At 44.4% G+C, this 115,343-nt stretch carries 99 protein-coding genes, 4 tRNA genes and 1 rRNA gene (1 of these 104 running past the window's edge); 48 read left to right on the top strand and 56 right to left on the bottom strand.

Annotated elements, in window-relative coordinates:
- Positions 1–74, top strand: partial view of a helix-turn-helix domain-containing protein gene (locus tag FTD44_RS15295; protein ID WP_222167252.1) — the 3' end only. The gene continues 1,525 nt to the left of window position 1, outside the view; the window shows 74 of its 1,599 coding nt (coding positions 1,526–1,599); its start codon lies beyond the left edge, outside the window; it ends in the stop codon at positions 72–74.
- A 262-nt stretch (positions 75–336) separates the two neighbouring features.
- On the opposite strand, the gene FTD44_RS15290 is transcribed toward FTD44_RS15295, so the two are convergent.
- From FTD44_RS15290 to FTD44_RS15245, 10 genes are all read right to left on the bottom strand, one after another.
- A complete protein-coding gene (locus tag FTD44_RS15290) occupies positions 337–1,578 on the bottom strand; it encodes a zinc-dependent metalloprotease family protein (protein WP_222167251.1) in 1,242 nt (413 codons plus the stop codon).
- Positions 1,579–2,087: 509 nt separating this feature from the next.
- On the bottom strand, positions 2,088–5,267 hold the full coding sequence (locus tag FTD44_RS15285) for a zinc-dependent metalloprotease (protein WP_222167250.1): 3,180 nt from the start codon (positions 5,265–5,267) through the stop codon (positions 2,088–2,090).
- A gap of 281 nt (positions 5,268–5,548) precedes the next feature.
- Positions 5,549–5,621 (bottom strand) — tRNA-Phe (locus tag FTD44_RS15280).
- A 91-nt stretch (positions 5,622–5,712) separates the two neighbouring features.
- On the bottom strand, positions 5,713–6,255 hold the full coding sequence (locus tag FTD44_RS15275; protein WP_222167249.1) for a hypothetical protein: 543 nt from the start codon (positions 6,253–6,255) through the stop codon (positions 5,713–5,715).
- 3 nt (positions 6,256–6,258) lie between these two features.
- Positions 6,259–6,672: a hypothetical protein gene (locus tag FTD44_RS15270; RefSeq protein ID WP_222167248.1), complete on the bottom strand. Its 414-nt coding sequence runs from the start codon at positions 6,670–6,672 to the stop codon at positions 6,259–6,261.
- Between the two features lie 518 nt (positions 6,673–7,190).
- Positions 7,191–8,480, bottom strand: coding sequence for a T9SS type A sorting domain-containing protein (locus tag FTD44_RS15265; protein ID WP_222167247.1), 1,290 nt, complete (start codon positions 8,478–8,480; stop codon positions 7,191–7,193).
- A gap of 226 nt (positions 8,481–8,706) precedes the next feature.
- Entirely contained in the window at positions 8,707–9,363 is a 657-nt protein-coding gene (locus tag FTD44_RS15260; RefSeq protein WP_222167246.1) for a T9SS type A sorting domain-containing protein, read from the bottom strand.
- 248 nt (positions 9,364–9,611) lie between these two features.
- Positions 9,612–11,834, bottom strand: coding sequence for a hypothetical protein (locus FTD44_RS15255; protein WP_222167245.1), 2,223 nt, complete (start codon positions 11,832–11,834; stop codon positions 9,612–9,614).
- Positions 11,835–11,845: 11 nt separating this feature from the next.
- Complete coding sequence (locus FTD44_RS15250) at positions 11,846–12,016, bottom strand: hypothetical protein (RefSeq protein ID WP_222167244.1); 171 nt, start codon at positions 12,014–12,016, stop codon at positions 11,846–11,848.
- A 330-nt stretch (positions 12,017–12,346) separates the two neighbouring features.
- On the bottom strand, positions 12,347–15,115 hold the full coding sequence (locus tag FTD44_RS15245; protein ID WP_222167243.1) for a T9SS-dependent choice-of-anchor J family protein: 2,769 nt from the start codon (positions 15,113–15,115) through the stop codon (positions 12,347–12,349).
- Positions 15,116–16,192: 1,077 nt separating this feature from the next.
- On the opposite strand from FTD44_RS15245, the gene FTD44_RS15240 reads away from it, so the two are divergent.
- The 3 genes from FTD44_RS15240 to FTD44_RS15230 all read left to right on the top strand — a co-directional run bounded on the left by FTD44_RS15240 (position 16,193) and on the right by FTD44_RS15230 (position 18,788).
- The gene (locus FTD44_RS15240) at positions 16,193–16,552 is read left to right on the top strand and encodes a hypothetical protein (RefSeq protein WP_222167242.1); all 360 of its coding nucleotides are present in this window, start codon (positions 16,193–16,195) and stop codon (positions 16,550–16,552) included.
- A gap of 193 nt (positions 16,553–16,745) precedes the next feature.
- Entirely contained in the window at positions 16,746–17,426 is a 681-nt protein-coding gene (locus tag FTD44_RS15235) for a hypothetical protein (protein ID WP_222167241.1), read from the top strand.
- A gap of 72 nt (positions 17,427–17,498) precedes the next feature.
- Complete coding sequence (locus FTD44_RS15230) at positions 17,499–18,788, top strand: DUF389 domain-containing protein (protein ID WP_222167240.1); 1,290 nt, start codon at positions 17,499–17,501, stop codon at positions 18,786–18,788.
- Positions 18,789–18,882: 94 nt separating this feature from the next.
- Here FTD44_RS15230 and FTD44_RS15225 read toward each other — a convergent pair whose 3' ends face one another.
- Positions 18,883–20,166, bottom strand: coding sequence for a hypothetical protein (locus FTD44_RS15225; RefSeq protein ID WP_222167239.1), 1,284 nt, complete (start codon positions 20,164–20,166; stop codon positions 18,883–18,885).
- A 99-nt stretch (positions 20,167–20,265) separates the two neighbouring features.
- Between FTD44_RS15225 and FTD44_RS15220 the strand changes: the two genes are divergently transcribed.
- Positions 20,266–21,597, top strand: coding sequence for a DEAD/DEAH box helicase (locus tag FTD44_RS15220; protein ID WP_222167238.1), 1,332 nt, complete (start codon positions 20,266–20,268; stop codon positions 21,595–21,597).
- 140 nt (positions 21,598–21,737) lie between these two features.
- Here the strand turns inward: FTD44_RS15220 and FTD44_RS15215 are convergent.
- Positions 21,738–21,803, bottom strand: a tRNA-Ser gene (locus tag FTD44_RS15215).
- 417 nt (positions 21,804–22,220) lie between these two features.
- Positions 22,221–22,293: transfer RNA gene (locus FTD44_RS15210), tRNA-Phe, on the bottom strand.
- A 172-nt stretch (positions 22,294–22,465) separates the two neighbouring features.
- Here FTD44_RS15210 and dnaN point away from each other — a divergent pair.
- Positions 22,466–23,599, top strand: coding sequence for a DNA polymerase III subunit beta (gene dnaN / locus FTD44_RS15205; protein WP_129021912.1), 1,134 nt, complete (start codon positions 22,466–22,468; stop codon positions 23,597–23,599).
- 453 nt (positions 23,600–24,052) lie between these two features.
- Here dnaN and FTD44_RS15200 read toward each other — a convergent pair whose 3' ends face one another.
- Entirely contained in the window at positions 24,053–24,937 is an 885-nt protein-coding gene (locus FTD44_RS15200; RefSeq protein WP_222167237.1) for a flavin reductase family protein, read from the bottom strand.
- A gap of 99 nt (positions 24,938–25,036) precedes the next feature.
- Between FTD44_RS15200 and murA the strand changes: the two genes are divergently transcribed.
- Positions 25,037–26,377 (top strand): UDP-N-acetylglucosamine 1-carboxyvinyltransferase, encoded by a 1,341-nt coding sequence (murA, locus tag FTD44_RS15195; protein ID WP_246625458.1) that lies wholly within the window; start codon positions 25,037–25,039, stop codon positions 26,375–26,377.
- Positions 26,378–26,538: 161 nt separating this feature from the next.
- Here murA and FTD44_RS15190 read toward each other — a convergent pair whose 3' ends face one another.
- The 4 genes from FTD44_RS15190 to FTD44_RS15175 form a co-directional block, all read right to left on the bottom strand.
- Positions 26,539–27,006 (bottom strand): hypothetical protein, encoded by a 468-nt coding sequence (locus FTD44_RS15190; RefSeq protein WP_222167236.1) that lies wholly within the window; start codon positions 27,004–27,006, stop codon positions 26,539–26,541.
- A 138-nt stretch (positions 27,007–27,144) separates the two neighbouring features.
- Positions 27,145–27,594: a hypothetical protein gene (locus tag FTD44_RS15185; RefSeq protein WP_222167235.1), complete on the bottom strand. Its 450-nt coding sequence runs from the start codon at positions 27,592–27,594 to the stop codon at positions 27,145–27,147.
- A gap of 39 nt (positions 27,595–27,633) precedes the next feature.
- Positions 27,634–28,494 (bottom strand): TraB/GumN family protein, encoded by an 861-nt coding sequence (locus tag FTD44_RS15180; RefSeq protein ID WP_222167234.1) that lies wholly within the window; start codon positions 28,492–28,494, stop codon positions 27,634–27,636.
- Between the two features lie 6 nt (positions 28,495–28,500).
- Positions 28,501–29,025, bottom strand: a complete 525-nt coding sequence (locus FTD44_RS15175; RefSeq protein WP_161971334.1) for a GtrA family protein — start codon at positions 29,023–29,025, stop codon at positions 28,501–28,503.
- Positions 29,026–29,157: 132 nt separating this feature from the next.
- Between FTD44_RS15175 and FTD44_RS15170 the strand changes: the two genes are divergently transcribed.
- Positions 29,158–30,438 carry a serine hydroxymethyltransferase gene (locus tag FTD44_RS15170; protein ID WP_222167233.1) on the top strand — a complete coding sequence of 427 codons (1,281 nt, stop codon included), beginning with the start codon at positions 29,158–29,160 and terminating at the stop codon, positions 30,436–30,438.
- Between the two features lie 205 nt (positions 30,439–30,643).
- Here FTD44_RS15170 and FTD44_RS15165 read toward each other — a convergent pair whose 3' ends face one another.
- Both FTD44_RS15165 and FTD44_RS15160 read right to left on the bottom strand, forming a co-directional pair.
- Positions 30,644–31,183 carry a GNAT family N-acetyltransferase gene (locus tag FTD44_RS15165; RefSeq protein ID WP_222167232.1) on the bottom strand — a complete coding sequence of 180 codons (540 nt, stop codon included), beginning with the start codon at positions 31,181–31,183 and terminating at the stop codon, positions 30,644–30,646.
- Positions 31,183–32,706 (bottom strand): helicase HerA-like domain-containing protein, encoded by a 1,524-nt coding sequence (locus FTD44_RS15160; protein WP_222167231.1) that lies wholly within the window; start codon positions 32,704–32,706, stop codon positions 31,183–31,185. The genes FTD44_RS15165 and FTD44_RS15160 overlap by 1 nt, the downstream gene beginning before the upstream one ends.
- Before the next feature lie 77 nt (positions 32,707–32,783).
- Between FTD44_RS15160 and corA the strand changes: the two genes are divergently transcribed.
- Both corA and FTD44_RS15150 read left to right on the top strand, forming a co-directional pair.
- Positions 32,784–33,902 carry a magnesium/cobalt transporter CorA gene (gene corA, locus FTD44_RS15155; protein WP_222167230.1) on the top strand — a complete coding sequence of 373 codons (1,119 nt, stop codon included), beginning with the start codon at positions 32,784–32,786 and terminating at the stop codon, positions 33,900–33,902.
- A gap of 44 nt (positions 33,903–33,946) precedes the next feature.
- Positions 33,947–34,018, top strand: a tRNA-Arg gene (locus tag FTD44_RS15150).
- 75 nt (positions 34,019–34,093) lie between these two features.
- Here FTD44_RS15150 and FTD44_RS15145 read toward each other — a convergent pair.
- Complete coding sequence (locus FTD44_RS15145) at positions 34,094–35,134, bottom strand: acyltransferase (RefSeq protein WP_222167229.1); 1,041 nt, start codon at positions 35,132–35,134, stop codon at positions 34,094–34,096.
- A 376-nt stretch (positions 35,135–35,510) separates the two neighbouring features.
- On the opposite strand from FTD44_RS15145, the gene FTD44_RS15140 reads away from it, so the two are divergent.
- Positions 35,511–36,542: a DNA topoisomerase IB gene (locus FTD44_RS15140; RefSeq protein ID WP_222167228.1), complete on the top strand. Its 1,032-nt coding sequence runs from the start codon at positions 35,511–35,513 to the stop codon at positions 36,540–36,542.
- A 3-nt stretch (positions 36,543–36,545) separates the two neighbouring features.
- Here the strand turns inward: FTD44_RS15140 and FTD44_RS15135 are convergent, their stop codons facing one another.
- Positions 36,546–37,181, bottom strand: a complete 636-nt coding sequence (locus FTD44_RS15135; protein ID WP_222167227.1) for a TetR/AcrR family transcriptional regulator — start codon at positions 37,179–37,181, stop codon at positions 36,546–36,548.
- Between the two features lie 110 nt (positions 37,182–37,291).
- Between FTD44_RS15135 and FTD44_RS15130 the strand changes: the two genes are divergently transcribed.
- Positions 37,292–37,810 carry a hypothetical protein gene (locus tag FTD44_RS15130; RefSeq protein WP_222167226.1) on the top strand — a complete coding sequence of 173 codons (519 nt, stop codon included), beginning with the start codon at positions 37,292–37,294 and terminating at the stop codon, positions 37,808–37,810.
- Between the two features lie 44 nt (positions 37,811–37,854).
- The gene (locus FTD44_RS15125) at positions 37,855–39,159 is read left to right on the top strand and encodes a serine hydrolase domain-containing protein (RefSeq protein WP_222167225.1); all 1,305 of its coding nucleotides are present in this window, start codon (positions 37,855–37,857) and stop codon (positions 39,157–39,159) included.
- Positions 39,160–39,198: 39 nt separating this feature from the next.
- On the opposite strand, the gene FTD44_RS15120 is transcribed toward FTD44_RS15125, so the two are convergent.
- Together FTD44_RS15120 and FTD44_RS15115 are read right to left on the bottom strand one after the other, a co-directional pair.
- Positions 39,199–40,743 carry a hypothetical protein gene (locus FTD44_RS15120; RefSeq protein ID WP_222167224.1) on the bottom strand — a complete coding sequence of 515 codons (1,545 nt, stop codon included), beginning with the start codon at positions 40,741–40,743 and terminating at the stop codon, positions 39,199–39,201.
- Between the two features lie 81 nt (positions 40,744–40,824).
- Entirely contained in the window at positions 40,825–41,862 is a 1,038-nt protein-coding gene (locus tag FTD44_RS15115) for a hypothetical protein (RefSeq protein WP_222167223.1), read from the bottom strand.
- Positions 41,863–41,998: 136 nt separating this feature from the next.
- On the opposite strand from FTD44_RS15115, the gene FTD44_RS15110 reads away from it, so the two are divergent.
- From FTD44_RS15110 to FTD44_RS15090, 5 genes are all read left to right on the top strand, one after another.
- On the top strand, positions 41,999–43,267 hold the full coding sequence (locus FTD44_RS15110; RefSeq protein WP_222167222.1) for a Na+/H+ antiporter: 1,269 nt from the start codon (positions 41,999–42,001) through the stop codon (positions 43,265–43,267).
- 58 nt (positions 43,268–43,325) lie between these two features.
- Entirely contained in the window at positions 43,326–43,688 is a 363-nt protein-coding gene (locus tag FTD44_RS15105; RefSeq protein WP_222167221.1) for an iron chaperone, read from the top strand.
- Positions 43,689–43,760: 72 nt separating this feature from the next.
- Positions 43,761–45,485, top strand: a complete 1,725-nt coding sequence (locus FTD44_RS15100) for a tetratricopeptide repeat protein (RefSeq protein WP_222167220.1) — start codon at positions 43,761–43,763, stop codon at positions 45,483–45,485.
- A gap of 703 nt (positions 45,486–46,188) precedes the next feature.
- Positions 46,189–49,008 carry a TonB-dependent receptor gene (locus tag FTD44_RS15095; protein ID WP_222167219.1) on the top strand — a complete coding sequence of 940 codons (2,820 nt, stop codon included), beginning with the start codon at positions 46,189–46,191 and terminating at the stop codon, positions 49,006–49,008.
- A 76-nt stretch (positions 49,009–49,084) separates the two neighbouring features.
- Positions 49,085–50,167: a phytase gene (locus FTD44_RS15090; protein ID WP_222167218.1), complete on the top strand. Its 1,083-nt coding sequence runs from the start codon at positions 49,085–49,087 to the stop codon at positions 50,165–50,167.
- 64 nt (positions 50,168–50,231) lie between these two features.
- On the opposite strand, the gene FTD44_RS15085 is transcribed toward FTD44_RS15090, so the two are convergent.
- Complete coding sequence (locus FTD44_RS15085) at positions 50,232–52,202, bottom strand: sensor histidine kinase (protein WP_222167217.1); 1,971 nt, start codon at positions 52,200–52,202, stop codon at positions 50,232–50,234.
- Positions 52,203–52,422: 220 nt separating this feature from the next.
- On the opposite strand from FTD44_RS15085, the gene FTD44_RS15080 reads away from it, so the two are divergent.
- Positions 52,423–54,951 carry a YCF48-related protein gene (locus tag FTD44_RS15080; RefSeq protein ID WP_222167216.1) on the top strand — a complete coding sequence of 843 codons (2,529 nt, stop codon included), beginning with the start codon at positions 52,423–52,425 and terminating at the stop codon, positions 54,949–54,951.
- An 87-nt stretch (positions 54,952–55,038) separates the two neighbouring features.
- On the opposite strand, the gene FTD44_RS15075 is transcribed toward FTD44_RS15080, so the two are convergent.
- From FTD44_RS15075 to FTD44_RS15065, 3 genes are all read right to left on the bottom strand, one after another.
- Positions 55,039–55,476 carry a VOC family protein gene (locus tag FTD44_RS15075; RefSeq protein WP_222167215.1) on the bottom strand — a complete coding sequence of 146 codons (438 nt, stop codon included), beginning with the start codon at positions 55,474–55,476 and terminating at the stop codon, positions 55,039–55,041.
- Between the two features lie 50 nt (positions 55,477–55,526).
- On the bottom strand, positions 55,527–55,898 hold the full coding sequence (locus FTD44_RS15070) for a DoxX family membrane protein (protein WP_222167214.1): 372 nt from the start codon (positions 55,896–55,898) through the stop codon (positions 55,527–55,529).
- A 106-nt stretch (positions 55,899–56,004) separates the two neighbouring features.
- Positions 56,005–56,298: a hypothetical protein gene (locus tag FTD44_RS15065; protein WP_222167213.1), complete on the bottom strand. Its 294-nt coding sequence runs from the start codon at positions 56,296–56,298 to the stop codon at positions 56,005–56,007.
- 174 nt (positions 56,299–56,472) lie between these two features.
- On the opposite strand from FTD44_RS15065, the gene FTD44_RS15060 reads away from it, so the two are divergent.
- On the top strand, positions 56,473–56,865 hold the full coding sequence (locus FTD44_RS15060) for a DUF1398 domain-containing protein (protein WP_222167212.1): 393 nt from the start codon (positions 56,473–56,475) through the stop codon (positions 56,863–56,865).
- A gap of 95 nt (positions 56,866–56,960) precedes the next feature.
- Here FTD44_RS15060 and FTD44_RS15055 read toward each other — a convergent pair whose 3' ends face one another.
- Positions 56,961–57,530, bottom strand: coding sequence for a Crp/Fnr family transcriptional regulator (locus FTD44_RS15055; protein WP_222167211.1), 570 nt, complete (start codon positions 57,528–57,530; stop codon positions 56,961–56,963).
- A 9-nt stretch (positions 57,531–57,539) separates the two neighbouring features.
- Positions 57,540–57,929, bottom strand: a complete 390-nt coding sequence (locus FTD44_RS15050; RefSeq protein ID WP_222167210.1) for a VOC family protein — start codon at positions 57,927–57,929, stop codon at positions 57,540–57,542.
- A gap of 324 nt (positions 57,930–58,253) precedes the next feature.
- Here FTD44_RS15050 and FTD44_RS15045 point away from each other — a divergent pair, with 324 nt between their 5' ends.
- A complete protein-coding gene (locus tag FTD44_RS15045) occupies positions 58,254–58,982 on the top strand; it encodes a Dph6-related ATP pyrophosphatase (RefSeq protein ID WP_222167209.1) in 729 nt (242 codons plus the stop codon).
- Positions 58,983–59,024: 42 nt separating this feature from the next.
- On the opposite strand, the gene FTD44_RS15040 is transcribed toward FTD44_RS15045, so the two are convergent.
- Positions 59,025–59,981, bottom strand: coding sequence for a bifunctional helix-turn-helix transcriptional regulator/GNAT family N-acetyltransferase (locus FTD44_RS15040; protein ID WP_222167208.1), 957 nt, complete (start codon positions 59,979–59,981; stop codon positions 59,025–59,027).
- Positions 59,982–60,303: 322 nt separating this feature from the next.
- On the opposite strand from FTD44_RS15040, the gene FTD44_RS15035 reads away from it, so the two are divergent.
- Both FTD44_RS15035 and FTD44_RS15030 read left to right on the top strand, forming a co-directional pair.
- Positions 60,304–61,380, top strand: coding sequence for a calcium:proton antiporter (locus tag FTD44_RS15035; RefSeq protein WP_222167207.1), 1,077 nt, complete (start codon positions 60,304–60,306; stop codon positions 61,378–61,380).
- A complete protein-coding gene (locus FTD44_RS15030; protein WP_222167206.1) occupies positions 61,380–62,090 on the top strand; it encodes a hypothetical protein in 711 nt (236 codons plus the stop codon). The genes FTD44_RS15035 and FTD44_RS15030 overlap by 1 nt, the downstream gene beginning before the upstream one ends.
- A gap of 225 nt (positions 62,091–62,315) precedes the next feature.
- Here FTD44_RS15030 and FTD44_RS15025 read toward each other — a convergent pair whose 3' ends face one another.
- On the bottom strand, positions 62,316–62,864 hold the full coding sequence (locus FTD44_RS15025; RefSeq protein WP_222167205.1) for a dihydrofolate reductase family protein: 549 nt from the start codon (positions 62,862–62,864) through the stop codon (positions 62,316–62,318).
- A gap of 477 nt (positions 62,865–63,341) precedes the next feature.
- Here FTD44_RS15025 and FTD44_RS15020 point away from each other — a divergent pair, with 477 nt between their 5' ends.
- The 4 genes from FTD44_RS15020 to FTD44_RS15005 all read left to right on the top strand — a co-directional run bounded on the left by FTD44_RS15020 (position 63,342) and on the right by FTD44_RS15005 (position 65,430).
- A complete protein-coding gene (locus tag FTD44_RS15020; protein ID WP_222167204.1) occupies positions 63,342–63,887 on the top strand; it encodes a GNAT family N-acetyltransferase in 546 nt (181 codons plus the stop codon).
- Positions 63,887–64,228: a tRNA-binding protein gene (locus tag FTD44_RS15015; protein ID WP_222167203.1), complete on the top strand. Its 342-nt coding sequence runs from the start codon at positions 63,887–63,889 to the stop codon at positions 64,226–64,228. The genes FTD44_RS15020 and FTD44_RS15015 overlap by 1 nt, the downstream gene beginning before the upstream one ends.
- A 21-nt stretch (positions 64,229–64,249) precedes the next feature.
- Complete coding sequence (locus FTD44_RS15010; RefSeq protein ID WP_129021880.1) at positions 64,250–64,837, top strand: LOG family protein; 588 nt, start codon at positions 64,250–64,252, stop codon at positions 64,835–64,837.
- Positions 64,838–64,971: 134 nt separating this feature from the next.
- Positions 64,972–65,430: a heme-binding domain-containing protein gene (locus tag FTD44_RS15005; protein WP_222167202.1), complete on the top strand. Its 459-nt coding sequence runs from the start codon at positions 64,972–64,974 to the stop codon at positions 65,428–65,430.
- 395 nt (positions 65,431–65,825) lie between these two features.
- Here FTD44_RS15005 and FTD44_RS15000 read toward each other — a convergent pair whose 3' ends face one another.
- The 9 genes from FTD44_RS15000 to FTD44_RS14960 all read right to left on the bottom strand — a co-directional run bounded on the left by FTD44_RS15000 (position 65,826) and on the right by FTD44_RS14960 (position 75,846).
- Positions 65,826–66,578 carry a DUF6348 family protein gene (locus FTD44_RS15000; RefSeq protein WP_222167201.1) on the bottom strand — a complete coding sequence of 251 codons (753 nt, stop codon included), beginning with the start codon at positions 66,576–66,578 and terminating at the stop codon, positions 65,826–65,828.
- A 144-nt stretch (positions 66,579–66,722) separates the two neighbouring features.
- Positions 66,723–68,168: an efflux transporter outer membrane subunit gene (locus FTD44_RS14995; RefSeq protein ID WP_222167200.1), complete on the bottom strand. Its 1,446-nt coding sequence runs from the start codon at positions 68,166–68,168 to the stop codon at positions 66,723–66,725.
- Positions 68,152–71,334 carry an efflux RND transporter permease subunit gene (locus FTD44_RS14990; RefSeq protein WP_222167199.1) on the bottom strand — a complete coding sequence of 1,061 codons (3,183 nt, stop codon included), beginning with the start codon at positions 71,332–71,334 and terminating at the stop codon, positions 68,152–68,154. The genes FTD44_RS14995 and FTD44_RS14990 overlap by 17 nt, the downstream gene beginning before the upstream one ends.
- Positions 71,335–71,380: 46 nt before the next feature.
- Positions 71,381–72,475, bottom strand: a complete 1,095-nt coding sequence (locus FTD44_RS14985) for an efflux RND transporter periplasmic adaptor subunit (RefSeq protein ID WP_222167198.1) — start codon at positions 72,473–72,475, stop codon at positions 71,381–71,383.
- A gap of 165 nt (positions 72,476–72,640) precedes the next feature.
- Entirely contained in the window at positions 72,641–72,985 is a 345-nt protein-coding gene (locus FTD44_RS14980) for a hypothetical protein (protein ID WP_222167197.1), read from the bottom strand.
- Positions 72,986–73,642: 657 nt separating this feature from the next.
- On the bottom strand, positions 73,643–74,011 hold the full coding sequence (locus FTD44_RS14975) for a hypothetical protein (protein WP_222167196.1): 369 nt from the start codon (positions 74,009–74,011) through the stop codon (positions 73,643–73,645).
- A 233-nt stretch (positions 74,012–74,244) separates the two neighbouring features.
- Positions 74,245–74,607, bottom strand: coding sequence for a hypothetical protein (locus tag FTD44_RS14970; protein WP_222167195.1), 363 nt, complete (start codon positions 74,605–74,607; stop codon positions 74,245–74,247).
- Between the two features lie 315 nt (positions 74,608–74,922).
- Complete coding sequence (locus tag FTD44_RS14965; RefSeq protein WP_129021869.1) at positions 74,923–75,321, bottom strand: DUF423 domain-containing protein; 399 nt, start codon at positions 75,319–75,321, stop codon at positions 74,923–74,925.
- 6 nt (positions 75,322–75,327) lie between these two features.
- On the bottom strand, positions 75,328–75,846 hold the full coding sequence (locus FTD44_RS14960; RefSeq protein WP_222167194.1) for a shikimate kinase: 519 nt from the start codon (positions 75,844–75,846) through the stop codon (positions 75,328–75,330).
- Positions 75,847–75,928: 82 nt separating this feature from the next.
- On the opposite strand from FTD44_RS14960, the gene FTD44_RS14955 reads away from it, so the two are divergent.
- Positions 75,929–76,699: a glycosyltransferase family protein gene (locus FTD44_RS14955; RefSeq protein ID WP_222167193.1), complete on the top strand. Its 771-nt coding sequence runs from the start codon at positions 75,929–75,931 to the stop codon at positions 76,697–76,699.
- Here FTD44_RS14955 and FTD44_RS14950 read toward each other — a convergent pair.
- Positions 76,696–78,216 carry a GH3 auxin-responsive promoter family protein gene (locus FTD44_RS14950; protein WP_222167192.1) on the bottom strand — a complete coding sequence of 507 codons (1,521 nt, stop codon included), beginning with the start codon at positions 78,214–78,216 and terminating at the stop codon, positions 76,696–76,698. The two genes, FTD44_RS14955 and FTD44_RS14950, sit on opposite strands and share 4 nt — an antisense overlap.
- Positions 78,217–78,581: 365 nt before the next feature.
- Between FTD44_RS14950 and prfA the strand changes: the two genes are divergently transcribed.
- Genes prfA through FTD44_RS14935 form a run of 3 tightly spaced genes read left to right on the top strand, consistent with a single transcriptional unit; the run spans position 78,582 to position 82,116 of the window.
- Entirely contained in the window at positions 78,582–79,655 is a 1,074-nt protein-coding gene (prfA, locus tag FTD44_RS14945) for a peptide chain release factor 1 (protein ID WP_129021864.1), read from the top strand.
- 50 nt (positions 79,656–79,705) lie between these two features.
- Complete coding sequence (locus FTD44_RS14940) at positions 79,706–80,650, top strand: Wzz/FepE/Etk N-terminal domain-containing protein (protein ID WP_222167191.1); 945 nt, start codon at positions 79,706–79,708, stop codon at positions 80,648–80,650.
- Positions 80,650–82,116: an O-antigen ligase family protein gene (locus FTD44_RS14935; protein WP_222167190.1), complete on the top strand. Its 1,467-nt coding sequence runs from the start codon at positions 80,650–80,652 to the stop codon at positions 82,114–82,116. The genes FTD44_RS14940 and FTD44_RS14935 overlap by 1 nt, the downstream gene beginning before the upstream one ends.
- Here the strand turns inward: FTD44_RS14935 and FTD44_RS14930 are convergent.
- From FTD44_RS14930 to tsaB, 4 genes are read right to left on the bottom strand one after another with little or no spacing between them, the layout of a single operon-like run.
- The gene (locus tag FTD44_RS14930) at positions 82,113–82,613 is read right to left on the bottom strand and encodes a hypothetical protein (protein ID WP_222167189.1); all 501 of its coding nucleotides are present in this window, start codon (positions 82,611–82,613) and stop codon (positions 82,113–82,115) included. The genes FTD44_RS14935 and FTD44_RS14930 overlap by 4 nt on opposite strands.
- Before the next feature lie 10 nt (positions 82,614–82,623).
- Positions 82,624–83,145: a dihydrofolate reductase gene (locus FTD44_RS14925; RefSeq protein ID WP_222167188.1), complete on the bottom strand. Its 522-nt coding sequence runs from the start codon at positions 83,143–83,145 to the stop codon at positions 82,624–82,626.
- Positions 83,146–83,149: 4 nt separating this feature from the next.
- Positions 83,150–83,677 (bottom strand): acyl-CoA thioesterase, encoded by a 528-nt coding sequence (locus FTD44_RS14920; protein ID WP_222167187.1) that lies wholly within the window; start codon positions 83,675–83,677, stop codon positions 83,150–83,152.
- A gap of 5 nt (positions 83,678–83,682) precedes the next feature.
- Positions 83,683–84,324 carry a tRNA (adenosine(37)-N6)-threonylcarbamoyltransferase complex dimerization subunit type 1 TsaB gene (tsaB, locus tag FTD44_RS14915; protein ID WP_222167186.1) on the bottom strand — a complete coding sequence of 214 codons (642 nt, stop codon included), beginning with the start codon at positions 84,322–84,324 and terminating at the stop codon, positions 83,683–83,685.
- Positions 84,325–84,418: 94 nt separating this feature from the next.
- On the opposite strand from tsaB, the gene FTD44_RS14910 reads away from it, so the two are divergent.
- A complete protein-coding gene (locus FTD44_RS14910) occupies positions 84,419–84,799 on the top strand; it encodes a RidA family protein (protein ID WP_129021857.1) in 381 nt (126 codons plus the stop codon).
- Between the two features lie 99 nt (positions 84,800–84,898).
- Here the strand turns inward: FTD44_RS14910 and FTD44_RS14905 are convergent, their stop codons facing one another.
- From FTD44_RS14905 to FTD44_RS14885, 5 genes are read right to left on the bottom strand one after another with little or no spacing between them, the layout of a single operon-like run.
- Complete coding sequence (locus tag FTD44_RS14905) at positions 84,899–85,897, bottom strand: AAA family ATPase (RefSeq protein ID WP_222167185.1); 999 nt, start codon at positions 85,895–85,897, stop codon at positions 84,899–84,901.
- A 10-nt stretch (positions 85,898–85,907) separates the two neighbouring features.
- Entirely contained in the window at positions 85,908–87,101 is a 1,194-nt protein-coding gene (locus FTD44_RS14900) for a DUF4350 domain-containing protein (RefSeq protein WP_222167184.1), read from the bottom strand.
- A gap of 9 nt (positions 87,102–87,110) precedes the next feature.
- Positions 87,111–87,959, bottom strand: a complete 849-nt coding sequence (locus tag FTD44_RS14895; RefSeq protein ID WP_222167183.1) for a DUF4129 domain-containing protein — start codon at positions 87,957–87,959, stop codon at positions 87,111–87,113.
- A gap of 16 nt (positions 87,960–87,975) precedes the next feature.
- Positions 87,976–88,749: a queuosine precursor transporter gene (locus FTD44_RS14890; protein ID WP_129021853.1), complete on the bottom strand. Its 774-nt coding sequence runs from the start codon at positions 88,747–88,749 to the stop codon at positions 87,976–87,978.
- A gap of 14 nt (positions 88,750–88,763) precedes the next feature.
- Positions 88,764–89,852, bottom strand: a complete 1,089-nt coding sequence (locus tag FTD44_RS14885) for an ABC transporter permease (protein ID WP_246625457.1) — start codon at positions 89,850–89,852, stop codon at positions 88,764–88,766.
- 150 nt (positions 89,853–90,002) lie between these two features.
- On the opposite strand from FTD44_RS14885, the gene FTD44_RS14880 reads away from it, so the two are divergent.
- The 7 genes from FTD44_RS14880 (at position 90,003) to FTD44_RS14850 (ending at position 98,276) form a co-directional block, all read left to right on the top strand.
- Positions 90,003–90,575, top strand: coding sequence for a DUF6580 family putative transport protein (locus FTD44_RS14880; RefSeq protein ID WP_222167182.1), 573 nt, complete (start codon positions 90,003–90,005; stop codon positions 90,573–90,575).
- Between the two features lie 189 nt (positions 90,576–90,764).
- A complete protein-coding gene (locus tag FTD44_RS14875) occupies positions 90,765–92,276 on the top strand; it encodes a carbon-nitrogen hydrolase family protein (RefSeq protein WP_222167181.1) in 1,512 nt (503 codons plus the stop codon).
- Positions 92,277–92,368: 92 nt separating this feature from the next.
- The gene (gene mtaB / locus FTD44_RS14870; protein WP_222167180.1) at positions 92,369–93,637 is read left to right on the top strand and encodes a tRNA (N(6)-L-threonylcarbamoyladenosine(37)-C(2))-methylthiotransferase MtaB; all 1,269 of its coding nucleotides are present in this window, start codon (positions 92,369–92,371) and stop codon (positions 93,635–93,637) included.
- A 262-nt stretch (positions 93,638–93,899) separates the two neighbouring features.
- A complete protein-coding gene (gene fsa / locus FTD44_RS14865) occupies positions 93,900–94,550 on the top strand; it encodes a fructose-6-phosphate aldolase (RefSeq protein ID WP_222167179.1) in 651 nt (216 codons plus the stop codon).
- Between the two features lie 104 nt (positions 94,551–94,654).
- Positions 94,655–95,434, top strand: coding sequence for an ABC transporter ATP-binding protein (locus FTD44_RS14860; RefSeq protein WP_222167178.1), 780 nt, complete (start codon positions 94,655–94,657; stop codon positions 95,432–95,434).
- A gap of 102 nt (positions 95,435–95,536) precedes the next feature.
- Complete coding sequence (locus tag FTD44_RS14855; RefSeq protein WP_222167177.1) at positions 95,537–97,489, top strand: PKD domain-containing protein; 1,953 nt, start codon at positions 95,537–95,539, stop codon at positions 97,487–97,489.
- Between the two features lie 16 nt (positions 97,490–97,505).
- A complete protein-coding gene (locus FTD44_RS14850; protein WP_222167176.1) occupies positions 97,506–98,276 on the top strand; it encodes an SDR family NAD(P)-dependent oxidoreductase in 771 nt (256 codons plus the stop codon).
- A 99-nt stretch (positions 98,277–98,375) separates the two neighbouring features.
- On the opposite strand, the gene FTD44_RS14845 is transcribed toward FTD44_RS14850, so the two are convergent.
- A complete protein-coding gene (locus tag FTD44_RS14845; RefSeq protein WP_222167175.1) occupies positions 98,376–102,062 on the bottom strand; it encodes an ABC transporter permease/M1 family aminopeptidase in 3,687 nt (1,228 codons plus the stop codon).
- Between the two features lie 4 nt (positions 102,063–102,066).
- Positions 102,067–102,945 (bottom strand): ABC transporter ATP-binding protein, encoded by an 879-nt coding sequence (locus FTD44_RS14840; protein WP_222167174.1) that lies wholly within the window; start codon positions 102,943–102,945, stop codon positions 102,067–102,069.
- Positions 102,946–103,851: 906 nt separating this feature from the next.
- Here FTD44_RS14840 and FTD44_RS14835 point away from each other — a divergent pair.
- From FTD44_RS14835 to FTD44_RS14800, 8 genes are all read left to right on the top strand, one after another.
- Entirely contained in the window at positions 103,852–104,646 is a 795-nt protein-coding gene (locus tag FTD44_RS14835) for a hypothetical protein (protein WP_222167173.1), read from the top strand.
- A 4-nt stretch (positions 104,647–104,650) separates the two neighbouring features.
- Positions 104,651–105,385: a class I SAM-dependent methyltransferase gene (locus FTD44_RS14830; protein WP_222167172.1), complete on the top strand. Its 735-nt coding sequence runs from the start codon at positions 104,651–104,653 to the stop codon at positions 105,383–105,385.
- 40 nt (positions 105,386–105,425) lie between these two features.
- A complete protein-coding gene (locus FTD44_RS14825) occupies positions 105,426–106,454 on the top strand; it encodes a threonine aldolase family protein (RefSeq protein ID WP_222167171.1) in 1,029 nt (342 codons plus the stop codon).
- Position 106,455: 1 nt separating this feature from the next.
- Positions 106,456–107,049, top strand: coding sequence for a Crp/Fnr family transcriptional regulator (locus FTD44_RS14820; RefSeq protein WP_222167170.1), 594 nt, complete (start codon positions 106,456–106,458; stop codon positions 107,047–107,049).
- Between the two features lie 70 nt (positions 107,050–107,119).
- A complete protein-coding gene (locus FTD44_RS14815; protein WP_222167169.1) occupies positions 107,120–107,788 on the top strand; it encodes an MBL fold metallo-hydrolase in 669 nt (222 codons plus the stop codon).
- Between the two features lie 104 nt (positions 107,789–107,892).
- The gene (locus FTD44_RS14810) at positions 107,893–108,291 is read left to right on the top strand and encodes a helix-turn-helix domain-containing protein (protein ID WP_222167168.1); all 399 of its coding nucleotides are present in this window, start codon (positions 107,893–107,895) and stop codon (positions 108,289–108,291) included.
- A gap of 37 nt (positions 108,292–108,328) precedes the next feature.
- Entirely contained in the window at positions 108,329–109,087 is a 759-nt protein-coding gene (locus FTD44_RS14805) for an SDR family NAD(P)-dependent oxidoreductase (RefSeq protein ID WP_246625456.1), read from the top strand.
- 49 nt (positions 109,088–109,136) lie between these two features.
- Entirely contained in the window at positions 109,137–110,828 is a 1,692-nt protein-coding gene (locus FTD44_RS14800) for a Na+/H+ antiporter (protein ID WP_246625455.1), read from the top strand.
- 1 nt (position 110,829) lies between these two features.
- On the opposite strand, the gene FTD44_RS14795 is transcribed toward FTD44_RS14800, so the two are convergent.
- Positions 110,830–111,849, bottom strand: a complete 1,020-nt coding sequence (locus FTD44_RS14795; protein WP_222167167.1) for a YncE family protein — start codon at positions 111,847–111,849, stop codon at positions 110,830–110,832.
- A 143-nt stretch (positions 111,850–111,992) separates the two neighbouring features.
- On the opposite strand from FTD44_RS14795, the gene FTD44_RS14790 reads away from it, so the two are divergent.
- Positions 111,993–114,068, top strand: a complete 2,076-nt coding sequence (locus FTD44_RS14790) for a TonB-dependent receptor plug domain-containing protein (RefSeq protein ID WP_246625454.1) — start codon at positions 111,993–111,995, stop codon at positions 114,066–114,068.
- Here the strand turns inward: FTD44_RS14790 and FTD44_RS14785 are convergent.
- Together FTD44_RS14785 and rrf are read right to left on the bottom strand one after the other, a co-directional pair.
- Positions 114,065–114,946, bottom strand: coding sequence for an alpha/beta hydrolase (locus FTD44_RS14785; protein ID WP_222167166.1), 882 nt, complete (start codon positions 114,944–114,946; stop codon positions 114,065–114,067). The genes FTD44_RS14790 and FTD44_RS14785 overlap by 4 nt on opposite strands.
- 313 nt (positions 114,947–115,259) lie before the next feature.
- Positions 115,260–115,343, bottom strand: a 5S ribosomal RNA gene (gene rrf, locus FTD44_RS14780); the annotation flags it as partial.

Genomic DNA, 115,343 nt, shown 5'->3' with positions numbered 1-115,343 from the left:
TCAAATCTATAACCGGCCTATCCCCTTCCCTGTTTATCAAATACCTGGAAGAAGATGCGCAACTGGAGCGGTAATGATCGTTGACATGACGAGTTAAAAGGGGCCGCTCGCTGAGGTTCCTTGAAGCGAATATACTGGCTACCTTATGTCCTTCGAGTACCTTAGTCGATAAGACCGGGGGGCATGTTCCCCTCATGTCGAGCACAGCTTTTCTCCCAACAAAAACGATATAAAAAATTGGGGCGCTCCAAGAGGAGCGCCCCAATAGCCTGTAAGAGATCATAAGCCTTGCCAGACGTAAGGTCCGGAGCTGCTGATCAACGAAAAGCACTGCAATTACCAACCCATTCTGGAACGGATCCTATTGACATTAGTGGTATTACGATGAAAACGAGAATAAGGCGTAGCAAAATAAAACATAAGATCATTAATGTCACTCACATGGTCTGCACCCATTGTATGCCCTGCTTCATGAGCTAAATTAGTTGGATCATTGTCAGAAACCATCAGAACAGTCCCGTTGTTAGGATAAGAAGCATAAGAAGCAAGACCTGCAACTGCGCCCCAATCATCATTATGAAATATGGCTACTACACCATTTTGATTACTATTCAAATTGTAGTAAGATGAATACCAATCTAAATTATTGGATTGATCTATATAATCGCTATAATGATAAGATATTGCCCAACCATAAGAAGTGTTACCAGCGTTTTGTGAGGTGTAATAAACATAAGGATTATGTACCGGATAGGCTAATTGGTAGAAATAAGAATTAGCCCATTGTAAGTACCACCACTGGGTCGAGTAATCAAAACCTTGCTGCATATAGGCAAGCTTTATATAATATACACCATTGGTAGCACCCAGGGGGCTGGCCCCCTTAGACGAAACGCCTGTCTCCACTACACCACACGATTTCGGACCTTCGACTTTTTGTCTGGCTGCTACACTGGCCTCCATATCCATAACATTGTATTGCGCACCTTTCTGTTTGTACACCCGGTATTGCTCATCCTTATCTACAAATGGAATCTTACCGGCCTCGATATACATCTTGCGCTGCACCTCCTCCCTGGATTCTTTGACTTGAGGTTGCTTTACCAGGGAATCGATGCATCCCTGCAGCTGGGCCTCGCTCAGGCTTTCCATAGGATTTACATAGCCTACGTCCAGCTTAAATGCAGGACGAATCATATACATTTTATCACCATCCATATACCCGAGCGAGAAGCCGTTCTCGCCGATATACATCCCGGCAAATGAACTTTTGCCATTAATAGTTACTTTGCCCGACAGGGCACGGTGCTTGCCCAACTGTTCTGACTCTTTATCCTCTAAAAGGTCAAATTTCAATACGCTTCCGTCATTGAGTTTAATGGCAAATGACCTGGTTGCGGCCTTGGAGCCATCCATTGGCCGGGCAAATGCAGGTACTGCTGGCATCGTAGCCAGATCGTAGGTAATGATTTTTTCATTTCCCTGTATCAGGCCGGTTTCCGTTTTTTTACAAGAAGGTAATACTGCTGTAGCCATTAGCGCACACAGTAGTCCGATAGAATAGTTTTTTCTAAGCATGTTGGTTATTTTTTCTGATAAATGTTGAAGTCTTAGCTAAGGATTTCGCATTAAAAGTATTGTTAATTTCATTCTGTTTCCATGCCTTAACTATACAATAAATTATATGGATTAATTACAAATATAAAAGGCAACAAGGTAGTTCTTTACAGGCATGGTGCCGAAATGACTATGTTTAGATTAAGCTGATGAAGTACAAAAAAGAGCGCCCTCGACTCTGCTAAAACACCTGTCGATATGACTTTGAGCAAAACCCATTCGCTGACGCACACGCCCTCGCGTGTGCCAAACTATTCAAACATAAACATACACGACGATAAAGTCCAGCCCCAATTGCATCAAAAAAGCGAATGAAATATCCTATGCAGTCGTATGATTTTCATGATATTAAAAATATTGCAGCACCTCATCTATGCCTAAGCTAATAAAGGCTTTCAGAACATAATTCTGAAAGCCTTTATTAGCTTATTATATGTACCAGGACGACAATGCTTGATAGAAACGATAACTTATTGTACTATAACCAGACGTTTGCTTTGCTGGATTTTGCCACCGATTTGCAAACTATAGATATATACCCCTTCAGGCAGTCCGTCTAGTTCGATGCGTATGATCTGGCGTCCGGCCTTTGTGATCGGATAGGTTCTTACCAGCTGCCCCATCATATTGCGAACAGATAATGCAGCCATTACAGCCTCACCCTGTTCTACTACTACTTCTACCAAAGCATATTTCTGTGCAGGATTGGGTACTGCATCTGACAGGATGCTTTTAAAGTTGGTGTTTGCAAGACCAGGAGTTGCCCCAGTTGCAGGTAACTGCTCCTGAACATGATACCATTTTTCATGATAGGCAAAGTCCAGCAGACTTTTTGCACGGGCGCTGATCTCTGAGGTACCTGCAGCAATTTTACGTACCAGGTCAAGCTCTTCTGCATTAAGCTTGTGTATACTGCGGCCTTCCTTTTTCAGTGTTTTCAGTAAGCTGTAGTACTCCTGGTAGACAGCAGTTTCTTCTGCAGGTAGTTGCAGATTGTACAGCATCTTATCAAAAGCGCTGTAATTTCCTTGTTCCAGGTACAGGGGTAACAATAATTTTTGGGACTCAATATGATTTACCCCTTCCAGAAAGCGGATCATATCGGTTGTGTTCTCTGTTTCATTGAAGTGATCGATGATGGAGGCAAATTCTGCAGCCACACGCAGTTGCAAAGGTCCGACAACCGGTGGAGCCCAGCTGTAAAATGCTTCATCTGCCAGACGGTCAAATACAGACTCTACGTTACCGGCCAGATTACATTGTGGATTAGGATCAGAACCGACAACCAGACAAGTACTCACATATACAGTACCGGTACCGGCAACTGGTGTTGGATTATGACTTGGTATCGCTCCCCAGTAAATATAAGACCATGGCGTGGTCAGGTAAGAGGTAAGGCGTGAAGTACTGGTCCCGGCAAAGGTATTACCGGCACGGTATTGTGTATTACTACAACCATTGCCCTGGTTCTTTAATATACCTCCGGTTGACTGCGGATTGATCACAAAACCATAGGCCACATCCCTGAAACGGTTACAAAGCAGATCCAGCGCCGGATTGTTTTGCTGGGTGATAATACCTAAACGGATATTGGTGAGGCTATTGTCAATCACCCTTCCTCCGCTGCCGGCAGAGTTATTTACAGTAATACCACGGGTATTCTGATTATTATCAGAGTTCAGGATAGTATTCGTCGTAATGGTCAGCCCGCCGGTTGTATTTGCATAGATTGCCTGACCCTCATATAAGGTAGGAATTGTGCCACCGGTATAGACATAGTTCAGTAAACGATCAAAGGTATTGCCCTGTGCAAAAGAGAAATTATCGGCAAAGGTGATCCCTGTGTTTACACTATCAAAGGTACAATTCATCACCTTCACACCACGTGCAGGCGTATTACTGTAGTTACCGATATTAATCGCATCTTTGTAGCCGCTGAAGCTACTGTTCTGAATCCGGAAACCCGCATCTGCAGAACCGATCGCACGGTTACGCATAGACAGGTCGAAAAGTGGTGTATTCATCGGTATACTGTTCTTGAATGTACAACCAGTGATCAGGACACCACGTTCATTATAGGACGAGACCATCGGGAAATCATTCAGGTTCGTATTAGTCTCTGCCCGCGGATTAGTGGTCAGAAACTTTACATTGGAAAAACTACAGGAAGTGCCTCTAGGGAAGGAAGGATAATCATTCAGGCCTACAGCTCTGCGGCAATCTTTAAAAGTACTGTTGGTTACATTAATAATACCACCACCCTGGCCTACACCATCAAGAAAATCGATCACCCCGTCATAGGCATATTCTATAGTAGCATTATTTTTCATTTCAAAACTACCCTGATTTGCAGGATAAGGCTGTAACGAATTATTTCCATACAGTTGTATTCCGTGCCAGCCCACTTTTTCGTGATAAGAGGTAATTGTACCACCATCCAGTATTAGCTTGGCGCCGCGCTCTACTGTGATACGGCCGAATTTCGGCATTTCCACGACACACTTAATGGTCAGTGTATTTCCTGCTTTAACGATGATATCCTGATACATTCTGATACCAAAATCCCAGGTCTGGTTGCTCGAAATGATCCAGGGACTAACACCAGGATCTTCCGTAGGATATATATAGCTGGAGATATCACCCAGGTAAGCACTACGATGCATACGGCTCAGCTGGATAGGAGAAAAATAGCCTCCCGGACGGAAATCCATAAAGTTATAGGTATGCGTATTATTAGGATTGGTCGGATCAAAGGTGGAGAAATCCAGAGAATTATCAGGGAAATTACATTCACCGGGAGGGAATATATCAACCAGACGATCCTCTATAGGACCACATTCACCTCCGTACAAATGCCACAAGCCAAAGTTATGCCCCAGTTCATGAACAAAATTACTGTATGCAGACCAGTGATCGGTGGTAAAGTAGTTATAGGCCATTACACCTAAAGTATTATCATTGGTTAATGTGTAGCGCCCACCGAGTGATGCCTGTCCACCCTGAAACGGATTTAACACTGGTTTTTCATAACCATAGTTTACAATAAATACGTTCAGGATACTATCTGACTGGTTGCCATACTGCTGCAGATGAAAAGGGATACTTACGGTTTCCCAGGCATAGCCCGAACTGTTTACGGTAAAAAGCTGGTTCGTGGTTACAAATTGAATATCTGTAAGCTTGATCCTTAATTTAGCATCACTGACAAAGCAGCTGCCACATACGGCACTTTGTGGCTTATTGGTAGCCTTTAAGGAAGATAAAGACCCATTAGGCACTTCATTAGGCCAGGTTTCAAAAATTGCCCTGATAGTGGCTGTATCGCTAATTGTAAAATTAGGACGGCTGTATGCAGTATTGGTCACGACAATCGCCCTTATCCTGATTTCCTTTTTCCGTGTAGATACGGTAGTTGCCGGGTTACCGGGATGAAAGCTCGCATGTTTGCTGAAATAATTGGTAAAAATGGCTGACTGCTGGGCGCAGCTGGCATTAGGACCAATAATAGAGGCCATAGGCGTGACTAAGGTAGCCTGTTCGGCATAGCAGCTATTTTGTTGTGCGCTGACCTCCCTGCCATGTAGCAGTCCTGTAAACAGTGCAAGACCATACAATAGCTTTTTACTTTTCTGGTAGTAAGATCTGATCATAAATTGGTTGTTTTTTAGTGAACAAATATGAGTATGATTAGTAGTCTTACGAATATAGAAACAATATTCACAAATAAGTGACTTATGTGCATTATTTTTTCATAACATAAAGAATAATAATAGTTTATGAAGAAAATGCTGCCAATATGATATAAGGAAAGAGAAGCTTGTATTCGAAAAATGTTGCTTTGTGGATATAGATTGCAGAAGCGTGGAATTGCCCCACCTGCATCCGGAGCAAAATAAAAAGGCTTCCAAGTGTATAACTTGAAAGCCTTTTGTGGTGTGAGCCGGGATCGAACCGGCGACACATGGATTTTCAGTCCATTGCTCTACCTACTGAGCTACCGCACCATCACTGGTTCCCTTATCGGGAGTGCAAAGATATAAAAACGATTTTGATATTCCAAAAAAAGAGGGAAAATAATTTTAAAACCCTTGCCTGCTACAGGTTTACGACCTTAGCTGTTTTGAAAAAACGAATCCATTTCTCCTTCTGTGCTTTCGAAACAGTAGCCTTTTTTACAGCACGAAAATTAGCATATAGTGCAGACTTGCCCTGTACAATATACCATAACTGCGATTCCGCTGCTCCCCCATCATCAAAGCCATTTGTCTCTATCGTAAAGAGTATCCAGGGATATTCGGCCTTTTCATCTTTTTCTATAAACGTAAGCTTTGCTTTGGAAGACACTTTCCGGGCCTGGTCATACATCATATTCATCGCCACATCTACTGGCACACCCACTGCTCCTTTTATGGACATCATATTGCCCATTTCGGTCCAGTTTTCAAGTGTTTCCTTTTCCGGTATCAGCTCCAGCATCTGTATTTCTTCATTCTCCTGGTTGCTGCCGACTTTCCAGTGTTCACTGTCCGGCCAGTCCAGCATCAAAGATTCGCCCTTACGTTGTACCGTAGGATTGTCTTGTGCCCATGCCGGTATAGTACAGATTAGGGCAAGTGTTGCAATAAATACTCTGATCATAAATTACTTATTATTTTTCTTTTTTTCTTCAACGTTTACATACTCAATAGGCACCGACTCATCTCCTATTGTAACCTTACCATGCCAGACGCCTTTTTTATACGTTTCAAACTGTACCAGCATCACAGCACCTACTTTCAATGGAAAATCCGGCACTGTACACTCGGTCATAGTAGCTTTGAATGAGCAATCGCTGGTCCATTTAATATTTGATTTAATGTAGCGCTTCTTATCGCCGAAGTATTCGATATGTTTTTTACCGCGGATGAGTACATAACGGTGTTCATCTTCCTCATCTACCGCTACCAGCTTACTGTGGCGGAGGGTCTTGCAGCTCAGGGGCTTTTCGGTCTGCGCAAAAGCAGCCGTTGCGGTCAATATAAGACCTGTGGTCAGCAGTGTTTTAGATATCTTCATAAATAGCTGTTTTACAGCTTGTAAAGTAATACATTTCCGGGAAAAGAAGCGGGATCATCTCTTAAAGTTTACTTTAAGTCAGGGTTAAATACTAAAAATGTACACCTACAGAAGATAACAATAAACATATCGTTATCGGTATAGACACCAGCACAATTGAAGCAACATAACAGCCTTTACGATAGGCGACCCAGGATAGTAGGGCTACGGCAAGGAGCAGCACCAAGTCATAAAGAAAAGGTCTGTTCGCTTCCCACAATACATAGCGAGGTATTATAGGCGAATACAGTGTTCTGATATTTTGTAAGATCTGTACCATTAGTATCATGCAATAAGCTGTCATGCCCCAAAGGGACACCAATGCTCCTTTCTTAAGATCGACCGTATCATCCATAACCAGATCAAAAAACGGAAAATATGCATAAATTACAAACAAAGATTCTGCCACTAAAGTGGCAGGATCTTTGTTTGTAATAAAACATTATTAAAGTAAAACTGCTTCTTCGATAATTACTTTACTATTCTTTAATTATTTTATCGGCAGTCACCCTACCCGCTGCATCGGTACAATAAACCATATAGGTACCCGCAGGTAGAACAGACATATCCATATTTACGGCTGCACCAGAACTGATCATTGATTGTATCTCTTGTCCATAAATATTGACCAGCTTTATGGAGGTACCATCTGCTAAGCCACTGATATACAACATTGATTGTACTGGATTAGGGTACATACGCACTGCCACCTCGTTGACATAAAGGGCCTGTACCGCACTGTATTGCTGATGCCCGTCAGCATCCAGTTGTCGTAGACGATACAGATTAGTACCCTGAAGTGGTACCACATCGGTATAGCTGTAAGACAGAGGCATTGTACTATTACCACCAGTAGCTCGCGAAGGGATAAATTCAACAGACATCCAGTTTGCCCCATCTACACTGCGCTGCAGTTCAAAGCCCTTGTTGTTTTGCTCCATAGCAGTTGTCCAGCGCAGCAATGCGGCCGTTCCCTGCCGGGTAGCCGTAAAGGACTGAAGGCTTACCGGAAGTGGTGTAAGTGCCGGCACAAAATTATCAAACAGGTAGTAGGCTCCCTCTCCGTCCGGTAAAGAGGAGATCCCGTGACGGAACTGGCCCAGGGTCATATATTCTTCTCCGCCGGTTGCGGTATATTGAAGGGTAACCGTAACCCAGGCATTGCGCGAGGCAGTTCCATACACAGCTGTGTTCGTCGCCGGGATCAGCACCCTGCCGCTTCCAAATGCATCGACCAGAGACGTAGCACCGAAATTTGCTGAGCCGTTTTCGGTGTTGGCCGATACCGGTGTGGCTGTTGAAAATACAGCACCAATATACCCATGTTCACTCACCGGAAGATCGACATAACTAATGGCACTGGGCATCATATTGGAAGGCGAGGCGCCATACAGATGGGCAATACTGAATGAGAATGTATACGTAACCCCAGCTGTGAGCGGCGCAGAGAGATGCGTGGTAATATATTCTTTATAATTGCTGATACCGGAAGGACTATAAGTAAGTTCTGTAAAGCATCCGACATAAGCATTGCCGCTGCTCGGGCTCACTGTGCTGGCAATATTATATCCGCAACTATTAAAATAATCCGGAGTACCTCCGGTGGGTCTAGTCCAGCCCGATGCCCGGGTTATCTGTGTCTGCCCGGTAGGACAAGTGGTACTGACTTCAAAGTCGGCATTGGAGATGGTCTGTGCCTGCATGGCCAAACTGTCGAAGACCAGTATAGCAGACAGTAACAGACATTGGTGATAGCGTTTCTGATACATATTATCCATTTTGATAGAGGCCAAAATAGATAAAGAAAAAATCAATATAAAATCAGATAGCAAAACTTGAGGTAGCAATTGAAGAAGTACGACAACTGCCATAAGCCTGATATAGTGTCCCTGTGAATACATTAGAAAACGTTACGACATCTGCTTAATAAAAAGGCACACGCAAGGTTGCGTGCGCCTGTGAGGGTTTACTGCTCCAATCATTTATATGAATACCTTAAGGCAATTTGCTGAACCGAAGGCTCTGCAACAGCCGCCCATCCCGATAACAATGTATGAAATACACGCCGGAAGAGAGACCGCTTATATTGACTGTTTCATGCTCGCTGTGCAATGACTGCTGCAATTGCCTTCTGCCCAGTGCATCCGAAACGATCAATGTGCAGCCCGGTGCAGCCAATACATGCAAGACACTGTTAGCAGGATTAGGATATATCTGTAATGCTTTATTGCCAATGTCAGGATTGACCACACCGGTAGTTGGTGAATAGTAGGAAACACTATCTGCATCCTCTGTCTGCCAGACAATATCACATTCCTGTACTACCGTATTTGAATCACGGACCAGCCATACATTCAGACCATAGGGTTCCGGTGTGTACAGGCGTATTATGGTATCCTTTACCGGATCAGCTTTTACAAAATCGCAGGAACGATAATAAAACGTAACAATATTGACCGGCGGATAGATCAGGGCTACACGATCGAACGTGCGGCTTATATAATAGCTGGAATCAGGGAAGTGCATCCGCACAAACAGTTCATGCGGATTGACCAGCCGGTTGACGTAAAAAGAATCAATGGTCTGAGCAGGGGCCTGTAAGCCGGCACTGATCAGCAACAGCGTTAGCAGCAATTTTACCTGTTTTATCATATCTCTACATTTAATGATTTATATTATACACGCACATATCGCCATAGATACTCTTATAGACGGGCAGACCAATACAAATGTTAGATTCCTCCATATTCGAGTGCTGCATTGCCCCATCGCGGAGTAAACCGATTTGATGTACATTCATTCTCCATAACCCAGTAAAGGCTATACTTACATCAATAAAAAGGCTTCCGGGTATATAACCCGGAAGCTTTAATTAGCATTGATACATACTGAATAGTGTCTTAAAGTACAATCCATGCAGTACCATCCCACTGAATCATCTGGGTAGATACACCCGGATCAATCTCTACCAGGGTACGACCCTGTGTATTGAATTCTGTCGGACGATTACCTGCAGTACAGGTACCTACGTTTTGCCATACGATCACCGGATAATCCAGGTTAATCGGTCTGATCGAAGCCGTACCGCTACCGCCGTAGCCGTATGGGAAAGTACCGGTCGCCGCAGTAGTACCGGCGCCCACCACCAGTGACATTCCTGTGTGCGACCCATCATTAATGATCTGGTATTTCTGATAGGTGGTGCTATTGGCAAATGTGGTACCAATAGTATCCAACCAGCCAGCTCTGGTCACCAGACCTTTCTGACCATATGCTTCTATGATATCGCCTTTCATCAGGTGTTTGGTCTGCTCCAGGTCTTCTACACGGAAGGTTCTTTCCTGAATGATTTTGGGAATACCGGCATATGTTTCATACAAAGTATAGGCATTATGATTAATCTCCGGTGCCCATAAAGCATCATCAAAATGGTTATTCAGGAATTTGACAGGCTCTACCGTATCCCTGTCTTCGACAAAGAACAGGTAATTTTTCACCGAAGGGTAAGGCATCGGCTGGCTGTCATTACTGCCATAAATAGTCGTATTGCCAGCATATTTGAAGATATTGTTCTGAAACACTACATTCTTCACTAAATCGGAAGGATCACCCCACTGGCGGATCAAAAAGATGGCCGAGCTATCGCCGGAGGCAGTACCCTCATCCGGAGCATTGATACCCTCAACATAGTTATTTTCAATCAGCAGGTTGCGCAGGTGCCCGGACAGGAACACCACATTGCCGGTATTGAACACTTTATTGTGGGCAACCACAGATTCCTGCCATGCACCGGTCAGGAAGATGCCGGTATTCTGAACGAAGTTGTTTGTGATATGAGCCGAACTTTCTACAGAGGTGAAGGTTACCCAGTTGTCCTTAAAAGTATTAGCATCAATGATGATCTGATTCGCAAAGAAGCGTCGGTCCTCTGGTGTCACATGCACACCCCATACTTTATCTTCATTCACTACATAGCAACGCAGGGTTTCTACGGCTGAACCACCGTTAAATGAGGCTTCGGAATGGGTTACAGAGCCACCCATCAATCGTTCGAAGCGGAAGCCCGTACCTTTATTATAATTGGCACGACACTGGTTGAAGTGGATCTCCTTACAGTAGCGCTGCGGTGTATCGTCGCTGCCAAATGGCTCAATATCTACACCCGAGAAGGTTGCTGTACCATTAAACACGCCGGTGTAGTTGAAGTCGCTGTTATGCACAGAAATATAGTCACCTTTCTCCACAACAAAACCCGTGCGGCGGTTATACAGACATTTTACATTGTTCCAGGTGTGTTTTTCCTGATTATTCGTATCCGTTACGCTATAATATCTTCTCCAGGAGTAGTACACTCCATCGCCCCAGCCCTGCTCAAAAGTCAGGCCTTCAAGCAGCATGTCGGTGGTAGAATTTACCTGCAGGCACATCCCACCTTCGCCGGTGGTTGCCTGGTGCTCCGGCAGATCGCCGACCAGTTTTCCCGATCCGCACAGCGTTACATTGTCACATTCCGCAATCAGCAGTACGTTATAGTTCGTAAATGCATTAGGAATCATTTTCAGAATACCCTCAATTTGCAGGGTCAGTCCTTTTTTACGGAACCAGGTCAGCTGATTGGGAAAGTACTCGCCCGTTCCACCCTCACTGTCTACCATATAGATACCCTCGGTAATGGTGGTGTGCTGGGCACTGAGGTTGAGCAATTGCTGCAGCATAAAACGGTCGTTGTGGTACACGGCACCGCATAACTGACCGGCAGTATAGGTATTACCATTGTACTCATAGGTTCCGGTAGCAGAATCAAATGTTTGAGGATCAATATAATAGCCATCCTTATAACAATCGAACCAGTCGGAATAGGCACGATCTATCTTCCAGGTACCAGCGTCATCTATAGCCAGGGTTTTACCAAAGATAGTAGCCATTGGCGCTTCGATAATGGTATCATTACCCATGAGCGTACCATTGTTGAGACTACCACCTTTAAAGCGGAGCGTAACATCGGCCGGCAGGGCTATAACAGCCGCCTGCAGATCGTGGTCATTATAAAATTCATAGACGTTGCCAGGGGTAAAGAATGCGGTGTTTAGTGTCGCAGAAGCGCTTACAATAATTACAGACATAGTGTTTTAATTTAGAGGTTTATAAAAGGGTTCAGAAAAGGAATACAATGCCCTGCCGGTACGGGTACGACCGGTCTAATATATACCGCAATAGCAGGGAAATGCATCGATGCGCTGCTTACAATATCCATGATTGTATCGCTTGCTCTGGCATTGATGGAAGCAGGAACAACGAGATTCATTGTGCTCCGTTTCTATAATGTAAAAGTAGTGCGAGCTTACGTCAGGCTGTGTCGGTGTGAGAAAAAAAATAAATATTTTAAGGTCAAGCCTGATTCTTTAACTCTTTAAGATACAGAAACTTGCAACGCAATATCTACTGCTATATGGTGTGGTGTGCGTGGGGATAGCACCGGAAATCAAGAGCAAAAGCCAGTGTTTCCGCTACAGTCCACATGTAGAAAAGACAAATCCGATAGCTGAACGGAATCGGCATTCAGATAAAAGAAAAAGGCTTCCAGGTTGATTACCTGAAAGCCTTTTTGATCTTGGCGATATACGCCGAAGTAATTTTAGTTTTTAATCAGTTTACGGCTGATCAGCACCCCTTTCCCTTCCAGAGAAAGGAAATATAAGCCAGGTTGCAGTGCACTGATATCTACCGGATATGTTTCTGCCGCACCAGCCCTGATCGTGAGCTGCTGCATCATCTTTCCGCTATGATCGCGGATTAGCAGGGTTAATTGCGGATGGTTGGCCGGTATATGGATGACAAACTTATCTTGTACCGGATTAGGATATAGGTAAAATCCCTGGTCGTCCGTATCCCCGATACTGAGTTCCTGGCTTTGAATCAGGATCAATACAGAATCAGATTTGGCCGCATTTACCATTGATGTGGCTTTAGCCCAGACCTGGCCATTGGCCAGTGCAGTAACCAAGCCGCTGCTGTTGATACTGGCATTGCCCGTTAGGGGCACCACAGACCATTGTACAGACTGGGTGGCATTTGCCGGGTATACCCAAGCTTCCAGTTGCAGTGTACCTCCATTGGTATTAATATATGCCGCAGCACCATTAGCCGTACGCACATCAACACTATCTACATTGATCGCCTGACCACTGATGGTAACCAGTACAGAATCTCTTTTAGCCGTGTTCTGTACAGATACTGCTTTGGCCCATACGGTACCGTTGCCCTGCGCAGTGATTATACCATTAGCATTAATAGTGGCTGCACCCGTTACCGGAACGATGCTCCAGCTCACCGATTGGTTAGCCATAGCAGGATATACCTGTGCGAACATTTGCAGTGTACCTCCATAAACATTGATTTGTGCCGCAACATTATTCAATGTCCGTACGTCAACGCTATCGATATTTACAACCTGTCCGCTGATGGTCACCAATACGGAATCTCTTTTAGCCGTATTCTGTACCGATACCGCTTTCGCCCATACTGTACCATTGCTCTGTGCAGTGATCACACCATTGGCATTAATAGTGGCTGCACCGGTTACCGGAACTATACTCCAGCTCACAGACTGGCTCACTGTATTGGGGTATACCTGTGCTACCATTTGCAAAGTGCCTCCGTTAGTATTGATTTGGGCAGCGACATTGTTCAGGGTATGTGCATCAACGCTGTCTACATTGATTATCTGTCCGCTGATCGTGATCAGCAGGGAATCTTTCTTATCTGTATTCAGTGCCGATACGGCCTTAGCCCATACTGTACCATTGCCTTGCGCTGTAACCAAACCACTTGTATTGATAATGGCTGCTCCTGTTACCGGAATAATGCTCCAGGTCACAGACTGGTTTACGGTATTAGGATATACCTGAGCCAGCAGCTGTACACTGCCGCCCAGCGTAGAGATCACAGCAGGGATGTTACCTTGTGTGTACACATCTACACTGTCAGCAGTAACCGGCACCACCGTTGCCGTCTGTACGGTAATATCATCAAGATTGATATTACAAGAGCCAGAACCATAGTTACTGACTGCTTTAAAGCGGATCAATACGGTCTGCCCTGCATAGGCAGATAAAGAATGGCTGTACTGCATCCATTGGTTCGTACTGGTGCTATTGGTATGATTGTATAGTGTAGTAAAAGTATTTCCACCGTCAGCAGATACCTCGACCGATAGCGGAGCGGGATCTCCTTCTGCGCCAATCCATGTCCAGTATTGCAATTGCATATTAGCACCCAGTTGCATTGGAGGCAGTTGCAGGCGCATAGGATTATTGGCCGAGATGGCATTATACACATCTACCCTCGCCATGCCCGTTCCGGAATGCGTTGCAGCAGCACCATGAGCGGCATCAGCCGCTACAAATTCCCATTGCTTATTGGAGTTACTGGTGTTGGTCCAGCAGGACGAAGGAAGTTGCAGATTGTCAAAACCGGCAGTCCAGGGATATGCAGTAACCGGGGCACATGGGGTAACGCAAGCGGTACCACCAGACCAGAGGCTGTAATCTCCATTACTGCATTGCGTGCGTATATAGAAATAGCTGGTCGATGCCGGAGGTAAATTACTGGCCGTAACAGAGGTGCCCGTGGCACTGCCATTATCAATCAGTCCGGCACTGCCACTCCCCGGCTGGCCGGTACTGCGCACCTCCCACTGGTATGCAACAGGATTGCTCGCAGAAGCTACCCAGGACACATTGCTAGTGGTGGCGGTAGTCGTACCAATAGTTACCGAGGAAGGTAACAGACAGGATGATAAGGGACTTAAAGTAAATCGTGCATTGGGGCGTTCCCAATGCGGAATAAGACTGGAAGCTGCTGTCCAGGCCGAGGAGCCTGTATAGTCAGCTTCCTGGCGCACGCTGGTTGTGGTATAGCGGAATTGTGGCCTGCCCGATGAGATGACCGCCCCGCTGTTGTTCAACACCAGTACAGAAAGGTTCTGGCTGGTAGACGGGTAAGGGAATGGTGTATTGAGGGTCACTTCCTGCCAGCCCGAAGCACTGTTGGGAAAGCTACCGGTCCATACCAGGGTATAACCGCTCAGCGATACAGGGTATATACCGGTGCCTACCGTCGTACTTGTGGTTAGCTTCATATATATACTGACAGAGGGTGTAGTTGCGGTGCTGGAACCCGAAGCTTTATCATAGGCAATAGCCGTAATATTACCGGTATTGCCCCCAAATTCTGAACCCAGGTATATGGATTCGCTCATGGAGTATTCGTAAAATCGCGAGAAGGGCGTGGAGGTACCACTACCCGTCCCCGTCCCTATAGTGACCGTCTGGCCCCGGAGCAGCAGACCGGAACACAATAAGCTGCATAAGCACAGTATAAACCGGCTAAGTGTTTTGTTCATATCATACATCATTTAAAAGTGCATTGGGTATAAAAGTGTTTGGTTACAGACATAAAAATTCCCGTCCCACAGAATGGGTCATTTTTTAAAATAGATTCGGAAACGGAATGTAGATTTATATCATCCAGGCCACACTACCGGTGCCTGTAAGCGCGGCAAAAGTAGAATAGAGTTTTGTCATAATTGTCACAAAACGCACGCTGGCACAGATTTGACCATCGTATGACGAAATGGGATGGTGGATTATTTTGAAGATGAAGAGATTTAAGTTGTCCAAAAGAGCATAAACACTATAAACCTAAGCTGCAATTAAATAACATAAACTGAGTATCCGCTTAATGGAAACAAAGTCTAGTATTATGATTTAAGTAGCTTATATATCTTATCTATTGCTACCTTTTGCCTTGATGCAAAAGGTACCGCCAAAAAATCAAGGCTGTATAAATCCCTGGCTAAAAATCAATGTGTCGGCCGGCCGCAAACCAGACTCACTGCGTTCTGACAGTGGTTTACGACTTTATCGACCGAGCCAATGATTTTATTAACGCCGGATTTATAAGGCCTTTCGAGCGATCTGTTCTGTACGGATCGCTTATTGTTTTCATCACAGCGATAGCCATTTTGGAGTGGAGCTGCGATCGTTGAGCACCGAACGGATCACCCGTTAAGCTCAAACGATCAATGCACGTAACGGTACAAAATGGCGGTGCCCCGCAATCGCCTTGATGAAAACAAGGCATTTTTGGTCCTTTTGTTGCCGGACAAAAGGACGAATAAAATCGTTGCCTACATGCGGATAGTCAGTTAACATAAAAAAATTAGTCAAATTTAGTAATCTAGTACCGCCAAAACATCCCACTAAAAAACGGCCGTTCTGCCCTTTTGTAAAACACTAAAAACACAGTTGCATAGTCGGCAGAATGCTAAGCCTCCCTTTTCACAACCACCAGTATGCACCCTCGTTTGTGTTATCCTGTCTTTCAAAATCGCAGACATCAATTAATCTTAAAAAAATAAAGTGTACTGCACCGATTATCAGTAGGATAGCCTTATTTTCGGCACTCAAATAATTATCAGATGAAAAAACTATTTATTGCCTTAAGTATGATCCTCCTGGGTGGCAGCATGTCAGCCATCGCACAGTCCAAACCGGCAGAGACCAAAGCCTCTATACTCAAATCGATCCGCAGCCAGATCGTTAAAGAGATGCTCAACGATGGTACCTCTAAAGAAAAATCTGAAAAATTTGGCGACTGCTTTGTCAAAGACCTGAGTGCCAAAATGAACCTGGAAGAACTTAAAGTATTGTATAAACTGAATGCGGTAAAATCGGGTCAGGCACCTCCTAAAGAATTACTCAAGCAGGCCGAGAAAATGGGCTTGCCTGCGAAAATGCAAGATATGGGCAAGGATTGTGCTTCTATCTTTGGAGAGTAGTACTTATGCAACAGCACAGCTTAGTGTATTGATGCATTTTCCGATATAAAACAACAGCCGGTACTGTATTGGTACCGGCTGTTGTTTTGTTAAAGCCGATAGTACCGATTTTATATATATTTGTCTTTTAGTGTAACAGGTCATTATCATACTTAACCCTATCTGAACAATGTGCAGACACTTAATATCCGTATTGATCATTATTACATCCTTTCGTACCCAGGTCAAAGGGCAAGAACAACTTCCCGCCCATATCGACACCAGTTTTTTCAGTTGGTCTCCAGGCCATAACCATAAAGTGGTCAATGGAATTACAGTCGGTTGGACAGCTCACCCCTGGTCGACCTGGAGCGATACCACTTTTGTAAAAGTTAACGGAGTTAATCTGGAAGTTGGCCCTTTGGGAATAATCGGTGGCCTATATGGCACATTAATCGGACTGGTAGGTGTTGAACAGGAAAAGGGTAAACGTGTAAGCTTTTTTTCTAATTCCGGCTATGCAAGTACTACATATGTTTATCCAACCTATGGCACCTATATCAACGGACTCTCTGTTAGTATCGGAGGTATGAAAGAAACCTATAATCATGGCCTATTCCTTAATGGACTATCAGGTTTTTGTTATGAACTTGAAGGCGTTCAGGTTAGCGGACTGATTAATTATACGGATAGATTAAGTGGTGTTTCTGTTGCAGCACTGGCAAATGTGGCAACGGAAGCTAAGGGACTGCAAATTGGTCTGATTAATAAATGTCAAACAGGAAAGGTACTGCAAATCGGGCTTTTCAACAGAATCGGAAGGCGTGTTGTTCCAGTGATCAACCTTAACTGGAAAAAAGTACAGACCGGAACAAGTACAAGGCATGTGCCATAGATCATCCGGCGTCACGTATTAAAGTAAATGAAGGAAATTTTAGCCTATATTATCTTTAAATCATAAAAGAAAATGAAGAAAAGCATCTTGGAATTCATAAACCTTAGCAGTGGCGAGGAAGACAAAAAGAAAGTATTGGAAAATGTTTTCGCAAATACTTCATTCAGGGGGTCTAATCTATGGATCTTGGCCTGTGCTATTATTGTTGCCTCTGTTGGATTAAATGTAAACTCTACAGCAGTAATCATTGGAGCGATGCTTATTTCACCATTAATGGGGCCTATAGTTGGTGCTGGATTTGCCCTGGGTACTTATGACTTTGAGCTGCTCAAAAAATCAGTAAAAAACCTCCTGGTCGCTACTGTTGTAAGCCTTATCGTATCCTCTGCCTATTTTTACCTAAGCCCTTTTAAAGATGTCCAATCAGAACTATTGGCAAGAACGGCTCCAAATATTTATGATGTCATCATTGCTTTCTTTGGTGGATTGGTTGGTGTAATTGCAATTACGAGAGTAGAAAAAGGGAATCCTATTCCAGGTGTTGCCATTGCTACGGCATTAATGCCTCCTTTATGTACTGCAGGTTACGGTATCTCAACTTTCAACTTATCTTTTTTTGCAGGGGCCTTTTACCTATACACCATTAACTGTTTTTTTATCTGTATCGCTACATTTTTTGTAGTTAAATATTTGAAATACCCTCCTGCAAACTTCAAAAGTATTCGATATGCCAGGCAGATAAGATTGGGCATAACAGCATTAATATTCATTATGATTGTACCCAGCGCTTATCTTGCATATAACTTATGGAACGAGAAAAAGTTCACAAAGACTATTGACCAATTCATTAATACCGAATTTACAAACAAGGGCAATATGGTCATTTTCAAAAAACTGAATTATAGCAGCAATCCCAAAAAAGTAGAGTTAGCCTTGCTGAATAGAAAGCTGACCAATGAAGAAATAAAAGAGTATAATCGTATGCTTTCTGATATGGGTATTGCGAATACAGAACTATCATTCCGCCAGAACTCAGAAGATCTGAAAGCTGAAATCCTGAGTGAAATTAATAAACAGGAAAACCAGATATCCCAAAAGGATATTGCCATAAATGAACTGAAAAATGAACTGGATAAATATAAACTGGATGATCCAGCCTTAACCAAAGAGTTAAATATATTATTCCCGGAAATAACCGACATTTCCATCGGAAATATTGAACAGCATCCTAATACGGACAGTGTAACCATACAAGGAGTAATGCTCTACAAAACGGACAAACCAATAGACGAGGTTAAATTAAACACCTGGCTAAAGGAAAGATTAAAGGCTACTAATTTTCTGCTTATCAGAAAAGAATAATCAACTTTATAATTTCCGGGGAGCAACACTGACCATAACGTTCCTCTGCAATAATACATCGGCTTAGTTCTTTGGTCTTAACTCCATATCCGCTTTATAAACCAGGTACGGGAATACCGCGTTCTGAAAAAAACTGACCCAGCATATTGTATTTATCATCACAGTCTAAAGGAAAATGGATTTTATTGATATCATACTCCATGGCATCGCAGCCAAAAAACACCCCTATATAATCGAAAGGTTTGCCTTTATCATCAAGGAAAACAATGGCATTTTTGAGTCCAGGGCACTCCGGTATCTGGGTTTTAAAAAGTTCTTTCGTATCGTACCCTACATTGAACAGTAAATCGCTAAGTTGGTCAATATCTACTGCAGTAAGCGTTTTTGTGTCTTCAGCATTATCCAGAGCGAGTATTCGATCCTTATTCCGTTTATAGTCGGGATAAAGAATTGAGGCATCGGTAAAGGAAACAAGCAGGACACTTCTGGCCTTGTTGAACGGATATCGGGCGAGTCGTTGTTTTAGTGAAAGCTTACCAAAATGGGTACAGGGCATGCGATAATCAGGCTCATCATCCGGAGTATCATCTCTGGCCACTATCACTTCTTTGCTTTGCGTCACCTTGGCATTCTCTGGATTTAACGCATATTCCACCATCAGGTCGCGAAACACATCTACATTATGCTCTAATACAGTAAGTGTATCGGTACCATATTTTTGTTCCACCCAGGAGCGAAACGCCAGTTCTTTGCGGAGCGCCTCCTGAAAATAAGCATCAGCACCTCTGGCCGTATCCATAAGGATAGACGTAACCTTTCCAGCTTTCGATTCAATCAAAAAAATCCAGGCAGAAGGGTTTATATCCAATAATTTAAGCTCATCGCTATACTCCTTAACCGTAATGATTTCAGGATTTCCCTCTACAATTACCGCTACGGTACTATATCCGGCGTTAAACGCAACACAATAGTTCATCCGTAAACCAAGAAACTCCTTTTTGTTAACGGAAGAATTTATGTGCCGGTGCTTCATTACAAAATCATCCGAAAGCAGGACATCCAGCTTTTTAATGTCATGGGCATTGTAATATTCAAGAAATTGTGCTCCCGGCGAAAGGTTTGATTGCGCGGTTGAGCATGTACTGCCGATCATTAGCAGCAAACCAATAACCAGCTTAGTAAAGTGTTGTTTCATGATGTGAAAATTGTCTTTTGTCTTTTGCTCCTTTTCAGAAACCGCATAATCGGCCGCTAAAATAACCCTAAGAAATGAAAGATTTGTCCTAAATGAATAAACGTTCCGGATCAGAGGATAAACGTGCGAAAACGGCAAACAATCGCAATCGGTAACACCTGCTGCCGCAGCATTCCTGGTCATGACATTGGGCAGGCATAGCAATATACCCAATGATCTTCTTTGGTTTATTATCCTCTTGCTGACGAAGATTGTTTACCTTCGCACAATTAATATCTTATCATGACTTTTGAAGATTTAAACCTGAATGCCCCACTACTCAAGGCATTGGACGAGATGGGTTTTGTGCATCCTACCTCTATTCAGCAAAAGGCCTTTTCTGTAATTATGTCGGGAAAGGATGTATGCGGCATAGCACAAACCGGAACCGGTAAAACCTATGCCTACTTATTACCTTGCTTGCGACAATTGGAATTTTCGAAAGACCGGTTTCCGCAAATGCTGGTGCTTGTGCCTACGCGCGAGTTGGTGGCGCAAGTAGTAGAAGCTGCTATAAAATTAACCGCGCATCGTTCGTTGATTGTGACCGGTGTGTATGGCGGCGTAAACATGAAACCACAGGTTACGGCTGTAGAGAATGGCGTAGATATTCTTGTGGCCACACCGGGCAGACTCTACGACCTGATATTGAATGGAGCATTAAAAACAAAATCAATAAAGAAATTTGTTATTGATGAGGTGGACGAGATGCTGAATCTCGGTTTCCGTTCGCAGCTCAAAAACATTATGGATTTGCTGCCGGAGAGAAGGCAGAATCTTATGTTCTCCGCCACTATTACCGAAGAGGTGGAACAAATGATCGAGCAATATTTCAACATGCCTGTGCGTATTGAAGCAGCGCCCACCGGCACCCCTTTGGAGAATATTAATCAGATAGCTTATGAAGTTCCTAACTTCTACACTAAAGTCAATCTCCTGGAATTGTTGCTCAAAGAAAATGAAGATTTCTCAAAGGTGCTGGTCTTCGCGGCTACTAAAAAATTAGCCGATGCATTGTATGAAGAAATGCAAAGCCGCTTTCCGGAACAAGTGGGTGTGATACATAGCAATAAAGAACAGGCGCATCGATTTAATACGGTAAAGCAATTTAAGGAAGGTACCTATCGCTTTATTATTGCGACAGATATTGTTGCACGCGGAATAGATATTGCTGAAGTAACGCACGTGATTAACTTTGACTTACCGGAAGTACCCGAAAACTACATTCACCGCATTGGGAGAACCGGCAGAGCAGATAAAAAAGGTATAGCTATAAGTTTTGTCACCGAGCAGGAAAAGGAATACAAGCAGGGCATTGAGTCGCTGATGAAATATGAAATTCCCATGCGATTATTACCAGATCATTTGGAAATATCTACAGAACTAACAGAAGATGAAATTCCAAAAGTTATCGTGAAAGAGGTAAAAATAAAATTACCTAAGCGTGAAAATGTAGGCGCCTCTTTCCATGAAAAATCGGCTAAAAATAGCAAACAACCAGCGAAGCGTATAAGCCATAAAGATAAGATGATGGCTAAATACGGCAAGCCAAAATCGAGAGGAAAGAAACGATAAAAAACAAGCTCCCAATATCAGCAGTATTGGGAGCTTGTTTTTTCAATTCCATTACTGATCTGCTATCGGGACTTCCACCACGGAATGCGACGCAAGAAAAAAGGCTTTCAGAATTGTCTTCTGAAAGCCTTTACTGTTTGTGGTGTGAGCCGGAATCGAACCGGCGACACATGGATTTTCAGTCCATCTAAGTATGTATCCATACCATGCCAAATAAGCACATATAATTGAAAATCAACACTATATAAATCGCATCAATACACACTAAGTCATATCAAAATTAGACTTGTTCGACTTATGTTAGACCTGAAAATAACAATCTTAGTCGATTTTCCGTCCATACATTGTAATTTTAATATTTGGAATAATTGCTAATACAATACCTTTACCAAGACCAATGCTAAAACTTGACTTTTCTATAATTTTTCCATTTGGGCTTGCAATGTGCATGATAGAGGCATATCAAGGATCAATTGATCCAAAACTTTTGAATTTGATCCTCATGCTCCACACCAAAAAATAAAATAAAAAAACCCCTGACTAAAAGCCAAGGGTAAATTTTTTGCTAATGAACTTCTTGAAAGTAATAACTTTTTCGAATCACTAACCGAGGTTTGGCACCGTGGTGTGAGCCGGGATCGAACCGGCGACACATGGATTTTCAGTCCATTGCTCTACCTACTGAGCTACCGCACCATCAATATCAAAGCGCCTTTCGGCTGATTGGAGTGCAAAGATACACAAGATTTTATTCCTGCCAAATTTTGACTTACCTTTTTTGACATATTTTTTTCCACTACTTGTCCACCCCTGATTTTTTCTCCGAATTAAACATTATTTTTGTTGCTCATTTTTATACCGATCTATTATGAGATTTATTGTTTCTTCATCTACACTGCTTAAAAACTTACAATTAGTAGGCGGCATCATCAGTTCCAATACCGTTATGCCTATCCTGGAAAACTTCTTGTTTGAACTGAAAGACAATACCCTGACCATTACCGGTTGTGACCTGGAGACGATGATCAAAACCAAACTGGATGTACAGACTGAACTGGGAGGAGAAGACAATAACGGTAAGGTGTGTGTTACCTCTAAGATCCTGCTGGAATACCTGAAAAACCTGCCAGATCAGCCAATCACTTTTAATATCAATCCTAAGGATTATACTATCGAGATTTCCAGCAACTCTGGTAAATACAAAATCGGTGGCGAAAAAACGGATGAATATCCGAAAGAGCCTAACCCGGAAAATGCCAATACCCTTACCCTGCCTTCTATCAAACTGGTAGAGGCAATCAATAAAACAATTTTTGCAACCAGCAGCGATACCCTGCGCCCTGCAATGACCGGTGTATTCTTCGAAATGAACGAAAGCGATATCACTTTTGTAGCTACCGATGCACACCGCCTGATCCGCCTGGCTTATACAGATATTACCCCATCAGTTACCGGTAACTTTATTGTACCGAGAAAACCATTACAACAAATGAAGAACTGGTTGCCGAACGATGATTCTGCCATCTCTTTATCTTATACTGATACGCACCTGTTCATCAAAACCAATCATACCAGCCTGAACTGTCGCCTGATCGATGGTAAATACCCTCCTTACCGTGCGGTAATACCTGCTGAGAATCCGTTTATGCTGACCATTAACCGCGTAGACCTGATCAATGCCCTGCGCCGTGTAAGCGTGTTTGCAGATAAGAGCACCAGCCAGGTGGTATTTGATATCGTAGGTAACACTGTAACCTTAAGTGCACAGTATACCGACTTCTCTTACGAGGGTAATGAAAAAATGACCTGCCAGTACAATGGTGAAGACATGAAGATTGCGTTCAACGCCAAATTACTGGTAGAGATGCTGAACAATATCGAAGGCGAAGAAGTGGCCCTGGAACTGAGCATTCCTTCAAGAGCGGGTATTTTCAAACCTACTGAAAAAGTAGAGCAGGAAGATCTGCTGATGCTACTGATGCCATTAATGGTGAATATCTAATTTCAATACCTTAATATAAAATAATAAAGCTCCTGTATCGTACAGGAGCTTTATTATTTTAACTGACTATCCACATCTAGTCAACTATTTTATTCGTCCTTTTGTCCGGCAACAAAAGGACCAAAAATGCCTTTGTTTTCATCAAGGCGATTGCGGGGCACCACCATTTTGTACCGTTGCGTACATTGATCGTCTGAGCTTAACGTGTGATTCGTTCGGTGCTCAACGATCGCAGCTCCACTCCAAAATGACTATCGCTGTGATGAAAACAATAAGCGATCCGTACTGTACGGATCGCTTAAAATGGCCTTATAAATCCAGCGTTAAAAAAATCATTGGCTCAGTCGATAGAGTTGCAAACCACTGTCTGAACGAAGTGAGTCTGGTTTGCAACCGGCCGACACATTGATTTTTAGCCATGCGCTATATCCGATATGACGGTTTCAATTTTGCTTAGCCCTCACCGGAGAGCAGTACCTGCCAGGCCTCTTCTACCTTACCTTTGGCCAGTAATTCTTTAGCATAAGTATGTAAGGCATTTTTCAGTGTCGAAGGCTCTGAACGATAATCTTTCAGGATCTCTATCAGGCGCTCATCGTTCTGCATATCAGCAACCACCGGTATGCTCGTACTGTTGCCCAGCAAACCCAGGTCATTACCAGACAACACATCACTCTGTCTGATATGTAAAGGCAGTTGATCAATACCCACACCTAACTTCAGGTTAGGCTTCGGCACTTCAAATACACTCTCGCCGGAGGCGCGGCAATAATAATCCATTCCCATACGGGCCACCAGGTCTATCTTATGCGGATCGATCTGCAGCTGCTCGTCCAGGATGCGATCATTGATATGCATTTTCACTACCTCACAGATAATCAGGTTGGCAGCACCACCCTCATCTCCCATCGATTTTACTTCCAGCACCTTACACTCCAAACTTACCGGCGATTCTTTCACACGGAAAGGTTTGACCAGCGTAGAGGCTACCGGGGTAAATCCTGATTTGGTAAACTCATCGGTCCCTTTAGGGTATTCACAGCTAGATAAGCTCATCTGCTGCACCATATCATAACTCACCACATTGATCACTACCTCTTTGGTTGCGATCACATTCTCCAGCGTGTCTTTAATGGTGTTGTCACGCACCCGGCGGGCCGGGGAAAATATACAGATCGGCGGTTTACTACCGAAAACATTAAAAAAGCTAAACGGAGACAGGTTGGCATTACCTTCGCTGTCTATGGTACTGGCAAAACAAATAGGTCTCGGGGCTATACTGCCCAGCAAATATGCATGTAATTGTTTGGTACTGATGTCTTGTGGTAATATTTCCATTATTGGTATCTATAAGAGTGGCTAAGATAGGATAAAATATTATCCCTGCTGCATTTTATAACATAAATACAAGGGAAAATTTTAAAAAATTGCAGTACTTTGCAAGCACTAAAAATCAACCGTTTCTATATGTCTACTTTTGAGATCAGGGGAGGTAAACCCTTAAGTGGTACCATTGTACCCCAGGGTGCTAAAAATGAAGCCCTGCAAGTTTTATGCGCCGTTTTACTCACCGAAGAAAAAGTTACCATCAGTAATATCCCGGATATCCTGGATGTAAATATGCTGATCGAACTGCTGGGTGATCTGGGCGTAAAAGTAGAACGCATCTCAGAAGATACTTATACATTCGAATCCGGTTCGGTAGATATCAATTTCCTGCAATCTGCGGAATATAAAAAGAAGTCGGGCAAATTAAGGGGCGCTGTAATGCTGGCTGGTCCTTTACTGGCACGCTTCGGTAAAACGTACCTGCCACAACCCGGCGGAGATAAAATCGGTCGCCGCAGACTGGATACGCACATCATCGGTTTTGAACGCATGGGCGTAAGCTTTCATTATGATGCAGAACAAAAAGAATTTACCCTGGACGGGGCCTACCTGAGGGGTGCAGACCTCCTGCTGGAAGAGCCTTCTGTAACCGGTACAGCCAATATTGTAATGGCTGCGGTAATGGCCAAAGGGAAGACGACCATATACAATGCTGCCTGTGAACCTTATGTTCAGCAACTTTGCCGTATGCTGAACAGCATGGGGGCCAAGATCGAAGGCATTGGTTCTAACTTATTACAGATTGAAGGGGTTGAAAAGCTGAATGGCTGTGCGCACCGCCTGCTGGCAGATATGATCGAAGTAGGCTCTTTCATTGCCATGGCGGCAATGACCAGAAGCGAGATCACTATTAAGGATGCCGATGTGGCACACCTTGGTATCTTGCCGGAAACATTCCTCAAATTCGGAGTGGAACTGGAAATCAAAGGCAATGACATTATCGTTCCTGCACAGGATCAATATACCATACGCCAGTTTATCGATGGTTCTGTACTGAACATTTACGATCATCCATGGCCGGGACTGTCTCCCGATCTGCTGAGTGTAATATTGGTTATGGCGACACAGGCAAAAGGTACCGTGCTGATACACCAGAAGATGTTTGAAAGCCGTTTATTCTTTGTAGATAAGCTGATCGATATGGGTGCACAGATTGTATTGTGTGATCCGCACCGTGCAGTGGTGATCGGACTGAATCGTCAGACTGCCCTCCGCGGTATACGCATGTCTTCTCCGGACATCCGTGCGGGTGTGGCCCTGCTGATCGCAGCCTTATCTGCAGAAGGTAAGAGTGTGATTGAAAATATTGAACAGATCGACAGAGGTTACCAGTTCATCGATAAACGCCTCCAGGCACTGGGAGCGGATATCAGAAGAGGTACTGCATAGTCGGTAGCATATATTAAAAAGGATTGCGGTGCAGGAATATTCCTGCACCGCAATCCTTTTTAATGATATTTCTTATGTTGATTTTTCTTTTTCGAATACTTGCAGAGACGCACAAGATTCAGTTGCTGCAGTACGAAGCAATGCGAAAAGCATTGCTCTTCTTACCTGAAACCGCCAGAAGCCGCGCCCAGAGCGCCAAATACAAATATAAGAATGTAAATACCGATTACAATCAGGGCCATAATGCCCATGAAACGATACATATTGCGCTGATAACGGAAAGCTTCTGTAATCTGCAACTCATTATCGGTAAGTAAGCCGCTCTTCATTAACCGGCCGAACTTGTATAAATAAAATACCGGGAAGAAGTATAATACAGAAATGCCAAGATACAGCATACCGAATAAGGTATAACCGATCGTTCCGAAGCTCGAGACCTCACTTAAGCGATTCATCATTATGCCGCCGCCCAGGATGATAAGCAGTGAGAAGAAGAGCATCAGTCCGATACTGATAAATCCTAAAATAGCCAGAAAGTTGGTCCAGCGCACGGTCTGTCCCAGGTATGCCTTGCTGTTTTCATTGAGGCCTGATGAGGGAATAATACCCCCCGGAAGATGTTGTTCCATAGTTTTGTTCTTTTGTTTTTTTTAAAGTGAAGGGCCAATATTACAAAAATTATTTAATTCTACTCAATTACGGGAGAGAATATTGCATCAAAAAAGCGGCTGTATATAACAGCCGCTTTTTATATAATCTCATTTGAATTATATCGCACCCATACCTGCCATTAATCCGCCAAACATGAACATCAAGGCGTAAAAGCCAAGCATAATAATAAGCAGGATGCCCATATAACGATACAGGTTGCGCTGATGGCGGAATGCCTGCATTACCTGTAGCTTATCTTCGTAATATAAACCGGATTTCATATACCGGGAGAATTGATATAAACAATACATCGGGTAAAAATAAATCCCTATCACAATCGCTCCAACAAAGCCGCTACCTAAAGCCCTGCCTACTCCATAAGCCACGCCTTCTGACTGGCCGCCGGTAAAACCAAGCAGTAAAATAGCCAGTAATGCAATTCCTGTAAAAACAAAGCCCATGATGGCGATGAATTTGGTCCAGCGCACAGTTTGCAGCAGGTAACCCTGCGAAATATCATCCAGTCCTGAGTTTGAGAGTAAGTCTTCTTTAATTTGTTGTTCCATCAATTGATCTGTTTTATTTTAATAATCGGCGAATATATATTACTTCAGCGGCGTTACGGTATACCCTGCCTGGCGCAGCAGAACCAGTACCCCACCCGGTCCGCCAAGGTGTCCGGCACCTACAGCGAAGAATGTACTTTTGTTTTTACCGATATCTGCTATACGCGAGATCCAGCGTTTATTGCGGTTATCCAATAGCTTATCCATGCTCAGCATCGCATCATTCTCCGACTGTATAATACGGTATAAGGCTTCTACATCCTGCTTCAGGTAAGTAGCTACCATGCGCTGAAACAGTTCTGTATTCTGTTCTGTACGCCCGTCAATAATATCGAGTATATACGGTTTGATCTTATCTTCCGGAATACTGCTCAGGGCTGCCATCTGCTCATCTACTGTTTCCAGTCCCATAACCGGCATCTCATATTTCTTGGCAGAGTCTACCAGGTGTATCTCATATGCCGTAGCAGCATCACAACCCAGGTCGCCATTAGAGAGGGTCAGTACCAGCCATATCGGTTTCAGCCGGTTATACATCTCCATACTCTGTCCGGTATGTTCCTTGATATAAACACTTAACCGACTGTATTCTTTAGGCGTAAAATAATCTTTCAGAGATTTGTCTCCTGTATTGATAGAGTGCTGACTTACTTTGACTGCCAACAACGGATCATCCATATCCAGCTCCAGGCACAACTGTTGGGCCCGGTGAAAATACTTCTGCATGGTATCGGTCCAGAAGTAATCCTCTTCACAGATCTGATGTATGGTGCCAAACAGGTAAGAAGGTTGTGCCAGTTCTTTACCACTGATCTTCCACAACAAAGAGGACTCCTGCGCACGCAGGTCCTGAGCTACTGACAACAGCAGCAGGCAACAGAGGGAAAGGAACCGCATCATGGGATATTAATTTGTACTAATATTAGTCTTTTTTGTCCGAAAAGAAAAATACATCTGCGCGAAATAGCTGGTAATGGATAAGATGACCGTAGTCAGTGCCTGTGAAGGCGTAGCCCATAAGCCCAGGTAACCGGCAAAGAAATGCAGCAGCCCGTAGTTGGCTACAATGCTGAACAGGGTAATCATTGCATAGCGAAACAGCTGAATACGTCCTTTGAGGTGCGATTGCTGAAACACTACATACTTGTTCAGGATAAAACCCAGCGGAAAGCTGAACAACAATGCAAATACAAAAGCGGCAATATAGTGCGTCATGGTAAACGGCCCGCAATGTATCAGCTCATCAGTAAATATAAAATTGTTCCCGATATAGAACATCACCAGGTTGAACAAGGCATTCCCGCCTCCGCATGCTGCATAACGAAAGGTTTGCACCGGGATAAACTTGTGCAGAAAAGGAAAATAAAAAAAGTCTATAACCTGTATAACAAGGTTCTTGGATCGGCCCAGCATTGAAAAATTTGTGCGCAAAGGTATACTTTTTTGTTTTATATCAAAGTGCCTCTGGCAGAAAAATGCGGTAAAAATCAACTGTTTTATTCGCCTAAAAGAACCTATTTTTGCAGACATCAAATTATACCTCCAAAACACATTTGTAGACTTATGCAAAGAGATACCGCTATTTTTGACCTGATCCAGGAAGAATTGCACCGCCAGCGCAGAGGACTGGAACTAATCGCCTCTGAAAACTTTACCAGCTTACAGGTAATGCAGGCAATGGGCAGCGTAATGACCAATAAATATGCCGAGGGCTATCCGGGCAAGCGTTATTACGGTGGTTGTGAAGTGGTAGATAAAAGCGAACAGTTAGCTATCGATCGCCTGAAAGCGATCTTTAATATTGAATATGCCAATGTGCAACCACACAGTGGTGCACAGGCCAACATGGCGGTACAGGCAGCGATCCTGCAACCGGGCGATGCGATCCTGGGCCTGGACCTGAGCATGGGCGGTCACCTGACGCATGGCTCTCCGGTAGCCTTTTCCGGTAAGACTTATGTAGCGCATCATTACGGTGTAAAGAAAGAAGACGGACGTGTAGATTATGAAGCACTGGAGCAAAAAGCACTGGAAGTAAAACCTAAATTAATTATCTGTGGTGCCTCTGCCTACAGCCGTGACTGGGATTATGCCCGCATCCGTGCCGTAGCTGATAAAATCGGTGCACTGGTAATGGCGGATATCGCTCACCCTGCCGGTCTGATTGCTGCAGGATTACTGAATTCTCCTTTCGATCATTGTCATTTTATAACCTCTACTACCCACAAGACCCTGCGCGGACCTCGTGGCGGTATCATTATGATGAAGCATGATTTCGAAAATCCATGGGGACATAAAACACCTAAAGGCGAGATCAAGATGATGAGCAATCTCCTTGACCTGTCTGTATTCCCGGGCATCCAGGGCGGACCACTGGAGCACGTAATTGCGGCTAAAGCGGTTTCCTTCCACGAAATCCTGCAGGATGAATATAAAGTATATGCACAGCAGATGATCAAGAATGCACAGGCAATGTCTCAGGCCTTCCTGGAGAAAGGTTATGACCTGGTATCCGGCGGTACAGACAATCACCTGTTACTGATCGACCTGCGCAACAAAAACATCTCTGGTAAGAAAGCGGAGAATACCCTGGTAAAAGCAGACATTACCCTGAATAAAAACATGGTACCGTTTGATGATAAATCACCGTTCATCACTTCGGGTATCCGTGTGGGTGTACCGGCGATCACTACCCGTGGTCTGAAAGAAAATGACATGCAGCAAGTGGTTAACTGGCTGGATCGCGTGCTGATGCATGCCGATGATGAAACCGTTATCAGCACTGTAAGAGGTGAGGTAAATGAATTCATGAGTGGTTTCAGCATGTATCCTGAATTAGGATAATTACTACAGAATATTATATAAAATTTTAGGGCCGGTGTATTGCACCGGCCCTAAAATTTTATATAATACCCGCTTTCAGAAAATAATGACTTACATTATTCTTATGATTTCCATTTGTCCATGATTGCCACCTTTTGTCGGGCAACAAAAGGACCAAAATGCCTTTGTTTCCTAAGTCTGGATAATCAATTTAATATTATAACGCTTAACGGTATTCTTCTTTCAGCAAACCCAATACTACTTTATCAGTCAGCAAACCCTTGCTCAGTATGGCTCTGCGCAATACGCCTTCGACAGAGAAGCCCATGTATTGTAATAGACGCAATGCACGGGTGTTGGCTGCTGCACAGGCTACTTCCACTTTCTGTAAACGCAGGTCCTTAAAACCAAAGGACAGCAATTGCCGTATGGCCTGCTGCATTAATCCTTTTCCCTGTTCCGATGCCGCTATCCAGAAACCCAGCTCGGCAATATTCAGATCACGGTTCCAGTGCTGCAGGCTTACAATACCCACAGTAGCATTGCCTGAGCGCACTACCATAGTAAGTCCCTCCTGACGATAAGCTTCATCCTGTGTCTGGTGTATATATGCTGCCACATCTGCCTCAGACCTGCAATGCCCTACCCAATCGATCCATGGTTGCAGATGCAGTTTATGCTCGCTGATGCAATGCCATAAAGCAGCAGTATGTCCGGTATCCAGGGGTTCGAGGCTGATGCCGTTTTGCGTTTCGGTAATCTGCATTATTTAAACATTTTAAAAACCACATCCAGCAAACCGCGGGTAATGCTGCGCTGTGCCTGCTTTCCGGCTGCACTGTTCAGTATTTTATCCAGCACAGAAGGCTCCTCTTTAGCTGGTTTGCCATTCTTAGCCACAGTGTCCGGTTTCTTTACCTCAGCCTCCGTTACATTGGCTTCTATCTTGGCCTGCAGCAGTTCATAGGCACTTTCGCTATCGATCTCCTGGTTATATTTTGGTGCTAGTTTAGACTGCCCCACCAGCTGATCAATCTCCTGCTCGCTCAGGATATCCATACGCGAATGCGGAGAACAGAGATAGGTCTGCACCAGAGGTGTCGGGATACCCTTCTCGTTCAGTAAGGTTACAAAAGCCTCTCCGATACCCATCTGGGTAAGGGTTTCATCGATCGTATAATAATTTGTTTCGGGATAGTTCTCCGCGGCCATTTTTATAGCCTTACGGTCATTGGCCGTAAAAGCGCGCAAGGCATGCTGTATCTTCAGACCCAGCTGGCTCAGTACCGATGCCGGTATATCCTGCGGGTTCTGCGTACAGAAGATCACACCAACTCCTTTAGAACGGATCAGCTTTACAATCGACTCGATCTGTTGCAACAGGTCTTTACTGGCTTCGTTAAAGATAAGGTGCGCCTCGTCTACAAACATCACCAGCTTAGGCTGGTCCATATCGCCCTCTTCCGGGAGATTGGCATACAATTCAGCCAACAGTTGTAACATAAAGGTAGAGAACAGCTTAGGCTTATCCTGTATATCCGTTACCCGTAAAATAGAGATCATACCGCGGCCATCATCGGATAGGCGCATGAGGTCATCGATCTCAAAACTCTTCTCTCCGAAGATATGATCAGCACCCTGGTTCTGCAGCTCGATCACCTTACGCAGGATCGTGCCCAGAGAGGCTTTTGAGATATTGCCATAAGACTGACTGATGGCATCATTACCCTCGTCCGATGCATATTGCAGCAACTTTACCAGATCTTTCAGGTTCAGAATTGGTAAGTGATTATCATCGGCATATTTAAACAGCATAGCCAGCAGGCCGGACTGGTTATCATTAAGGTCTAATACTTTAGAAAGCAGCACTGCACCATATTCCGTAACGGTAGCGCGTAAACGGGTACCTTTCTCCTGGCTCAGAGACAGCAGTTCTACCGGGTAAGCGCTGCCCTTCCACTCCAGACCCATCGTTGCATAGCGTTCTTCAATAATTTTATTGCTGCTGCCCGCAGCAGCAATACCACTCAGGTCTCCTTTTATATCCATCATCAGTACCGACACAGAGGCATCACTCAGGCCCTCGGCCAGCATTTGCAGGGTTTTGGTCTTACCCGTACCGGTAGCACCGGCAATCAGTCCATGACGATTCATGGTCTTTAACGGCACCTGTACAATAGCTTCCGGCACTACTGTGCCATCGAGCATACCTGCTCCCAGCCTGAAGGAGGAGCCTTTGAATGTGTATCCGTTATTAATGTCGGAGATGAAAGTATCTTTATTGGCCATGAGCTGTATTAATTTTAGCGATAAAAATTTAATGCCGAAAATTACCATTTTTTGTCTAATCGTATTTACTTTACACGGTGAAATTTTTTAATGTCCTAGAACGCTATAGAGTACCGCAGTTTTTGTTGCCGAACCGTTACCGGCAACTGGAGACCTATAGCCCTGATGAAGCGGTGGAGGCCGAACCTGAGCTTGAAGCCCAGAAGAAGAATATATATTATACCGTATATGCTTTTGATGAAATTGCAGCGGACATCTTTAAAACCAAAGATGTAAAGGACTGTTTTATCAATTATGTTGATACGGATAAGATATTCTGGATCAATGTAGATGGTATACGCAAGAAAGAGGTACGCAAACTCTGCGGCCATTTTAATGTACATAACCTGCTGGTGAATGACATTGTGAGTGTAGGCCAGCGCGCCAAGACGGATGAGATCGACGAACACTTTTTCTGTCTGCTGCCTATGCTGACCTATAATGAGGAGCTGGGGATTGTGGAGAAGGAGCAGCTGAGTATATTGCTGGGGAAGAATTACGTAATGTCTTTCCAGACGGAACATCATAAAGATCCGTTCAACGGCATACGCCAGAAGCTGAAAAATAAGCTGGATGCAGTGCGCAAGAAAAGCGCCGATTACCTCTGTTACCTGCTGATCGATGCGGTAGTCGATGATTATTTTGAAGTATTGGAATCTCTGGCACACCGCTTAGAGGATCTGGAACACAGAGCTATATCGACCCGATCAAATAATAATATCCTGGTAGAGATCAGTAACCTGCGCAATGAGATCATGGTAATGCGCCGTGCCCTTACGCCGGTGCGCGACCTGGTATACTCTTTCTGGAAGTCGCAGTCGCCGCTGATCGACAGCAGCAATGCACGTTTCTTTAAAGATATCTTCGACCATATCCTACTCGCGATCGAGTACAATGAGAGTTATCGTGATATGACCATTAACCTGCAGGACCTGTATATGAACCAGGTAAATACGAAGATGAATGAGGTGATGAAGATCCTGACGGTGGTAACCGTATTGTTGGCCCCGGCTACGGTGATCGGTGGTATTTTCGGGATGAATTTTGAGCGCATTCCGATGCTGCATAATCAATTCGGTTTCTACCTCACTATTGTGCTTATGATGGCCGTTTCGATAGGGATGCTGGTCTATTTTAAGAAAAAAGACTGGTTCTAAAAAGTATATCGGGATACACAAAAATGCGCTATATTTGCGCTCCCGGCTTCGTAGTACAATGGATAGTATAAGAGTTTCCGAAGCTCCAGATTCAAGTTCGATTCTTGACGAAGCCACTTATAAAAGAAAGCGCCCGCAGATTGCGGGCGCTTTCTTTTATAAGTGGCTTTCCTATCAGAATGTACATCTATTTAGCCGGAGATAAATTTTCCCCCAGGCAGTTTCCTGAAAAGGTACACGATTAGGGTAGAAAAGCCTAAACATACTATACTGGTTATCGGAATTCCCACTATCGGATGAATAAACCGTCCATTAATTCCGATCTTATTCAAGTATATGAGGACAAGAACGTGCACTAAGTATATTCCGTAGCTATATTGATCAATAGTAGAACTTACTTTCAACAGGGTTTTATTACGAACCGGCGCCTGGAATTTCAAAAGCACAAATACGCCTATAGCCACCATCATAACATTCGGATTGAAATTATTGTAAAATTCCTCATAGAACACTCCTTTTTTTACAGAAGCAATGTACGTTAAAGCCGCAGTGCTTAAAACCCCAACCAATATAAGCATTAAGGCATAAAACGATATCTGCTTCTTTGTTTGCTTAAAACTTTTGTTAGCCAAGTAATAACCTAAAACCAGATAACCAATGTATCCCGTGAAGTATAAGGGTCTGATATTCGCAAAATGGCTAATTCTTCCAATCGTCACTGTAAACGCCCAAACCACAAGGAAATAAACGATCTCTTTTTCTGAACAATTTCTTATCCATTTGCTGAGTATAGGTATGAACAGATACAATCCTATAAGCATATAGATATACCATAAGTGGTAAGAAGCACCGAATAAAAAGTTGTTACATATTGTCTTAATGGCAGATAGTGGGGTGAACGTTTTGCCAATATGTAAATCTGACAAAAAGCTATTAAATATATAAATCAATGACCAGAATAAAAATGGTATTAGTACACGTTTAAACCTTTTCTGAAAAAAAGCGGTCAACTCTATTTCTTGTGGCAACATTAATGCACCGGTAATCATAACGAAAATGGGAACACAATAGCGTACTAAACTGTCGTATAAATTAGCAACGTTCCAGAAAACATTTGGCGGGTTCGTAAAACTTGAAAGTAAAAGCTCGGCAGAAACATGTAGTATGATCACACTAAGGGTAGCAATCACTCTTAGATTACTAATCCAGTTGTTCTTATTTATCTCAGGCATAAATATTTTAATATAGGCTAGGTATGTATGATAATTAATGGATCACAAAATTGACAAAAATTTATGAGTGAGCAAAAAATCAATAGACAATTGAGCAGATTAATTTCCACTTCTATGATTCTGAATACAGTTCATTTAGGATTACGCTTCAGATGGACATGCAAACAACCCAATATACAAGCTCATTTTGCACTGTATTTTCAGTCATTTGCGCTGCACCTGCTGCCAATATCTCACTTATATACTTGTATCAAAATAAGGCTTCCAAAACGATCATTGATGTCTAAAGTGCTATATAATAGGCTCAGGATACAGATAGTATCAGATTTCACTTTCTTTTAAACAATTAGTGCGTAGATTTATATCCGAAGGCAATATGTATCAACCACTTAAGCTATTGTATATGATCTATCACCGCTTCAGAAAAGGAAAAGGATTCAGCTATACTGATGCAACAGGAATGAATATCACCGACCCGGAATTAAAGGCATTTTTTGCCTCGCTGGTTATACCTCCGGCATGGGATAAAGTGAGCATCAATAGTTCAACAAGAGCTAAGATACAGGCAACAGGTTATGATGTCAAGGGACGCAAACAATATATCTACAATCCTAAATTCCGTAAGCAACAGGACGATCAGAAGTTTGACCGCATCATTCGTTTTGCGGCGCAGCTGGAACATATGCGCCGGGTTACAGGACAGCATTTGCGCAAGCGTAAGCTGAACAGGGAGAAGGTACTGGCGACTATGGTACGCCTGCTGGAGGCGGCATTCTTTCGCCCGGGCAATGAGTATTACCGCAAGGCTAACCAGAGCTATGGCCTCACTACCCTGCGCAGCAAGCACCTGGAGATCAGGGGTAATGAAATGATATTTACCTACCGCGGCAAATCGGGACAGGACCAGGAGAAGCATGTGTTTGATGCCAGACTGACAAAGATTGTGCAGGAACTGGATGAGCTACCGGGCTACGAAATCTTCAGATACATTGACGATGAAGATAATATACACGATATCAGGAGTAATGACCTGAATGAATATATACATGAGGTGATGGGCGAAGAATTCTCAGCAAAGGATTTCCGTACCTGGGCTGGCACGGTGATTGCAGCTATGGCCCTGGATGAGATCGGAGCCGTAGAACCTGAAGATCAGAAAAATCTGAAGAAGAATATTCGTGATGCCGTAGTTACGGTGAGTGAGAAACTGGGCAATACTCCGGCAATCGCCCGTAGTTCATATATTGATCCTAGGGTGATTACGCATTATACGCAAGGACGTACACTAGCCACAGTGCACCGGGCAGTGCAAAAAATGATGCAAACAAATGAGCAGCTTTCTGTAGAAGAGCTCGGGGTTTTGTGTCTGCTGCAAAAAAGACTGGATACTACTACCCCGACAGTTTAAACATTAGCCTTTACGCTTGCGCTCATATACCAGGTCTACCAACGTACCCAATGCATTTTTGATCTGATCCCGTCCTTTGGGCTGGGTAAGATCTATGCCGCAAAATGTTTTGGCATTGGTTGTATACATATTCAGATAGTATGCTCCGGAAATGAGTATAGCCATAGCTGCACGGAACTCTTCTGACTGTTCGCCGAAAAAGGGATCGGTGATATTGGCCATCAGCACTTCTCCGTTTGCTTCCCGCTCATCGGCAATCTTTTTCAGCGATTTGCGCTGCTCCGTAATGCCCCAGAGCAATATCTTTTGCAGTTCTTTATTCTGCGCCACATAATCGTACTGGCCCTGGATCATGTTCCGGGTAAAGGCTTGTCCGCCATCGCTCAGATCGCCGGGACCATCATCTTCCGATACATTGCTCCAGAAATCAAGAGAGCGGATATACTCATCTATAAGTCCGTCGGTGCCTCCGAAATAATTATAGATCAGTTTTTTATCCAGACCCGCTACAGCGGCAATATCATTTACTTTCAGGGCCGCAAATCCTTTCGCCTTCAGTATCTTCCCTACAGCAGCAAGCAGTCTCTGTTTGCTTTTCTCCTTATTACGGACAACCGGCTTTTTGATGTCTTTTTCCATGGTTGATTATTATTATGTACAAAAATAACCTATTTTAAGATCACCTTTTAGTGAGTTTTACTATATTTGCACAATATTTTCTAAAATCTGCAACCTTTAAACAGGAAAAGATGAAAAAGCAACTGCTCCTCCTCCTTTTACTGGACCTATGCATGGCTTCTTCCTGCAATAATAACCGGGATTTTGCCTATAATGAGAAAATGACCAGTAACTTTTATTCCTGCAAAGAGCGCCTGGATGACAAGCATCACAAATTGGCCAAGGGTGGTTTTGATTCAGAAAAAAATGACATCATCTCCCACGAAATGGATTTGAGGGATGCCAAGAATCTTGCGGAATATACCAATGAAACTAAAAATGAAGCCAGCACACTGGAGCATAGCCATGAGGCCGATGCTTTCCATACCAATGTACTGACCTATATGTCAAAGATCGCGGATGAGTATACCCCACTGCTGGTCAAATATGTAGAAGAGCAGGACACAAGTGCCCGCAAGGTAATACGGTTGCAATTGGAAACCAGGAGAGATGCATTACATGCATTGGAAGATAAATGCCAGGAACTGCAGATAGCATTTCTAAAAAAAGCTGGTATTAAAATTAATACAGAAAGTATACAACAGAATTAAAATTGTTTGCCGCTTACCCGGATCGCCGGGAGGAGCTTATAGAGATGAAAACATATATTGTCCCCCTAAGTCTGGTCCTCTGCAGCTTTACCGCATCTGCACAAAAGCTCCATAAGCTGGACCGTTATATTGATCATATCGAGTCTTTTAACCAGGGCGTAGGGGCAATATCTGTATTTAAAGATGGCAAGCAGTTATACCAGCGCCGTTTCGGACAGTCAGCTCTGCCTCATAGCAAATGGAACAAGCATACGCAGTACCAGATAGGTTCTATTACCAAAGTATATACTGCTGTACTGATCTGGAAGCTGATTGAAGCGGGTCAATTGACCCTGGATACCCGCCTGGACAAGTATATGCCGCAAATGGATAATGCAGACAAGATTACGATCAGACACCTGCTGGAGCACTCCAGCGGTATCAACCGTGATTATGACCATAAACCAGACTGTACCAACTGGCTGATAGACAGTACAGCAAAGCACGACGAAATTATTGCAGAAATTATACGCCAGGGTGTCGTATTTGAACCCGGCACAGCCGTAGCATATTCCAACTCGGCTTATTACCTGCTGAAATATATTATTGAACAGGAATACGGTGCATCATATGGGCAGATAGTGTCTAAGAAATTAAGTAAACCCTATCACTTAATCGATTTTGCTACTGCCGATATGGACCCGGAAAATGTTTTCCCTTCTTACCAGTATGATTACAGCAGGTCTACCTGGACCAGGATGCCAGATTATCAATACCGCAATATTATGGGTGTAGGAGATATATCGACCACTCCTGCACAACTGAATACATTCTTTCACCTGCTCTTTTCAGGTAAAGTACTGCAGCCAGAAAGTCTGCAACAGATGTTTCCGACTGCAAAAGAAGATTTTGGCCGCAACCTGATGAGTATTCCGGTGTATAAACAGATGCTTTATGGTCATGCCGGAGATACCAAAGGCACCCATTCGCTGGTGATGTATGATACCACAAGTAAGATTGGTATTGCCATGGTCCTCAACGGGCAAAGATACCCGCACAATCAATTCTATATTGATGCATACCAGGCGCTGTTCAGCGATAGCACTGCATTACCCTACTTTGTACAGGACACACAACTCGGGCAGTATACCGGATTGTATACCAATGATTCTGTACAGCTGCAATTAAAGCTATACATCGATCAGGAACATGGTCTATTGTGTGAAGATGTAGCGGAAGAGCTGGCTTATCCGCTTACGCCAGTTGCTACCAATACTTTTAAGGTACCTAAACTGGGCATTACTATTGCAATCAAAGAAAATGAACTTCTTTTTACCCAAAACGGGATCAATATCACCCTGAAAAAGTAAAGGAGTAGATAAGTTTATCTACTCCTTTTTGATCCTGCCTTATTTGATCTCTTTAGTTTTAAAAATGATCATGTCCCCATCCTGCCATAATGGGGTAAAATATGTGTAAAAGGATCCGTCTTGCTTCAATAGTTTAACCAGTTCCTTCAGCTCACAGACACCATATTGTACTGACCGATCCCTGAAAAAGCTACTGGCTGTCCCAAAATCGCCATACCAACGATCATTTTTCAGCACATATCCTTTACGACCGAAATAAACCATTGCAAGATTAGGAGCGTTTTCATTCAGTGCAATAATCTGCTCACCGGCAGGCACTGCTGCTTTTTTCAAATTAATAGCACCTTGCTTCATCCATCCTGCATGGTAATCATCTGAGAACCTTTTATACTGCCAGGACAAGCGCTGTTGTGTACTGATATAGCTCCAGGTAAGTAGTATTACAACTGCAACTATTATCCCCCCCTGTTGCTGTCTTGTGATCATCCATTGTCCTGAAACAATAACAAGCCTGTATGCCTGTAATACAATAAACGGCATAAAGATCGGGATGATGTAATAATCATGATCGAGAAACTGGCTACCCATCAGAATAGACATCAACAATATTCCGGCTAACAATACCTGGTTTAAAGAAAAGAAATATCGTGGCAAGGAATATTGTTTACGATAGCGGTAATTATATACCAGTATGCCAACAATCAAAATATATGCAGGAATGATAAAATACTCTTTCAGCCATGTGTTGGGAAAACGCTTTAACAGGAAGGCCCCGGCATCCCGGAGACTTATTGGGCGAATTGTCATCAGGAAAAGACTACTGTCATAAGTCTTATTCAAATAAGCATTGTATAAGTAACATGCAATAAGCACCGCTATAGACAATAGGACGGAAACTAAATACCCTACATACTTTTTTAGTTCTTTATTGCGGTATAAACGATACAGATCATAAGCTACAAAACCGATAAGATATATACCGGACGAAGTTTTGATCAGTGTAGCCAGTGTACATAAAAGTAATGCAGCATGCCGTTTCAATGGCTTTTGCTGCAACCAGCACTGCAGGTACAAACCCATACCTACTAACAGTATACTTACCGAAACGGTATCGGGCATATAGTTACAGGTGTAATTCAGAAAGCAGGGAGACAACAGCAGTACCAGGGGAGGTAATATCGCCAGCAGAAAATGCCGGGTAAATGTTGCTGCAATACGATACATAAAAAAGAGGCATAGCCCTATGATGCATGTATCTAATAATCGAAAAATAATACTGATATAAGCTTTGCCCAAAAGCTTAGCAATAAGTGCTGTTATATAGGCCTGTATAGGAAATTCGACACCTGTAATACCTCCTTTCGAAAATTGTGACAGCGTGCTGGGTTTGAAAAAATCCATCCCGTTCTCATAATAACCGTAAGCTAAAGCAAGACGATCAGACTGTGCCCATTCGTGGATACCATAGGGTAATTCGAACAGAAGTGACCTGAACTGCACCGCAAAAAAGACCAGCAGCAACAGTATAAATAACAATTCCTTCTTTTTAGTAGTCAGTGTGTCTGAGATATAGTTGATATCCAAAGTAATAAGGCTTATGTTTTACGATATTCGGGACTAAGATAATATGCGGATACGTAAATCGAAAGCTTTCACAGAGATACATTATTCCCAATCATCTATATCCTGTTGTGTATAAATGATTTTATGATCAGGATTTTTGCGGTAGTGTGGCTCCAGCGTTTCATAATATGCTCCTTCATCGGTAAGCCATTCGAGCTGACCATATAATACAGCCCTGTGTCTATGGTTCTGATCGGGATCGAGCAAGTACCGGGTATCATTCTCACAGCACTCACAACTATCTCTGTATACTGCCTCATAACCACATATATCACAATAAGACACCGTGCGAAACCGGTCAATCCAGTCATAGTCCAGACCGGGCATATGGAGCGGCAGGTGATGCAGCAGGGCACCATAACCGACGACACTATTGTATATCCTTACACCCAGATCCGGTGGCTGCAGTTTCGGGAATTGTTTTTTGTCCAGGTGTATTTCCAGGTGGCGGTATATTCCTATATGATTCTTATCGTCAAAGTTCATGGCCACAACCTGGCTCCAGGAGAATGTTCTGCCATTGTAATTAAAACCTTCCGGCAGCACCGTAACCAGCCCCCTTGCCTGCAGATAATGCTTGCGACAAGCCACATACTCCCATCCATGATAGCGGACCATTCCCTTCTCCCCGCAGGTCTCACAAACCTTCTCTGAGCGCTCTGTATATTTATTAATGACCTCATTATAGGTATAATCAGTATAAAAGCGCAGTGAAGCATACTTCTCTTTGATACAGCTAACCTTACGGTCCCAACCCAGCTGATCCAGCTCACGGATCAGGTCCAGCACCAACGGATACCAGGCGCGCGAAATCTGTAGTTTAATCCCGTTAAGTACAGCAAGCTTCTGTAAATCATAGTCATTGACAGATTCATCAATCACAAAATCTTCCAGTCGGGTACAGTATTTATTGGTATAATCAGCTGCTTCCTCATCGGTCGGTGCGCCAGGCATAGGATCGGTAACCGGACCATAATCCTGGTAACGGTAATTGGCCACAGAACGAATCCTGCGGAAGATAAAGTATAAAGCCGCAACCAGCACCAGGAAACCACCGGTCAGTATATATAATGGGGTCATAGCAATACAAATTCTCTGAACAGTAATACTATACAATTTCCGGAATGCCACCAAATGAATTACCCGATTTGTTCCTCCAGAGGTAACGCCCGTTTACTGAAAAGATTGTATTTTTCCTCCAAATTCTGATTATCCCTTGGAGAACTATACCAGCATACTCGTTATCATGGCCATCATGATTGCCGCCTCTGGCATGGCCGATAAAATAAAAGTGCCCGCCCCTATCCTGCTCATCCTCTTGGGTATCGGTATTGGTTTTATACCTACTATGCCCGAGGTGGCTTTGGACCCGGAGATCATTATGCTCCTGTTCCTGCCTCCACTGTTGTATGATGCTGCATTCAATATTTCTTTCAAAGAGTTTCGTACCCATATCAATACCATAAGTACACTGGCCATAGGCCTGGTATTTATGACCACCGCAGCCATTGCGGTAGCCGCACATTACCTGATACCGGGTATGAGCTGGCCCTTATCATTTGTACTGGGGGCCATTCTCTCGGCAACGGACGCAGTAGCCGCTATGGGCATTACCAAAGGCCTGGGCCTGTCTCATAAAACCAGCACGATATTGGAGGGAGAAAGCCTGGTCAATGATGCATCTTCCCTGGTAGCATACCGCTTTGCGGTGGCGGCGGTAACGGGTGTGGCTTTTGTATGGTGGAAAGGACTGCTCAACTTCTTCCTGGTCTTTGGCGGAGGCCTGGCTGTAGGCATTATTATGGGTAAATTACTGGCCCTGGTGTTGCGGTATTTCCGGACGAATGATCTGGTCATCATCAGCCTTACCTTGCTCATGCCCTTTGTCACCTATCTTGTTGCCGAGCATTTTGAGGTATCGGGAGTGATAGCTGTAGTCGCGCTGGGGCTCGGCATATCCCGTCTGAGTAAAGGCAAATTTCCAGAAAAGCTGCGACGTCAGTCTGCCAACTTCTGGGACACGAATATATTCCTGCTCAATGGATTGATTTTTATCCTGATCGGCTTACAGTTCCCGATCGTGATGAAGCAGATGGCTACAGAACAGGTCTGGTGGAGCATTTTATATGCAGCCATCATTACCATCATTGCATTTGCAGTACGCTTCGCAAGGGTATTATGGCAGCAGGTTTCATTAACCAAAGCCTTTGAGGGTAAGCGGCGCCTGAGCGAAGAAGCACTGTTTGACCGGCCTACCAGTGTCATCATCAGCTGGGCAGGTATGCGCGGGATTGTATCGCTGGCCATTGCACTGGGTCTGCCCGTTACGCTGGATAACGGACAACCGTTCCCTATGCGCAGCGAGATCATATTCATTACCATAGCCGTTGTACTCTTCTCCCTGCTGGGTCAGGGACTAAGTCTACCCTGGATTGTAAAGAAGATGCACCGGAAAGCAGCCTCGACACAAGAGCCTAAGGATTAACGCACTTTTACAAACTGGTTTGGCAAAAATGGCTGAAATTTGATAGAAACAATTATCAATGGCAAAGACCGATTATCAGAGTATCGATGAATATCAGGATGTATTTCCTGCAGAAATGCAGATCCGGTTGCAGACCATCCGGGATATTATCAAGAAACAGGCTCCCGAAGCAACTGAGGTGATCAGTTACCAGATCCCGGCATTTAAACTGGGCAAGCAATTCCTGATCTATTATGCAGCCTTTGCACAGCACCTTACCCTGTCCTCTCCCTGGTCAGCAGCCTTCCTGCAACACTTCAGCAAAGAGCTGGAGGGCATGAAAGTGAGCAAGTCGGTGATACAGTTCCCATTAAACAAACCATTACCCCTCGATTTTATTAAAGCAATCATTGCTTTCCGTAAGCAGGAGTGTGAGGCCTGAGCCCTTTACAATCCCGTAACGTACCGGTAACATTGGCTTCATAACATTGCACTATTCCACAACCGCAATGTTATGAAGCCCTTTTTATTGGCAGGGATCAGTTTATGTATCCTTTTATTACTCCCTGCGCCACAATCATTTGCCTATACAGAGAACACCCGCTTCGAGCTGGAAGCCGAACGCAGTATATCCTTATCCAAGCCGGAATCAGAATTCCTGAACCTGCGCCAGCAGTACCAGCTGGCACTGGATAAAAAGGATGAAGGACTGCAGGCATCACTGCTCAAAGAGATGGGTACGCTCTGCTTTCATCTCGGGCATTATGCCCAGGCAATGGAATACTACCTGAATGCCCGTAAACTACTGGAAGCCAATGGGGACCAATCTCTGCTGGCCGCTTTATATAACGAGCTGGGCACCTTGTATTATTACAATAAAAATATTGACAAAGTCAAATCCAGCCACCAGGCTGCCCTGCAGCTGTATACCCGTCTGAAAGATGAGAGAGGTATCGCAGAGACCTACGGAGCACTGGGTCACTTCTACGAAAAACAGCAGCAATATGATAGTGCCTTTCACTACCAGCACATGGCCCTGCTGCAATACCTCAAGGTGTCGGATATAGCCGGAGAAGCAGATATTTATGAAAACCTCGGCAGTATACACGAAGACCTGGGTCGATATGACAGCGCTTTATTATATTTCAACCAGGCCATCAATCTTTACAAGAACCTGGCCCCCAGCCTGCAGACCATCAAAACATATAATAACCTGGGCGATGTGTATCGCAAAACAGCGCAGTACGGTCCTGCACTGCTGCATACCCGCAAAGCACTGGAAATAGCCCTCAGCCTGGATGAGCCCTACGAGATCAGTTCGGCTTACCGGGATCTGGCCCGTGCCTATAACCTTATGGGGCAGAATGACAGCGCCTTTCACTACGCCGAGATCGCAAGGAGTGTATTGCTACAGGTATACAGTATAGAGAACAGCCGGCAGATGTCTTTCTTCCAGACGATGTATGAGGTGGAGAAGAAAAATACAACCATCAGCCGCCTGGAGCAAAAGCGGAGTGTGAACCGTATTATAGCCGTTACCGCCTGCATCATGCTGGTACTGGTTATGCTATCTGTATTTTTTATCATGAGTCGTCAAAAGCTGCGCCGGCAGAGTGCAATGGCGCAGGCAGAGCACGAACGGCTGGTGCTGGAGGCTAAAAGCCGCATGCTGGAAGCAGAGTTGAAATCGAGAGCCTTGGAAGAAGAGGCCCTTAAAACACGGTTACAGAACGAACAGCTGGAACAGGAAAAACTGGCAATCAGTCTGCGTAATGCAGCACTGGAAGAATTGCAGCTGAAACAACAACTGGAGACCGGTACCCGGGCCCTGAGTACGCATGCCCTGCATGTGATCCAGAAGAACCAGCTGCTGGAAGACCTGAAAGGAAACCTGGAGCTGATGGTGCGGGATGACAAAAGAGATCATAAAAAGCAGATGCGGGAGGTGATCCAACGCATCAGCCAGAGTTTTAATAATGACGAGCACTGGGAAGACTTTCGCAGTTCGTTCGAGCAGGTACACAATACCTTCTTCGAAAACCTGAAGCAGGCCAATCCTAATTTGTCGCCTACAGACCTGAGACTGATCTCTTTACTGAAGATGAACCTGAACTCGCAGGAGATTGCAACCATGCTGGGTATCTCGCTCGACAGCCTCAGGGTATCGCGCTATCGCCTGCGCAAAAAACTGAATATAGAACAGGGCGGCAGCCTGAGCTCATTCCTGCAATCTATTTAATAGCAACATATTATATAAGATAAGCATTTCAGCAGATTGCAACAGGGGTACCTCATAGGTAGGTATACCTACCTATGACCTGATCGGTTTCAGGACAAAGCCCGGTGAATCCGGAAGAAAGCTCCATCCGCTCAATGCCGGGCTCGGCGGTTCAGACAAAAAGCTCGGAGCGTTCAGCACTGAGCTCCGAACACACTGGTGTATTGCCGGGCACATGTGGATAAAAGCTGCACAGTGGTGTGTTCCGAGCTGCGGCGCCACGCACCGCAGCTCGGAACACTTAGCTAAAAGCTCGCCGGTCGCAGGTTTTTTGCATATAAGAGAAGGTTTTGACGAATTGAAGCAGATTTTGCCTCTTTATATCGACCGGCGCCAGCGAAGCGGAGCTATCTACGATGTGCAGGTGAGGCAAAAGGAGATAGCTCCACTACTGTCTACATGACGAAAGTGTGTATCGGAGCCACGTCCTGTTTCGGTAATAATTCCTTAACGGACATTTTCGTAACGGAAAATGCAATTGATAATCAATTAATTACAAACACGATGTTACGCTTGTTTCCTTTCTGTATACGCCTATAGTAACGATGTTTCCTTTTTGCTGACCCTTGTTTTTTGCATGATTTCAAATGCTGCCACACATTTGCAGCATCAATTATTCAAAAAGCACACAAGCAAAATCATCATTTACCCAAAAGGAAATTTTATGAAAAAACTGCTACTGTCTGGTGGTATCACTGCCCTCTCCATCACCGCGTTTGCCCAGAAAGGCTTACTGACCGGTAATATTGTTGACGGACAAAATCTTTCATTACCCGGCGCTACCCTGCGCTTAAGTCCGGGCAATATTTTTACGGTTTCGGATCAGTATGGCAGATACGAGTTCCTGAACGTACCGGAAGGCTCCTACTCTATTCATGTGGACTATATCGGGTACATACCGGCAGATACACCTGTTGTGATCAGCAACGGTAAAACCACAAACATCAACCTTGTGCTGAAGGAAGCCCCGATCGCGGGCAGCGAAGTGGTGATCATGGGCGATCGCCTGCGCGGACAAGCCAAGGCCCTGAATACACAGAAGAACAATGGCAATATTACCAACATCGTCTCGGCCGACCAGGTAGGCCGCTTCCCTGATGCCAATATCGGAGATGCGGTTAAACGTATACCGGGCATTACCATGCAGAACGATCAGGGCGAGGCACGCGATATCATTATCCGCGGCCTGGCACCGGAACTGAACTCTGTGACACTGAACGGAGATCGTATCCCTTCTGCAGAGGGCGATAACCGCCGTGTACAGATGGACCTGATCCCTTCTGACATGATCCAGACGATAGAGGTAAACAAAACCCTTACACCGGATATGGATGCCGATGCCATCGGCGGATCGGTAAACCTGGTGACCCGTGCCTCTCCTAACGGTCAGCGTATCTCTGCTACCCTTTCCGGCGGATATAATCCCATACGCCAGAAGCCCTTATATACAGGAAGCCTGGTATATGGTAATCGCTTCATTAATAATAAACTGGGTGCGGTCCTGAGTGTAAGCTATAACAATAACAATTATGGTTCCGATAATGTGGAGGCCGTTTGGAAAAAAGATGAGTACAATAATGTATTTGTCGAAGAAATGGACATCCGTAAATATGATGTACAGCGTATACGCCGTAGTGTTGCAGCGGCTCTGGACTATGAATTCGATGAGAAGAACCGTATATACTTCAATGCGATGTATAACTGGCGTGATGACTGGGAAAACCGCTTCCGCTATACGGCTACGGATATTGAACCGGAATATGCCGGGGATAACAACATTACCGGCTATACCGGTGTGATCCGGCGCCAGACCAAAGGCGGTATTGATAACAACCGTAATAAAGGCGCACGCCTGGAGGAACAAAAAGTGCAGAACTACAGCCTGCGCGGAGAACATTTAATCGGTGCACAGTTAGATATGGACTGGGGTTTAAGTTATTCAACCGCCAGTGAATATCGTCCTAATGAGCGTTATATCCGTTACGAGAGCGAGGAGGTAAACTTCGATAATTTCGGTACAACGACACAGCCACTGCTGCAACCCATTACGGCTCCGGCACTGAGTACCTATGCCCTGGACGAGTTGACGGAGAATACAGATAAAACGTCTGAAGATGAGCTGGGCGTAAAAGTAAACTTCCGTGTACCCTTCAGTGTGATCGACGGGCAGAAAGGCCGTATCCGCTTCGGAGGTCGCCTGCGCCTGAAAACAAAAGAGCGCCTGAATGCCTTTAAGGAATACAGCCCGCTGACCGGCAATATGGACAACCTGGGCCAGGTGGCCTTATCTCAGTTTGACGGCCGCAACTGGAACCCAAGCAGTAAATATGTGCCCGGCGATTTTGTGAGCCGTAGCTACCTGGGCGGGCTGGATTTCAATAATACCTCTCTATTTGAAGGGGAAGAAGTACCGGACGAATACCTGGCGGTGAATTATAAAGCGAAAGAAACGATTACTGCTGCTTACCTGCGCTGGGACCAGAACTTTACCGATAAATTCTCTATGATAGCAGGTGTACGCCTGGAGAATACGGCCATCAACTATACCGGTAACCTGATCCAGGATGAGGAAGAACTGGCAGGACAACGCACTGTGAAGAACAGTTACTTGAATGTATTACCAGGTGTAACCTTACGCTATAATGTGAACAGGGATTTCATCCTGCGTGCTGCAGCGACAACCTCCATTGCCCGTCCAAACTATTATGCGCTGTCTCCTTTTGTGAATACCATACAGGATGATGAAGAAGTAAGCGCCGGTAATCCGGACCTGAAAGCCGCTTATGCCTGGAACTTCGACTTTATGAGTGAGTATTATTTCAAATCGATCGGTCTGGTGTCTGGTGGTGTATTCTATAAGAACATCAACAATTTCATCTACAATTATCGTGATGAAAACTTTAACCGCGAGAAATTTGCAACTGCATTCCCTGACCTGCCTAACCCGGTACCGGCAGGCAGCAACTGGACCCTGCGCCAGTCGCGCAACGGAGAGCGTGTAAGTGTGTACGGTTTTGAAGTGGCCCTGCAACGCCAGCTGGATTTCCTGCCGGGCAAATTCCTGAAAGGTTTCGGTATCTATACCAACTATACCTTCACTAAATCGGCGGCTAAGGGTATCTTTAACGAAGACGGCGAGCAGCGCACAGGCATTACCTTACCTGGTACGGCACCACATATGTTCAATGCCTCATTATCATGGGAGAACAAAAGATTCACCGCCCGACTGTCTCTGAACTATGCTGCGGCTTACCTGGATGAGCTGGGTGGAAATGATTTTGAGGATCGCTATTACGACAAACAGATATTCCTCGATGCCAATGCTTCCTATGCCTTTACCAAACGTTTAAGACTGTTTGCTGAAGTAAACAATATCACCAATCAGCCACTGCGTTACTACCAGGGTACCGCTGCACAGACCATGCAGATGGAGTATTACCGCCAGCGTTTTAATGCCGGTATCAAGTTTGACCTTTCCAAATAACAATTATCAAGTTCCGTAAATATAGTATTGCCGCAAATGGGTATTGCGGCAATACATACCTAACAAAGAATAAATTATGACCAAATACATATATGCTACCCTGGCGACTAGCCTGTTACTGAGCGCCTGCGGCAATGGCAATACAGAGAAGCCTAATGCGCCACAAACCACCACTACAGATACTACTGCCCTGAAACCTGCATACATTACCGATACGGTACGTTACGATACCGATGATCCTGCTATCTGGATCAATCCTGCTGATGCCGGTCAAAGCCTGATTGTAGGTACAGACAAGGACTCTGACGGCGGATTGTTTGTATACAACCTGCAGGGCAAGCTGGTGAAAACCGTCAGTGGCCTGCAACGCCCTAATAATGTAGATATAGCCTATGGCATTATGCTGAACGGAAAACCCGCAGACATTGCCGTAACCACTGAGCGAGAGCGCAATGCACTGCGTATCTACACCCTTCCGGATATGAAGCCGGTCGATAACGGAGGCATCCCGGTTTTTGAAGGGGAAGCGGAAAAAGCTCCTATGGGTATTGCCTTGTACACCGCAACGGACAAAAGCATCTATGCTATTGTAGGCCGTAAATCAGGACCAGCAGATGGTTATCTCTGGCAATACAAACTGGAGGACGATGGTAAAGGTCAGGTGAAGGCTACGCTGGTGCGTAAGTTCGGTCAATACAGCGGTAAGAAAGAGATCGAATCTATTGCGGTAGATAATGAGAACGGTTATGTATACTATTCCGATGAAACGCATGGTGTACATAAATACTATGCCGATCCGGCAAAAGGTAATGCAGAACTGGCACTCTTTGCCACCAACGGCTTTGTAAGTGATCACGAAGGTATATCTATCTACAAAACCGGTGCCCGTACAGGATATATCCTGGTGAGCAACCAGCAGAAAAACACCTTTATGGTATACCCCAGAGAAGGAAGCACCACAAATGTACATGAACATAACCTACTCGCTGAGATCCCGGTAAGTACTATTGAAAGTGATGGATCTGAGGTTACAAATGTAAACCTGGGCAGTACTTTTCCTAAAGGAATATTCGTTGCAATGAGTAATGGCCGCGTCTTTCACATATATGACTGGCGCCTGCTGCAACAGCGTATCGATGCTGCGGTAATTAAAAAATAAGTTGATACATGTTGTATCCATCAAATCCGGGCCTGAGGGTCCGGATTTGATGGATACAACAAATTTAAGCAACCAGTATATTCATATCAATATCTACGCGGGTACCACCGGAAGCATTAGCCCGCCGCCAGCGTACGGTCCCGAACAGACGGGATATATTGCGACTGATATTGCCTAGTCCATAACCTGAACTACCGTAAGGTATGTCTTCGGGATCTTCAGGCAGGGTATCCATCCCTACTCCATTATCTTCAATGTTCAGGTGGTAATTATTTCCTTTGGTTTCTATATAGACTTTCACCTCTGTAGCATGTGCATGCTTCACAATATTATTAATCAGTTCTTTGAAGGACAGGTATATCATGCGCCGCTGGAAAGAAGGTATGGTTTTATGCTCATCATCCAGCCGTTCTTCACTTTTTAAACTGATATTGGCCTGCGCCAGGAATTTACGGGCAAAACTGATCATATAATTATTCAGGCTACAGATATTATCATTCGAGGTATTCAGGTTCCAGATAATTTCATTGACCTGCTGGTGCAAATTATTGGCTGTATTTCTCACCATATTAAGGTGTTCCTTTTGCCCCGGAAACATTTCTATCATCTCTACAGCCATAAGGGTCGAAGTAAGTGTAGTGCCCAAGTCATCATGCATCTCTCTTGATATACGCGTACGCTCCTCCAGCAGTTGATTCCGGTGCTCAAATTCTCTGCGCTTATCTAACTGCTTCCAGTACATCTTCTCCAATAATCGTTTTTTCTTCCAGTAAAAGAATATATAAATACTTCCGGCAAAAGTCATTATAGCTATTATGGTCACAAAAATCACATAATAGCGCTGATTCTTGGCTTCATATTCCTTGGCCTTGATAAAGTTGTCATTAGCCAGTTGCTTCATCTGTTCTTCATACTTCAGCAGCCGGTCATTCTGAACATTGCTATTTACCTGTTTTAAAATTTCAGTATAGTGCTGTAGTGCTCCCAGCATAGCGGCCTGATTGCCCATCCCCAGCTGGATTTTATACGCCAGGTCATAGTACAAAAACTTACTGTTCAGTGAATATCTAGCAGTATCGGTATTGCGCTCCATTTCTTCGAATATTTTTAATGCCGCAGCATACTCCTTCTTTTTCAAATAATAGTTCACAATCTTTCCATAAGCCAGTTCTGTCATATTAGTTTCACCAGAGTGTTTTAATGAATAATCTATACATCGGTATAAATAATAGAATGCGCTGTCTGGTTTATTTATGGCAAAATAGTATACTCCCAGGTTATTAAATAACTGAGGAATCGTACTTTCAATCTGTAGAGAATCATAAAGATGTTTGGCCGCCATAAGACATGTTTGGCCAATATTCCGTACAGAATCATTATCAGCATTAAATGTGCGTGCATAGGCATTGGATAATACTATGATATCCCGTACAGGCATTTTGAACATAAGCGCACTCCGTATCTTAGGCTCATAATAAAATGCTGCTTTAGAATAGTCTTCCCGCATAGCATAAAGTTCTGACAGCGATGATTGAATATTTCGTTCTAAAAAGTCGTCATTAGACTTTTTTACGTATTCGAGTGCTTTAAGATTATTTTGAATGGCAGAATCATACATTTCCCTTCCATGAAAATATGTCCCTGTACAAAAGAATGCCTCGGCAATCAGGTTCCCGGCCTTTACATTTTCATGTTTAATGATATACCATAAACTATCTTTATATATCCTTGCTGAATCGGTATTCCTTGCAATGCGGGCATATAAAAAACCGAGGCCATTATAATATTCAACAGCACTTATAACAGGATCATAACGATCATTCATTTTTCTCAACAGAGAAGCTAATTTTCTGGCACTATCAGTATTGGAATATGAGACATCAAAGTAAATAGCATTTATACTATCTCTATATGCCTGATCAGCGGGAGAGAGCCGGATAATGGCCGGCTTGGTAACATCGGATGTACAACTGATCCATAATGCGGCCAACACTAATGCGACAAAGTATACTGAGGTGCGGATAATAGTATTCATACACAATAGATGTCGTTTAAAAATAATCATTATGCCTGTGATTACATAGCTGATTATTGCAATGTAATTGTTATTGTAATTGCACCTATTAAAACTTTATCATATACAATTGATTATCAACTACTTTTATGACAATAAACTGACTTATCTATGACCTGGCGCTGACAAAAATCCCCCCTCCCGAATCTAATTTTGCGGCCACAAATCAATTAATGAAGTAATGAATGTAAAGATGATAGCCCTTGCGGGAGGGTTAATGGCTACAACAGCGGCCTTTGCACAGACAAACCGGCATAATAACCTGGGCGCAGCAGAGCACCTCTGGAAAATGAAGAGAATCAGTAATACAGAATTTATGGCAGTGGGTAACGGCGGTGCTGTATTGAAATATAATACCAGCTGCAATGACTGGATACCGGTTGATGTGGCCGGTACCGGCGTTGACTTCCGTAATATCTCTTTTCCTGTTGCTCTGACGGGATATATCAGCGGCCCTTCAAACGCACTGTACAAGACAACCGACGGAGGCAGCAGCTGGGCCTATATCAGTCCTTCGGCAACCGGCCTGACCAATGCCAGTATACAGTGTGTCCATTTTATCAATGCAGATACGGGCTTTATTGCCGGTAGCCAGATCGGGGTATCCGGTGGTGGTCGTTTTATCAAACGCACAACCAACGGCGGTAATACCTGGACAGATGTAACACCTGCAACAATAGCCACCAGTACGGTGTATGATATGGCCTTCTTTGCACCAGGTGTAGGTATTGCCGTAGCCACAAACAATAAAGCCTTCCGTACCACAGACAATGGACTGACCTGGACGGCCGTAACCACACCAGCCACGGCTTATTCAGTGGCCATAGCGGATCAGAATACTGCGGTAGCGGTCGCCAACACTGCGGTGATGCGCACTACAGATCAGGGATTAACCTGGACTACGGTAAGCACAAGCGCCAGCGGTATACAGGGGGTACATTTTTACGACGGGCAAAACGGTATGCTTACCGGTGCTAATGGTGCTGTATTATATACCGGCGATGCAGGCCTTAACTGGACTCCCATCCCCACTCTCTTATCACAAAAGGTATATGATGTGGTAATGACCGGCCCGAAAACTGCGGTAGCAGTGGGTGCCAACGGTGTCGTGTTTGACCTGGACAAGGATCAGCCGTTCCACCGCCTGTTCGATGAGCGTTTCTGCCATCCGACCGACAGCGTTACCTATCCTAAATATTTCAGTAATGATCTGTCCGGAGCAAGCAATCCGCGCAAATGGTTTTTCGAAAATGTAAACGAGAATGAGAACGGCCTGGAAGCCTCCGGCTGGTTCCCGGGCAAGTTTGCACTGTATGATGCCTATTATTATGAAGATGTCCTGAACCAGCATGCTAAAGACAGTGCATTTATAGAAACCCGTACACTGGACTTCAGCGGCACTACAGCCCTGTCTTTGCAATGGAATGAGGCTTTTTATACCCATCCCGGTTTCCGCAGTGCTACACGCATCGACGGGTTTAATGGCAGCAGCTGGGTAACTTTATATACAAACAGAGGTCTTGATTTCGGCGATGGTGTAGCCTCTGCCATTTTCCCTACGCACAAACGCAATATAGATATTTCTGCGCTGGCTGGTGTAACCAATGCCAGACTGCGCTTCTATTATCTTGCACCCAATACCCAGGATGGTCTGAAGAATTTCTGGGCACTCAGTGACATTGAAGTAAGAACGCAGACTACAGATGTAGCGACCGATTCCTTAACAGCTGTTGCGACAAACTGCCTTAACCAGCAACCGCAGGACATTACCCTGCACTTCAGCAATCCGGGTACATTAGATGTATTCCCATTACAGTTTGGCTGGAGCAGTTCCGATGGGCAATCGGGCAGCAATGCTATATATGATGTATTGCCTGCAGGCACCAGTGACCAGTTTACGCTGATTGATGATTTCATTCCTCAGGCGGCAGGTACGGTAACGATCAAAGCCTGGATCAGCAATACCCCAAATCATAACTATGCCAATGATACGGTAAGCTTAAGCCTTACCTACCTGCCCTCTGCAACCGGAGCAGGTATACTGGGCGCCGATACCAGCATATGTCCGGGTAGTACCCTACAGCTGAATGCGCTGCAGGGCATGAGCAATATCCAGTGGTCAAACGGTTCTGCCAATACAACTCTTAATGTACAGCAGGCAGGTACCTACTATGTTTCGGGTACCTTAAATACCTGTCCGGTAAGTGATACCGTCAATATAGCATTGTACAATGTGACCACACCAGTATTAAGCGAAACAAATGGTGTGCTGCAGGTGAGCCCTGCCACCTATACCCAATATGAATGGTATCAGGATAATGTACTGATGAATGCTGCATCTCATGCTACGCTGCCGGTTACAGTTGCCGGCACTTATATGGTGAAGGTTAGCACACCGGATGGTTGTACAACAGAAAGTAGCCCGTTCAGCTATACCCCTACCGGTATCCGCGAGCAGATCAATGCCGCGTCCATACGCCTGTATCCGGTGCCGGTACTGCAATCGCTGGTGATCGAGTCAGTAAGCCAGCCCTTACAACAAGCTACGGTTTATGTATATGATGTGCTGGGCAAAGAGGTGATGAAGGCAGGTATACCAAACAATGCAACCATTTACAACATTGATATGCAGCAGTTTACTGCAGGCATCTACATGATAAAAATTACAGGTAAGCAACTGATGTTTACCGGAAGAATAGTTAAACAATAAAAACAAAAAACAGTACACCTTAACAACAACGAGAAGAGCTGCTTATACAAGCAGCTCTTTCTTTTTAATAAAATGACCGGGTGACGATTATTTATTTTTGTGTTGTTCGTTGTAGGTCATCATCCAGTTTACACCATACTTGTCTGTAAGCATACCGAAATAGTCGCCCCAGAAAGTGTTGTTCAGTGGCATGCCGATCTTACCACCGTCAGACAGTCCGCTGAAAATGCGATCTGCTTCTGCTTTACTATCTGCAGAGATAGATACGGAGAAGTTATTGCCCGGTACATAGCCAGGGGCCCACTCTGCGCCGCAGTCACTGCCCATTAAGATAGATTGTCCGATCGGTAAGGATACGTGCATTACTTTGTTTTTGTCCTCTTCAGGAACGGTATAATTTTCGTCTTGCGGCATTTCGCCGAAACGGCCCAGGTAAGTAAAGTCTCCGCCGAATACAGATTTGTAGAAGGTGAATGCTTCTTCACAATTGCCGTTAAAGTTCAGATAAGTGTTTGTCGTTGCCATTTTGTTTGGTTATTTATAGGTTACACAATGTTTATATAGTCTTGTTGCAATTACTGTACCAGCAGACTGTATTTCTTACGGTTATCGGCAATGATCCAGATATTTACCAGCAATAATACCCCTGCAATCCCCAGACCGGAAGGCATATATACTGCATTATGCAATACGATACCCACCATTACCGGTAAAATAATGATAGCCCCCAGTGCCCTTGTTTTAGGGAAGATAAACAGCAGGCCACCCAGGATTTCTACAATGGCTACCAGTGGCATCAGCCATTTGATGGTACCAAATGCCTGGTTCACCATAGCCATTTCACCCTCCATCGGAGGCATAGGCATGTAATGGAATAATTTGTCGAGGCCGGCGTTAAGGAACATCAGTCCGAATAAGAGGCAGATAATAAACTTGACTACTTTCATTTGTTTTGTATTTGGTTTTGAGTGAATAAATAAAGTTGAATGATTACAGGATCGGCTTCTGTAGCCGCTTCTGTAGCCTATATTTATAGTAAGTGCCCGCCCGAACCTATATACGGTGCGTGCCGGACAACTGAATTGTCTGTGTAGTAAGCGGAGACGTAATGGAAGTACCGGACATCAAATCCTGTCCGGAAACAATGTGCCTGTAGTGGTCGTATTTCTTCTTGTCGTTAAGCGTTCGATAGATCAGGATTGCAGGAAGGGAAAGAAACCCTGCAAGAAACAGGTATGGGTAAATATAGTGGTCATGCAGGCCCACAGCCTGCTCCAGCCAGCCCCGGAGCAGCAAGACCGTCATAAAGACAAGGGTCCCTTTAAATTCAATATTGTAGCATTTCATAGTAACTTTCAGTTCAGGTCAGGAACTCAAAAATAACATTTTTAACGTTTATTTCCATGCACTTTAACATGCCCGAAGGCCTGAATACATGATATAACAATTCCTACAAAACTGGTTTATAATGATTTTGTATATTTACGCACATTAATATATTTCAAAAAAATCACACCCGTTATGTTTACCGTATCACAGATAGAACAGGCACATGAGAAAGTCACTTCCGGCGCGGATTTCCCACAGTATATACAGGAGATAAAAGCTATGGGTGTCAATGCTTTTGAGACCTGGGTGCACGACAGCCATACCGATTATTATGGCAAAGAAGATTTTCATATAACATCCGCAGCGCAATACGAAACTCTGGGTATCAGCGATATCACGAATGAAGCACAGTTCCGTCATTACCTGCAAATACACCAGCAGGGCTTAACGGATTATATAACCTTCTGTACACATTGCGCAGAAACAGGTATTGAAAAATGGATTGTATCGCTTGATGATATGACCTGTACCTATTACGACAAACAAGGTAATAAAGTAGTAACAGAACAAATACCAGGAGCATAAGCTGGTATTTGTGTTCTGGCATGCATGAAGCCTTCGGATATACTTTTCCGGTCTTAGAGATCCTGTTGAAATACTAAGACCAGACAGGTATTTGATTACAGTACAATCCTGCGTATGCGGCTGAGTGCCTGCGGTGTAATACCTATATAAGAGGCAATATCTTTAAGTGGCAGTTGCTTCACCAGCTCCGGCCAGTCCTGCAATAGTCTGCGGTAGCGGGTTTCAGCATCATCCGTCAGCAGTGATAGCTCTCGCCTAACTTTAGCAATGTACAGCCCCTCTACGATCTTACGCGCTATGGTATTGCCTACCCCGGACTCTTTATATACTTGATGCATATCATCGTACGAGATCCGGAGGATCTCTACATCCGTTACGGCTTGTATCTGGTATTCTGTCGGGATACGCAACAGGAAAGAGTCGTAGGCACTGAACGATGAATTGGGAAAATGAAAATTGAAGGACACATTCTGGCCATCTCTCAGGAAGGTGTAGCGCACAATGCCTTTATTGACAAATGAAATATAGTTCTCTACCGCACCATACTTCAGGATAATTTCTTTCTTCTTAAACTTTACCTTTTGTAATCGCCTGGCCATTACATCCCAGTCCTCATCTGATACCGATGCTATTTTATTAAAATTTGCTCTCCAGTTTTCTGACATACTATCTTTTTACGCTTCTTCTGACAATGATACATTCATCTCTACAGCCTGGCCAAATTGCAGGATGTATCCATTATTATCGTAGATGGCAAACTCCCTCATCTCCCATTCAAAAGTTTCAGGAGCATAACATACCTTAACCTTATCTTTCCATTGGAGCCAGAGCGCATCTACAGCATCTGTATTAAAATAAAAACTACCGGTAAATGCAGCTTGTTCAAAAGGAACATGTTCATTTGGCCCGGCCAGCATAATGGATACTTCATCCCGGTACAATGAGGCCCAGCGCCAGGTTTCATTGTATTCGGCAAGTGTAAAACCCAGCACTCCGGTATAAAACCGGATCGTCTCCTCCAAGTGGTTGGTACGGAGTATGGGCCTTAATGCAGTAAGTTTCATAATGTACTGTTTACGATACAAATATCACAAAATAATAACATCCCGAATCTATCGGCTTGTTAAAGGCCCGCAAATATTTCACACAAAAAGCTGCCCATAGGAGCAGCTTTAAAATATCGATCGTTTTACAGAGGTGTGTGGTCTTGCCTTGCTAGTGGCAAAAGATTGAGTGTGGTGCGTTTCTGAAGCGAAAATACTTCTGCCATAAAACTACAGCAAGAATGGACAATAGCAAACATTTAAGCTGTTTTTTATTCCATTTCTTGCATACGGTTCACCTGAGTTAAGTATAGCTGAACCCCACAATACTGTACCTTTGCGGGAATGGGCAATAAAGTAATCTTCAACTGGAGCGGAGGCAAAGACTCTGCCATGGCTTTACATAAACTATTACAAGCACCTGATTATGAAATCATGTGCCTGCTCACGAGTATCAGCGAACCTTATCAGCGCATTTCTATGCATGGGGTACGTACTGCATTGCTGGAAACTCAGGCTCAGCATATCGGATTACCCCTGGTCAAAATGGAGATACCGGAAATGCCTTCTATGGAAGACTATGAGCGGGTGATGCGAGAAACAATGGATCAACTGGTGGCTCAGGGGGCAGGCTATGCTGCATTCGGTGATATTTTTCTGGAAGACCTGCGGGCCTACAGGGAGCAGAAGCTGGAGCAAATAGGACTGAAAGCTTTATTCCCGTTATGGAAGCAACCTACAGATCAGCTCATACGCGACTTTATAGATATGGGTTTTAAAACGATTGTGACCTGTGTGAATGAGCAATACCTGGACAAGAGCTTTGCCGGAAGAATTATTGACCATGACTTCCTGAATGATCTGCCTGCGCATGTAGATCCCTGCGGTGAGCATGGCGAGTTTCATACGTTTGTATTCGAGGGGCCCATATTCCAGCAACCGGTTGCCTTTACCAAAGGCGAAGTGGTGTACCGTAAATATGGTCCGGCCAAAGAAGAGGACAATAAATCAAAAGATACTGCACAGGATCCTTATGCTTACGGATTCTGGTATTGCGATCTGCTACCGGCGTAGATAATGTCCGAAAACGATAACTAAACATATCCTTTCCATTTATCAATCAAGGTTTAATTCCATCTGTATATTACAGCGCTCATAAGGCGTAGCCCTCCCGCTTACCTTTTTAAAACCTAATTTATAATACAGGTTAATGGCCGGTTTCAGTATTGTATTACTTTCCAGGTACAGCTTAGAGGCACCTGTTTCCTTTGCTGCCTGTATCACCGCCTGCCCCAGCAGCCAGCCAATGCTTTTACCCTGAGCCTTAGGCGACACAGCCATCTTAGCCATTTCATAATCATAATCGGGATCGTCCATCTTAATGAGGGCGCAAACACCTACTGGCTCCCCTTCATACAGTGCCACCAAAATCTGCCCTCCTTTGTGTAGAATATACTCCTCCGGGTGATCCAGCGCCTTATAATCGGCCGCTTCCATTTTGAAATAATTGCTGATCCACTCTTCATTAAGCGAACGGAATGCATTCTGGTATTCCGGCTTATAAGCAACGATCTGTACGTCTTTACCCTCCCTCAGTTTCTTTTGTTCCAGTACCCTTTTAAACAAAGATTTCTGCTCCAGCAGGAATTCCCATTCGGCAATGGCCTCCCAGAGATTGTGGCGTGCTTCTGTAATAATACCTTCCATAGCAGCATCAATATCGGCGCACTGAATTTTAATCAGTTTTGCTGCGACCTTCAATCCTTCTGCGGTCAATCCTACTACATTCCTGCGCTTATCCTCTGACTGAAGGTTATCTTCAGCCAATCCGGCTTTCGCCATTTCCTTGACAATCTTGGTAACAGAAGGCTGTGAATGCCCTATTTCCGCAGCAATATCCGTAATCGTTCGCGGACCTTCTTCCGCAAGAATGAAAAATACCGGAAACCATTTAGGCGAAAAATCGATATGATACAACTCATATATCCGCGTTGCATCTTCAGTAACCTTGGCAGTCAGTAAACGTAACCGGCTGCCCAAAGCCATCTTACCCGTCTTATTGAAAAAATCCATTCAGTATTTATTTTAATATAATCTGTTTCAAAACCGGCTACATTCCTAATTACATAACCGGTTATGCAAAATAATAAAATTATCAGATGCCGGCCAAATATTTCAGCAGCAACAGCCAAATAAGTATAAAAAATATAACCTTACCACCCGGGAAATCTCCTTCTTTTTCCTTAAATTTGAACAGATCGCGAGGCACCATTATCCTGATGCAGCAATGCTTACGGGACAAAATGATGCTATTGCAGTCCGGCTTACCTGCTGTGCGCTATGGAATACCCTGCGCTTAGTTTTCCCTGATCTTTCTAAACAACTCTGAACGTATATGAAGCAATTACTACAATGGTCCATTATCTTTCCAACGCTTGCCTGGTTATTACTATTTTCAGGTTTTATAGATAATAACTGGGCTTTCCAGGTACTCGCGACTATACTATTGTTGTTTTCTGTAATGTCTGCAGTACACCATTCCGAAATCATAGCCCATCGTGTGGGCGAACCCTATGGGACTATTATTCTGGCTATAGCCATTACGATCATAGAGGTTTCTATTATCATCTCACTTATGATCTCGGGCGGAGATGACGCTGTATCGCTGGCAAGGGATACCGTATACTCGGCCACCATGCTCATCCTCAATGGCATTATAGGCCTCTGCCTTTTTATCGGCGGATTAAAATATCATGAACAGAATTTTTCCAAACACTCGGCCACTATAGCACTGGTCTGTCTGGTATCGATTGTTATCCTTACCCTTGTATTCCCCTCCTTCACCACCAGTATCAGGGGGCCGTTTTACTCCAAAGCACAGTTGTTTTTCGTTGCAGGCGCCTGTCTTACTATCTATGCCTTCTTCCTGATTGCACAGACTTCCCGTCACCGCAATTACTTCCTGGCCGGAGACCGAGCGGTAGTTGCTAAAGAAGCACATCCTGTAAAGATCAGCAAAGGCCTGTTATTCCTGAGTCTTGCCTTCCTGCTGGTGAGCCTGGGTATTGTTGTATTATTAGCAAAGAAACTCTCTCCGACTATTGAGCAGATCGTTGTTGCCAATCAACTGCCCAAAGCGCTGGTGGGCGTAATTATTGCAGGAGTGATCCTGCTGCCGGAAGGTGCTGCGGCGGTAATGGCCGCCCAGAAAAATCAATTACAAACCAGCATCAACCTGGCACTGGGCTCTGCACTGGCCAGTATTGCACTTACGATACCGGCGGTAGCGATTACCTGTAGCCTGCTGGATATGGATGTAGCCCTGGGCCTGGATATCAAATCAATGATCCTGTTGGCCCTGTCTGTATTTATCGTCATGCTGTCTCTAGCCAGCGGACGCACCAATATTGTTTATGGTGTAGTGCTCCTGGTCAATCTGCTGGCATTTATATTCCTGATTATTTTTCCGTGATGCAGGGCCTCAGCTTCCTGTCTGGCTTATTATTCCTGTGCCTGTCCCCTGCAGCACATGTATGGGCACAGACCTGTGGCTGTGCCGGCAAACCGGATATTGCAGCGTTTATGCCCTGCCACAAAATCCCGTTCGACAACGGAGCGTCTCTATCCTGGCGGTATAACTGTGACTCTTCCTGGCTTACATTTGAAAACAGCCAGCATCATAAAAGGGTTATCTTCTCCCTGGAGGAGCCCCTGATGGAACTGACCGGCAGACTGGGCTACACGCATATACAGGAGTATATCCATACGTTCCTGGTGCAGAATAATGTCATTTCAGGTTGTTGTACCCCACCCGAATTTCACCTGTATAATAAACAAAATGGGAAGAAGCTCTACGAATTAGGCAGACTTGTATTTTATAGTGAACAGAAAAAGCTGCCTTTTGCTATTGGTATCGCTTATCCGAAAAGAGCGGCGGACTGGGATAAAGGACTTTCTGCACTGATCGTATACAACCTCAGTACCGGCAAGCAATACAGGATAGTACTGCCCGCTACAATAACGATGGAAACATTGAATGCGGCTTCTTATGACCTTAATCCGGAATACCTGTTTGAACAGGCTGTTGTAAAAGGACATACCGTAAATCTGTACTATAGCCTCTCCCGAAATGGTCATGATACAAGATATCATGTACTGATAGACCTGGATAAGTACCGCTGATACGATCATACCGTAAAAACACCCCTTTTAAAACGGTAAAAACGCGCAGCATATCTGCACAATATTTTTTTAGTTTTACGGTACAGTATTCCGGTTCATACCAGACTTAAGGAAATCTGTTTCTTCATGCACCACCTAATTATACAAAAAAGCGATTACCGGGCGGGATACAAGAATGCTCTTCTTTTCATCCGAATATCCTGTCCCTGTTTTCGCTGAATGGTATTACTTCCGGGCATTTGCATAGATAAGTTGCACCACTCCCGAGCGAAAACGGTTTACCTCACTCAATTCCAGGTTTATTCTTTCTTTAAGCTGATCAAACAGCGGATTACCGGCGCCCAGTACTACAGGGTGTACCGATACACGGTATATATCAATCAGGTTATGATGGATAAAGGTTTTGATCAGTTTGGCGCCACCATACAGCCAGATATATTTTCCCTCCTGCTGTTGTATGGCCTTTACCTGCTGCATCAGATCTTCATTAATAAAGGTGGCTCTTTCGTCTGTACTTTTTGCAGATGAAAATACATATTTCTGTTTGGCATGTACGCCCTTCCAGAGGTTTTGCTCTGCTTCGGCAGCATCAGCCTCCGGTTGGTAATTACCCCACATATCATAACTCACACGGCCATAAAATATGGTGTCGATACCAGAAAGAAAACCGTCAAAGTCCATATCATCATCCATAATGCACCAGTCAATCTCCCCATTCGGGCCTTCGATATAGCCGTCCAGGCTGACGGCGAGGTCTAAGATTATTTTTCTCATAGGTATTTATATTTAAGCATTCAAAGATAAGGATTGGGGTGTTTTCGAATGAATAGCTACTTTCAGAAAACAAATATTATTCCGCTTTATTTTGATTTGCTACCTTTTGCCTTGATGCAAAAGGTACCGCAAAAAAATCAAGGCTGTATAAATCCCTGGCTAAAAATCAATGTGTCGGTCGGTCGCAAACCAGACTCACTGCGTTCAGACAGTGGTTTCCGACTTGATCGACCGAGCCAATGATTTTCTTGACGCCGGATTTATAAGGCCAGTCCAGCGATGTCCCATTTTAGTTGGTGCCTCAATAACTGAAAGTTTTGTACCCTGAGGTGCTCGAAAGGTAAGCTCAAACGGACTATCAAAATTATTGATTCAGTTACAATAAATTTCGCCTGAAATGATTTCATAAAAATACCATAACCAACCCGATTGTCACAAAACACTTATCTTTACGGATACCTCATTTCAAAATACACCATGCCTGATATACTCCTGGAAACCGAACGACTATTGCTGAGAGAAATAATTGAAGCGGATGCCACCGATCTTTTCGAAATGGATTCTGATCCTGATGTACACCGCTATATCTACAATCAACCTCTGAAACAGATAGAGGAGCAATATAAAATGATCGATATGCTGCAACAGCAATATCGCGATTATGGTATTGCCCGCTGGGCGGTAGTCGATAAGCTGAATGGTGAATGCGTTGGCTGGGCTGGACTGAAGTTCTTTCCGGAACCCTTCAACGGGCACCAGCATTTCTATGAGCTTGGTTATCGTTTCAAACAGAAGCACTGGGGTAAAGGCTATGCAACAGAAGCCGGTAAAGCTATTGTGGACTATGGTTTTACTCAATTGAACACAGACAACCTCTACGCCATGACGGATGTAGATAACGCAGCATCGCAGCATGTATTGGGCAAACTGGGTTTCCGGTTTATAGAAGTATTTGAGGATGAAAATGGCAGACCAATTAACTGGTATGCCCTGGATAAACAGCATTACAATAAAGAAAAATAATGGATACAAAAGAACTGATCAACTGGAATGATTTTGAGAAAATAGATATGCGCGTAGGCACGATTATTGGTGCGGAGGTATTTGAGGAAGCGCGCAAACCAGCTTATAAATTATTGATCGATTTCGGAGCACTGGGCACCCGCAAAAGTTCAGCGCAGATCACCAAACGATATGTACCGGAAGAGGTAGTAGGCAAACAGGTCATTGCGGTGGTTAACTTTCCCTCCAAACAGATCGCTAATATCAAAAGTGAGTGCCTGGTACTGGGTGCTGTAAATGCAGATGAGGTAACACTTTTAACGATCGACAAATCAGTAGATAACGGACTGAAAATCGGATAAACAACACTAAAACATATACATATGAATATTACCAGTATCGCCGTATTCTGCGGTTCCAGCTCCGGTGCAGAAACTGTCTATGCACAACAGGCATATGCCCTGGGCAAAACCCTTGCGGCACAAGGACTACAGCTCATCTATGGTGGCGCTAAAGTAGGACTGATGGGCGCTGTAGCCGATGGCGTGATGGATGAAGGCGGTCAGGCGATTGGGGTGATCCCTCAATTTCTGCGCACCAAAGAGATCGCACATGAGGGCCTTACCGATCTGATACTGGTTGACACCATGCACGAGCGCAAAACCAAAATGCATGAACTTTCCGACGGCATCATTACCCTGCCCGGTGGTTTCGGTACGATGGAAGAATTGTTTGAAATGCTGACCTGGGCGCAGCTGGGGCTGCATCGCAAGCCTATGGGTCTGTTAAATGTACAGGGCTTTTACGATCCGTTGTTGGCCATGGCCGATGCTATGATGCACCAGGGTTTCCTCAGCAAACAGAACAGGGATATGCTGATCGCTGATGAACATATCGATACCCTGCTGCAGCAGATGCGCAATTATGAAGCTCCGGAAGTGGGCAAATGGCTGGACAAAGATCGTACCTAAAGCAATAATATATGTAGTGATATTAATTTATTATTATTGCTATATAAAAGGAAAATGTGCTATCTTGTGGTATAATGAAGACATGTGGGTTTAGACTTTGCTGATACATTATCATTTGCTTATTCCATACAATCATGACCCCTACAACCCGCAAAAAAATACTTTTAGGTACACTGGCCGCAATTATAGCCATGCAGTTTTTTCAACCTGCACTTAATATTCATTCCCATCCGACACATACCGCTATAGAGAAGCATTTCGACGTACCGGCAGATGTGCAGCAGATACTGAAGACCAGCTGTTACGACTGCCATTCCAACAATACACAATACCCCTGGTATTTCAAACTGCAACCCCTGGGCTGGTGGCTGGATCATCATATAGAAGAAGGAAAAGAACACCTGAACTTTGATGAGTTTGCAACCTACACTGCGGACAAACAAAAACACAAACTGGAAGAAGTTGTAGAAACCATACAGCGACATGAAATGCCCCTGAAGTCTTATACCCTGGTGCATCGTGATGCGCAGCTGAACAGTACACAGCAGCAGCAGCTCATCAAATGGGCACAGCAATTGCAGCAGCGGTTGTAAGGCGTGAAGGCTGAATTCAAAAGTGAAAATTCAAAAGTGAAAAGATAGAAGACATCTCCTGACAAACACTAAAGGAGATGTCTCCACAAGGTCGACATGACGAAGCGATTCTTTCCGGCATTTCGAGCAAATGGAGTGGCGTGGAGATATGTGTATATTACAAATTCTTCAGAGAAAAGCATAACTCATTGTACAGGAAGCATAATCCATTCTGATCATAACATAATTTGTTCTGGCGAAAGCATATCCCATTCTGAAGGCGTAATAATCTGCACTGACGAGATCATATTCTACCCTAACAGTACCATAATTATCTTAAAACGTGTCATAATCCACTCTGGCGAGAGCATAATTCATGCTGATAGCTTCATAATTAAATTTGCTTAGCGCAAAATTTATTTAGATGTTCCTTTTTTGATCAGATAAAACTGTTTGAACATAAATGGTGAAGCTGAAACAGGCCATTTCATTTTTTTCAATGCATTCAATACTTCTGGTGAATGTTTATTGTCAATTCTACATTCACCATCCTCAAGTACTCCGTTATTAATCAACAATTTAAGATCAACAGATGTAATATGTGATGAAGAGGCTGATATAAATGACTGTAGATTATTCATTATCTTCAGTGTCGTAGCATCACTGCCATTAAGCCAGCTACCATCCGGTAACTCTCCTCTGATTCCCATTAATCCCGCAAATACTTTCTTATCATCCAACCGTACATAGCTACTATCTTTAATCATGTTGATGAATGATACACCAAAGGCTCCATACCATTCTTCCAGGCAAACCTGCATCGCCTCCATCCTGTTGTTGCCTATACCAACTGAACCAAAACTCAATTTTAAATTATCATATGAAGTAACAAAATTAGCTGCCAGGAACCAGTTTCCTTCATGTGCTACATCTTGTTCAACCGTAGCCTGGATAGTAATGTTACGATTATCTATATAGATTTTATCTCCATCTGCTTTTATATTAGGTAGCTTCTCAATGGCATCTAAAACAACAGATAGCGCGGCTTTATTTAAAGTATCATTTACAGGAGCAGCAGGCTGGTCAACTCTGGTCACGACAACCTGAGGAGTGGCATTAGCACAAGCCATAAACAAACAAATACAAAACAGGACAGTTGCATTTTTCATAATAGACAAAATAGAAAAGAAGCTAAACTAGCATTTATTTGTTTAATACTAAGATAGAAACAGTGATTTAATCAACTTGAAGGAATAAATCAAAAAAGTGCTGCCTGAACAGGCAGCACCAACACAAACACTAATAAACAAAGTTTAGCTCCAGCCGCCACCAAGGGCTTTGTAGAGCTGTATCATAATCTGCATCTGGTTGCGCCGTGCACGCAGGCGATCCAGGTCTGCAGCCAGTTTACTTTTTTGTACGGCTATGATCTCCAGGTAATTTGCATATGCCGCTACATACATTTCATTGGCAATATCCACACTTCGCGAGAGCGCCTCGGTTTCCAGCTTTTTCAGGTCCAGTACCTTCTGGTTATTGTCCATTTCGCTCACCAGGGTCTTTACTTCCTGGAAAGCACGGTTTACCGTCTGTTGATAACGCAGGAAAGCAATTTCCTGCTGAGATTGTGCTACTTTAAAACCGGTCCGCAACTGATGCTGCCCAAAGACCGGGGCGGTTAGTCCGCCCAGTAACTGTGCAATAAGAGAAGCGGGGTTAAATACCTTTTCCGGATTAAAACTATTCAGCCCCAGGTAGGCCGATACCTGCAGGGTTGGAAAGAATGCCGCACGAATAGCCTTTGCATCAGCATGAGTAGCCTCCAGCTCATAATAATCAGACATGATATCGGGACGATAAGTCAGCAGCTGATTGGGTTGTCCCAGTTTAACAAGGTGAGACAAACCCTTTACATCAAAACTATGGCTGCGGGCAATAGTTCCCTCATAGCGGCCCTGCAACAGGTTCAGCTGATTTTCCGCTGCGCGGATCTGCTGCTTTACTTCAAATAAAGTAGCTTCTGTATTGAGTAACTGCGCTTTAAACTGCTGTACGGCCAGCTCTGTAGCACGGCCCACTTCCTTCTGTACCTCTACTACTTCCAGTGCTTTCTGCTGCAAAACAATGTTCTCCTGCAGGATATCTACTTCAATATCCAGGGTGACGAGTTCGTAATACAGTGCTGCTGTCTGTGTCGTCAGTGCGGAGCGGAGCAATGCCCTGCCTTGCTCACTGGAGAGCACGCGCAGCTGTGCCGCCTTTTTCATCTGTGCCAGTTTACCCCAGAGATCTACCTCCCAGGTGGCATTTAGTCCCAGCCAGAAATCAGGGCTCACTGTAGTATTGATGCGCTGTCCATCTTCTATATTGGGAGAGAGATTGGTATCAAAGTTGCCCACACCCTCCATTGTATACTTACCATAACGGGTACCCGAAGAGCGCACACCTGCTTGCACCGCAGGCAAGAGTGCACCTTTGCGTGCCTTAAGATATGCCTGTGCAATATCGAGCTGATGGGCGGCAATACGGTGATCAAGGTTATGATCCCATACCGCACGAATCAGTTGCTGCAAATGGATATCGGTAAAAAAATCATTGATCTTCAGCTGGGCTACGGTAATCGTATCGGCCGTATGCTGCGGATAGGCAGCAGGCATTGTCTGCGCCTGCTGCACCGGTATATTCTGAGGTATCTTACAGCCGGACAGTACTCCAAGACTAAGGGTTCCGGCCAGTATATATTTAGTTTTTATGTGCATTTTCTGTTTTTTTAAATTCATCTGAAACCTGGTGCTGCACGGAGACAGGTACCACTTTCTTTTTCTTCTTCCTGTCCAGGCTGGCAAACAGCACGTAGAGTCCCGGGATAACCAGCACACCGAATAAGGTACCGATGAGCATGCCCCCGGCTGCGGCCACGCCGATAGAGCGGTTACCCATAGCCCCTGCACCACTGGCCATACACAGCGGAATGAGTCCGGCGACAAAGGCAAAGGAAGTCATGAGGATCGGACGCAAACGCTGCGCTGCGCCTTCGATTGCGGCACGCATAATGGTGAGCCCGTCTTTATGGCGCTGTATCGCAAACTCTACAATCAGGATGGCATTCTTACCCAGCAAGCCTATGAGCATGACCAGGGCTACCTGTGCATAGATATTATTGTCCAGTCCGAAGAGTTTCAGGGAGATAAACGAACCGAAAATACCGGCCGGTAAACTCAGGATCACCGGTAGAGGTAACAGGAAACTTTCGTATTGTGCGGCCAGCAGCAGGTATACGAATATGAGGCAGAGCCCGAAGATATACACCGCCTGGTTGCCCGACAGGATCTCTTCACGGGTCATACCACTCCAGTCAAAACCATAACCACGGGGCAGCTTCTCTGCTGCCACACGCTCTACCGCCTTAATCGCATCGCTGCTGCTGTAGCCCGGTGCAGGCTCTCCATTGATCATGGCGGAGGTGTACATATTATAGCGGGTCAGCTGTTCCGGGCCATATACCCGTTCTATGCGGGCAAAGGTTGAGAAAGGCACCATCTCTCCATGGGCATTCTTGACATACTGATGCAATACATCCTGCGGCTCGCGGCGGTATTCCGGTGCAGCCTGGACCATTACTTTATACATCTGCCCGAAACGAATGAAGTTAGTTGCGTAATAGCTACCCAGCAGGGTTTGCAGGGTATTCATCGCATTATCTACCGTTACATTCTTCTTCGCTGCCATATCATAATCAATATGGATCATGTATTGCGGGAAGGTGGCATCAAAGCTGGTAAAGACATTGGTCACCTCCGGTGTAGCCTCGATAGCTTCTATAAATTCTTTAGTGATCTCTGATGTCTCTGTTACCGTACCGGCACCACGATTGAGCAGGCGCAGTTCAAAACCACTGGTATTACCAAAGCCCGGAACCGTAGGCGGGGCAAAGACTTCAATCTTCGCATCGGTAATCCGTGCCATCAGCACATTGATGCTGTCCATTACTTCATTCACCGTTTGCTTACGGTCTTTCCAGCCTTTGAGGTTGATCATAGCCATGCCATAAGAGGCACCGGCAATCTCATTGGTAAGGCTGTAGCCGGCCAGTGTGGTTACACTCTCCACACCGCCGACCTTCCCGGTCATTTTATTCAGTTCATCCAATACCGTCTCTGTACGTTCTACTGTAGCACCCTGCGGAGTCGTTACATTGACATAGATCATACCCTGGTCTTCTGTCGGGATAAAGCCTCCGGGCAATATAGCCGCAGCACCCCAGGTGGCTACGAAGAAAGCGACTAATAGTCCCATAGTAAGCAAACGCTTGCCTGCGGTACGTTTCAGCACTTTCTGATAACCCTGTGTGGTTTTATCAAAACCACGGTTAAAGCCGTTGAAGAAGCGTTGCAGCCATCCTTTTTTCTTTGAAGGATCAATGTGCTTCAGCATAATGGCACATAAGGCCGGGGTAAGCGTAAGGGCATTAATCCCGGAGATGACAATAGCAAAGGCCAGTGTAAGAGAGAACTGGCGGTAGAATACACCCACAGGTCCGCTCAGGAAGGCTACCGGTATAAACACGGCAGACATCACGAGGGTAATGGCAATGATGGCCCCGGTAATTTCTTTCATTGCTGCAATCGTGGCTTCGAGTGGCGGCATATGTTCTTCCGTCATTTTCACATGCACAGCCTCAACCACCACAATGGCATTATCGACCACGATACCGATGGCCAGCACCAGTGCGAATAAGGTCAGCAGGTTGATGGAGAAGCCCAGCATCATCATAAAGGCCAGGGTACCGATAAGCGATACGGGTACAGCCAGTACGGGAATGAGGGTCGAACGCCAGTCCTGCAGGAAAATAAACACGACGACACCTACCAGCAAAAAGGCTTCCAGCAGGGTTTTGAGTACGGCTGAAATAGAAGCATCCAGGAAACGGGATACGTCATATGCCATACTGAACTCCATACCCGGAGGGAAGGAACTTTCTTTAAGCTCGCCCATCTTGGCTTTGATATTATCAATTACCTCGCTGGCATTGGAGCCGGGACGCTGCTTGATCATGATCGAAGCGGCAGGACGACCACCACTCTTGGACACCATACTGTAACTCATGGCACCAAATTCTACATCGGCCACATCTTTCAGCTTCAGTATAGAACCATCGCTCAGGGAACGGATGGCGATATTGCCGTACTGATCCGGCTCTGAGAACTTGCCGGTGTAGCGCAGTACGTATTGCAACTGGTTATGCGCCTTTCCGGAGCTCTCTCCGGTCTTACCCGGAGCTGCGGAAACGTTCTGCTGGCGCAGGGCTTCGATCACTTCGTCGGCAGATACATTATAAGCCAGCAGTTTATCAGGCTTCAGCCATACCCGCATGGCATAATCTTTCTGGCCCATGATCTCGGCACGGCCTACCCCATCAATACGCTTTAATTCCTTAAGGATATTGATGTCGGTAAAGTTGTAAATAAAATCTTCGTCTGCATTGTTATCGGTACTGGTGATGTTGAGGTACATCAGCATACTGTTTACCTCTTTCTCGGTGGTTACCCCGGCTTTGATCACCTCTTCGGGCAGTTCATCCAGCACAGTGGTGACGCGGTTCTGCACGTTTACGGCAGCTACATCGGGATCGGTACCCACTTCGAAATAGACGGTGATCATGGTCACACCATCATTGCCAGAAACAGTGGACATATAGGTCATGCCGGGCACCCCATTGATGGCCTTCTCTAAAGGAACGGCTACGGCATCGACTGACACTTCGGCATTAGCGCCGGTATAGCGTGCGGTTACCGAAACCGAGGGCGGTACGATATCGGGGAATTGGGTGATCGGCAACTGGAACATGGCCAGTACGCCGATCAGGGTTATGATGATCGATATCACGAGCGATAATACCGGTCTTCTGATAAAAGTTTCTACCATTATATTGAAATTCGTTTGTTAATCGTATAGTAAATAAACCGGCATTTTAGAGCTGTGACTGCCTTGTTTTGATCACCTGTCCTTCTCTTAAAGACTGTATGCCCTCCAGTACTACCTTATCTTTGGTATCCAGACCGCCCTTAATCAGGTAGTAGTCTGCCACACGCTGGGCTACTGCAATACTGCGCTGGCGTACGGTACCCTTGTCATCTACGACGAATACATAATTCTTATCCTGTATTTCAAACACGGCTTTCTGCGGCATGAGCATGGCTTGCTTCATTGGCCTTGTGATTAAGAGCCTGCCGGATGCTCCGTGTCTCAGGATCTTTTCCGGGTTCTCAAACTTTGCTTTATAGGCGATGTTACCGGTGCTGGCATCGATCTCACTCTCTGCAGATTCCAGCTTACCGTGGTGCGGGTAGGTAGAGCCATCGGGCAGGATAAGGCTTATAGATAAAACCTCCTGTGTATCGCCATGGCTACGGATTTTAAAAAACTCGTTCTCACTGATATTGAAATAAGCAAATACGGAATGAATATCGGATATAGTGGTGAGCAGGGAATTGGAGGCGAGCAGACTACCCTCTTTGAGCGGAATACGGTCTACTATTCCGTCGAATGGTGAAGCGATATGCGTATAAGAAATGCGTTTTTCTACTGCCGATTTATCGGCCAGGGCCACATCTGCTTTAGCCATCATGGCCCTGTACTTGGCTTTAGCCAGATCCAGTTCTGTCTTGGTAATGATCTTTTTATCGACAAGTATCTGCACACGCTCTACCTCTACCTGCGCCACACGGGCATCGGCCATTGCACTTTTATAAGCAGCATCGGCTTTGGTACGCTCGATCTGCAGTTCACTGTCGTTTATTTTAAACAGCAGCTGTCCTTTATGCACAACCTGTCCTTCTTTGATGTATATTTTCTCCAGCATACCTTCAATGCGGGCATGGACTTCTACATTCTTATAAGCCTGTATATCGGCTACATAGGGAATATTAAGCACGGTGTCTTTCTGACGGGGATGGAACACGGGATACACGGTTACCTTGTCTTCATTTTTTGCGGAACGCTCATTGCCGCAGCCTGTTGCTAATATAGCGGCTGCAAGGATATACATCCAATAATTTCTGATCATTGTATTGATAAAAGGAAAATTACGAATAGCCATACAGGCGACTTCTTACAAAGCCTCCGGTACAGGAATTAAAAATATAGTAATAGAATACCTGATGCGAAGCGCAGGCGCTATGCATAGGTCTACATGCCTCTGGAACAGAGGCTGGTTAAGGGATGCAGCTGACTAAAACAAATGCTGGAGAAAGAGTAAACCGAAGCAGACTTCCTGCATGGCCCGGGCATTTACGGGACAGGCATGATGGCCGGTGATAAGGCTTGGGTAACTGACAGCAACACGATCTTCCAGCGGAGTAAACGGCTCTACGATGAAAGCCTGCGGAAGATGGACTTTACGGACAATGGCCGCATCGTCATCAGGATCGTCCTGGTTTTGCTTGGTCTTTTTGTGTTTGGAGACACTGCATTGCTGCAATGTTTGTTGCTGTATGAAGCCCTCAATAGTGTCGGCCTGAAGGCCGAAGAAGATCAGTAAAGGTAGCAGTATGTGACTTAGCTTCCTGAAGTTCATGACAGATTGAAAACTTTTTTTGAAGTGTCGCAAAGTTAAGGAGAAGCCCGCGGAGTGCACGGTCCTTTATGGCCCGATTCAGAGAAGATTTTGTTAAAAGGATACTGACTATCCGCAAGCAGTAACCGACCTTATCCGTCCTTTTGTCCGGCAACAAAAGGACCAAAAATGCCTTTGTTTTCATCAAGGCGATTGCATAGCACCGCCATTTTGTACCATTGCGTGCATTGATCGTTTGAGCTTAACGTTTGATCCGTTCGGTGCTCAACGATCGCAACTCCATTCCAAAATGGCTATCGCTGTGATGAAAACAATAAGCGATCCGTACTGTACAGATCGCTCGAAAGGCCTTATAAATCCGGCGTTCATAAAATCATTGGCTCGGTCGATAAAGTCGGAAACCACTGTCTGAGCGCAGTGAGTCTGGTTTGCGACCGACCGACACATTGATTTTTAGCCAGGGATTTATACAGCCTATATATCTTTTGCTACCTTTTGCATCAAGGCAAAAGGTAGCAAAAGATATATAGGCTACTTAAATCATAATGCTAGTCTTTATTTCCTTTAAGCGGAGACTCAGTTAAAAAAATACCGATAAAGATCGCCTCACTTCCATTGATGCAATGAGTTCATTTATATGTCCACACGGCTCTATTACTACTCAAACAGGAATTCCAGGTCGAAATAGTACCTGCGGGTATTGTTATGGTCTATATATAAAGTAGTTTCTTTTTCTCGCCCCAGTTTTAGTAGAAGTGTTGTACGGTCAAAAGGAAGCACAGGGCTTACAAAGCGTTCTAATCCTCCACCGTAATCATAATGAAATATAATTACAGACTGGTTTACCTGTACGTTCTCCACATTTCTTGTTGCATTGGTCAACAGATTCAATGCCTGTATATCCTGTGCGACACCTAATGTTGCGAACAAGCCATCAGCTGCATATCTTTCTCTTTCTTCACTATAATTGTTTTCCCTGATCTCGCACTGGCTAAGGTCTACTTTGACCTTCTGTCCATGCTGCATTATATGCTCAATAGTTTCCTTATATTGATTATGTACATGAAGTGCCTTTCTCTTTTTTTCCAGATACAACAACACGCAGCCCAACACACATAGCAATAAGCCGCATAAACTATAAATGAATGGAAAAGAAATCATAGTGCCCTTATAGTCTCTGAAAAACATCAGAATTAGTGCTCCTACTACTAAAAGAATATATCCTATAATACGTCTTGCCATAGTTATGAATAATTATATCAGGGTTTCATATTAGATTTTACCAGTCCCAGTCCCTGCCAGAACTCATCTGGATATGTTAAGGTATTCGGTTTGCCTATCCACCCGTTGACAAGATCAAGTACATAGCCACTATCCAGCTTCTCATAATGAACAGATCCATTTATGATCTTATCCCAGTCACCGGCATACTTCAGACTATCCAGGCTTTCGGGGTATGTACCAAAGCGGACTTTATGCAGTTCAATCAACGCAATAGCCGTTTTAAAATGCTGATCGCCAAATTGTTTATTTGCCTGCTCTTTTATGCCTCCTAAATTACAAGAGGAGCAGAAAATATGCAGGAATAAAATGGTACAAATAATACTTAATGTATGCTTCATTATCGGTAATGAGAATTTTATCTCTAATTCCCCTAAATTATAATAAAAAAGGAGAATCAGTAAATACAGAGGTGATTTTTCCACTCCATTACATTCTCGTCAGCATGGGAGTGACCATGTGTAGACATAACTTTACAAACGTATCATTTGCGGCAAACGCAGGTTTGAAATTTGCGCCAGCATTATCCAAGCCCGGTCGCTGAGGTGCTCGAAGAGACAATGTTACATCCGAATTATCATAAGCAGGATGACCTGAACAAAAAACGTTCTGCCCTGAATCAGGACAGAACGCTCAAAGTATAATTATACAATAAATTAAGACTTTTGTGTGTGCTGCAAGATGCCCAGCAGGCTGAATAACCAGCCCAGCACAAAAAATACACCTCCTATAGGGGTGATGATACCCAGCCCTTTCAGTCCTACTGATCCGTTATGTTTTAAGGCAACCAGTGCGTAGATAGAACCACAGAACAATACTACTCCTATAATAAACATCAGGCTGGCTCTCTGCAGCCATACAGAAGGCATGTAGGCAAACATGATACCTGTCGCCAGTAAGGCAAAGGTGTGGTAGAACTGATATTTCACAGCGGTTTCATAAGTATTCAGTAATTCCGGGCTCAGTTTTTCTTTTAATGCGTGTGCACCGAATGCACCCAGGATTACGGCCAGCATACCGAAAATGGTTGCGGCGACCAATGCTTGCTTGTACATAAAGATCTAATTAGAATGGGGTGAGTTAAAAAGCCCCGCAAAGATAGCTATTGTTGCCGATAATGCATCAACCGTATATGTCGCTTTTTCGTAAAAAGGGCTGCGTAGTGCAACTAGAGTTTCTATAAACCCGAGTCGCTCGTCGGGAGCTATATTGGTAAACATAGGCCGCGCTACTTTAGAATGTGCCAGACGACTTTGTATAAATGCGGCACTGCCCTCAAGGTATATCACTGCTCCATGTTTCAGCATCCAGTCCATATTATCGAAATGACAAGGGGCACCGCCACCGGTAGAAATGATACAGGATAACCCCGCATAACGGTTAGTAAGTAAATGTAAGGCTTCCTGTTCTGCTTTACGGAAGGTCATTTCACTTTCTGCAAAGAGTTCGGGTATTGTTTTTCCGGTGTGCTGTTCGATAAAGCGGTCCATATCTACAGCTTCGTAACCAAACTGCCGGCTCAGCTTTTTCATCCAGTAAGATTTGCCCACTCCGGGCATGCCGACTAAAAAAATTAACATCAATGTAGTGTTTGACAGCTTATAATTTGTTATTTTGAGGTCTTTTTTGCAACAGCACAAAGATATTAATTATAAGGCTATTATGGCATTTTCAGTATGTATTATCAGTAATGTGATCAACAGTACCCTGCTGCAGGTAATAGACAGTTACCGCCGGGTGAGCGATGATATACTGGTAGGTTTTAATGGCCTGCTGGCGGCTGATGTGGCTGATTTTGCCCTGCAGTACCCGGATGTCAAACCGCATTTGCTGACCTGGAAGGGTTACGGACCTACCAAGAATGAACTGGCGACCAAAGCGAAATATGACTGGATATTATCGGTAGACAGTGATGAGATTGCCTCGCCGGAATTACAGCAAAGTCTTGCCGCGGTTCAGTTTAAAGAGATCAATACGGTATATTGCCTCCTGCTGGTGCACCGCATAGGAACTGAACGTGTCCGTTACGGTACCTTTGGGGAATCTAAAGAATTAAAAAAGAGGCTATACAACCGCAAGGCGGTGAGCTGGGATACGGAGAAAGTGCATGAAGCGCTGACCTTCCCCAAACAGGTAACATTCGAAACCCTGAAGGGTATTTTATATCATCATACCGCAGAAAATACGGCAGACATTCGCGCCAAAAACCGGAAGTATGCCTTGCTGAGCGCGGAAAATATGCTGGAAAAGGGTAAAAAATACACCTCATCCAAACCTTATCTCTCCGGTTTGAATGCGTTTATGAAGCAGTATATATTTAAGAAAGGTTTCCTGGATGGACGTATTGGCTTTCTGCTGGCAAGGGAAAGTGCTCTATATGCCTGGTGGAAGTACCGCTTTTTGCAGCAATTGCGTCAGAAACGCTCTTCCTAATTTGTAGCCAGAAAACTCAGAATCTCTTCCACAAACTTACGTTCGTTAGACAGGCGCGGTACTTTATTTTGTCCGCCGAGCTTCCCTTTAGACTTCAGCCATGCATTAAAGCTGCCTTTAGGTACCGGGTGTACAATCGGCATACGCAATGCAATATCTTTATGACGCTTGGCTTCGTAGTCGGAGTTTACAGCCTGTAAAGCCAGGTCCATCTCGGTAACAAAAACGTCTAATGGCACTGGTAATTGTTCAAATTCAATGATCCATTCATGAGCACCATTACTGTCGCCGGTCATATACACCGGGGCAGCAGTATAATCATTCACAATAGCACCGGTTGCAGCACAGGCTTTTTCAATGGCATGGTCACTATTGTCGATGATTACCTCTTCACCAAATGCATTGATAAAGTGTTTGATACGACCACTTACCTTAATTCGGAATGGCTCCAGAGAGGTAAACTGAATGGTATCACCTACCATATAACGCCACAGTCCGCTATTGGTACTGATAATCAATGCGTAATTGGTATTCAGCTCAACTTCTCTAAGGTTTAAAGTATTCGGGTGGGTTTTGCCAGCCTCTTCCATCGGCATGAATTCAAAGAATATACCATGGTTGAGGAACAAAAGCATACCGTTCTCACTATCAGGTGTATCCTGTGCGGCAAAGAAGCCTTCAGAAGCATTGTAGGTCTCAAGGTAATGCATATCCTCATGCGGAATCAGCTGTTTAAACTGGTTCTGGTAAGGTTTAAAGCTTACCCCGCCATGGATGTATAATTCCAGGTTAGGCCATACCTCACGGATATCAGTCTTGCCCGTCTTTTCGAGAATACGTTTAAGTAATACCAGCGTCCAGGTGGGCACACCAGCTATATAAGTAATGTTTTCGTCGAGGGTGCTATCGATAATGCTTTCAATCTTACTCTCCCACTCGTCCATAAGGGCTACTTTCAGGTCCGGAGAGCGCATAATCTGCCCTATAAACGGCATATTCTGCAGCATTACTGCAGAAAGGTCGCCATAGAAGCAGTCGGCATTCATCTGGTTTACCTGGTGACTACCACCAATGGTCAGGCACTTACCGCCAAACAATCCGGTATCCGGGTACATGCGTACATAGATACCCAGTACATCTTTACCGGCACGGTAATGTGTATCATCCAGGGTTTCTTTACTAACGGGAATAAATTTGCTTTTATCGCTGGTCGTACCGCTACTTTTGGCAAACCAGTTGATGGGAGTATTCCAGAGCACATTCTGCTCACCGTCAAGGATATGCTGTATATAAGGCTTTACATCATCATACTCCTGTACCGGTACACGCTCCTTAAATTCTTTAATAGCATTGATGGTATCAAAGCTATATTTTTTACCAAAATCAGTAAACTGTGCCGAGCCAATAAGATCATTAAATACCTTTTTCTGGGTATCGATCGGGTTAAGCATAAAATTATCCACTGCGTTGAGGCGCATTTTCATAATCTGCTTGATGGCTGGACTTAATATCGGCATAGTTTGTACTTCACTGGTAATGGGCAAAAGTAATGAAATGATTTTTAATAATTCAACTTAAAACCTAAAGGCGACAATAATTATATCGAAAATACGTATTAAAATAATACATGTGAACCAGCCTGATAAATCAGAGTTGATCACATACCTTATAATATTGTATCGCTGCAAAAACGCAGTTATTATTTCACTACCTCTTCTAATTATATTGCAATTTTTTATCAGATAAATTCCAGAAAGAATACTGATCACTAAATAACATTCCTGCCACTTAAAAATAACAGAACTGTATATGGTTTGCGAATAAAATACTATCTTAGCGCACTTTATTTTACAGACAATACAAATTGTTCATTTAAATCTAAATGATAGAAAAATTAGAAGCCTTACAAGCGAAATTTAATGACCTTGGCATCGCTTTAACGAATCCTGAGATCGTAAGTGATAATAAAAAGTTCACCCAGGTATCTAAAGAATACAAAAAGTTAGAACCGCTGATGCAAGCATACCAGAAGTACAGAAACTGTCTGGACAGTATTGCATTCGGCAAAGAAGTTCTGGCCAGTGAAAGTGATGCTGATCTGAGAGATATGGCAAAAGAAGAGCTGGTTATACAAGAAGAAGAAAAAGATACGTTAGAAGAAGAGATTCGCCAGCTGTTGATCCCTAAAGATCCTCAGGATGATAAAAATGCTGTTTTAGAGATCCGTGCCGGTACCGGTGGTGACGAGGCGAGCATTTTTGCCGGTGACCTGTTCAGAATGTATATGAAATACTTCGAGAAAAAGGGCTGGCGTGCTTCCCTGATCTATGAAGCGGAAGGTACTGTGGGTGGATATAAAGATATCCAACTGGAGGTTGTAGGTGATGATGTATATGGTACCCTGAAGTTTGAAAGTGGTGTACACCGCGTACAAAGGGTTCCTGCAACAGAGGCCAGCGGCCGTGTGCATACCTCTGCGGCTACCGTACAGGTTATGCCTGAAGCAGATGAGATCGATTTCGAACTGAGAGAAAGTGATGTAAAAATGGAGACTGCCCGAAGCGGTGGTTCCGGTGGTCAGAACGTAAACAAGGTAGAAACCAAGGTATTACTGACCCACATCCCTACCGGTACTGTGGTAGTGTGCCAGACCGAGCGTACCCAGCTGGGTAACCGCGAAAAGGCGATGTCTATGCTGCGTACCAAATTATACGAAGAAGAAGTACGTAAACACGAGGAAGCTATTGCCCAGAGACGTAAGAGTATCGTAACTACGGGTGACCGCTCTGCAAAGATCCGTACGTACAACTACCCTCAGGGACGCATCACCGATCACCGCATCAACATGACCAGCTACAACCTGGACGAGTTTATGAACGGTGGTATCGACGAAATGCTGAAAGCCCTGCAGCTTGCCGAGAATGCAGAGAAGATGAAAGCTGGTGAAAGTATATAGTAAAAATTGCTTATCCGCCTAAAAACATAAAACAAGATTAAACTTTACCAATGCAGCAAAATAAATATGACCTTGTAGCCATAATACGTACAATTAAGTCCCGTGGCAAATTAGTATGGGGTATTACGGCGCTAGGCCTGATTGCATCTGTTTTATTCGTTTCGTTCAGACCAAATGAGTATACTTCTGAAGCCAGCATTATCGTAAAAGGCTTTATGAACTTTGACCGTAACCAGTTATATGGTGCCAATACATTGTATACCAAAGATGTATTTGCCAAAGACTATGAGCTGGACAAAGCCATGACCATCCTGGAAAGTGGTGATGTTAAAGGTCATATCAATGAAGCAGTACAATACAAGCAAACAAAAAAGCTTAAATCTGAAGAAGCTGCTTTCATAGCCATCAAAAGCGCATTCAAACTGAAGCGTACGGACAACTATGATATTGAAGCGAAGTTTACCGATACAGATCCTAAACTGGCACATGCTGCACTGGAAGCTGCACTTCAAAAAGCAGAAAGCATTTACATCAACTTCTTTGAAGATTATAATAAAGATGTAACCAGAGAAATCGACTTTAAAAGAAAAAGCATCAGCGATTCTGTAGCGATCCTTACTGATAGTATCGCTGCTATCCGCAAGCAGTACAATTTATACAGCGAGTTGCTTCCGGTAAGAGGCAACACGCTCAGCAGTAACTATACGATCAATGCCAGCAATGCTGCTGCGATTGAGCAATTACAATCCCTGATCGAGGTAAAAGATAAGCTAGATGAGCGCAATGCTCAACTGGCCTCTCTGAAAAATGAATACAGCAGTTTCCTGAATAGTGAAAAGATGCACGTGTTCTACCGTGTAACAGGTCCTTATGTTCCTAATGTAACCTCTAACCTGCCTGCATACCTGGTTATACTGGCCAGTGCATTGGCTGCATTTATCTTTGCCAGCCTGCTGGTACTGATTGCTAACGCATTTAAGAGTAACGCTGCTTAATGAGTTCGGAACATAATACGGTTGCTATTCATGTAAACAAACAAGAACGCTGGTTTTATACACTTGCTGTATTGGCGTTGCTTGCAGGTATTGCTGTGTTTTCCTATACACATCATTACTGGGCTATAGGCATCCCGTTTGTTATTCCGTTTACCGCATGGATCATCCTGAACTGGAAATCATTTTACTGGTTCTATGTCATCTGCATCCCACTTACGGTAATTACCCAGGTGGGTGGTTCATCTATGATGTACCTGCCGCAACTTCCGTTAACTATACTTATGGCGGGCATCGTGATTGCCCTATTGCTATATCATAAGCGTATCCTACCTGAGAACCTGATACACCACCCTATTACACTGATCATTTTCCTGCAGTATATATGGCTGATTGTATCCGTTATGTTTTCACAGATACCGCTGTACTCTATTAAATATCTGGGGGTTAATACCATACAATTACTGGTGTTCTTCATATTGCCGGCCATTGTACTACAGACCAAAAAGGACATCTTTACATTAGCTAAAGTATTCCTGATTCCGATGACATTACTGGCCCTGTTTGTATTTGCGCGCCACGCTTATTTCAAATTCGGTTATGTAGAGACCAATCTGGTTGTTAAGCCATTTTTCTATAACCACGTAGATCATGCCTGTGTCATGTCTATGGTCTTACCCGTATTCTATATCCTATGGCGATATAATAAAGGAAATAAGAGGCTACGCCTGTTATACTTAGGCTTGTTCCTGTTTTACTTCCTGGGTATGTACCTTGCCTTTGCCCGTGCCGCTATGCTGGGTACCATATTTGCATTTATTATTGCGTGGGCCATCCGTAAAAAGCTGGTTAACTGGTTTATGCCATTGTTCTTTACTTTTTGTTTTGTGGTCATCGGCCTCATGTCTTATAACAATAAGTATATCGATTTCAGACCGGATTTTAAACAAACCTATACCCGCCATACATTTAATGACCTTATCAAAGCCAGCTTTGTAGGTGGAGACATGTCCTCGGCCGAGCGCTTCTTCCGCTGGATTGCGGCAGTGCGCATGAGCGAGGAGCATCCATTGGTAGGTGTAGGCCCTAACAACTTCTATTATTACTACAAACCGCATGCGGTTACCATATTCAAGACTTATGTAAGTTCTAACCCAGAGAAGTCAACTACGCATAACTACTTCCTGTTTATGCTGGTGGAACAGGGCTGGCCTGCTATGGTCTTATATGGCTTGCTGATCAGCGCATTATTCTACCATGCACAGAAGCTCTACCATCGTACAGAAGACAAGCTGTACCGTGCCTTAACGCTAACCAGTGCAATGATCGTTGCAGCCTTCTTCCTGAACAACCTGTTTTCGGAGCTGCTGCAAACCTACAGAATCGGTGCTATTTTCTATTTTGCGGTATTACTGCTCTACTGGGTAGATCGTCAGATCAAAAAGGAGCAGAAAGAATTGCCTGCCTAGCGCAGGATATAGTGTTGCTTACGCTTGAACCCGGGATCAGCAACCAGTACCGAAAAGTTCCAGGTAAACATTGTACAGTTAAACGCCGGATGTACCCAGAGTACATTCAATGTTTCTTCATCTCTATGGCCGGGGTGCCAAACCAGTATTTGTACAGATTCTGGTAAATATTCTGATGTTATAAATTCAGCTGCCTGCTTTGCATCCATGATCAGCAAAGCACCTTCAGGTATCCGTTCCGGAATAGTATTAATTACACCGGGCAATGCAGCAGAAACCCAAGTCAGCGATGCCAAGGCTGGGTCAAGATACAGTTGTGTATAGTTCAGAAAAGATAAAACCCGGTACAGGGCCCGGGACTGCTGTGTTTGCAGTACAGCAGCAGGATATTGATATGCAGCCTGCCTATGCAAAGCCTGTTCTACAAAATCATAGACAAAGGGAGAATGCGTGCCATGACGGCCTTTAGCCTTAAGCAGGTATTGCAGGTAATTCAATGTTTGGTAATTATGCGTTAGTTTTTATCCAGCGTTCAAATGTGAAGCTGTAGATATGATGCTCGTCTTTGGGATGGGCTTCCTCCCAAATCTTTTTCCATTCTGGATTATTACGGATCTCCGGGAAGAATACGGTACCCTCTTCAATCTCAGTATGCACACGGGTCATAAAGATCTCATCGCACTGATCCAGTACCTGGCGATAGAGCTGTCCGCCACCGATAAGGCTTACTTTCTGCTCTTCCCCTTCCAGCGGAACATGCTCCCTGATATAATCCAGGGCTGCTTCAAAAGAATGTACGACTACAGCGCCCGGTGTATCTTCCGGCATCGTCGTTGATACCACAATATTTGCCCGTTTAGGCAATGGTCTGGCGCCAATAGAGATCCATGTATTTTTACCCATGATCACCGGACCACCCAGGGTCATCTTCTTAAAGAATTTCAGATCGTCGGGCAGGTGCCAGGGCATGGTATTGTTCATACCAATCACATTATTTTCACTTGCAGCTACTACACTGATCAGTTTCATAAGCTTATTTTTTCTCCGGGAATAAAATAGATTTCAATTCTGCTTCATCTTCCAGTTTGAGCTTACCGGCCAGCAGCAGGCGCAATTGTCTTCTGCGTAAAGCATCTTTATACATTTCCTGCTCCCGTTCTGTTTCCGGCTCTATCGCCGGGATGCGGGTAGGTTTACCCAATGAATCCAGGGCGACAAAATTGAAGTATGCTTCGTTAGATAAGTAGCGTTCCTGCTTGATCAGGTCTTCGCCCCATACCGACAGATAAATCTCCATAGAAGAATTAAAGGTACGGGTAACCTTACCTTCTATCGTAATCAGGTTGCCCAGTCTGATCGGGTTATGAAAATTGACGTTGTCGACCGATACCGTTACGCATGGCTTATTGCTGTGTTTTTGTGCTACAATCGCAGCAGCAATATCCATCCAGTACATGAGCCGTCCGCCCATCAGATTGTTCAATGTATTCGTATCATTGGGCAGTACATACTCACTCATGATCGTATACGAGTCTGATACTTTTTTCGCAGCTAGTTCCATACAGATTATTTTTGTTTGGGTTCAGTAGTAAATGCCGCTTTCAGATAGAATGGTTCAGCATAAGCCAGTTCATCAAAGTCCTGTGTATGCCAGCGTTGCTGGGCCTGACTGTTCCATAAAGCGATATCCAGTATATGCGATCCCAGATCAGCAGCAGTACTGTGTGCCGCTTTTACGGCATCATCATCAGTAATCAATGCATAATCCTTGTATGTATCAAACGGGAAGTCGTTATAGAAGATGTGTTGTGCAGGCAGATCGATCTGCGCGCTGTTTCCTGCAATGGCAAAGCCCTCTCCTGTTCTGGCTTTCAGTACGACCAGTGCCTGTTGTGGCTGGCGATTCAGTAAGAGCTCCAGTTTATTGAACAGCATCAGCGGTTTGTCCAGCGCAAAGCAGAGGCCTTTGGCCACACCCAATCCTACCCTCAAACCAGTATAGCTGCCTGGCCCGGCATTCACCGCAATCGCATCGATATTTTTCAGCTCCAGGGGAACCTGCGCGAACAGCTGGGCGATCATATCATTTAAGGAAGCAGCCTGTTGGTTAGGCAGTTCATTTTTCAGCTCATTCAAACATCCATCTGCATCACCGACGGCTACATGTGTATGCGGTGCAGCGGTATCGATAAATAATATATTTGCCATGATAAGTTAATACGCAAAGATAATTGTTCAGCACTGGAAATCCCGATTTAATTTTCCTATAAGCCCATATCTTTCTGAATTGTATATTTGTGCAATGGAAAAGAAAATTATCAATACCAGTGCCGCTCCGGCACCTATAGGCCCATATAACCAGGCCACTCAATTCGGCAATATGTTATTCGTTTCTGGACAGATACCAATGGACCCTGCGACCGGCGAAATTGTTACCTCCGGTATACAGGACGAGACCCGTAAAGTACTGGAAAATGTACAGGCTATTCTTACCGAGGCCGGCATGGATTTTACTCATGTATTGAAGAGTACTATTTTCATTACAGATATGGCCCAGTTCGCCCAGATCAATGAAGTATATGCACAGTTCTTTACCGCAAATGAACCTGCAAGAGAAACGGTACAGGTGGCCGGTCTTCCAAGAGGGGTAAATGTAGAGATCTCTGTAATTGCAGCTAAGTAATACTACTTTTTGTATAAAATTGTTGGGCGCCGGCTATGCCGGCGCCCAACAATTTTATACATGATTAACTTTTTACTTTTTCATTTTGGTTTAATCCAATTACCTGGGCACTTCTACTTTAGTAATCATTTCTTTCAGCACCTCATCTGCGCTGATGCCTTCCATTTCTTTTTCCGGGGTCAGTGCCACACGGTGTCTTAAAGCAGGTACCAGTACATGAGTCACATCTTCCGGTGTTACAAAATCACGTCCTCTCAGTACCGCCAGTGCTTTAGCCGCATGCAATAAAGCTACAGTAGCTCTCGGAGATCCTCCCAGGTATAGCGACGGATGATTACGAGTAGCCGCTACCAGCTGTGCCATATACTGCAGTATCTTTTCTTCTACATGCACTTGCTGCACCCAGGTACGGCATTGCTCCAGCTCTTCTTTACTCAGCACTGCTGCCACAGCAGCAATAAGCGGTTGTGCACCACGGTGATGGTGATAGCTAAGGATGTTTAATTCTTCTTCAATAGTAGGATACCCTACCACTATTTTAAACAGGAAACGATCGAGTTGTGCCTCCGGCAGGCGATAAGTGCCTTCATGCTCAATCGGGTTCTGTGTGGCAATTACGATAAACGGCTTGTCCAGGCTGTATGTCACCCCATCGGAAGTAATTTGTCGTTCTTCCATTACCTCAAACAAAGCTGCCTGTGTTTTGGCAGGAGCACGGTTTACCTCATCGATCAACACTATATTACCGAAGATAGGCCCTTGTCTGAATTCAAACCTGGTGGTCTGCGGATTAAATATATTGGTTCCGATCACATCGGAAGGCATCAGATCCGGGGTAAATTGAATACGACTGAATTGTGCATCAATTAACTTTGCCATTGTCTTGGCCGTCAAGGTTTTGGCTACACCCGGCACCCCTTCCAGCAATACATGTCCTTCGGCCAGCAATGCAGTCAGCAGCAGTTCTATCATCTCATGCTGCCCTACGATGGTCTTACCTATCGCTGCCTTTACTTTATCGATCAGTACGGAGATCGTATCAATCGGCAGTCTGGATTTATATTCTGTACCGGTATGGTTTGTTTCCTGGTGTTCCATAACTCAATATTTATTTTTTATAGAATTGTTGAATATTCCTGTATAAAGAATGTAAAAATGCATCATTAATTTCAGTACTGTCACTCTGTACCTGCCTGATCTGTGAGAACAGATATTCCGTTGCAGCCAATGCTATACCCGACCGCAGGCTCAGCTTTTCTACAAAAGCCTGATCCAGTACATTGGTATTTAACTGGTAACTCGTACGTACATGTTCCAGGAAGTGCTGGATCATTTTCTGTGCCAGGTTACGATTATTATGTTTATTGTAATAGAGACTGGCTATAGTTGCCGCAAATGAAGCTGCATCGTTGGTCAGCGGAGCAATTTCCGGTATTGATTTCTGTTTGCGTTTTAAGCCGAACAATACATATATCAGCAATCCGACAAACGAAAGGATTATAGCTGCACGCGTGGCTTTATGCTCCCAGAGTACCGACCAGTCCGAACGATTGGTGCGCTTTTGCGATGCTACCATGAAGTATACATTCTTAGCATCTTTTGAGGTATAGCTGAATATATCGGAAAGAAACTCCCGGTTATTGCCCTGCAGGAGAAAGTAGTTGGAACAGGACAGAAAATTGGTCGCTACCACCATCTTGCCGTCTCCTATGCGCAGCACTGCGGCACAGATATTGCCTTTATCATCCCAGGCGATCTCCGTAAGTTGTTGCTGTGCGGTATCTGCCTGCAGAAAGCCCGGAAAAATGTTATAGTACATCCGCTTGCTCTGGTATGCGGCCCGCTGCCCGTCTGCTTTAAGGGTATACACTTTATCAATGGTATGATCAGCAGTATCGGTATCAAGGGCATGATGTGCATTAAGTACCTTTACCGGCAATGCCTGAACCAGCGCAGTATCCCATTCATCAGCAATGATCACTACATCATTACCTTCATACATCCAGTCATCGAGCTGGCGCATTTCCTGCTCACTGAAAGCCGCAGCACCCGCCAGTACTACATAAACACTTTTCTGCTGTTGCGAACTAGTGGTGAAGATATTGGCATTGGAAGGGATAAAATGAATTTTGGCCTGCGGATACAGGTGCGGCAGCATCTCCCCGAACAGGTAAAAACCGTAAGGGTCTTTACTTTCCAGAGTATACTGTATCTCCCAGTTTGTTTTCTTCTCGGACTTGATACAAGCCTCAAAGCTAAACAGGGTCAGGATGCAGAGCAATATGTAAGCGATACGTTTCAAGAGCAATGCTTAAGCGATTTTTTGTTTCAATTGTTGATAGATACTCTGTATAGACTGGTAATGCGCCGCATCAACCGTAAAGCCTCCATACCAGGCGTACTCATAATGGCGCAGCAATTGCGTCAGTAATACATGCAGTTCGGTATGCCCTGACTGTCTCAATACAGATACATACTGGTAGTTAGAACCTGAAGGGCTGTATGCGATCAAACCACGCTCATGCAGTAACAGCAATATATGCCGATAGCTATGGCGTACGGCCAGCCTGTAATCGGGTATCTGCTCTGCTTTACGGATGATGTCTTCCCAGCTTTCGGGTATAAAATCATCGGCCAGCTCGTCCTGCTGCAGGTTACTTACTTTTTTATCCTTACGGCCAAAGATCGGCAATCCATTATGGCGTACGATCTGCCATATAATAGCAATGACCACAAGCCCTACAACAGCCCACAAAAGGAATGTGCCGAAGGGTCCTGCAAAAAATCCGAAAATAGCCTTTATAATCTTGGACCATAAAGACTCTTTATATTCCTGCACCGGTTCCTCTTTAGGCTGTGTGTAGCGAAAATCAGGATCGGAGGTCAGTTTGGCCCATGTGGCATCTGAAATTTTTCTCGGCTCCGGGGTAACCGGCGTTATAGAATCACTGTAAGAGAATGTGAAGGTTTCATCTTCATATTCCTCGGTCGGATAGGTCGTATAACCATCCTCCGAAGTATCGGAAACATAAACGGTATCTCCGCTCACATATGCCGCATCCGGGTCTTCATCATCTACGACAGACTGCGCGCTGGCCTTTCCGGGAGAGAGGCTCAGCGATAATAAGAGTGCTGTAAAGTATATAAATAAATGTTTCAATTCCGACGCTTGTGTTCTATTTGTTTGCCGCTTCCTGCTTCATGGCCATGGCCAGGTCTTTGCCCAGGTAACGGTCTATAAGGCCCTCTGCCCAGTAAATAACGGGGGTCAGCACCAATGCCATGACAAATTTATATGAATAATTGACCAGGCAAACTGCCAGTACACGCTGCCAGCTCCAGTCATTACCTAATTTAAACGCAATATACAATACAATAAAGCTATCAACTAATTGTGATACTACCGTAGATCCTGTCGCTCTTAACCAGACCATTTTATTGCCTGTTCGCTCTTTGATCTTATGAAATACAAATACATCGACAAGCTGGCTTACCATAAAGGCCACCAGGCTTCCGATAATGATCCACATGCCTTGTCCGAAGATAGCATTAAAGCCGGACTGCATATTGGGTACGCCCTGCCCTTCTTTGGAATGTACCCAGAAATCGCTGGCGGGTGCATGTATGGCCACATAGAACATCACAAAGGCATATATAATTAATCCCACTGCGGTAAGGGAAATGCGCTTTACGGCTTTCTGCCCGTAATATTCATTCACAATATCGGTCACCACAAACTCCAGAGGCCAGAGCAACACACCACAGGTAAGGGTATAGCTCAGATGTGACTCGCCAAACAAAGTAAAATCCGATGGCTGCATGCCAAATACAGATTCCAGCGAAAACAACTTGCCACCGATGCATTCAGCAATCAGTGCATTGGCTACAAAGAATGCGGTAATCAGCACAAACAGCCGGGTGGGTTTATCACTCCATATTTTTGTAATCATGTTCTATATATCATTTAATTACGCACATCCAGTATGTCCCGGATGGCATTGCCTAAAATATTGAATGCCAGCACCAGCAGCATAATAGCTAAACCTGGAATTAGTGCCAGCACCGGGTTTCCGGCAATCAGGAAATTATAATGTTCCTTGATCATCAGTCCCCAGGATGGTGTAGGCGGTTGTACGCCTATACCCAGGAAACTTAAACCGGCTTCGATTAATATTGCCGTAGCAAAATTAGATGCAGCAATTACGGTAATGGGTCCGGCAATATTGGGCAAAATATGTCTAAAGATAATGCGCATATCTTTTAAACCCAAAGCCTTTGCCGCAACTATAAAATCCATTTCTTTCAGCTGCATTACCTGCCCGCGGATCAGCCTTGCAGCACTTACCCAGGAGGTAAGCCCTATGGCAATAAAGATTTCCCAGAATCCCTTACCTATAGTGAGGGTAATCGCAAATACCAGCAGCAGTGTGGGTATGGCCCACAGGATATTGACCAGCCACATAACTGCATAATCGACCCAGCCTCCGTACCAGCCGGATATAGTGCCCAGTATAATGCCTATGCTTAAGGATAGTACTACCGATACAATACCAACGCCTATACTCACCCTAGCCCCGATCAGCAGACGGGAGTAAATATCTCTGCCATAACGATCGGTTCCCAGCAGGAACCTCTTCTGTACAAATAATTTTTCGGCAACAGCATCTTTAGCATTGTTCAATCCAAGCGATTTAAAGGAGTACACCTGTACATCCTCCATACCGTCATCTATATAATGTCTTACCTGTATACCGTCTTTGATCTTCACCCAGCCATTGATGGGCAGTAATCGATAATCGGCAGGAGTACCCATAAGCAGGCGCTGCAGCCAGCCCGGCCGGGTAATGGTCTGCTCCTTGGGCACTTTCAGAAAAGTTTTGGTATAACCTGGTGGTTTAGCACTCAGTTCTACGGTCATCATATTGGCATCAGGTGTCCGGTCACTGGCCAGCGGATAGGCCAGTAACGCTACCAATGATACCCCTATAATGAAGAAAAGGGCTACCGATGCGGTTTTGTACCGTTTACAGAAAGTATAGAGTCGTTTGAGCAAAGACGAAAAATATGTGCCGCAAAATAGAATAAATATAACAAATACTGATCTTCCTGCAGGAATTATTCAGGATACATTTGTAAAATTTTTTAAAAAAATTAGTAACTTTGTCGCCTTACCGCATAGGTAATTACAATTAATTTTCTCAAAATGAACACCAAACAAAGAACTATCTTATTAGCAACTGTATTAGTATTATTTGCTGTTGTATCCCGTATCATGAGTGTTGAACAGAATATCTGGAACTTCGCAAGTATCGGAGCCATCAGCCTGTTCAGCGGTGCTATCTTCAAAAACAAAGCGAATGCTTATGTTTTACCCCTGATCGCATACCTCGTTACCGATATCTATATTGAAATCACAAAAGGAAACGGTTTCTATGATGCATCTCAATTCTTTGTATACGGTGCCATGTTAGTTACTGTATTCTTCGGTACTAAAATGAAAAGTGCCAAGTGGTATAACGTTGTTGGATTCTCTGTATTAAGCTCAGTATCTTTCTACCTGATCTCTAACTTCGGTGTATGGTTTGCTGGTTTCTTCCCATCTAAGTATGTGATGTACCCTACTACCATTACTGGTCTGATCGATTGTATGGTTGCCGGTATTCCATTCTACAAAAACACTTTCGCGAGCGATTTAATTTTCAGCGGAATATTATTCGGTGGTTATGCAGCTTATGCAAAAGCCAGCAAACAAAGCAAAGTATTAGCTTCAGCTTAATCCTGATACATTATTAATTATTGAAAAGAGGTACCGTACGGTACCTCTTTTTTTATGCCTGAAAATCACGCACTTTTCTTCACATAACTTTAATGCAGGCCTGCTTTCACTTTTAAAAGAAAGACCGTACCTTTTCGATAGCTATAAATAGCATTTTCTAAAAAATTGTAAATCAACGGACAATAATATATGGAAGTAATTGTAAGACAACTGCAGATCGAAGATTATGAGGGATTAAAAGCAGCTATGATCGAGGCCTATGACGGCATGGGCGGTGTATGGCGCGAAGCAAATATCAAGAAACTATTATCTATATTCCCGGAAGGACAATTCTGTGTGGAAGTAGACGGCAAGGTGGCTGCCTGTGCCTTATCTATCATTGTACAATACAAACTCTTCGGAGACGAACATACTTATGAAGAGATTACCGGCAACTATTCTTTCAATACCCATTTTGAAGATGGCGATGTACTCTACGGCATAGAAGTATTTGTACACCCGGATTTCAGGGAACTGCGCCTGGCCCGTCGCCTGTACGATGCACGTAAAGAGCTCTGTGAGCAGCGCAACCTGAAAGAGATCAAGGTGGGTGGCCGTATACCTAATTACCATAAATACAGTAATGAATTAACGCCTAAACAGTATATTGAAAAGGTGAAGGCCAAGGAGATATACGACCCGGTACTCAGTTTCCAGATTTCAAATGATTTTCACGTAGTCAAAGTACTGCGCAATTACCTGAAAGGAGACGTACAGTCGGAGGAGTATGCTGCCCTGCTGGAATGGAATAATATTTACTATTCCCGCAAGAAGAACGCTATGAGCGACAGCATCATTCGCCTGGGCCTGGTGCAATGGCAGATGCGTCCATTTGCCACTATGGAGAAATTCTTTGAGCAGGTTGAGTTTTTTGTGGATACCCTCAGTGCCTATAATGCAGACTTTGCCGTATTCCCGGAATTCTTCAACTCTCCCCTGCTCGCCGAATTTAACCATCTGTCGGAATATGAAGCCATGCGTGAACTGGCGAAGAAGACAGAAGAAATCCGCATAAAAATATCGGAATACGCGATTGCCTATAATGTCAATATCATAGCGGGTAGTATGCCGGTTGTGGAGGATAATAAATTATACAATATCTCCTTTCTCTGTCACCGCGATGGTAAGGTGAGCGAATATCGTAAGATACACATCACCCCGAACGAGGAAAAATACTATAGCATTACAGGTGGCGATAAGATCGCAGCCATCAATACCGATTGCGGTAAGATCGGCATCCTGATCTGTTATGATGTAGAATTCCCTGAGCTCTCCCGCCTGCTGGCCCTGGACGGCATGAAGATACTGTTCGTGCCCTACCTGACCGATACGCAGAATGCTTATACCCGCGTGCGCCATTGTGCGATGGCAAGGGCTATTGAGAATGAGTGTTATGTAGCTATTGCAGGCTGTGTGGGTAACCTGCCGGGGGTCAATAATATGGATATACAGTTCGGTCAGGCTGCAGTATTTACCCCTTCTGATTTTGCCTTCCCGATGAATGCCATTAAGGCGGAAGCTACACCCAATACAGAGATGACCCTTATTGTGGATGTAGATCTTAAACTGCTGAAAGAGCTGCATCACTACGGATCGGTAAAAACCATGCGCGACCGCCGTACAGACCTGTACGAGATCAAAAGGCTAAACAAATCACGCTAGGATTGAGTACATCTATAGGGCAAACGTTAAATTTTATGCAGATCAATGATATATTACGTAAATTTGCACCCCTTGTATTAAAAGTATTTTGAATGAGTAAAACGGTAGCATTTCACACCCTGGGTTGTAAACTCAACTTTTCAGAAACTTCCAGCCTGAGTCGTACGCTGGAGGCGGAGGGTTTTGTAAAGACCGATTTTGAAGAGGTAGCAGATGTATATGTCATCAACACCTGTTCTGTAACGGAAAATGCCGATAAAGAATGTCGCCAGATCGTGCGGAAAATACAAAGAAAAGCACCGGAAAGCCTGGTGGTGATCACTGGTTGTTATGCCCAGCTGAAGCCGCAGGAGATCGCCAGTATAGAAGGTGTAGACCTGGTACTGGGTGCTGCGGAGAAATTCAACCTGGCACATCACCTGAAAGAATTATCAAAAGGAAACAGTGCTAAAGTATGCAGCTGCGACATCGAGGATGTGAACGGCTTCAATGCCTCCTACTCTGTTGCAGACCGTACCCGTACCTTCCTCAAGGTGCAGGACGGATGTGATTACAACTGTTCTTTCTGTACCATACCCCTGGCCCGCGGCCATAGCCGTAGCGACAGTATTGCCAATGTGATTGAAAATGTAAAAGTACTGGCCGATGCCGGTACTAAAGAGATTGTACTGACTGGCATTAACCTGGGCGATTTTGGTAAAGGCAATACCGGTGGCAAGAAAAAAGAAGAAACCTTCTTTGACCTGATACAGGAACTGGACGCAACCGAAGGTATCGACCGCTACCGTATTTCGAGCATTGAACCTAACCTGCTCAGCGAGGAGATTATTTCTTTTGTGGCTGAAAGCAAACGCTTTATGCCACACTTTCATATTCCACTGCAGAGTGGTAGTAACCAGATCCTGGGACTAATGCGCCGCCGCTACCAGCGTGAATTATATACAGAGAGAGTACAACAGATTAAGGCATTAATGCCGCACTGTTGTATCGGTGTAGATGTTATTGTAGGCTTCCCGGGTGAGACGGATGAATTGTTTGAAGAAACATTCCAGTTCCTGCATAACCTGGATGTATCTTACTTCCACGTATTTACCTATTCTGAACGTAACAATACGCTTGCAGCCGATATGAAAGATGTTGTACCGCAACATATACGCAATGAGCGCAACAAACGCCTGCGTAATCTTTCTTATCAGAAAATGCGCTATTTCACCGAACAGCATACCGGACAGAAACGTGCAGTATTGTTTGAACATGCCAATAAGAACGGCATCATGGAGGGGTATAGCGATAACTACATCCGCGTGCAGGCAGCACATACACCCGAACTGGAAAACCAGATCGTTGAATGGGCTATATAAATTAATGTAATCTATCTTATAAAAATGTATCGTGCCGGTTATGCCGGCGCGATACATTTTTATAAGAAGATGCTTTATGACTATTTGCATGCAGGTAACTACTGTTCCTCCTTTCGAACAGATCGCAATTTGTTTTTTGAATTGCTGCCACACAACGCACTACCCGGAATCAGGCAAGTAGTCATAACAGCTACTCATTAAAAAAATTTCGCTTCACGGGATTTTAAAATTATCTTTGCCACACCAAATTCAATCAATTTTTATGAGATTTTTTATCGATACTGCTAATCTGGATCAGATCAAAGAAGCACACGATTTAGGTATTCTGGATGGTGTTACCACCAACCCTTCCCTGATGGCCAAAGAAGGCATTAAAGGTCAGGATGCGATCATGCAACACTACAGAGACATCTGCGCAATTGTAGATGGTCCGGTAAGTGCAGAAGTGATCTCTACCGACTTTGAAGGCATGGTTGCCGAAGGTAAAAAACTGGCGGCTATCCATGACAATATCGTGGTAAAAATCCCAATGATCAAAGATGGTATTAAAGCGATCAAATGGTTTACCGACAATGGTATTCAGACCAACTGTACCCTGGTATTCTCTGCAGGTCAGGCTATCCTGGCAGCAAAAGCAGGTGCTACAATGGTATCTCCATTCATCGGCCGCATCGACGATGGTAGCTGGGATGGTGTAAAACTGATCGAGCAGATTGTAAATATCTACAATGCACAAGGCTTTATGACTGAAGTACTGGCTGCATCTATCCGTAGCCCTTTACATATCGTACGTTGTGCAGAAGTTGGCGCAGATATCTGTACCTGCCCGCTGAGCTCCATCACAGGCCTGCTGAAACACCCGCTGACCGATATCGGACTGGCGCAGTTTATGGCTGATGCAAAGAATCTGTAAGGATTTGTGAAGATTTTCCGGAAATAAGGATTTCCACTTTATATTTGCGTATCGGGCTGTTCCCGATACGCTTTTTTATTCTAAGCATCTAAGCACATACGGTTATGATTGAAGTTAAGCACGTAAAAAAGAGATTTGGCGACAAGGAGATTCTGAAGGATGTGAGTTTTACCATGTACCCGGGTCAGACAAACCTGATCATCGGGGCCAGTGGCAGTGGTAAGACGGTAATGATGAAATGCATGATCGGCTTGTTTAAACCCGAAGAAGGACAGATCCTTTATGAAGGTGAGGATATATTGTCTATAGATGCTAAAGAGATGAAGGAGATCCGTAAACAGATCGGTATGCTCTTCCAGGGTTCGGCATTATTTGACAGTTTGACCGTTGAAGAGAATGTTATGTTTCCTTTAAATATGTTTACACAGGATTCGTATGCGAAAAGGAAAGCCCGTGTAAATGAAGTACTGGCTAAAGTGGAACTGACCGATGCCAATCATAAATTTCCGGCCGAAATCAGCGGTGGTATGAAAAAGCGTGTTGCGCTGGCCCGTGCCATTGTACTGAATCCGAAATACCTTTTCTGTGATGAGCCGAACTCCGGCCTCGATCCGCAGACCTCTCTCGTGATCGATCACCTGATCAAAAACATTACCCGCGAGTATAACATCACTACTGTAATCAATACACATGATATGAATACGGTAATGGAAAGCGGTGACCATATTGTGTATATGCACAAAGGTGCGAAACAGTGGGAAGGCTCTAATGAAGAAATTATCTTCAGCGAGGATGAGTTGCTGAACAACTTCATTTTTGCTTCTGAATTCCTCAGAGGCGCAAAAGAAGCACGGATCAGGGAAGCACGCAATGCCGGCAAATAATGATATCCCTATCCATAAAGGGTTTTAACCGACTTTAACGCTCTTTAACATTTTTTTTATATATTTTTATATAAAGTTTAGACCCCATCAAAAAGCATCTCTATGCGATATGTAAAAAAAATAATCCTGTTTCACCTGTTTGCTTTATTCCTGATCTGCCAGGGAGCCTCTGTTTATGCCAGTCATACCATGGGCGGCGATATACAGTATGTATGTCTGGGAAATAACAGATTTGAATTTACAGTCACTCTATACCACGATTGTCTTACCGGCCAGCAGGAAGCGATCAATGCAGATGATCCTTCTTTCTATGCCATATTCGAAAAAGGCACAAATGTGGCTGTACTCCGGGGTTCTACCGGAGCGGCCATTATCCGGCAGGTTGTACCTACCGGATTCAGCAATGAATGTATCAGCAACTTTCCGAATGTGTGCATGAGCAAAATGGTATTTAAGTTTACTGTTACCCTGCGGCCATCCACCAACGGATACACATTTGTATACCAGCGCTGTTGCCGTAATGCCAGCATTACCAATATTTTCAGCCCGGGCGTAACAGGTTCTACCTTTACTATAGAAATACCTCCTTTTACTGCCAGTCAGTGTATCAATAATAGTCCGGTATTTCATACCGCACCGCCACAGATCATCTGTGCCAACAATCCGCTGAATGTAGACTTCTCCGCATCAGATGCAGACGGAGACTCTTTAAGCTATGAATTATGTTCTGCTTACATCGGTGGTGATGAGTTTAATCCTAATCCGGGCCTGCCGGGTCAGCCACTGATCCAGGCACCACCATATACACCGGTAAGCTATGTACCGCCATTTACAGCAACGGCTCCACTACCCTCTAACCCGGCACTGGCCATTAATCCGACTACAGGTTTAATGACAGGAAGACCTACTGCAGTGGGCAGGTATATTGTTACTGTTTGTGTAAAAGAATGGCGTAATGGTGTTGTGATCAATACCGTAAGCCGTGACCAGCAGTTTGTAGTAACCGACTGTTCCCGGAATGTGATTGCTGATATTCCCCAATTAAACTATGAGCCGGGCACCTATATTATCAAATGTGATAATGACCGTTCTGTGTTCTTTCAGAATTCCAGCGCAGGTGGCAACACTTATTTCTGGGATTTTGGTGATCCGAATACAGATGCAGATACTTCATTGGCCTTCCAGCCAACATATACTTACCCGGATACCGGTACTTATGTGGTGAAACTGATCGTCAACAGGGGTACAACCTGTTCAGACAGTATTACCCGCTTGGTAAAGGTATACCTGCCGCACGTTACCGACTTCAGATTTGACGGTAACCTGTGCCAGGGCAGCCCATTACAATTTACCGACTTATCCGTTACCCAGATGCCGCCATTCACTTTCTGGCAATGGGATTTCGGTGACGGACAGACTTCTACTCTGCAAAACCCGGTACATACCTATAACACCAATATAGAAAACCATGTGGTACGCCTGATCTCTGCATCTCAGAAGGGCTGCCGCGATACCGCTATTAAAACAATTGTAATTCCGTATTTCGATCCGAGCGCAGGCAGTGATACCATCATTGTAAAAGGGTATCAGTTCAATATGCGCGGCAGTGGCGGCGCTAGTTATGAATGGACTCCAACAGACTTCCTGGTGAATCCGACCGATCCGCTTACGGCAACTAATTATACCTCCAGCGGAGTGTATCCTTATAACCTTAAGATCACCAGTGCACAGAACTGTGTGGCCAATGATTCTGTAACGATTACGGTAGTAGATAAGCCATGGTTTATTGTTCCTTCCGGATTTACGCCAAATGGCGACGGCCGTAATGATATTGTAAAACCGATCTCTGTAGGCTATGTGCGCCTGCTGTATTTCAAAATATACAATCGTTTTGGCCAGCTGGTATTCCAGTCATACAGCTTTAATAACGGCGGTTGGGATGGCTATTTCAACGGCAAACCTGCCGAGACGGGCGTGTACTTCTGGCATGCAGCGGCTGTAGATCCGTTTAATGAAACATATGAAGCGAAGGGCGATATAACCCTGTTCAGATAAAATTATACATACAAAGATGAAAGTTGTTATTACCGGCGCTACCGCAGGAATCGGAAGGGCCTTAGCAGAAGAATTTGCCCGCAACGGGCATGATTTATGGATCACCGGCAGACGTACAGACCGCTTGACTGAAATCAGTGCACAACTGCAGAAGGAATATAATGTAACCGTAAACTATACCTGTTTTGATATCCGTGAAAGAGCAGCTGTAGAAAATGCTGTTGCGACAATCGCGGCTGATTGGGGTACTCCAGATATACTGATCAATAATGCAGGCCTGGCACTGGGCCTTTCCGGTATTGAAAACGGAGACGTTGACCAGTGGGAAACCATGATTGATACCAACCTGAAAGGATTATTATATATGACCCGCCATATTGCGCCACTGATGGTGAAGGAGAAAAAAGGCCATATCATCAATATAGGATCTACGGCGGGCAAAACAGTGTACCCTAACGGTAATGTATACTGCGCCACCAAACATGCTGTAGTAGCCCTTTCTGAAGGCATGCGCATAGACCTGATGAATTACAATATTAAAGTCACCGCGATCAATCCCGGTATGGTAGATACAGAATTCTCCTGGGTACGCTTCAGTGGTGATGAAGATAAAGCCTCTAAAACATATGATGGCTTTGAACCCTTACATGCTGCCGATGTAGCCCGTACCGCTTACTATTGCGCTACCCTTCCGGAACATGTATGCCTCAACGAAATTACCATGACCTGCACCCGCCAGGCCAATGGTATCTTTAAAACAACAGATGCTGCCGTGCAGCAGTCCTGAGTATACTCATCAGGTATAATAGAGAAATGAAATTACCTCCACATCATAATAAAGCCAGGCAATCGCCTGGCTTTATTATGATGTGGAGGTAAAAGAAGATTAATCATTATCATCCGATCCCATATCGAAACGAACTTCCTTCTCGGACAGGTTCGGCACTTTAGGTACAATACCGAAATTACAGATATTATTGTCCGGTGTGCGGTCAATCAGTTTATTATAAGGATCTATTCCGGCAAAGACTGGTTTTTCTTTTACAATAAACACAAATGTTTTTTCCGGTGCATCGATCTTCACTTTATGGAAAACCAGTGGATTATATTGCTCTTTGGACCCTTTAGCCACAGCGGCAAATACACCAATGTCTATATAATCATTCACCTGTTGTTTCGTGTTATTACCCATGCTATCGGAACGGAACTTCACACAGCCCACCGTCAGGGTAACTTTGTAACGACCATCAGACATCGGTTCTGATTTCAGCGATTTGACATAGTTTTCATACACGGTAATATGCTCAAACATATCGGAGATAATGTACTTCAGGCTATCCGGAGTAGCTGATCTCAAACAGTTTACAAAAGCTACCGCATCTGTATAAGGAGGCTCCTGGTAGGCCACCTGGCCGATGAAGCGGCGCAGGGCAGCATTCAGGCTGTCTTCCCCGATATAGTCTTTCAGTGCATACATAATTACACTTCCTTTCTGGTAGTGAATGTACTGCTGATTCTCTACAAACATCAGCGGACGCTCTCCTTTGCCATCGACAGTTCTGCTGCGCAGGTAATTATCCATCTCATGCTTCAGAAATTTCTTCATGTTATCTTTTCCGTAACGGTGCTCCATAACCATCAATGCACTGTACTGCGCCATGGTTTCGGACAGCAATGTACTACCCTGCACATTAGCCCCGATTACCTGGTGGGCCCACCACTGATGTGCTACCTCATGCGCGGTTACATAGTATGGCAGATCAATCTTGCTCCAGTCACTGGTATCTACTTTATTGGTAAAGCCGATATCTTCAGAGAACGGAATGGTATTGGCAAAAGACTGCGCAAAGGAAGCAAATCGAGGAAACTCAATAATACGTACCTGGCGATGCTGGTAAGGAGAGAAGTTCTTCGTATAATAAGACAGACCATCTTTGATTGAACGGATCATATTCTCAACATTGAACTCATGCGCTTTATTATAATAGATCTCTATATTAACGCCATTCCATTTATCTTTCTTGATCGCGTAACGGGCCGACTGGTATGCATAAAAGTTCAACATAGGACTGTCCATTTTATACTTAAAGAAGTTACGGCCGTTTTCTTTCCACTGTTTCACCAGGTATCCCGGTGCAATTGCAGTCTGATCTCCGCTGGTACTCACCTGTGTTTCGAAACGAATCCAGTCCGCATCATTGGAAATATAAGTATTCATATGCGCAGCGCTATCATTGATGCGTGCCATACGCATCTTCGGAGGCAGGTTATACTTTTTACGTTCCCGGTTAGAGGATAGCTCAGAAGCATCATTATAGCCCAGGCTTGGCATCATCTGGTTGTTGAAGAAGCTACCATTCGATACTACCAATGTGTTGATATCATCATTGGCAAAGCCTTTTGGTGCATAATCAAATTCGAAGCTCAGCTTCACAGAATCGCCTGGTTGTAACGGCTGCTGTAACTTAAACAGCTTTACACCAAATTTACGATCATCTTTAATTACGGTTGATGGTACATTCAGATTCACCTCTTTATAGAATACCGGAGAGGTCTCATCAAAAATGTTTACATAAACCGTATCTACAGGAAGGTTATGCTTATTTTTCAGCCAGTAGAATCCTTTGGCATGAAAACCACCCTTGTCCGGATATATATCTACATCAACATTCGCCTCCACGATACGCGGCTGCAGGGTATGTTCGTAACGCTTAAAGCTTTGCTCATACTCCACACTTTCACGGGTCATTTCCTTTACAGTCTTATATGTATTCAATACCTGGGTATTGTAATAAATATAACTGCCCCAGGCTAAGAAAGAGAGTACACTGAGGCCAAGGGCCAGTTTCATACCACGGGTCACTTCCTTTTTCGAAAAACGCAGGCGTGCCCCGATCTTGTACTCCTTACCTCTGCCGTAGAAGTATAAGGCCACAAAAACAATGATCAGTACAAAGCTGAGCCAGTAAGCCTTATAGCTGAACCATGGGAATAAAGGACCATAACCGTTCAATGCCGAATAAGGCAGGCGCGGACCATCAGAATCAAAATTGTATAATTTGTTATTCCACTCCAGTTTGGCAAACAGGATGCTCAATAACATTAAGGGAATCAGGGAGAAGAAGAAACCCAGGTATTTGTTGGGAGCGAATACCTGTATTGCCAGGCATATCCCTACTGTGATAGAAAAGGAAGTCAGTCCCAGCACGACAATGCTGATCATGTACTGAATCAAATCTATATGCAGGAAAGACTGGGATACCTGTATAATGATACCGGTAAGCACTGCCACCAGTTGCAGCAGCAATACAATACCCATCAAACCCACATACTTAGAGAAGAACAACACAGTATTACTTACCGGTGTGGCATGGATCAGTTCATCGGTGCGCGTTTCCTTCTCGCGGAATATAATGGTACCGGAAAAGAAGACTACGAAGATCGTGGTCAGGAATCCGTAGGAACCCACAGAACGGATCACGTTCTCTGTAAGCGGTTGCATAGCACTTTCGTACGCATTGTTACTAAAGTAGTTGATCAGCCAGATAAGGCCTACCATCAGTATGGCGATGATGATAAAGAAGGTGCTTTGCGCAATCTTACGGAACTCAAATTTGGACAGGTACCACAGTTGAGACCAGGATGAAACCCTGTTAAAGGCGCGGCGTACCACCGGAATATCAGACAAGGTATGGTAACCGGATGTAGCCGGTGCACTGCTTTCCTCCTTACGTTTAAACAAACGGAAAGGGGTGAGAAACTGTGTAAAACTAAAACGGTAATAGCTGATAGCAGTCAGTACAATGGCAATGCCGATCCAGAGCAGCCTGTTTTGCAGCAGGATGTCTTTCAGCGGTATAAGTTTCGTATTCTGCTCTGCGGGTGTCCAGTATTCGGTAATGGTTCCGAAAGCGATGCTTCCGAATGGCTCTATAATAGCAGAAAGTGTTTTCTTATCCAGGTCTGCACTCATCGCTTCTGCAATACTGCGCAGGATCAGCAGGATGATACAGAACAGGTATGCGGTCAGTGTTTTGCGGGTAAAAGTAGTTAAGGCAAAAAGCACAATACCGATGAAAAATACATTAGGTAGTGTAAATAACAGGAAGGGTTGCAGGAAGTTCATCAGTTCAAATGCACCAACTACAGGTTTGCCCATTCCCGGCAATAGTCCGATAAAGTAACCGATCAGGTAACCGGACATTACAAAAATACCCAGTACCAGCGCCGCAAGGAAACGTCCGAAGAAGTAACCGGCCTTACTGATAGGTTTGGTAAAAAATAAGGCATGGGTATTGTACTCATAATCTTTCTGAATAGCTGTCGCCATAATAGAAACCAGTACGATACTGTTCAGCAATCCGAATACATTGCCATTGAGTGCTACCAGCAGAGAAGATACGCTGTATGCCGAATTGGCAATAGTACTATGATCTCCCTCAAAGGTATTAAACAGGCCTACCTGCTCAAAGCCGATCACCATACTCAGTGCCAGGAACAATCCGAAAAATATATAGATCATGGGTCGCTTAAAACCCAGTCTCAGTTCAAAACCAAATATTGCAGCAAACATAAGCTTAGTTTATAGAGTTATTGACAATAGCAGAAAAATACACATCCTCCAGTCCTACAGGAGCCGGCTCAAAGCCATTACCCGGATCTTCTTCGCTGAATATGCGCAGGATCAGCGATCCGCTGACCATAGAAGAAGAGATGGCATTGTACTTTTCTTTATACGCACTGAAGGTGCTGCTGTCAATTGGTTTCATCCATATTTTACCGTCGATACGGTGTACCGCATCCTGCGGACTTCCTTCATATAAGATCGTTCCGTGGTTCATAATCACCATTTTACGACAAAGGTTTTTTACATCATCTACGATATGGGTTGAGAGAATTACGATGGTTTGTTCGGCAATTTCACTCAGCAGGTTCTGAAAGCGGTTGCGCTCCATAGGGTCCAGACCGGCTGTAGGTTCATCCACAATCACCAGGCTCGGATTACCGATCAGTGCCTGGGCAATACCGAAGCGTTGACGCATACCACCCGAGTACTCGCTCACATTACGCCTGCGTGCCTCATACAGATTGGTCTGCTGCAGTAAGGCAGAAACCAGTTCTTTACGTTCGCCTTTATTAGTAATACCTTTTAATACAGCAAAGTGATTCAGCAGATCCCAGGCCGATACTTTAGGATAGAAACCAAAATCCTGCGGCAGGTAGCCCAGTTGCTTGCGCAATTCGTTTTTCTGATGAATTACATCAATATTACCCAGTTTTATACTACCGGAATCAGGATCCTGCAAAGCTGCAATCGTACGCATCAGGCTGGACTTGCCGGCGCCATTAGGGCCCAGCAAACCAAACAATCCTTTTTCAATGGTCAGATTTATATTGTTCAGTGCTTTTACACCGTTAGGATATACTTTGTTTACATTTTCAATGACTAAATTCATAGTAATAATGCGTTTTTGATGCCACAAGATAAGTTATACGAACAAATATAGTGTGTCATTTTATCGGACCTATCCCCCATTGCGGGGGAATTTTATCAACTTAGCCGTTATTTTTATCCAAACAGTACCCTAATCACACAGATCAAAGTAAAAAGAGCAGAGATATACCTGATTATATCGAACAGGCAATACTAGATAAGCTTACCCGACCAGGCTTCAGCGCTTCGCCCGAAGTGCAGGAAAGAAGGATAAGCGCGAAAGCGCGTGCGCCAGCTATATAAAAAGCCAACACCAGTTATCCTTATTTCTGATCAATGCACCAAAAACATAAACCCACCCACCGTTGTACTAAGCCCCGCCGCTGGAAAGCTCAATCAGCTCACCAAAAAGTAAAATGTCATTTAGGTTTAAGGTGGTCTGTGGGACCACTAAACTGAATGCGGGCAGGTTTGTGTATACCCGACGGGTATGAAAGAGACCGGTTCTATGTAGCTTTTTGCTGATCGCACTTAGCTATTCTCTACCCCTGATTGAGCTTTGAGGTCCCCATTTTAAGCTTTTATACAGGTTGGATGTAGCTTTTTGCTGAATGCGATTTTGGTTTTTGGCGGGTGGGTGTACCTAAGAGGTGGGGGCCATTGTACCCTGAGGTGCCCGAAGGGTACTTTATAGCTAAGCTACCTGCTTAGAGGATCTCAGCTTTGTTTGGTTTTGTCCCGATTGCATCGGATTTATGTAAAAAGCCCCGATACAATCGGGCTTGAATTGGTAGACCTGGGTGCCCCTTCGGAACACCCACGCCAGGAACGATCACTTCGCAATATCGAATTTCACAATTACATATTAACAAATCATAATTTTAAAATAGTAAAAGTATCAAAACTGTTTATGTATTTTCGAGTACTGATGAAGCAAAGACAACATTATCTATTTCTACTTCTCCTACTGATAATCTTATCTACCCAGTATTCATATGGACAGACCCAATCATTGTCCCTCATCAAAGGACATAAGTATACTAACTGTAATGCAGACTATATATACATTGCAGATGACACTCTACTAATTAGTACATTAAATGACGGAGATTCGGCATATTACTGGTACAGTGGTGATACCTTATTTACACGCCAGTACTCCAACGCATGGCAAGGCAATAGGTCCTGGACCGACACTGTTATAACCCCTTATATTTTAAGCAATATCTCTACAGATTCCTTCATTATTAAAACAAAAGCATACTATGGCAAGGAATACCATCCCATTCCCCAATTCATCAACAATAAATATTTAGAACATGATATAAAAGATTTTGAGTATATTGGAATACATCATCAAGGGCCATTTTGGGGAGAAAGTCAATTATATATAGATAACAATAGGATGGCGGTGTTTATATTTAATACGAACCGATCTGTTATTCATGGTAGGATAGATACAGCATTAACTCCCAAAAATCATGTATTCTCAATATCCGAGCAAGACCACAAAGATTTGTTGTACTGTATAAGAAAGGCACAATTCCAGCATAAAAACTGCATGACCAGAAGTCATCCGATAGATGAAAGCAACATAACCATTGTATTGAAAACGAAAGATGATTGGTTCATGTATAATAATAGTTATACCACACAAGCTCAATCAGAATTGATGATGCTTTATGAAAAAATTTTGAATCGCGTTGTAAAATATAAAAAGTAAGACTATGAAAGACCTTTTTTCACAGCATTCTGCAGACTATGCAAGGTACCGGCCACAATACCCGGAAGCATTATACAAATGGTTAGCAGATCAGGTGCCTGCAGCGGATCATGCCTGGGACTGCGCTACGGGCAATGGGCAGCTGGCCCGGCACCTCTCGCTCATCTTCAAACAGGTTGAGGCGACAGACATCAGTGCCCAGCAGCTGAAAGAAGCCCCTCAATTGCCCAATGTGCGGTACAGTGTACAACCGGCAGAACAAACCGATTTTCCCGACCACACCTTCGATCTCATTACCGTGGCACAGGCCATACACTGGTTTGACTTCAACGGTTTTTATGAGGAGGTTAAGCGTACTGCCAAGCCCGGGGCCTTATTACTGGTGACCGGTTATGGTAACCTGAAGGTAACCAATGTGGTAGACCAGATCATCGCACACCTTTATGATGATATTCTAGGCCCTTACTGGGATCCGGAGCGGAAGTACGTTGATGAAGAGTATAAGACCATCCCCTTCCCTTTTACCGATATTAAGGTTCCGCATTTCCCCGTATCGTTTAGCTGGAGTCTGGAGCACCTGATCGCTTACCTCAATACCTGGTCGGCCGTTAAACATTATGAAAAGAAACATGGAGAAAACCCTGTTGACAGTATAACGGAAGCCCTTAAACAGGCCTGGGGTACGGCTGCCGAACATTCTGTACATTTTCCTTTATTATTAAGAGCAGGCAGAATATAAGCAGCATTGTCCCTATTTTTGCGCATTCAAGACAAAGGCTATGTACCATTTCAGAAACGATTATGCAGAAGGCGCGCACCCATCTATTCTCCAGAAGCTGCTGGAGACCAACCTCGAACAGCAGGCTGGTTACGGAGAGGATGCCTACTCTGCAGCGGCAAAAGCAATCCTGAGGCAAAAAATGAACTGCCCCGAAGCGGTGATCTACCTGATCTCAGGCGGTACACAAACCAACCTGATCCTGATCTCTTCTTTGCTGCGCGTTCATGAAGCCGTGATCAGTGCGCAGACCGGACACATTGCAGCCAATGAAACGGGGGCAATAGAAGCTACCGGGCATAAAGTTATTGCCGTACCGGCAACAGATGGCAAGCTAAAACCTGCTGATATACAGGCAGTACTGGAAGCTTACTCACTCAGACCACATGTGGTAAAACCGCGCTTGGTATACATATCCAATGCTACCGAGACCGGTACGATATACAGTCTTGCAGAACTGGAGGCCCTGTCTGCCTTTTGCAAAGCACATCAGCTGATCTTGTTTGCCGACGGTGCCCGTCTGGGTCATGCCCTTACTGCTGCATCAAATGATGTACGCCTGGAAGATATGGCAAGACTGACCGATGCATTCTATATCGGTGGCACCAAAAATGGCGCTTTGCTGGGCGAAGCCCTTGTATTCGGCAAGCCCGAACTGGCGGATGAGGTCGATTATGCCCTCAAACAAAAAGGTGCCCTGCTGGCCAAAGGACGGGTAATGGGTATACAGTTCCTGGAGCTGTTCCGGGATGATCTCTACTTCGACCTGGCCAGACATGCTAATAAGATGGCTGCAAAAATGGCGCAGGCCATTAAGGAGAAAGGCTTTAGCTTTCTTTCCGAACCAACTACTAATCAAATATTTCCGATATTACCAAAAGCACTCATTGAACATTTAAGTGCACAATTTGCCTTCTATATATGGAAGGAGATAGATGGAGATACTGCTGCCGTTCGGCTCATCACATCCTGGGCCACAGACGAGCAGATGGCCGATGCATTTATAGCGGCGATGAACCAATATGTATAAAATGATGCAAGATGGCACACAGCAACTGAGCCAATACCTCCGCAGTTTATATTCCATGCCGGAAGACATTTTGCAGGAAGGCATTAACCTGTTCCAGGCAGTACAGGTACCTAAAGGGGCATTCCTGTTCAGAGAAGGGATGATATGCCGGGAGCTGGCCTTCGTTCATTATGGTCTGTTACGGGCATTTTCGCTCAGAGAAGATGGCCGGGAGCTAAGCTCCTGCTTTGCGATGGAGCATGATTTTGCCTGCGATTATAACAGTTTGATACATTCTGTACCGGCATCGAAAAGCATACAGGCACTGGAAGACTGCCAGCTTATGGTGATCACTCATCATAACCTACAGCAATTGCAGGATCGCTATCCGGCCTGGCAGCATATGGGCAAGATACTGGCCGACAAGGAATTTATAGAAAAAGAAAGATGGGCCAATCGCCTTCGCCTCGATAATGCGGCAGAACGGTACCAGTATATACTGGAAGAGCAACCGGGCCTGATAAACCGTGTACCGGTAAACCAGCTGGCTTCGTACCTGGGCATGACCACCAGGACGCTCTCAAGGGTACGTAAGGCTTTGTGCAGGCAGCAGTAATGAAGACAAATGTCCTTTTTTAGTATAGCTCTACCAGGTAGTTTTGAAATCTGTATTAAAACATGATTTTATGACAACAGTAGCTCCGGGTGTATACCACCTTCCTCTTTTTTTCGGACATATGATCAATTGCTATATCGCTGATGGTTTCCTGATCGATGCCGGTATACGCAGTTCCTTTCCCAAAATACTCAAAGCGACCCAAGGGCTTCCGATCAAAGCACATGTACTTACCCATGCCCATCCCGACCACCAGGGCAGCAGCCATGCGATCTGCAAGGCACTGGACATTCCTTTATGGTGCAGTGCTCCCGAAGAGGGGCAGGCCGTATCTGGCAAGGTAACCGGAGAATACCCTTCCCCCCAACACCTTATTCCGAGATGGCAACAGCAATACTGGGCCGGACCGGGCCATCCGGTGGCCAAAACCCTGAAAGAGAATGACCGGATCGGCACATTTACCGTGATCGAAACACCGGGACACTCCAGCGGACACCTTTCCTTTTTTCGCGAGGCGGATGGTACCCTGATCCTGGGTGATGTCGCGACCAATATACACCTGCTTACCGGCATCCGGGGGCTGCATCTGCCTCCCGGCCTTTTCACAAAGGATAAAGAACTGAATATCCGCTCCTTAAAAAAGCTGGCGCAATTAAACCCGCGCGTCATCTGCTTCGGGCATGGCCCGGTACTGCGCAATGATAGAGGTCAGTTCGAAAGCTTTGCCGCGAAATTGTAATAATTTGTTTAAAATCATCGTTATCAAGTGTGGCATATCAATTTGTTCTACATTTGAAATACCAAGCACGTAACCCTGACCGATAACACTGTAGCAGAACTGATATGAGCAAAACGACACGTCCGGAAACGATGACCAGAGAATACCTGGATTTTATAGACCAGCACTTAGCCGATATTTTATCCGGCGCTACCGCTGAGATGATGGAACTGAAAGATATTGCGGCTGCCATGCATGTATCGCACTCCCACCTTTCTGATACCATAAAAGAACACACCGGCTACCATCCCTGCCATTTTTATGACCAGAAAATACTGGATATTGCTAAAAACATGCTGCTGAAAGATGCCGTATCTGTGGCAGATATTGCCCGCATCCTTACCTACGACCCTTCCAATTTCTCCAAATTTTTCAAAAAATTTGAGGGCTTGACGCCGGGCCAGTTTCGTAAAAAATATATAACGCTGCAAAATACCGAAGCTAACACCATGACAATGCTGTAAAATGTTGAAATTTTGTGTCTTCAAATCACAAATCAATATGAACAAAATAGCATTAGTAACCGGCGGAAGCCGTGGTTTAGGCAGAAACATGGCAGAGGCATTAGCATCAAAAGGCCTGGATGTAATCATTACTTATAAAAGCAATACTGAAGAAGCAAACAATGTGGTACTGGCCCTGCAGGAGAAAGGGGTTAAGGCCCATGCACTGCAGCTGGATACTGCAGACAGTCAGTCATTCTCTGCATTTTCAGATACACTTAAAGAATCTTTATCTGCTCATTTTCAAACAGATAAAATAAGTTATCTCATTAATAATGCAGGTATTGGCATTCACGCTTCATTTGAGCAGACTACCCCGGATCAGTTTGATCAGTTGATGAATATTCACTTTAAAGGAGCCTTCTTCCTGACACAGCAACTGGTAGCTGAGCTCATCGCCGATGGTGGTGGTATCATCAATATTTCTACAGGCCTTACCCGTTTTGCCACTCCGGGCTATGCAGCTTATGCCTCCATGAAGGGCGCAATGGAGACACTGACCAAATACCAGGCTAAAGAACTGGGTAGCCGTGGCATCAATGTAAACATTGTGGCACCAGGTGCTATTGAAACCGATTTTGGTGGCGGTGTAGTAAGAGACAATAAACAACTCAACGATATGCTGGCGGCACAAACGGCCCTGGGTCGCGTGGGTGTACCGGACGATATCGGTGGTGTGGTAGCCTTCTTATGTACCGATGAAGCGAAATGGATCACTGCACAGCGCCTCGAAATATCTGGAGGTATGTTCTTATAAAGAATTCTTATAGCGCGAAAAACAGATCATAAATAAAAAAACATTTTTTTTGTACTTTGGGACAGCCATTGTGCCGGTTACCATGCCGGTATGGTGGCCGTTCTGTTTATCCACCATTTGTTATTCATTTATGCATCATACATTACTCCTGGTTTTAGGCTTACTTTTTGCAGTACTTATGCTGGTCATGCTGGCACAGAAAGCCAAAGTGGCCTACCCTATTTTTCTGGTCATAGCCGGGCTGGTCATCAGCTTTATACCCGGTCTGCCGCGCATATCGCTGAAACCGGACCTGATTTTTACCATTTTCCTGCCCCCATTACTATATGAGGCAGCATGGTATACTTCGTGGAAGGATTTCTGGAAGTGGAAACGGCCAATCAGCCTTTTGGCCTTCGGACTGGTGTTCTTCACCTCACTGGTGGTCGCATATTGTGCCAATAGCTTCATTCCCGGCTTCACCCTGGCCCTCGGCTTCCTCCTGGGTGGCATTATATCCCCGCCAGATGCCGTGGCCGCTGCTACGGTATTAAAAGGCCTTAAAGTGCCTAAAAGAATACTGACCATACTGGAGGGCGAGAGCCTTGTGAACGATGCTTCCTCCCTGATTGTGTTCCGTTTTGCCCTGGCGGCGATCCTTACAGGTAGTTTTTCTATGCAGCAGGCTACGGGGCAGTTTTTCCTCGTTGCGGGTATGGGCGTAGTTATCGGACTGGCCGGTGCGCATATTATGTATGTGATCCATCGGTTCCTGCCCACTAATGCAGCTACAGACGCGGCCTTTACTGTCATGACACCATATATGCTTTTCCTGGGGGCAGAGCAGTTCCACTTTTCCGGGGTAATGGCGGTAGTCAGCGGCGGATTATTTATATCTTTCCGGGCCCATGAAGTGTTCCGCAGTGGACACAGCCGTATGAATATGCTGGGTGTCTGGACCACAATGATCTTTATTATGAATGCACTGGTGTTTATCCTTATTGGACTGGCATTACCGGATGTGATTGAGGGACTGGGAGATTATTCTATTAAAGATGCCATTATCTATGGATTGATTATCAGCGCAATAGCTATCGTACTACGTATGCTGTGGGTATTTCCGGCAGCACACTTACCACGCCTGCTGAGCAGCAGGATACGCAAAGACCCTTCTCCCGGCTGGAAAGGTCCCCTGATCATCAGCTGGGCCGGAATGAGAGGAGTGGTTTCCCTGGCTACAGCCTTATCGATTCCTTTGTTTATGGACGATAAAGTGACCCCTTTTCCGCATCGCAGCCTGATCATCTTCATTACTTTTGTTGTAATCTTTGTAACCCTTGTATTTCAAGGACTTACACTTCCATTGATCATTAAATGGACGGGCATAAAAGAGATTGATATCATTGCTCCGGAAAATGAGCAGCAGGCGGGTATCCGTTTTAACCTGAACAAGGTGGCCCTGCAACAGATCAACGATCACCACAACCATCACCTGGATGTAAATGAATTTTTGCGCCAGCTAAAAGCGGAACTGGAGGCTGATCTGCAGATGACCCAGCAAAAACTGGAAACACTGGGTTGTAATATGGATGAACACGGACGCATTCAATCCTTTAACCATATATTACTGGATCTGTATCATATACAGCGCCAGGAGCTGTTCCGTCTGCGCAGAGAAAACCTGTTCAGCGACAGCGAGATCCGCAAGGCCGAGTTGCAACTCGACCTCAGCGAAATGAAGGTCACAGGCATCAGCCATTAGCCTATTCTACTACCTGTACGCTGGTGATTCCGTCCGGTTTACCAATCGGGATGCGGGTTATTTCTTTACGGGTATTCAGGTCTATTACAACAACATAATTATTAGGGGTGCAGGATATAAACATCCGGTTGCGCCCCTTATCCATATATATACCGGCCCCCTGGCCTATATTCCTGCTTTCTAAGAACTTGCCTGTGGCACGGTCATAGTACAGCAGGTCTCCTGTCTTGACACTCACGATACAAACCGTCTTGCCATCCGGAGTGATTCTGAGGCGATGCAAGCCCTCCACACCGGTATTAATGTCCTTCTTTATCTTCTTTTGCAACAGGTCTACAACAATAACATGACCATCGGGACGTGCAGTCCATAACTCCTGTGCACTTTCCAGCACATCAAAACCCTCTGAACCCAAACCTGTAGGCACCAGGGTCTGCCGCCACTCCTGCCGTTCTGTAGCACCAGCGGGCAGCTTACCCGTCGGAGGCATATAAGGAGGAAGGGTCTGCCAATCAAAAATACTGACTGTACCCGATTCTACATTTGTGGTATAAAACTGCTTTTCATCGGTGCTTAGGTAAAGCAAATGCGTAAAATCCTGTCCGGTTCCGAATACATTGATCATTCGGTCTGCCTGCACATCGTATTGTACTACTGCTTTTGAGCCCTGTGCAGTAAACCATAATATTCCATTCCTATACACCAGTCCATGAGGGATATAGAAGGGCCTGGTATCCACTTTATGCAGGAGTTTCAGGGTTTTCAGATCAACAATATCGATCTCATGACCGGCCGCATTCATCTGCGGCACTGATATAAATGCCCGCGAACCATCTGCACTGGTTACCACCTCATGCGGATCCGGACCTACGCTTACTGCGGTAATGCTATCCAGTGCGTTATAGTCCAGTACAACCATTTTACCCTCTGTTTTAGATAAAACCAGAATATATTCTTTATTGCCGGCATAGCTCGACCCAACCAGTAAAACGCCGCATAATAGAGACGATATTGCCTTCATAATCATAAGCTTGTAAAATAATTATTTCCATTTAAACGCTGTTGTTAAAATGCCCTAAACAATAATTTAATATAGATGTGGGAAAATAATTTATTAGATTTGTCTAACTTTTTTATTTTTGCATTAATTAAACAAATTTAGCTTTGAAAAACTTCATACAACATATCATATTGATCACCGGGATGATGGCGATTACATCACTTGCCATTGGCCAGGAAGTCACATCACCAGACAGCCTGAAAAAGGAAAGTAAACAAACAATACTCGACGATGTTGTGGTAACCGGCACCATGAAAGAAGTGTCCAAGATCAATAGTCCCGTGCTGGTCGAGGTATATACCCCTGCCTTCTTTAAAAAGAATCCTACTCCGAATATCTTCGAAGCCATGCAGAATATCAATGGTGTACGTCCGCAGATCAATTGTAATGTCTGCAATACCGGTGATATCCATATCAATGGCCTCGAAGGACCCTATACGATGGTCCTTATTGACGGTATGCCTATTGTGAGTAGTCTGTCTACGGTATACGGACTTTCCGGCATTCCCAATTCTATTGTGGAACGTATAGAGCTGGTCAAAGGTCCGGCCTCTTCTTTGTATGGTAGCGAAGCTGTAGGAGGGCTGATCAACATCATTACCAAAGCACCGGGCAATAAGATACAGGCCAGTGCTGACCTCATGGCTACCAGCTGGCAGGAATATAATATAGATCTGGGCCTGAGTCTACCCCTGGGCAAAAAATGGAGTATGATGACCGGTGTCAATTATTTCAACTACCAGCAGCCAGAGGATAAGAACAAGGATAACTTTACGGATGTCACCCTGCAAAACCGCATTTCTGTATTTCAAAAGTGGAATTACAAACGCAAGGAAAACCGTGTTGCCAGTATAGCCGGCCGCTACCTGTATGAAGACCGATGGGGCGGAGAAATGAACTGGACGCCGCAATTCAGAGGTGGGGACAGTATATATGGAGAGAGTATTTATACCAAACGCTGGGAGCTGATCGGTAAGTACCAGTTACCGGTAAAGGAGAAACTGATGCTCTCCTTCTCTTATAATAATCATGATCAGAACAGTGTATATGGCGCTACCCAATATATGGCATTGCAAAATATCGCCTTCGGCCAACTGACCTGGGATAAGCTGGTAGGCAAACATGATCTTTTACTGGGTACTGCGCTGCGGTATACTTATTATGATGACAATACTGCCGCAACTATAAAGGCTCAGAAAAGTGTTCTTCCGGGTATCTTTCTGCAGGATGAATATACTTTCAACAAGAAACACAAGTTACTGATGGGCTTCCGCTATGACCATCATAATGTACATGGCAATATATATACCCCGCGCCTGGCTTATAAATGGGCCGTCAGTCCAGAACATATTATCCGCGTCAATGCCGGTACGGGCTTCAGGGTGGTGAATATTTTTACAGAAGAACATGCCGCCTTAACCGGTGCGCGCAGCCTGTCTATCCTGAACGATCTGAAACCGGAGCGGTCATATAATATCAACCTGAACTATAACCGCAGAATATTCAGCGAACAGGGACATTTTTATAGTTTTGATATTACAGGATTCTACACCTATTTCACCAACCGCATTGTACCAGATTATGAAACCGATCCGAATAAGATTATCTATGATAACCTGGATGGCTACGCCGAAAGTAAAGGTATAAGTCTGAATATGGATATGAACTGGACCAACGGATGGAAATTCATGGGAGGGGCGACACTGATGGCCAATACGGTTACTGCTGCAAAAGTGACCAAACAGCAGATCCTGACCGAGAAATTTACAGCAACCTGGGCCATCTCTTATCTGATAAAAGCAGCAAGGGTATCTATAGATTATACCGGTAATGTATATAGTCCTATGAGATTGCCTTTACTTGGCCCCAACGATCCGAGAAGCGCTTACTCACCATGGTGGAGCCTGCAGAATATTCAATTGACCTACAAGCATAATAAGCGTATGGAGATATATGCTGGAGTAAAGAATCTGCTGGACTGGACACCTAACCGGAATAATCCGTTCATCATAGCCCGCAGCCACGATCCCTTCGATAAAAAAGTAGAGTACGGTAGCAATGGACAGGTAATGACCACTACTGAAAACCCTTATGGGTTGACCTTTGATCCAACCTATGTATATGGGCCCAATCAGGGCAGAAGAATATTTGTTGGTCTGCGTCTGCAGCTCGGAGCTTAAGCACCAAACTGCCAGCACCAGTTTTGCATTTCCTTGAAGACGGATCCTGCAACAGCAGGATCCGTTAAATTCAGATCGTAACCTGCTGCAGACAGCGGAAATAAACGGTTATAGCATTTAGTATTATTCAGGATTACCTGGTATGCATTTGTCTGGTTAAAAGGCACTACATCATCGGCTTTGCCATGAATTAATAAAGTAGGCGTTTTTTTCGGGTAAAATCTCGGGCTTGCATCCAGGTAGGCTGTAGGAACACCTGTACCCAAAACATATGGCTTACCCGTAATCGCTTCCAGTTCCTTTAATTTATTCAGCGATATCATATTATTCAGGTACATATCATCTGTCAGATCGCTGGGCGCTGCCAGTGCAATAACAGCTTTGATCATATCATCAAAGTTATATTTGTGTGTGTATAACAGTGCCATATGTCCACCAGAGTTCATCCCCACTAATACGTAACCGCTATTGCGTATACCCCATTCTTTACTATGTGCAGTAATATAATTGATTGCATTGTGTATGTCTTCTACTATACTCTGGTAATGCACACTTATAGTATCTGCCTTACGCACATTGATATTGATAGCAGCAATGTGATTGCGCAAAAAGCTATCCTGCCAGCGGGTCATCGTTTCTTTTCCTCCCATCGTCCAGTAAGCTCCATGTAACAGGATCACTACAGGAGTATTCCCTACCCTTCCCTGAGGCAGACATACGTCCATCCGATAAGCCGGATCAGCCCCATAAGCAACATCATACTGTTTCAATTCATCCAGGTTCGGATTTGCAGAAGTATTGTTTAAAGAGATACTCTTTTCGCAGCTCAACATGAACAAGCAGGCAAAAAGAGCAGAGAATACTAAACGAAAGTTCATTTAACAAAAAATTTGGATGTAAATATAAGGAGTTTATAACATAAAGCACAATATGAATATAAATACCTGAAAGATTATTTTTATATGATCTGCTTAATACACAATAAGCGCCCTGTTTTCAGGGCGCTTATTGTGTATAGGCTATTAATGTATTTGTGTTGTTGTATTTGTGTTGTTGTGTTTCCTTTATTTCTGGTATTCTCTGGTATGGTATTCCTTGTTGTTTTGTTATGTCTTGTTGTTCTTCCTTTTGTTAAGTATATACATAAAAAAAAAGAGACACCCTTCAGTTTTGAAGGGTGTCTTAAAATAAATATGGCAGCTACCTACTTTCCCGGAATACACCAGTATCATCGGCCATGATGGGCTTAACTGCTCTGTTCGGAATGGGAAGAGG

The sequence above is a fragment of the Edaphocola aurantiacus genome (genome assembly GCF_019797745.1).
In the GTDB taxonomy this organism is placed as follows: domain Bacteria; phylum Bacteroidota; class Bacteroidia; order Chitinophagales; family Chitinophagaceae; genus Edaphocola; species Edaphocola aurantiacus.
This window is presented reverse-complemented; position numbering and strand designations above follow the sequence as displayed.

Bases quoted from the DNA above. Each gene is read 5' to 3' on its own strand.
- FTD44_RS15265 (WP_222167247.1), bottom strand. From the start codon at position 8,480: ATGTATCAGAAACGCTATCACCAATGTCTGTTACTGTCTGCTATACTG.
- FTD44_RS14970 (WP_222167195.1), bottom strand. From the start codon at position 74,607: ATGAAGCATACATTAAGTATTATTTGTACCATTTTATTCCTGCATATT.
- FTD44_RS15130 (WP_222167226.1), top strand. From the start codon at position 37,292: ATGAAAAAGCAACTGCTCCTCCTCCTTTTACTGGACCTATGCATGGCT.
- FTD44_RS15020 (WP_222167204.1), top strand. From the start codon at position 63,342: ATGCCTGATATACTCCTGGAAACCGAACGACTATTGCTGAGAGAAATA.
- FTD44_RS15145 (WP_222167229.1), bottom strand. From the start codon at position 35,134: ATGCCTGAGATAAATAAGAACAACTGGATTAGTAATCTAAGAGTGATT.
- FTD44_RS15185 (WP_222167235.1), bottom strand. From the start codon at position 27,594: ATGGAACAACAAATTAAAGAAGACTTACTCTCAAACTCAGGACTGGAT.
- tsaB (WP_222167186.1), bottom strand. From the start codon at position 84,324: ATGGCAAATATATTATTTATCGATACCGCTGCACCGCATACACATGTA.
- FTD44_RS15190 (WP_222167236.1), bottom strand. From the start codon at position 27,006: ATGGAACAACATCTTCCGGGGGGTATTATTCCCTCATCAGGCCTCAAT.
- FTD44_RS15240 (WP_222167242.1), top strand. From the start codon at position 16,193: ATGAAAAAACTATTTATTGCCTTAAGTATGATCCTCCTGGGTGGCAGC.
- FTD44_RS15140 (WP_222167228.1), top strand. From the start codon at position 35,511: ATGTATCAACCACTTAAGCTATTGTATATGATCTATCACCGCTTCAGA.
- FTD44_RS14815 (WP_222167169.1), top strand. From the start codon at position 107,120: ATGACAACAGTAGCTCCGGGTGTATACCACCTTCCTCTTTTTTTCGGA.
- FTD44_RS14995 (WP_222167200.1), bottom strand. From the start codon at position 68,168: ATGCACATAAAAACTAAATATATACTGGCCGGAACCCTTAGTCTTGGA.
- FTD44_RS14810 (WP_222167168.1), top strand. From the start codon at position 107,893: ATGAGCAAAACGACACGTCCGGAAACGATGACCAGAGAATACCTGGAT.
- FTD44_RS15090 (WP_222167218.1), top strand. From the start codon at position 49,085: ATGACCAAATACATATATGCTACCCTGGCGACTAGCCTGTTACTGAGC.
- FTD44_RS15105 (WP_222167221.1), top strand. From the start codon at position 43,326: ATGGCAAAGACCGATTATCAGAGTATCGATGAATATCAGGATGTATTT.
- FTD44_RS15220 (WP_222167238.1), top strand. From the start codon at position 20,266: ATGACTTTTGAAGATTTAAACCTGAATGCCCCACTACTCAAGGCATTG.
- FTD44_RS15115 (WP_222167223.1), bottom strand. From the start codon at position 41,862: ATGACCCCATTATATATACTGACCGGTGGTTTCCTGGTGCTGGTTGCG.
- FTD44_RS14875 (WP_222167181.1), top strand. From the start codon at position 90,765: ATGGAAGTAATTGTAAGACAACTGCAGATCGAAGATTATGAGGGATTA.
- FTD44_RS14855 (WP_222167177.1), top strand. From the start codon at position 95,537: ATGCGATATGTAAAAAAAATAATCCTGTTTCACCTGTTTGCTTTATTC.
- FTD44_RS14985 (WP_222167198.1), bottom strand. From the start codon at position 72,475: ATGATCAGAAATTATTGGATGTATATCCTTGCAGCCGCTATATTAGCA.
- FTD44_RS15045 (WP_222167209.1), top strand. From the start codon at position 58,254: ATGGGCAATAAAGTAATCTTCAACTGGAGCGGAGGCAAAGACTCTGCC.
- FTD44_RS14795 (WP_222167167.1), bottom strand. From the start codon at position 111,849: ATGAAGGCAATATCGTCTCTATTATGCGGCGTTTTACTGGTTGGGTCG.
- FTD44_RS15085 (WP_222167217.1), bottom strand. From the start codon at position 52,202: ATGAATACTATTATCCGCACCTCAGTATACTTTGTCGCATTAGTGTTG.
- FTD44_RS14935 (WP_222167190.1), top strand. From the start codon at position 80,650: ATGAGTTCGGAACATAATACGGTTGCTATTCATGTAAACAAACAAGAA.
- FTD44_RS14925 (WP_222167188.1), bottom strand. From the start codon at position 83,145: ATGAAACTGATCAGTGTAGTAGCTGCAAGTGAAAATAATGTGATTGGT.
- FTD44_RS15275 (WP_222167249.1), bottom strand. From the start codon at position 6,255: ATGATCAGAGTATTTATTGCAACACTTGCCCTAATCTGTACTATACCG.
- FTD44_RS15255 (WP_222167245.1), bottom strand. From the start codon at position 11,834: ATGTCTGTAATTATTGTAAGCGCTTCTGCGACACTAAACACCGCATTC.
- FTD44_RS14980 (WP_222167197.1), bottom strand. From the start codon at position 72,985: ATGAACTTCAGGAAGCTAAGTCACATACTGCTACCTTTACTGATCTTC.
- dnaN (WP_129021912.1), top strand. From the start codon at position 22,466: ATGAGATTTATTGTTTCTTCATCTACACTGCTTAAAAACTTACAATTA.
- FTD44_RS14830 (WP_222167172.1), top strand. From the start codon at position 104,651: ATGAAAGACCTTTTTTCACAGCATTCTGCAGACTATGCAAGGTACCGG.
- FTD44_RS15050 (WP_222167210.1), bottom strand. From the start codon at position 57,929: ATGAAACTTACTGCATTAAGGCCCATACTCCGTACCAACCACTTGGAG.
- FTD44_RS15290 (WP_222167251.1), bottom strand. From the start codon at position 1,578: ATGCTTAGAAAAAACTATTCTATCGGACTACTGTGTGCGCTAATGGCT.
- FTD44_RS15270 (WP_222167248.1), bottom strand. From the start codon at position 6,672: ATGAAGATATCTAAAACACTGCTGACCACAGGTCTTATATTGACCGCA.
- FTD44_RS14890 (WP_129021853.1), bottom strand. From the start codon at position 88,749: ATGATTACAAAAATATGGAGTGATAAACCCACCCGGCTGTTTGTGCTG.
- FTD44_RS15230 (WP_222167240.1), top strand. From the start codon at position 17,499: ATGAAGAAAAGCATCTTGGAATTCATAAACCTTAGCAGTGGCGAGGAA.
- FTD44_RS15180 (WP_222167234.1), bottom strand. From the start codon at position 28,494: ATGATGCGGTTCCTTTCCCTCTGTTGCCTGCTGCTGTTGTCAGTAGCT.
- FTD44_RS15075 (WP_222167215.1), bottom strand. From the start codon at position 55,476: ATGGCAACGACAAACACTTATCTGAACTTTAACGGCAATTGTGAAGAA.
- FTD44_RS15015 (WP_222167203.1), top strand. From the start codon at position 63,887: ATGGATACAAAAGAACTGATCAACTGGAATGATTTTGAGAAAATAGAT.
- FTD44_RS15200 (WP_222167237.1), bottom strand. From the start codon at position 24,937: ATGGAAATATTACCACAAGACATCAGTACCAAACAATTACATGCATAT.
- FTD44_RS15025 (WP_222167205.1), bottom strand. From the start codon at position 62,864: ATGAGAAAAATAATCTTAGACCTCGCCGTCAGCCTGGACGGCTATATC.
- FTD44_RS14940 (WP_222167191.1), top strand. From the start codon at position 79,706: ATGCAGCAAAATAAATATGACCTTGTAGCCATAATACGTACAATTAAG.
- prfA (WP_129021864.1), top strand. From the start codon at position 78,582: ATGATAGAAAAATTAGAAGCCTTACAAGCGAAATTTAATGACCTTGGC.
- FTD44_RS15035 (WP_222167207.1), top strand. From the start codon at position 60,304: ATGAAGCAATTACTACAATGGTCCATTATCTTTCCAACGCTTGCCTGG.
- FTD44_RS15010 (WP_129021880.1), top strand. From the start codon at position 64,250: ATGAATATTACCAGTATCGCCGTATTCTGCGGTTCCAGCTCCGGTGCA.
- FTD44_RS15170 (WP_222167233.1), top strand. From the start codon at position 29,158: ATGCAAAGAGATACCGCTATTTTTGACCTGATCCAGGAAGAATTGCAC.
- FTD44_RS15225 (WP_222167239.1), bottom strand. From the start codon at position 20,166: ATGACCAGGAATGCTGCGGCAGCAGGTGTTACCGATTGCGATTGTTTG.
- FTD44_RS15125 (WP_222167225.1), top strand. From the start codon at position 37,855: ATGAAAACATATATTGTCCCCCTAAGTCTGGTCCTCTGCAGCTTTACC.
- FTD44_RS14910 (WP_129021857.1), top strand. From the start codon at position 84,419: ATGGAAAAGAAAATTATCAATACCAGTGCCGCTCCGGCACCTATAGGC.
- FTD44_RS14820 (WP_222167170.1), top strand. From the start codon at position 106,456: ATGATGCAAGATGGCACACAGCAACTGAGCCAATACCTCCGCAGTTTA.
- FTD44_RS14960 (WP_222167194.1), bottom strand. From the start codon at position 75,846: ATGTTAATTTTTTTAGTCGGCATGCCCGGAGTGGGCAAATCTTACTGG.
- FTD44_RS14840 (WP_222167174.1), bottom strand. From the start codon at position 102,945: ATGAATTTAGTCATTGAAAATGTAAACAAAGTATATCCTAACGGTGTA.
- FTD44_RS15285 (WP_222167250.1), bottom strand. From the start codon at position 5,267: ATGATCAGATCTTACTACCAGAAAAGTAAAAAGCTATTGTATGGTCTT.
- FTD44_RS15030 (WP_222167206.1), top strand. From the start codon at position 61,380: ATGCAGGGCCTCAGCTTCCTGTCTGGCTTATTATTCCTGTGCCTGTCC.
- FTD44_RS15005 (WP_222167202.1), top strand. From the start codon at position 64,972: ATGACCCCTACAACCCGCAAAAAAATACTTTTAGGTACACTGGCCGCA.
- FTD44_RS15060 (WP_222167212.1), top strand. From the start codon at position 56,473: ATGTTTACCGTATCACAGATAGAACAGGCACATGAGAAAGTCACTTCC.
- FTD44_RS15245 (WP_222167243.1), bottom strand. From the start codon at position 15,115: ATGAACAAAACACTTAGCCGGTTTATACTGTGCTTATGCAGCTTATTG.
- FTD44_RS14990 (WP_222167199.1), bottom strand. From the start codon at position 71,334: ATGGTAGAAACTTTTATCAGAAGACCGGTATTATCGCTCGTGATATCG.
- FTD44_RS15135 (WP_222167227.1), bottom strand. From the start codon at position 37,181: ATGGAAAAAGACATCAAAAAGCCGGTTGTCCGTAATAAGGAGAAAAGC.
- mtaB (WP_222167180.1), top strand. From the start codon at position 92,369: ATGAGTAAAACGGTAGCATTTCACACCCTGGGTTGTAAACTCAACTTT.
- FTD44_RS15260 (WP_222167246.1), bottom strand. From the start codon at position 9,363: ATGATAAAACAGGTAAAATTGCTGCTAACGCTGTTGCTGATCAGTGCC.
- FTD44_RS14905 (WP_222167185.1), bottom strand. From the start codon at position 85,897: ATGGAACACCAGGAAACAAACCATACCGGTACAGAATATAAATCCAGA.
- FTD44_RS14950 (WP_222167192.1), bottom strand. From the start codon at position 78,216: ATGCCGATATTAAGTCCAGCCATCAAGCAGATTATGAAAATGCGCCTC.
- FTD44_RS14825 (WP_222167171.1), top strand. From the start codon at position 105,426: ATGTACCATTTCAGAAACGATTATGCAGAAGGCGCGCACCCATCTATT.
- FTD44_RS14805 (WP_246625456.1), top strand. From the start codon at position 108,329: ATGAACAAAATAGCATTAGTAACCGGCGGAAGCCGTGGTTTAGGCAGA.
- FTD44_RS15040 (WP_222167208.1), bottom strand. From the start codon at position 59,981: ATGGATTTTTTCAATAAGACGGGTAAGATGGCTTTGGGCAGCCGGTTA.
- fsa (WP_222167179.1), top strand. From the start codon at position 93,900: ATGAGATTTTTTATCGATACTGCTAATCTGGATCAGATCAAAGAAGCA.
- FTD44_RS15055 (WP_222167211.1), bottom strand. From the start codon at position 57,530: ATGTCAGAAAACTGGAGAGCAAATTTTAATAAAATAGCATCGGTATCA.
- FTD44_RS14835 (WP_222167173.1), top strand. From the start codon at position 103,852: ATGAAGCAAAGACAACATTATCTATTTCTACTTCTCCTACTGATAATC.
- FTD44_RS14955 (WP_222167193.1), top strand. From the start codon at position 75,929: ATGGCATTTTCAGTATGTATTATCAGTAATGTGATCAACAGTACCCTG.
- FTD44_RS14785 (WP_222167166.1), bottom strand. From the start codon at position 114,946: ATGAACTTTCGTTTAGTATTCTCTGCTCTTTTTGCCTGCTTGTTCATG.
- FTD44_RS15080 (WP_222167216.1), top strand. From the start codon at position 52,423: ATGAATGTAAAGATGATAGCCCTTGCGGGAGGGTTAATGGCTACAACA.
- FTD44_RS15095 (WP_222167219.1), top strand. From the start codon at position 46,189: ATGAAAAAACTGCTACTGTCTGGTGGTATCACTGCCCTCTCCATCACC.
- FTD44_RS14920 (WP_222167187.1), bottom strand. From the start codon at position 83,677: ATGGAACTAGCTGCGAAAAAAGTATCAGACTCGTATACGATCATGAGT.
- FTD44_RS15250 (WP_222167244.1), bottom strand. From the start codon at position 12,016: ATGAATCTCGTTGTTCCTGCTTCCATCAATGCCAGAGCAAGCGATACA.
- FTD44_RS15065 (WP_222167213.1), bottom strand. From the start codon at position 56,298: ATGAAATGCTACAATATTGAATTTAAAGGGACCCTTGTCTTTATGACG.
- FTD44_RS14880 (WP_222167182.1), top strand. From the start codon at position 90,003: ATGAACACCAAACAAAGAACTATCTTATTAGCAACTGTATTAGTATTA.
- FTD44_RS15160 (WP_222167231.1), bottom strand. From the start codon at position 32,706: ATGGCCAATAAAGATACTTTCATCTCCGACATTAATAACGGATACACA.
- FTD44_RS14965 (WP_129021869.1), bottom strand. From the start codon at position 75,321: ATGTACAAGCAAGCATTGGTCGCCGCAACCATTTTCGGTATGCTGGCC.
- FTD44_RS15100 (WP_222167220.1), top strand. From the start codon at position 43,761: ATGAAGCCCTTTTTATTGGCAGGGATCAGTTTATGTATCCTTTTATTA.
- FTD44_RS14860 (WP_222167178.1), top strand. From the start codon at position 94,655: ATGATTGAAGTTAAGCACGTAAAAAAGAGATTTGGCGACAAGGAGATT.
- FTD44_RS14850 (WP_222167176.1), top strand. From the start codon at position 97,506: ATGAAAGTTGTTATTACCGGCGCTACCGCAGGAATCGGAAGGGCCTTA.
- FTD44_RS14845 (WP_222167175.1), bottom strand. From the start codon at position 102,062: ATGTTTGCTGCAATATTTGGTTTTGAACTGAGACTGGGTTTTAAGCGA.
- FTD44_RS15000 (WP_222167201.1), bottom strand. From the start codon at position 66,578: ATGAAAAATGCAACTGTCCTGTTTTGTATTTGTTTGTTTATGGCTTGT.
- FTD44_RS15070 (WP_222167214.1), bottom strand. From the start codon at position 55,898: ATGAAAGTAGTCAAGTTTATTATCTGCCTCTTATTCGGACTGATGTTC.
- FTD44_RS14975 (WP_222167196.1), bottom strand. From the start codon at position 74,011: ATGCAGCATGGACAGAAGGTCAAAGTAGACCTTAGCCAGTGCGAGATC.
- FTD44_RS15165 (WP_222167232.1), bottom strand. From the start codon at position 31,183: ATGCAGATTACCGAAACGCAAAACGGCATCAGCCTCGAACCCCTGGAT.